Source organism: Roseofilum acuticapitatum BLCC-M154 (genome assembly GCF_030068475.1).
Taxonomy (GTDB): Bacteria; Cyanobacteriota; Cyanobacteriia; order Cyanobacteriales; family Desertifilaceae; genus Roseofilum; species Roseofilum acuticapitatum.
Map to the genome: position 1 here is coordinate 1 of NZ_JAQOSP010000066.1, position 108,317 is coordinate 108,317.

At 46.1% G+C, this 108,317-nt stretch carries 98 protein-coding genes and 4 pseudogenes; 46 read left to right on the forward strand and 56 right to left on the reverse strand.

Annotated elements, in window-relative coordinates; translation table 11 throughout:
• From PMG71_RS09560 to PMG71_RS09575, 4 genes are all read right to left on the reverse strand, one after another.
• Positions 1-371, reverse strand: a 371-nt coding sequence (locus PMG71_RS09560) for a Uma2 family endonuclease (protein WP_283753443.1), incomplete at its 3' end; no start/stop codon positions are given.
• 2 nt (positions 372-373) lie between these two features.
• Positions 374-1,357, reverse strand: a complete 984-nt coding sequence (gene hpnA / locus PMG71_RS09565) for a hopanoid-associated sugar epimerase (RefSeq protein ID WP_283753444.1) — start codon at positions 1,355-1,357, stop codon at positions 374-376.
• Positions 1,357-2,709, reverse strand: a complete 1,353-nt coding sequence (locus tag PMG71_RS09570; RefSeq protein WP_283753445.1) for a hypothetical protein — start codon at positions 2,707-2,709, stop codon at positions 1,357-1,359. Before PMG71_RS09570 ends, hpnA begins: the two co-directional genes overlap by 1 nt.
• A gap of 43 nt (positions 2,710-2,752) precedes the next feature.
• Positions 2,753-3,973: a glycosyltransferase family 4 protein gene (locus tag PMG71_RS09575; protein WP_283753446.1), complete on the reverse strand. Its 1,221-nt coding sequence runs from the start codon at positions 3,971-3,973 to the stop codon at positions 2,753-2,755.
• Positions 3,974-4,080: 107 nt separating this feature from the next.
• Between PMG71_RS09575 and PMG71_RS09580 the strand changes: the two genes are divergently transcribed.
• A complete protein-coding gene (locus tag PMG71_RS09580; protein ID WP_283753447.1) occupies positions 4,081-5,337 on the forward strand; it encodes a metallophosphoesterase family protein in 1,257 nt (418 codons plus the stop codon).
• Here the strand turns inward: PMG71_RS09580 and bioD are convergent.
• Entirely contained in the window at positions 5,332-6,042 is a 711-nt protein-coding gene (bioD, locus tag PMG71_RS09585) for a dethiobiotin synthase (RefSeq protein WP_283753448.1), read from the reverse strand. The two genes, PMG71_RS09580 and bioD, sit on opposite strands and share 6 nt — an antisense overlap.
• Positions 6,043-6,157: 115 nt before the next feature.
• On the opposite strand from bioD, the gene PMG71_RS09590 reads away from it, so the two are divergent.
• A complete protein-coding gene (locus PMG71_RS09590) occupies positions 6,158-6,799 on the forward strand; it encodes a Uma2 family endonuclease (RefSeq protein WP_283753449.1) in 642 nt (213 codons plus the stop codon).
• On the opposite strand, the gene PMG71_RS09595 is transcribed toward PMG71_RS09590, so the two are convergent.
• The 5 genes from PMG71_RS09595 to PMG71_RS09615 form a co-directional block, all read right to left on the reverse strand.
• The gene (locus tag PMG71_RS09595) at positions 6,780-7,112 is read right to left on the reverse strand and encodes a DUF433 domain-containing protein (protein WP_283753541.1); all 333 of its coding nucleotides are present in this window, start codon (positions 7,110-7,112) and stop codon (positions 6,780-6,782) included. The genes PMG71_RS09590 and PMG71_RS09595 overlap by 20 nt on opposite strands.
• An 82-nt stretch (positions 7,113-7,194) precedes the next feature.
• Positions 7,195-8,685 (reverse strand): site-2 protease family protein, encoded by a 1,491-nt coding sequence (locus tag PMG71_RS09600; RefSeq protein WP_347179238.1) that lies wholly within the window; start codon positions 8,683-8,685, stop codon positions 7,195-7,197.
• A gap of 472 nt (positions 8,686-9,157) precedes the next feature.
• Positions 9,158-9,520 (reverse strand): DUF433 domain-containing protein, encoded by a 363-nt coding sequence (locus PMG71_RS09605; RefSeq protein WP_430541004.1) that lies wholly within the window; start codon positions 9,518-9,520, stop codon positions 9,158-9,160.
• A 54-nt stretch (positions 9,521-9,574) separates the two neighbouring features.
• Positions 9,575-10,246: a ribonuclease III gene (gene rnc / locus PMG71_RS09610; RefSeq protein WP_283753452.1), complete on the reverse strand. Its 672-nt coding sequence runs from the start codon at positions 10,244-10,246 to the stop codon at positions 9,575-9,577.
• Positions 10,247-10,392: 146 nt separating this feature from the next.
• Positions 10,393-10,623 carry an HNH endonuclease gene (locus tag PMG71_RS09615; protein WP_283753453.1) on the reverse strand — a complete coding sequence of 77 codons (231 nt, stop codon included), beginning with the start codon at positions 10,621-10,623 and terminating at the stop codon, positions 10,393-10,395.
• A 368-nt stretch (positions 10,624-10,991) separates the two neighbouring features.
• Here PMG71_RS09615 and PMG71_RS09620 point away from each other — a divergent pair, with 368 nt between their 5' ends.
• The gene (locus tag PMG71_RS09620) at positions 10,992-11,210 is read left to right on the forward strand and encodes a DUF433 domain-containing protein (RefSeq protein WP_283753454.1); all 219 of its coding nucleotides are present in this window, start codon (positions 10,992-10,994) and stop codon (positions 11,208-11,210) included.
• 1 nt (position 11,211) lies between these two features.
• Complete coding sequence (locus tag PMG71_RS09625) at positions 11,212-11,532, forward strand: DUF5615 family PIN-like protein (RefSeq protein WP_283753455.1); 321 nt, start codon at positions 11,212-11,214, stop codon at positions 11,530-11,532.
• A 32-nt stretch (positions 11,533-11,564) separates the two neighbouring features.
• Here the strand turns inward: PMG71_RS09625 and murQ are convergent, their stop codons facing one another.
• Positions 11,565-12,476 (reverse strand): N-acetylmuramic acid 6-phosphate etherase, encoded by a 912-nt coding sequence (gene murQ / locus PMG71_RS09630; protein ID WP_283753456.1) that lies wholly within the window; start codon positions 12,474-12,476, stop codon positions 11,565-11,567.
• A 4-nt stretch (positions 12,477-12,480) separates the two neighbouring features.
• Positions 12,481-12,882 (reverse strand): DUF3110 domain-containing protein, encoded by a 402-nt coding sequence (locus tag PMG71_RS09635; protein WP_283753457.1) that lies wholly within the window; start codon positions 12,880-12,882, stop codon positions 12,481-12,483.
• Between the two features lie 152 nt (positions 12,883-13,034).
• On the opposite strand from PMG71_RS09635, the gene PMG71_RS09640 reads away from it, so the two are divergent.
• Positions 13,035-19,178, forward strand: coding sequence for a translocation/assembly module TamB domain-containing protein (locus tag PMG71_RS09640; RefSeq protein ID WP_283753458.1), 6,144 nt, complete (start codon positions 13,035-13,037; stop codon positions 19,176-19,178).
• 324 nt (positions 19,179-19,502) lie between these two features.
• Here PMG71_RS09640 and PMG71_RS09645 read toward each other — a convergent pair whose 3' ends face one another.
• The 3 genes from PMG71_RS09645 to PMG71_RS09655 form a co-directional block, all read right to left on the reverse strand.
• A complete protein-coding gene (locus PMG71_RS09645) occupies positions 19,503-20,441 on the reverse strand; it encodes a hypothetical protein (RefSeq protein ID WP_283753459.1) in 939 nt (312 codons plus the stop codon).
• Positions 20,442-20,562: 121 nt separating this feature from the next.
• The gene (locus PMG71_RS09650) at positions 20,563-21,381 is read right to left on the reverse strand and encodes an SDR family NAD(P)-dependent oxidoreductase (RefSeq protein WP_283753460.1); all 819 of its coding nucleotides are present in this window, start codon (positions 21,379-21,381) and stop codon (positions 20,563-20,565) included.
• Positions 21,382-21,570: 189 nt separating this feature from the next.
• Positions 21,571-22,257 carry a 4'-phosphopantetheinyl transferase family protein gene (locus PMG71_RS09655; protein ID WP_283753461.1) on the reverse strand — a complete coding sequence of 229 codons (687 nt, stop codon included), beginning with the start codon at positions 22,255-22,257 and terminating at the stop codon, positions 21,571-21,573.
• A gap of 293 nt (positions 22,258-22,550) precedes the next feature.
• Between PMG71_RS09655 and PMG71_RS09660 the strand changes: the two genes are divergently transcribed.
• The 3 genes from PMG71_RS09660 (at position 22,551) to mutL (ending at position 26,799) form a co-directional block, all read left to right on the forward strand.
• Complete coding sequence (locus tag PMG71_RS09660; protein ID WP_283753462.1) at positions 22,551-23,954, forward strand: serine/threonine-protein kinase; 1,404 nt, start codon at positions 22,551-22,553, stop codon at positions 23,952-23,954.
• A 495-nt stretch (positions 23,955-24,449) separates the two neighbouring features.
• The gene (locus PMG71_RS09665; protein ID WP_283753463.1) at positions 24,450-24,821 is read left to right on the forward strand and encodes a hypothetical protein; all 372 of its coding nucleotides are present in this window, start codon (positions 24,450-24,452) and stop codon (positions 24,819-24,821) included.
• 298 nt (positions 24,822-25,119) lie between these two features.
• Positions 25,120-26,799 carry a DNA mismatch repair endonuclease MutL gene (mutL, locus tag PMG71_RS09670; protein ID WP_347179239.1) on the forward strand — a complete coding sequence of 560 codons (1,680 nt, stop codon included), beginning with the start codon at positions 25,120-25,122 and terminating at the stop codon, positions 26,797-26,799.
• A 220-nt stretch (positions 26,800-27,019) separates the two neighbouring features.
• Here the strand turns inward: mutL and PMG71_RS09675 are convergent, their stop codons facing one another.
• The 5 genes from PMG71_RS09675 to petP form a co-directional block, all read right to left on the reverse strand.
• On the reverse strand, positions 27,020-27,496 hold the full coding sequence (locus PMG71_RS09675; RefSeq protein WP_283753464.1) for a hypothetical protein: 477 nt from the start codon (positions 27,494-27,496) through the stop codon (positions 27,020-27,022).
• Positions 27,493-27,939 (reverse strand): DUF6932 family protein, encoded by a 447-nt coding sequence (locus PMG71_RS09680; RefSeq protein WP_283753465.1) that lies wholly within the window; start codon positions 27,937-27,939, stop codon positions 27,493-27,495. The genes PMG71_RS09675 and PMG71_RS09680 overlap by 4 nt, the downstream gene beginning before the upstream one ends.
• Positions 27,940-28,049: 110 nt before the next feature.
• A complete protein-coding gene (gene chlG, locus PMG71_RS09685; protein ID WP_283753466.1) occupies positions 28,050-29,051 on the reverse strand; it encodes a chlorophyll synthase ChlG in 1,002 nt (333 codons plus the stop codon).
• 42 nt (positions 29,052-29,093) lie between these two features.
• Entirely contained in the window at positions 29,094-30,260 is a 1,167-nt protein-coding gene (locus PMG71_RS09690; RefSeq protein WP_283753467.1) for a Get3/ArsA fold putative tail anchor-mediating ATPase NosAFP, read from the reverse strand.
• Between the two features lie 109 nt (positions 30,261-30,369).
• Positions 30,370-30,567, reverse strand: a complete 198-nt coding sequence (gene petP, locus PMG71_RS09695; protein WP_283753468.1) for a cytochrome b6f subunit PetP — start codon at positions 30,565-30,567, stop codon at positions 30,370-30,372.
• 192 nt (positions 30,568-30,759) lie between these two features.
• On the opposite strand from petP, the gene PMG71_RS09700 reads away from it, so the two are divergent.
• Positions 30,760-31,317, forward strand: a complete 558-nt coding sequence (locus tag PMG71_RS09700) for a DUF2179 domain-containing protein (protein WP_283753469.1) — start codon at positions 30,760-30,762, stop codon at positions 31,315-31,317.
• On the opposite strand, the gene PMG71_RS09705 is transcribed toward PMG71_RS09700, so the two are convergent.
• On the reverse strand, positions 31,314-32,600 hold the full coding sequence (locus PMG71_RS09705; RefSeq protein WP_283753470.1) for an NAD(P)/FAD-dependent oxidoreductase: 1,287 nt from the start codon (positions 32,598-32,600) through the stop codon (positions 31,314-31,316). The genes PMG71_RS09700 and PMG71_RS09705 overlap by 4 nt on opposite strands.
• A gap of 326 nt (positions 32,601-32,926) precedes the next feature.
• Between PMG71_RS09705 and PMG71_RS09710 the strand changes: the two genes are divergently transcribed.
• Complete coding sequence (locus PMG71_RS09710) at positions 32,927-33,331, forward strand: DUF302 domain-containing protein (RefSeq protein WP_283753471.1); 405 nt, start codon at positions 32,927-32,929, stop codon at positions 33,329-33,331.
• 140 nt (positions 33,332-33,471) lie between these two features.
• Positions 33,472-34,452, forward strand: coding sequence for an arsenic resistance protein (locus PMG71_RS09715; RefSeq protein ID WP_283753472.1), 981 nt, complete (start codon positions 33,472-33,474; stop codon positions 34,450-34,452).
• 23 nt (positions 34,453-34,475) lie between these two features.
• On the opposite strand, the gene PMG71_RS09720 is transcribed toward PMG71_RS09715, so the two are convergent.
• The 3 genes from PMG71_RS09720 to PMG71_RS09730 form a co-directional block, all read right to left on the reverse strand.
• On the reverse strand, positions 34,476-35,666 hold the full coding sequence (locus tag PMG71_RS09720) for a tetratricopeptide repeat protein (protein ID WP_283753473.1): 1,191 nt from the start codon (positions 35,664-35,666) through the stop codon (positions 34,476-34,478).
• Positions 35,667-35,773: 107 nt separating this feature from the next.
• Entirely contained in the window at positions 35,774-36,406 is a 633-nt protein-coding gene (locus tag PMG71_RS09725; RefSeq protein ID WP_283753474.1) for an alpha/beta hydrolase, read from the reverse strand.
• Between the two features lie 32 nt (positions 36,407-36,438).
• Positions 36,439-37,233, reverse strand: coding sequence for an alpha/beta hydrolase (locus tag PMG71_RS09730; protein ID WP_283753475.1), 795 nt, complete (start codon positions 37,231-37,233; stop codon positions 36,439-36,441).
• 165 nt (positions 37,234-37,398) lie between these two features.
• On the opposite strand from PMG71_RS09730, the gene ribBA reads away from it, so the two are divergent.
• Positions 37,399-39,072 carry a bifunctional 3,4-dihydroxy-2-butanone-4-phosphate synthase/GTP cyclohydrolase II gene (gene ribBA / locus PMG71_RS09735; RefSeq protein WP_283753476.1) on the forward strand — a complete coding sequence of 558 codons (1,674 nt, stop codon included), beginning with the start codon at positions 37,399-37,401 and terminating at the stop codon, positions 39,070-39,072.
• Between the two features lie 32 nt (positions 39,073-39,104).
• Here the strand turns inward: ribBA and PMG71_RS09740 are convergent, their stop codons facing one another.
• The 3 genes from PMG71_RS09740 to PMG71_RS09750 form a co-directional block, all read right to left on the reverse strand.
• Positions 39,105-39,344: a hypothetical protein gene (locus tag PMG71_RS09740; protein ID WP_283753477.1), complete on the reverse strand. Its 240-nt coding sequence runs from the start codon at positions 39,342-39,344 to the stop codon at positions 39,105-39,107.
• 90 nt (positions 39,345-39,434) lie between these two features.
• Positions 39,435-39,878, reverse strand: coding sequence for a D-aminoacyl-tRNA deacylase (dtd, locus tag PMG71_RS09745; protein WP_283753478.1), 444 nt, complete (start codon positions 39,876-39,878; stop codon positions 39,435-39,437).
• Between the two features lie 57 nt (positions 39,879-39,935).
• Positions 39,936-40,130, reverse strand: a complete 195-nt coding sequence (locus PMG71_RS09750; protein ID WP_283753479.1) for a hypothetical protein — start codon at positions 40,128-40,130, stop codon at positions 39,936-39,938.
• 432 nt (positions 40,131-40,562) lie between these two features.
• Between PMG71_RS09750 and PMG71_RS24120 the strand changes: the two are divergent.
• Both PMG71_RS24120 and PMG71_RS09760 read left to right on the forward strand, forming a co-directional pair.
• A pseudogene (locus PMG71_RS24120) lies at positions 40,563-40,673 on the forward strand (chlorophyll a/b binding light-harvesting protein); the annotation flags it as partial.
• A gap of 81 nt (positions 40,674-40,754) precedes the next feature.
• Positions 40,755-41,486 carry an alpha/beta fold hydrolase gene (locus tag PMG71_RS09760; protein WP_283753481.1) on the forward strand — a complete coding sequence of 244 codons (732 nt, stop codon included), beginning with the start codon at positions 40,755-40,757 and terminating at the stop codon, positions 41,484-41,486.
• 200 nt (positions 41,487-41,686) lie between these two features.
• Here PMG71_RS09760 and PMG71_RS09765 read toward each other — a convergent pair whose 3' ends face one another.
• Positions 41,687-42,802: a CobW family GTP-binding protein gene (locus tag PMG71_RS09765; protein ID WP_283753482.1), complete on the reverse strand. Its 1,116-nt coding sequence runs from the start codon at positions 42,800-42,802 to the stop codon at positions 41,687-41,689.
• Between the two features lie 194 nt (positions 42,803-42,996).
• Between PMG71_RS09765 and PMG71_RS09770 the strand changes: the two genes are divergently transcribed.
• From PMG71_RS09770 to PMG71_RS09785, 4 genes are all read left to right on the forward strand, one after another.
• The gene (locus tag PMG71_RS09770; protein ID WP_283753483.1) at positions 42,997-43,272 is read left to right on the forward strand and encodes a hypothetical protein; all 276 of its coding nucleotides are present in this window, start codon (positions 42,997-42,999) and stop codon (positions 43,270-43,272) included.
• Positions 43,269-43,673 (forward strand): type II toxin-antitoxin system VapC family toxin, encoded by a 405-nt coding sequence (locus PMG71_RS09775; protein WP_283753484.1) that lies wholly within the window; start codon positions 43,269-43,271, stop codon positions 43,671-43,673. The genes PMG71_RS09770 and PMG71_RS09775 overlap by 4 nt, the downstream gene beginning before the upstream one ends.
• A gap of 92 nt (positions 43,674-43,765) precedes the next feature.
• A complete protein-coding gene (cysS, locus tag PMG71_RS09780; RefSeq protein ID WP_283753485.1) occupies positions 43,766-45,226 on the forward strand; it encodes a cysteine--tRNA ligase in 1,461 nt (486 codons plus the stop codon).
• A gap of 83 nt (positions 45,227-45,309) precedes the next feature.
• Positions 45,310-46,404: an AI-2E family transporter gene (locus tag PMG71_RS09785; RefSeq protein WP_283753486.1), complete on the forward strand. Its 1,095-nt coding sequence runs from the start codon at positions 45,310-45,312 to the stop codon at positions 46,402-46,404.
• A 41-nt stretch (positions 46,405-46,445) separates the two neighbouring features.
• Here the strand turns inward: PMG71_RS09785 and PMG71_RS09790 are convergent.
• Positions 46,446-46,661, reverse strand: a pseudogene (locus PMG71_RS09790) (hypothetical protein); the annotation flags it as partial.
• A 233-nt stretch (positions 46,662-46,894) separates the two neighbouring features.
• Between PMG71_RS09790 and PMG71_RS09795 the strand changes: the two are divergent.
• Both PMG71_RS09795 and PMG71_RS09800 read left to right on the forward strand, forming a co-directional pair.
• Positions 46,895-47,740 carry a M15 family metallopeptidase gene (locus PMG71_RS09795; RefSeq protein WP_283753488.1) on the forward strand — a complete coding sequence of 282 codons (846 nt, stop codon included), beginning with the start codon at positions 46,895-46,897 and terminating at the stop codon, positions 47,738-47,740.
• A gap of 24 nt (positions 47,741-47,764) precedes the next feature.
• Positions 47,765-48,445 (forward strand): M41 family metallopeptidase, encoded by a 681-nt coding sequence (locus tag PMG71_RS09800; protein WP_283753489.1) that lies wholly within the window; start codon positions 47,765-47,767, stop codon positions 48,443-48,445.
• A gap of 116 nt (positions 48,446-48,561) precedes the next feature.
• Here PMG71_RS09800 and cysE read toward each other — a convergent pair whose 3' ends face one another.
• Positions 48,562-49,365 carry a serine O-acetyltransferase gene (cysE, locus tag PMG71_RS09805; RefSeq protein ID WP_283753490.1) on the reverse strand — a complete coding sequence of 268 codons (804 nt, stop codon included), beginning with the start codon at positions 49,363-49,365 and terminating at the stop codon, positions 48,562-48,564.
• A gap of 91 nt (positions 49,366-49,456) precedes the next feature.
• Between cysE and PMG71_RS09810 the strand changes: the two genes are divergently transcribed.
• A complete protein-coding gene (locus tag PMG71_RS09810) occupies positions 49,457-49,663 on the forward strand; it encodes a hypothetical protein (RefSeq protein ID WP_283753491.1) in 207 nt (68 codons plus the stop codon).
• A gap of 16 nt (positions 49,664-49,679) precedes the next feature.
• On the opposite strand, the gene PMG71_RS09815 is transcribed toward PMG71_RS09810, so the two are convergent.
• Positions 49,680-50,102, reverse strand: coding sequence for an ATP-binding protein (locus PMG71_RS09815; RefSeq protein WP_283753492.1), 423 nt, complete (start codon positions 50,100-50,102; stop codon positions 49,680-49,682).
• Between the two features lie 258 nt (positions 50,103-50,360).
• Here PMG71_RS09815 and PMG71_RS09820 point away from each other — a divergent pair, with 258 nt between their 5' ends.
• Positions 50,361-51,515: a PP2C family protein-serine/threonine phosphatase gene (locus tag PMG71_RS09820; RefSeq protein WP_283753493.1), complete on the forward strand. Its 1,155-nt coding sequence runs from the start codon at positions 50,361-50,363 to the stop codon at positions 51,513-51,515.
• Here PMG71_RS09820 and PMG71_RS09825 read toward each other — a convergent pair.
• Positions 51,512-51,835, reverse strand: a complete 324-nt coding sequence (locus PMG71_RS09825; protein WP_283753494.1) for an STAS domain-containing protein — start codon at positions 51,833-51,835, stop codon at positions 51,512-51,514. The genes PMG71_RS09820 and PMG71_RS09825 overlap by 4 nt on opposite strands.
• Before the next feature lie 267 nt (positions 51,836-52,102).
• Here PMG71_RS09825 and PMG71_RS09830 point away from each other — a divergent pair, with 267 nt between their 5' ends.
• The 4 genes and pseudogenes from PMG71_RS09830 to recR form a co-directional block, all read left to right on the forward strand.
• Complete coding sequence (locus tag PMG71_RS09830) at positions 52,103-52,573, forward strand: hypothetical protein (protein ID WP_283753495.1); 471 nt, start codon at positions 52,103-52,105, stop codon at positions 52,571-52,573.
• A 72-nt stretch (positions 52,574-52,645) separates the two neighbouring features.
• Complete coding sequence (locus PMG71_RS09835) at positions 52,646-53,641, forward strand: anti-sigma factor antagonist (protein WP_283753496.1); 996 nt, start codon at positions 52,646-52,648, stop codon at positions 53,639-53,641.
• Between the two features lie 148 nt (positions 53,642-53,789).
• Positions 53,790-53,921: a hypothetical protein gene (locus PMG71_RS09840; protein WP_283753497.1), complete on the forward strand. Its 132-nt coding sequence runs from the start codon at positions 53,790-53,792 to the stop codon at positions 53,919-53,921.
• A gap of 17 nt (positions 53,922-53,938) precedes the next feature.
• Positions 53,939-54,532: pseudogene (recR, locus tag PMG71_RS09845) on the forward strand (recombination mediator RecR); the annotation flags it as partial.
• Between the two features lie 10 nt (positions 54,533-54,542).
• Here recR and PMG71_RS09850 read toward each other — a convergent pair.
• Positions 54,543-55,148: a response regulator gene (locus PMG71_RS09850; protein WP_347179240.1), complete on the reverse strand. Its 606-nt coding sequence runs from the start codon at positions 55,146-55,148 to the stop codon at positions 54,543-54,545.
• Between the two features lie 233 nt (positions 55,149-55,381).
• Here PMG71_RS09850 and lipA point away from each other — a divergent pair, with 233 nt between their 5' ends.
• Positions 55,382-56,305, forward strand: a complete 924-nt coding sequence (gene lipA / locus PMG71_RS09855; RefSeq protein WP_283753499.1) for a lipoyl synthase — start codon at positions 55,382-55,384, stop codon at positions 56,303-56,305.
• 261 nt (positions 56,306-56,566) lie between these two features.
• Here lipA and PMG71_RS09860 read toward each other — a convergent pair whose 3' ends face one another.
• From PMG71_RS09860 to PMG71_RS09875, 4 genes are all read right to left on the reverse strand, one after another.
• Positions 56,567-58,216: an adenylate/guanylate cyclase domain-containing protein gene (locus tag PMG71_RS09860; protein WP_283753500.1), complete on the reverse strand. Its 1,650-nt coding sequence runs from the start codon at positions 58,214-58,216 to the stop codon at positions 56,567-56,569.
• Positions 58,217-58,535: 319 nt separating this feature from the next.
• On the reverse strand, positions 58,536-59,249 hold the full coding sequence (locus tag PMG71_RS09865) for a hypothetical protein (RefSeq protein WP_283753501.1): 714 nt from the start codon (positions 59,247-59,249) through the stop codon (positions 58,536-58,538).
• A 108-nt stretch (positions 59,250-59,357) separates the two neighbouring features.
• Positions 59,358-60,311, reverse strand: coding sequence for a DNA polymerase III subunit delta' (locus PMG71_RS09870; RefSeq protein ID WP_283753502.1), 954 nt, complete (start codon positions 60,309-60,311; stop codon positions 59,358-59,360).
• A complete protein-coding gene (locus PMG71_RS09875; RefSeq protein WP_283753503.1) occupies positions 60,308-60,721 on the reverse strand; it encodes a hypothetical protein in 414 nt (137 codons plus the stop codon). Before PMG71_RS09875 ends, PMG71_RS09870 begins: the two co-directional genes overlap by 4 nt.
• Before the next feature lie 215 nt (positions 60,722-60,936).
• On the opposite strand from PMG71_RS09875, the gene PMG71_RS09880 reads away from it, so the two are divergent.
• Entirely contained in the window at positions 60,937-62,319 is a 1,383-nt protein-coding gene (locus PMG71_RS09880) for a serine/threonine protein kinase (protein ID WP_283753504.1), read from the forward strand.
• A 62-nt stretch (positions 62,320-62,381) separates the two neighbouring features.
• Here the strand turns inward: PMG71_RS09880 and PMG71_RS23875 are convergent.
• The 6 genes and pseudogenes from PMG71_RS23875 to PMG71_RS09905 form a co-directional block, all read right to left on the reverse strand.
• Positions 62,382-62,534: pseudogene (locus tag PMG71_RS23875) on the reverse strand (RNA-guided endonuclease TnpB family protein); the annotation flags it as partial.
• A gap of 177 nt (positions 62,535-62,711) precedes the next feature.
• Positions 62,712-64,160 carry a restriction endonuclease subunit S gene (locus tag PMG71_RS09885; protein ID WP_283753505.1) on the reverse strand — a complete coding sequence of 483 codons (1,449 nt, stop codon included), beginning with the start codon at positions 64,158-64,160 and terminating at the stop codon, positions 62,712-62,714.
• The gene (locus tag PMG71_RS09890; protein WP_283753506.1) at positions 64,154-66,145 is read right to left on the reverse strand and encodes a type I restriction-modification system subunit M; all 1,992 of its coding nucleotides are present in this window, start codon (positions 66,143-66,145) and stop codon (positions 64,154-64,156) included. Before PMG71_RS09890 ends, PMG71_RS09885 begins: the two co-directional genes overlap by 7 nt.
• Positions 66,146-66,214: 69 nt before the next feature.
• A complete protein-coding gene (gene bioF / locus PMG71_RS09895; protein ID WP_347179241.1) occupies positions 66,215-67,399 on the reverse strand; it encodes an 8-amino-7-oxononanoate synthase in 1,185 nt (394 codons plus the stop codon).
• A gap of 162 nt (positions 67,400-67,561) precedes the next feature.
• Positions 67,562-70,513: a calcium-translocating P-type ATPase, PMCA-type gene (locus PMG71_RS09900; protein ID WP_283753508.1), complete on the reverse strand. Its 2,952-nt coding sequence runs from the start codon at positions 70,511-70,513 to the stop codon at positions 67,562-67,564.
• Between the two features lie 356 nt (positions 70,514-70,869).
• On the reverse strand, positions 70,870-71,388 hold the full coding sequence (locus tag PMG71_RS09905; protein ID WP_283753509.1) for a DUF2808 domain-containing protein: 519 nt from the start codon (positions 71,386-71,388) through the stop codon (positions 70,870-70,872).
• A gap of 281 nt (positions 71,389-71,669) precedes the next feature.
• Between PMG71_RS09905 and PMG71_RS09910 the strand changes: the two genes are divergently transcribed.
• The 3 genes from PMG71_RS09910 (at position 71,670) to PMG71_RS09920 (ending at position 73,438) form a co-directional block, all read left to right on the forward strand.
• On the forward strand, positions 71,670-72,179 hold the full coding sequence (locus PMG71_RS09910) for a DUF4149 domain-containing protein (protein WP_283753510.1): 510 nt from the start codon (positions 71,670-71,672) through the stop codon (positions 72,177-72,179).
• Between the two features lie 97 nt (positions 72,180-72,276).
• Entirely contained in the window at positions 72,277-72,921 is a 645-nt protein-coding gene (locus PMG71_RS09915; protein WP_283753511.1) for a bifunctional 4-hydroxy-2-oxoglutarate aldolase/2-dehydro-3-deoxy-phosphogluconate aldolase, read from the forward strand.
• Positions 72,922-72,967: 46 nt separating this feature from the next.
• Positions 72,968-73,438 (forward strand): L,D-transpeptidase, encoded by a 471-nt coding sequence (locus tag PMG71_RS09920; protein ID WP_283753512.1) that lies wholly within the window; start codon positions 72,968-72,970, stop codon positions 73,436-73,438.
• An 18-nt stretch (positions 73,439-73,456) separates the two neighbouring features.
• Here PMG71_RS09920 and PMG71_RS09925 read toward each other — a convergent pair whose 3' ends face one another.
• Genes PMG71_RS09925 through PMG71_RS09935 form a run of 3 tightly spaced genes read right to left on the reverse strand, consistent with a single transcriptional unit; the run spans position 73,457 to position 76,590 of the window.
• Positions 73,457-73,645, reverse strand: coding sequence for a hypothetical protein (locus tag PMG71_RS09925; RefSeq protein WP_283753513.1), 189 nt, complete (start codon positions 73,643-73,645; stop codon positions 73,457-73,459).
• Positions 73,646-73,685: 40 nt separating this feature from the next.
• Positions 73,686-74,801: a hybrid sensor histidine kinase/response regulator gene (locus PMG71_RS09930; protein ID WP_347179242.1), complete on the reverse strand. Its 1,116-nt coding sequence runs from the start codon at positions 74,799-74,801 to the stop codon at positions 73,686-73,688.
• A 13-nt stretch (positions 74,802-74,814) separates the two neighbouring features.
• A complete protein-coding gene (locus PMG71_RS09935) occupies positions 74,815-76,590 on the reverse strand; it encodes a sensor histidine kinase (RefSeq protein ID WP_283753515.1) in 1,776 nt (591 codons plus the stop codon).
• A 141-nt stretch (positions 76,591-76,731) separates the two neighbouring features.
• Here PMG71_RS09935 and PMG71_RS09940 point away from each other — a divergent pair, with 141 nt between their 5' ends.
• From PMG71_RS09940 to xdhB, 3 genes are all read left to right on the forward strand, one after another.
• Positions 76,732-78,243 (forward strand): YncE family protein, encoded by a 1,512-nt coding sequence (locus PMG71_RS09940; protein WP_283753516.1) that lies wholly within the window; start codon positions 76,732-76,734, stop codon positions 78,241-78,243.
• Between the two features lie 56 nt (positions 78,244-78,299).
• Complete coding sequence (gene xdhA, locus PMG71_RS09945) at positions 78,300-79,712, forward strand: xanthine dehydrogenase small subunit (RefSeq protein ID WP_283753517.1); 1,413 nt, start codon at positions 78,300-78,302, stop codon at positions 79,710-79,712.
• A gap of 217 nt (positions 79,713-79,929) precedes the next feature.
• A complete protein-coding gene (xdhB, locus tag PMG71_RS09950) occupies positions 79,930-82,224 on the forward strand; it encodes a xanthine dehydrogenase molybdopterin binding subunit (protein ID WP_283753518.1) in 2,295 nt (764 codons plus the stop codon).
• On the opposite strand, the gene PMG71_RS09955 is transcribed toward xdhB, so the two are convergent.
• Positions 82,192-82,935 carry a DUF429 domain-containing protein gene (locus PMG71_RS09955; RefSeq protein ID WP_283753519.1) on the reverse strand — a complete coding sequence of 248 codons (744 nt, stop codon included), beginning with the start codon at positions 82,933-82,935 and terminating at the stop codon, positions 82,192-82,194. The genes xdhB and PMG71_RS09955 overlap by 33 nt on opposite strands.
• A 113-nt stretch (positions 82,936-83,048) precedes the next feature.
• Here PMG71_RS09955 and PMG71_RS09960 point away from each other — a divergent pair, with 113 nt between their 5' ends.
• Complete coding sequence (locus PMG71_RS09960) at positions 83,049-83,873, forward strand: Rpn family recombination-promoting nuclease/putative transposase (protein WP_283753520.1); 825 nt, start codon at positions 83,049-83,051, stop codon at positions 83,871-83,873.
• A gap of 178 nt (positions 83,874-84,051) precedes the next feature.
• Here the strand turns inward: PMG71_RS09960 and PMG71_RS09965 are convergent, their stop codons facing one another.
• A complete protein-coding gene (locus PMG71_RS09965; protein ID WP_283753521.1) occupies positions 84,052-84,294 on the reverse strand; it encodes an AbrB/MazE/SpoVT family DNA-binding domain-containing protein in 243 nt (80 codons plus the stop codon).
• Positions 84,295-84,427: 133 nt separating this feature from the next.
• Here PMG71_RS09965 and PMG71_RS09970 point away from each other — a divergent pair, with 133 nt between their 5' ends.
• The 3 genes from PMG71_RS09970 (at position 84,428) to PMG71_RS09980 (ending at position 85,925) form a co-directional block, all read left to right on the forward strand.
• Positions 84,428-85,228, forward strand: coding sequence for an Rpn family recombination-promoting nuclease/putative transposase (locus PMG71_RS09970; protein WP_283753522.1), 801 nt, complete (start codon positions 84,428-84,430; stop codon positions 85,226-85,228).
• A gap of 66 nt (positions 85,229-85,294) precedes the next feature.
• Entirely contained in the window at positions 85,295-85,585 is a 291-nt protein-coding gene (locus PMG71_RS09975) for a nucleotidyltransferase family protein (RefSeq protein ID WP_347179243.1), read from the forward strand.
• Complete coding sequence (locus PMG71_RS09980) at positions 85,575-85,925, forward strand: HepT-like ribonuclease domain-containing protein (protein ID WP_283753524.1); 351 nt, start codon at positions 85,575-85,577, stop codon at positions 85,923-85,925. The genes PMG71_RS09975 and PMG71_RS09980 overlap by 11 nt, the downstream gene beginning before the upstream one ends.
• Positions 85,926-86,140: 215 nt before the next feature.
• Here the strand turns inward: PMG71_RS09980 and PMG71_RS09985 are convergent, their stop codons facing one another.
• The 5 genes from PMG71_RS09985 to PMG71_RS10005 form a co-directional block, all read right to left on the reverse strand.
• Entirely contained in the window at positions 86,141-90,250 is a 4,110-nt protein-coding gene (locus tag PMG71_RS09985; RefSeq protein ID WP_283753525.1) for a tetratricopeptide repeat protein, read from the reverse strand.
• Positions 90,251-90,369: 119 nt separating this feature from the next.
• On the reverse strand, positions 90,370-92,616 hold the full coding sequence (locus tag PMG71_RS09990; protein WP_283753526.1) for a monovalent cation:proton antiporter family protein: 2,247 nt from the start codon (positions 92,614-92,616) through the stop codon (positions 90,370-90,372).
• Between the two features lie 44 nt (positions 92,617-92,660).
• A complete protein-coding gene (locus PMG71_RS09995) occupies positions 92,661-93,122 on the reverse strand; it encodes a hypothetical protein (protein WP_283753527.1) in 462 nt (153 codons plus the stop codon).
• 25 nt (positions 93,123-93,147) lie between these two features.
• A complete protein-coding gene (locus PMG71_RS10000; protein ID WP_283753528.1) occupies positions 93,148-94,401 on the reverse strand; it encodes a hypothetical protein in 1,254 nt (417 codons plus the stop codon).
• 125 nt (positions 94,402-94,526) lie between these two features.
• Entirely contained in the window at positions 94,527-98,102 is a 3,576-nt protein-coding gene (locus PMG71_RS10005) for an EAL domain-containing protein (protein ID WP_283753529.1), read from the reverse strand.
• A gap of 252 nt (positions 98,103-98,354) precedes the next feature.
• Here PMG71_RS10005 and PMG71_RS10010 point away from each other — a divergent pair, with 252 nt between their 5' ends.
• A complete protein-coding gene (locus tag PMG71_RS10010; protein WP_283753530.1) occupies positions 98,355-98,801 on the forward strand; it encodes a hypothetical protein in 447 nt (148 codons plus the stop codon).
• On the opposite strand, the gene PMG71_RS10015 is transcribed toward PMG71_RS10010, so the two are convergent.
• The 3 genes from PMG71_RS10015 to upp form a co-directional block, all read right to left on the reverse strand.
• The gene (locus PMG71_RS10015) at positions 98,798-99,082 is read right to left on the reverse strand and encodes a YggT family protein (RefSeq protein WP_283753531.1); all 285 of its coding nucleotides are present in this window, start codon (positions 99,080-99,082) and stop codon (positions 98,798-98,800) included. The genes PMG71_RS10010 and PMG71_RS10015 overlap by 4 nt on opposite strands.
• A gap of 143 nt (positions 99,083-99,225) precedes the next feature.
• Positions 99,226-99,534 carry a ssl2009 family thylakoid membrane protein gene (locus PMG71_RS10020; RefSeq protein ID WP_283753532.1) on the reverse strand — a complete coding sequence of 103 codons (309 nt, stop codon included), beginning with the start codon at positions 99,532-99,534 and terminating at the stop codon, positions 99,226-99,228.
• Positions 99,535-99,617: 83 nt separating this feature from the next.
• The gene (gene upp, locus PMG71_RS10025) at positions 99,618-100,268 is read right to left on the reverse strand and encodes a uracil phosphoribosyltransferase (protein WP_283753533.1); all 651 of its coding nucleotides are present in this window, start codon (positions 100,266-100,268) and stop codon (positions 99,618-99,620) included.
• Between the two features lie 78 nt (positions 100,269-100,346).
• Between upp and crtH the strand changes: the two genes are divergently transcribed.
• From crtH to PMG71_RS10060, 7 genes are all read left to right on the forward strand, one after another.
• On the forward strand, positions 100,347-101,858 hold the full coding sequence (gene crtH, locus PMG71_RS10030) for a carotenoid isomerase (protein WP_283753534.1): 1,512 nt from the start codon (positions 100,347-100,349) through the stop codon (positions 101,856-101,858).
• Positions 101,859-101,929: 71 nt separating this feature from the next.
• Complete coding sequence (locus tag PMG71_RS10035; RefSeq protein ID WP_283753535.1) at positions 101,930-103,795, forward strand: tetratricopeptide repeat protein; 1,866 nt, start codon at positions 101,930-101,932, stop codon at positions 103,793-103,795.
• Between the two features lie 36 nt (positions 103,796-103,831).
• Positions 103,832-104,869 carry an ABC transporter substrate-binding protein gene (locus PMG71_RS10040; protein ID WP_283753536.1) on the forward strand — a complete coding sequence of 346 codons (1,038 nt, stop codon included), beginning with the start codon at positions 103,832-103,834 and terminating at the stop codon, positions 104,867-104,869.
• An 18-nt stretch (positions 104,870-104,887) separates the two neighbouring features.
• Positions 104,888-105,670, forward strand: a complete 783-nt coding sequence (locus tag PMG71_RS10045) for an ABC transporter ATP-binding protein (protein ID WP_283753537.1) — start codon at positions 104,888-104,890, stop codon at positions 105,668-105,670.
• Positions 105,671-105,744: 74 nt separating this feature from the next.
• Positions 105,745-106,545 carry an ABC transporter permease gene (locus tag PMG71_RS10050; RefSeq protein WP_283753538.1) on the forward strand — a complete coding sequence of 267 codons (801 nt, stop codon included), beginning with the start codon at positions 105,745-105,747 and terminating at the stop codon, positions 106,543-106,545.
• A gap of 243 nt (positions 106,546-106,788) precedes the next feature.
• Positions 106,789-106,986 carry a hypothetical protein gene (locus PMG71_RS10055; protein ID WP_283753539.1) on the forward strand — a complete coding sequence of 66 codons (198 nt, stop codon included), beginning with the start codon at positions 106,789-106,791 and terminating at the stop codon, positions 106,984-106,986.
• Between the two features lie 128 nt (positions 106,987-107,114).
• Positions 107,115-108,164 carry a PEP-CTERM sorting domain-containing protein gene (locus tag PMG71_RS10060; protein ID WP_283753540.1) on the forward strand — a complete coding sequence of 350 codons (1,050 nt, stop codon included), beginning with the start codon at positions 107,115-107,117 and terminating at the stop codon, positions 108,162-108,164.
• The last annotated feature ends 153 nt before the right edge of the window (positions 108,165-108,317 follow it).

Sequence of the window (108,317 nt, forward strand, 5' to 3'; positions counted from 1 at the left end):
ATCACTAAGGTCATGGGTTGATCCGGTGACAAAATTTCAATAATCCAATCTGGATGACGCTCAAAACGATTCGCAATTTCCCCCTCTTCATCCTTGGGCAAATTGTCCCAGCGAATCACCGCAATATCCGGGACAATAGAGTGCCCAGCAAAAGTACAGCGCAATTCAGTTAAAGCATAAGCTAACTTATTAGGTTTTGCCTGTTGATTAATAGAAGATGCAAGTTCAACCTGTAAAATACTATGTTTTCCTTGAGGCATAGGTTTTTGGGTTATTTCTCCATTGAAATATTCACGAGCAGGTTTGGTTTCTGGCAGTGTCAAAAAATGGTCTAAGCTAATCGCTTGGGGAGGGTCTACTGTTGCAATCATGGTTAATTTTTAATTGTTAATTGTTCATACCATTTTACTGCATCCTGAATTGCACCCTTAATATCCGACTGAGGTAAACCCAATTCTCGGACGGCTTTAGAAGCGCTATAGTACATCGGATGTTGGGACATACGCACCCCATCTAGGGGAACAGAGGGCGCTTTACCCAGGGGTGCGAGTAGGGTTTCATCGAGCCAAGCAACGGTCAGAGGAAGCCATAGAGGAACAGTTTGGGTGGGTGCAGGAATACCCGTGATTTCTGCTAGATATTCGAGGAAGGTTTTTAGGGTGAGGTTTTGATTTCCGAGGATATAGCGATCGCCTCTTTTCCCCTTTTCCAGTGCCAAAATATGCCCCTGAGCCACATCCCGCACATCGATAAAATTTAACCCCGTATCTACATAAGCAGGCATTTGCCTACGCAGAAACCGGACGATAATATCCCCTGTCGGAGTCGGTTTGCGATCCCAGGGGCCAATCGGCGTACTGGGATTAACAATGACAATATCTTGTCCCAGTTTAACGGCTTTATGGGCTTCCTGTTCTGCTAGATATTTGGATTTTTTGTAAGCTCCAATCAGTTTATTCAGGGGGCTTTGATGGGTTTCATCAACAGGTTTTTGGGAGTCTCCCACACCAATGGCTGCCACAGAACTGGTATAAACTGTGCGTTCAATCCCTGCCTCACGAGCTGCCGCCAGTATCTTTTGTGTCCCCAATACATTCTCGTGATAAAGTGCTTTAGCATCTCTTTGCCAGAGGGAATAGAGCGCCCCACAATGAAACAGAACGTCACATCCAGCCATCTGCTGACTTAAATGGGGCGTATGAAAATCCCCCACCACAGTTTCTATATCGAGTCCATGCAGATTATCCGTACAACTCTGGGGACGGACTAAGGCGCGAACTTGATAATTCTGGTCGAGGAGCGATCGCACCAAATTCGCCCCCACAAAACCCGTTCCCCCCGTCACAAATGCTTTCATCAAAAATCCACCAAATTCTCCTCAACTCCCTGTTCTTTCAGCCAGGCGATCGCCCCTTCCGGCCCATCCTGGGCCCGTCGTAACAGCGCCCCCCAAGTCAGAACTGCCTTCTGCTCCGGATCAACGGCGATCGCCCCCTTAATCCGATTCCACAACCCCCCCCTATCCGTCGCCAACAAGCGATCGATTTCCTCCCGACTCTCCGAAGCCTTATAAATCTCCAACGCCTCATCCCAGCGCCCATCAACGATCCGCGTTAACACTTGCTGACTCGGAGAAGCCCAAGATTGCTTCCCATTATGGGCACTCAAATAAGCATGACGGTTAATCAACTCCCATTGTCCTTGAATATCCACCGACCATCCCGGCTGATTCCACAAACCGTGCAACCGTTCCTTTGCCGGAGTCCATAACCCACTTTTTGCCAACTGCATCGCCTCCGTATATTCAGAAGCCTTTAAAAGAGAGCGATCCAGAGAAATCGGTTGCAACTCCACAGGAGCCGGTAAAAACGTCCTCGGCTGTAGTTGATACATCTCAAACCGAGGCTCTAAACCCACCGTCTGATTCACCGTCAAAAACGGCTGTTTTGGCCACTTCGGATGCTTCGACCACACCGGCAACTCATTGGCTGGACTCGTCCAACTCGCAAACGACGACACATAGGTAGTTTTCGGATTGTAATAAATCATCTGACCATAGAGAATCTCTTTTCCCTCCCTCGTCACCGTCCCCGTCAAATTCACCCACTGGGCCGACTCACTATTGACTAGAGCGCCATTACTCCACTTGAGACCCGTCAACGGTAGCGGTTCATTCGAGTGTTCCGTTTCTAAGTTCAAAGGCTTGAGAACCAATGCTTCTGTTGGGGACTCGATCTCCAATTGATTAATAAACTGATAGACCGGTTTTTCCCGCTCAAACGGCTCTGGATCGCTAATATAGCGATAAACTCTTAACTGATCGATATACTGACAAGTCGGAGATCCGGGAGCCTCCGATTGACACCCCTGACGATGGGCAAAAATCGGCAGCATGATATCTCTATAGGGGCCCACCTTCATCTCCAAGGCATAACCGGGAGTGTAACCCGATTGAATCAGTTTTTCCTCAATTTCATCTAAGGTTTGCAGAGACCGGCGATTCATTTCCCCCAACTGGGTCGTTTTCGGTAAATATTGATTCACCCAAATGAGAGCATCTGGATTAACCATCAATCTGAACGCGATCCAGACTCCACCGACTACACTACTAAGTCCCAAGATCAACACAATCAGGCCAAAGATGGCCTGTAGGGAAGAAGGCCGTCTAGGGTCTCTTTCCGAAAATACGCTTCCTGTATCCTCATTCATAGCTTTTCAGTGCAGATCAATCGGACTATCTTTATGATTAAGATTAACCTTGAGTAGCAGTAAGGAGCGCTTGTTCATAACGCATACCTACCCGTTCCCAAGTGTACTCCTGTTCAATGAACTCTCGCCCATTACGGGACAGTTTTTTTCTTAAAGGCGGATTTTCAAACAAACGACTAATATTAACCACATAATCTTCTAGGGTATTCGCTCGCAGGGCCCGTTGGGGAATTTCTGGCCCATCGACCGCTAAACCCTCCAAAGCGCGATCGCTCGCTACCAGTGGAATACCCGTAGCCATAGCTTCCAGGGTCTTATTCTTCATTCCCAAACCCTGACGAATAGGAATCACACAAACCGTCGCGCTCTGCAAATATTCCACCAGAGAAGGAACTTCTCCTGTAACGGTGATTCCTGGATTATCCCCCAGAGCGCTTACTTCCCCTACAGGTCTAGCACCAACCAGCATCAGGGAGACCTCTGGATAGCGATTTTGCAGTTGAGGAAATACTTCTAAACTTAAAAACTGGGCCGCATCAATATTGATGGGATCATCCATTGCTCCCATAAACACCAATTGATAGCCGCCCGGATCTTCAGTACGCTTAGAAAACAAGTTTAAATCCACACCATTGCCAATGACACTAATGCGGCTTTCTGAATTGATCTCCAGGAGAGTCCGTTTATCCTCAGCCGTCATCACCACTAGATGGCGAAACTTACTGGTATAGCGCTTTTCATACTGTCGCAATAACGGTAAACTCATTTGATCTCGCACTTGATTGGGCGAAGTTTTGGTTTCTAATTGATTTTTATGGGTGCGATACACTGAGTTATGAATATTCGCCAGGGTTCCATAATGATTTTGCCACTCTGGACGCACATAAATTTCATTGACTCGATGCTCGCAGGCGATCAGATCAAAGCTTCCCGCAGCAACCGCTCCATCTATCCACTCTTGCATGGGTTCGGAAAAAATCGCTTTCACATGAGCAGGGGTTCCCTGTTGAAAGAAGTCTTGGAAGCGTTTCAAGGTGGATAACTTTCCAGAAGGGGGTTCTGGAGGACGGGGAAAGACAACTAACTCATGGACATACTCGCGTAAGGCTTCAAGGTCTGTATCACTGACTGCTTCCGTCTGTTGGGTGACTAGGGTGATAGAATGATTTCGACTTAAATATTGCAGTAAATGAAAAGTTCTCATCTGTGTTCTCCCTTCTGTGGGAGGATAAGGAAAGGTGACAGAGAGCATTAAAATTTTCATTGTTTTTTAATAGTGATATTCAATGCTATCTATTATTCATCATCTCTGATGAAGCATCAATATTTGTCGAATCTTGCAGAGGCTGATCTTAATTCTTACCCTTAAGTATGGCTCGATTTCTACACCTGTCAGATGTTCATTTGGGATTCGATCGCTACGAGAATGCAGAGCGGACGAAGGATTTCTTTTTTGCGTTTCAGGATGCTCTGGAGAAATATGCGATCGCCGAATCGGTGGATTTTGTCATCATTGCCGGAGACTTATTCGAGCATCGCCAGATTTTACCGGCAACCCTGAACCAGGCTCAGATTGGTCTAGAATTGCTGCAAAGGGCGAATATTCCGGTTTTGGCGATCGAAGGGAATCATGATAATCTCCCCTACGGCACTAGAACCAGTTGGCTGCGCTATCTGTCTGATAGTGGGTTACTGATTTTACTCGAACCCAATGCCCAACAAACCTACGATCGCTGGACTCCGGAAACACGACAGGGAGGTTATATCGATCTGCCTTGTGATGTGAGGGTGATTGGATCTCGCTGGTATGGTGCTTCTGCTCCGAAAGCGATTCTTCAGTTGGCAGAGTCAATTCAAAAGTTGCCCACTCCCCCGACTTATCAGATCATGTTATTTCATCATGGTTTAGAAGGACAAATTTCTCGCTATTCGGGGGCACTCAAATATGAGGAGTTACAACCGCTCAAGGATGCGGGAATTGATTACTTGGCTTTGGGTCATATTCATAAACAGTATACGGCCGAAGGATGGATTTTTAATCCTGGCTCTACAGAAGCTAATAGTATTGCTGAGGGACAAGATCAAAACCCTAGGGGAGTGTATTTAGTCACTCTAGAGAATGGGGAAATTAACGCCGAATTAAAGCGAGATTATTATCAGCGACCGATTATCCGTCTTAAGTTAAAGGTGAATAAGGAGCAAACGCAAGAGGAGGTCGAAGAAGTGGCGGTGGAGAAGGTGAGTAAGGAAAAAGACCAGATGAGGGGGGCGATCGTGGAGTTGCGAATTGAGGGACAATTGGGCTTTAACCGCTTAGATATTAATGTCCGTCAATTACGGCAAAAATTACATCAAAAAAGTGAAGCCCTGATTTTCTTGCTCAAATATGAAGTCACCGGAACTGAATATGAAAGTCCCTTTCCCAAAGGTGGAGAACCCCCCAAACGGGAAGAGATTGAACAACAGGTTTTTGAGGATTTACTCAGCGCCAATACCAATTATCAGCATCAAGCCGAACCTCTAGCAAAAGGCTTAAGAGTGCTGAAAGAACAGATTTTAGAGAGCGAACATCCCTCGGTTCTCTATCAGTTTATTGAGCAACTGTTGACCGAGGAAGAATCCTCATAAATGGGCCATAGGAGCCGCAATTTTTAACGGATTAAAAAGTCGCTCTAAGTCAAGATTAGCGGCTGCTTGAGTCAGTTTCTTGACATCTCTGGGGTTGTCTAAGTAGGGGAGTGTGCCCAGAATCGGCATTTGCGTCAGGGACTCGATCAGGTCAATGGGGGCCCAGTGTTCCTGTTCCGTGGGGGTGCAGGGACGGGTGCAGTTGAGTACCAGTCCGATCAGGGGGACGCGATATTGACGAGCGAGGGCAACATTAGCGACGGTTTGGGCGATCGCCCCCAACTTCACCGGAACCACCAACACCGTCGGTAATTTCCAATCTCTCGCTAAGTCGGCAATGACCAACTCATGGGTAATCGGCGAACCCAGACCCCCCAAACCTTCCACCAGCACCCACTCTTTGCTCTCCTGAAGCCTAGTAAACGCCTGCCATATAGGGGCAAGGTCAATGATTCTATTCTCCACTTCTGCGGCGATCGGAGGGGCTACAGGGGTTTGCAGATAGAGAGGAGTAATCGATTCTGGAGACTGGTCGAGGGTGAATAAATCGAGATAAAGTTCCAGATCTCCCACCCCAGATTGAATCGGTTTCATCACCCCCAGGGAGCGGTCTTTATAGTAGGTTTGCCAATAAGCAATCAGGGCTGTCGTTAAGACACTTTTGCCCGTTTCCGTATCCGTTCCTGTAATTAGTAGACTTTTCATGAGTTAGAGGTTAATTGAAGAAAGTTAGGGATTCTACAGAAATAAAATCTATGATTGACTCTTCAAAAAGGATATATTATAATATTATCATTTAATCTAACACCTTTTTTATCTAATGTTGTTAGAATTCAACCCCCTCAAAATCCAAGCTGGCCAGCAAATCTTGCTAAACAATGTGAGCTGGCAGCAATTAGACCACTTTTTAACTGAATTTGGCGAACATCCTGCTGTCAGGCTGTCTTATAGTCATGGGTTATTAGAAATAATGGTTCCTCTCCCAGAACATGAAAAAGCCAAAGAAATCATTGGCGATATGGTCAAAATCCTACTGAACGAACAGGGGAGAAATTATGAATCGTTAGGGTCAACCACCTTAAAAAATGCCCAAATGACTCAAGCAGTTGAACCGGATGCCTGTTTTTATATTCAAAATCAAGCAGCAATTATTGGCAAAGAGCGACTCGATTTGACCCTTGACCCCCCTCCTGATTTAGCCATAGAAATCGATCTGACTTCTCGAACTCGCTTAGAACATTATCAACGTTTAGGGGTACTAGAACTCTGGCGCTATTCCTCCAATGGATTAGAAATTCATCTCTTACAAGGTGGACAGTATATTACCTCAGAGCAAAGTCCCACATTTCCCAACATTCCCATTATTAAATGGGTAAATCAATCTGTCGAGGAAAGTAAAGTATCGGGGAGTAGTCAAGCCCTGCAAATGTTTAGGAATTGGGTCAAGACATTAGAATTCTAACTTCGGCTTTTGCTTTCAATTGTCGAAATCTCTGTCGTGCAGGAGAAGGATTCTGTTGTTGCGCTTCTCGTTGTTGACGACAAAACTCTAGCCAATCTGCCAAGTAAGCACTCACCTCTTCTTTGTGGTGTAAATAGTAAAGAATAGTGGCATAAACCTCTTCTAGGGTAATGGTTTCAAATTGTTGGGCAATTTCTTCGGCAGTTTTGGCGCGGTAAATATACTCGTAAAGAACGCTTTCGATACCGATGCGACTGCCCTTGATGCGGATATCATCAGGGGCAAGAAAATTGAAGTAGTCCCGAATTTGCATAGTCAATCAAGCCGTTTCAGTGTTTTTAGAATAATCAACTTTTAATCCTGTGATTAAATCCCCCCATTTCCCCATCTTCCTATCACCCAATGCCCAAGCGCCCGGCTAAACTGGGGGTTAAAGGCATGAGGGTAGCAATCATTAAAAATAGAGCTAAAAGAGCTAGAGCAGCGCGAGCATCATTGGGTTCTGTAATTTCATTGGAACTGGGTCGTTCTAGATCCCGTTGTAGGACTAAAATAACGATCACCCAATACAATGCCAAAGGAGTCACAAAAGAGGCAAACCCCAACACAATTAAAGTGGCGATGGTCGTAATTCCGGCAATTTTGCGTCCGTAAATCGCTTGTACCATGCGCCCCCCATCCAATTGACCCGCAGGCATCAGGTTAATGGCACTGAGAACTAAACCTAACCATCCCATCAAGGTTAAAGGATGCACATCCACCAAGGAATTTTGCAGCACATCCCCTAAAATTCCCCGTGCTAAAGTTCCCACTAAAACTGAGCCTTGGAAAAATTGGGAGGGAATTTGAAATAGACTACCGGGATGGGATAAAGATAAACCCAAAATTAACAGAAATAGGGATAATAAACCCCCTGCTGCTGGCCCCGCGAAGGCAATATCAAACAGGACGCTACGGTTGGGTAAGATAGATTCAAACCGGGTAATTGCGCCAAAGGAACCGACTTGCCAGGTGGGGAGGAAAAAAGGGAAACTGAGGCGAACTTGGTATTTTTGCGCCATCCAGCGATGGCCCAACTCATGGGCTAATAATATCACCCACAGACCAATGGCGATCGGCATGGCTTCCGGCCATCTTGACCATTCGCTGAACCAGTCAAAGCCTTGAAAAATGCCCCCCGCTTCTAAACTGGTGGCAATGGTGGCAAGTCCTAACCCTGCTGCTAAGGCCTTTTGCCCCAAGTTGAGGGGTTGGGGGTCTTGGCTTTGGGGCAGTACGATCGCCACAGGCTTATTATCCGGCCCTATCACTAAGAATAACCGATAGCGATCGCCCACCCGCTCCTTTAACCGCTCCGAAAGCTTCTCATAGGCCATATCCGGGTCACCCCGTAAATTCCCCTTAAAAATCGCCCCTTCCTGATACGGCAAGGTTTCCGTCAAAAAATAAGTATCGATGCCAAAAATTTCCTTAATCTGGTTCAACTCCTCTGCGGGGATACCCATGGGTTCTGAAGACACCATCGAAGGCATTTCTCCCGTCTGAGCAGCAAACGCTTGGTCTTGCTCCTCCCTCTGTTTTAGGCGCTCTGCCACCTGTTGACGCAACAGCTCATCCTGTCCCGATACTCGCAACTGCCTACCCAAGAAAATATAAATCGCCGTTGAACCTAGCAGCAAAAACAAAATTCCCGCCAGGTTGAGATAAATTCCCAGGGAAAACAGCCCAAAAAACAACAACCAGGGAACCATCAGCACCACGGACTGCAACCAAGCCAGGATTCCCAACCTACCATAGGGACGAGCGCGTTGAAAGCCCCAAAACAAGATGCCCAGGGCAATCAGTAAGATCAAGAATGTGAGGGAATTGTTGGATATGGCAGACATCATAGAGGAATTGCAGATGAAACAGAATGCCATACCTTAGCCCAGAAAGCCAAGGGATAGCTGAAGGTAATTATACCAGTGGAGAGGGGCGTGTTGATAGTTGACCGTAAACTTATCATCAAGACTTACGCATTACATCTATCCGTAGTGGATTGTTTCAGCTAATTTGGTGCTTTAGGAATGCGTAGCGTAGCGTGTCCGCAGGACAAACGTCTCGCTCGCTAGAGAAACCAGCGAGCGAGATGCTAGAGAAACCAGCGAGCAAGATGCTAGAGAAACCAGCGAGCAAGATGCTAGAGAAACCAGCGAGCAAGATGCTAGAGAAACCAGCGAGCGAGATGCTAGAGAAACCAGCGAGCAAGATGCTAGAGAAACCAGCGAGCAAGATGCTAGAGAAACCAGCGAGCAAGATGCTCGCACTCCTCATAGCTATCCCAATTGTAATCGACCAAAAATTTCATTATTTTTCAGATTAATGTTTGGCTTTTTGCTCCTCAAGTTTTTTCCATAAATGTTCCTTACCAGGTGCGCGAGAATGGGCAGATATTCGCGCAAAATACTCTCGATTTCGCTCTTCCCAGTATTGACGAATTTCTTCTCTAGTTTTCAGCACTTCCTGATACTCGGCTTCGACTTCATCGCGATAACATTCCAGATAAGACAAAGCGCCATCGATTTGTTCCTGACTCAAGTTAAACTTATCGCGGATTAATTTCGGTGGATACTCTAGCTTTAGAAAATCCAAAATATCATACAGCGTAATTCGGCTGCCTTTAAGGGTTAATCCACGCTCTGTGCGAATAATCATCTCTTGTGTTTCTGAAGTCTGAGTAATCATGAGCCTTAAAACAGATGGTATCTAAAATTATAGCCTAAAATGAAAGATGAATTATATAATTCCCTTTTCCTTCAACTTTTTTAGGGCATAAGTAGCCGCTTCCTTTTCTGCATCTTTTTTACTGCGTCCTTTGCCTCTACCCCAGGCTTTATCATTAATAAAAACTGTAGACATGAATTCTGGAGCATGATCCATGCCGCCGATTTTTTTAGTCACATATTTGGGAGGAGTTTTGGCTCCCTTCGCTTGGACTAATTCCTGTAATCGATTTTTTGAGTCAATGTTGGAACGAGCAATCATTTCCTCTTGAGGCACAGAATCAAACAGTTCTTCGATTACAGGACGGACTTTTTCCATATTTTGATCGCAATCTAAATAGTAAGCCCCAACAATAGCTTCAAAGGTACTACTGAGTAAATTAGGATTTTGATATCCGCCTTCTTTAATTAACCCTTGACTTAGACGCATTTTGAAAGCTATACCCACTTCAACTGCAAATCTAGCCAATTGTTTTTGATCCACTAAAGCAGAGCGCCGTCTGGTCATTTCATCTTCTCCCATTTCCGGATAGCGCTGATAGAGATATTGACCACTGATAAACGTCAAAATCGCATCACCGAGAAATTCTAAACGTTCATTGTGTCCTATAGATCCAGGATTTTCATTCACATAAGAACGATGGGTTAAGGCACGATCCAGAAGTTTTTCATCTTTAAACATCATTGGATTTTTTCTTTGTTTTGAATTCATCTCTTGATGATCTATATCCAATGTCATAAATATTTTTTTGATAACTTATCTTCATCCTCTATTATACTATATATTAAAGTAGGGGCAGGTTTCAAACCTGCCCCTACGACAAAAGTAGACTACCTCACTTTTTCCCTAAAAGATTGGGGAGGAAAAAGGCTATTTCCTCGTTGATTATTGCAGGAAAAACAGGTAAGACGCAGATTTTCTAAAGAGTTAGAACCTCCTTTACTTTTGGGTTTTAGATGATCCATGGTCAATTGTTCGCGTGGAAATTCACGTCCACACCACCAACATCGACTACCATATTCTTCAAGTAACTTTTGCTTTTTCTTTTGTTTGGAATTCATAGTTGATTATTCCAATAACTACAATTGGAATATCGCGTGCAACGAAAAGACGCGCTTAAGTGAATAAGCGACAGTTTTTCTATGACACCTTAGTAAACGTCTCAAACTTACTACCTTCGAGCCTCAAACCAGTGCAGATCCAGTCTGCTGAACTACCAGTTATCTGAAGGACTCATTCCTTATTCAGATCCATGCTAGGCCAGAATACTGGACTTGCACTAACCTGAGAATCGGAGGTAATACCCATGAGACGAACACTTATGGATATTCTTGCCTTGGATTATGGCACAAAATAATCTTTAATGTCAAGATTCTCAGGTATACATTGATAAAATAACAGAGTTTAGACTATGGGAGATGCCAGACTAATGCTTAAAGATAGCTCACTGATTACTATATCCCCTGATATCATGAGTGGAACGCCAGTGTTTGCAGGCACTAGGGTTCCGGTGCAAACGCTTTGGGATTATCTCAAAGCAGGTGAATCCATTAATGACTTTTTAGATGGATTTCCCACAGTAACTAAAGAGCAAGTGATTCAGGTTCTTGAAGAAGCGGGAAAACAACTGGTTGGTCAGGTTGCCTAAGATGAGAATTCTGTTAGACGAATGTATCGATCGTAAACTGGCACGAGAGTTCGTTAATCACGAGATCATCACTGTCCCTCAGATGGGATGGTCTGGAATAAAAAATGGTCAGCTCCTTTCCCTTGCGGAAATAGAGTTTGATGTTTTTCTTACAGTGGATCGCAATTTGCCATTTCAGCAGAATTTACCACAGTTTGACATTGCAGTAATTGTGTTGCAAGCAACATCTAATCGTTTAGTAGATCTCCAGCCTTTAGTACCCTCAGTTTTAGCTGTTTTAGAGCAGGCAACAAAAGGGCAAGCAACAATAGTGAGCGCTTAACCAATTAACAGAATTTTTTACTAAAGCATATTCTACTCGCGGGTAGAATATGCAGCCAAAGCCGATCGCAGATTTCCGTGGTTTTGATCCAAATACTCTTGAGCCATTGGAGCCTCGCATCCTGTCCAAGCCATCAGTAAAGCTACCTTAACCCGTTGTCCGCTCTGATCTAACAGTTGCTCGCATTGCGATCGCCCCAACTCCGTTAAATCCTCTAAAATGCGTAAAGCGCGATCGCGTAACTTCGTATTCGTCACCGCCACATCCACCATCCGGTTCCCATACACCTTACCCAACCTCACCATCACCCCAGTAGACAAAATATTCAGCGCCATTTTCGTCGCCGTTCCCGCCTTTAAGCGCGTCGAACCCGCCAAAACTTCCGGCCCCACTAACAAGCGAATGTCCACATCCACTGCTACCGAAACTTGCTCCACTGGCACGCAAGCCATAAAAATCGTCGTTGCACCCTGCGCTTTCGCCCCCTGTAACGCCCCCTGAACATAGGGCGTTGTGCCGCCAGCCGTAATGCCCACCACCACATCCTTTGAGGTCACCTGATACTGCTCAATCACCTGCACCCCGTCCTCAAACCTGTCCTCTAAGCCCTCAGAACTGCGGACTAAAGCCGCTTCACCCCCGGCTAAAATCCCCTGTACCATCTTTGGGTCAGAACAGAACGTAGGCGGACATTCAGCCGCATCCAGCACCCCCAAGCGGCCGCTCGTTCCCGCCCCTACATAAAACAACCGTCCCCCATCTTGAAGGGCGATCGCCGTCCGGTCAATCGCTTCAGCTAACTGTTCCTTCGCCTGGGAACAAGCCGCCACCGTTTGGGCATCCTCCCGGTTAAACAGCTCCACCAACTCCACCGTCCCCAGTTCATCCAGCGTCAAACTTTGAGGATTAATTTGCTCCGTTAACAGATGACCCCGATTTTCCATAGTCTTATAACAATCCTTCCAAATTCTTGCGAATGCGATCGAGTTCCTCCGAACTCATATCCGACTCAGACTCCTCAGCACTCGGTACATCAGACTCTTCCTCACTCCAGTCCAAAGAATCCACATTACTATCTGGAGGAATCACCAGCTTACCCTCACCGATCCACTCGAAATCTAAATCTGCGTCTGCACAAAATGCCTTAATCTCCTCCTCATCAATTCCCTCTACCGTAGGAGAAGGAAAATCCTGAGCCTCCAACTGTAAAGCAAACCGAGTGGCATCATCCTCCACTTCAAAGATTAAAACCTTATTTCGCACTTCCCTAGGATCGGGGTGGGGAACCCGAATAGTGTGAATCCCCTCATTTTCCGTGCCAACATTAAACAATAAAACATAAACTCGCATAAGCTACTAAAAGTGAATGCTCCTAAATTTAATATTTTCCCTTATCTTATAGCAGTTAGGGAATGGGGGGATAGGGGAGATGGGGAGATGGGGAGATGGGGAGATGGGGAACACGAAGATCTCCTATTGCCTATTCCCTAGACAACTATGGCATGATCGAGACAGGTGTGAGTATTTCAGAACGGTGTGAGGCTATGACGAGCAATAACGATCCCAATCAACTGCCAGAATCGGATCTTGAAGCTATGGATGCTGAAGATCAAGACGAGCAATGGGAAGAAGAGGAAGAATCTGGAGGATGGCGACGTTGGGTTGGCTTGGCTTTAGGAGGCGTGGTGCTGCTCTTGGTGGCTGGAGCAGGCTATGGTTGGTATTGGGTGAATCGGGGACTTGGCCCGATGGTGGCTCAAGCTTTGACTAAAAGCCTCAACCGTCCTCTGGAAATTGGCCCGGTAGAGAGAGTCTCATTTAATAGTATCCGCTTTGGCCGTTCTGGACTGCCCGCAACTGCGAGCGATCGCGACAATGCTACGGTAGAAGCAGTAGAAGTGAAGTTTAATCCCATTGATGTGATTGACAATGAGATTAATCTGGATCTGACCTTAATTAATCCCCAAGTTTATTTAGAAGAGGATGCAGAGCGTCAATGGCTGAATCTGGACATTACCCAGGAAGAGCCAAAAGAAGGGCAATTTAAAATTAATGTGATTAAGGCTGGGGTGCAAGATGCTACGGTGGAGTTGGTTCCCTGGAAAGGAGAAGGGGCGAGTCTTGAACATAGCGTGACGTTTAAGCCGATTCGCGCCACTGCTGACTTTTTCGATGAGTATAATCGAATTCGCTTTGATGCAACTGTGGCTCAGGATAGCAGTCCGGGAGAGGTGCAAGCCAAGGGAGAATTTTTGCAGCAGGAGCAACGGGTGAGGGTGCAGGTGCGATCGCAAAATTTAGACCTGATTCCCCTGACTAACTTAGTGCCCAATTTACCCCCAGAAGTAGCATTAATGGGCGGTAAAGTGAATGGCAATCTCAATGGACAGATTAATCTGCAAGATATTCAAGCCTCTTTGATTAATGGGACGCTCTTCGTCAGTGAAGTGGCTGGACAGTATACTTTACCAGCACCTCAGCCAGAAGAGAATAAACAACCGCAACTGCCTCCAGAAAGCACAGAAACGGCTCAATTTGATATTACTCAAGTTCCCCTCTATCTCTCCGAAGGGAAAGCGACTCTACAATTCCAAGATCAATTGGTGTTGGTGGAAGAAGGCTCAATTCTCTATGCAGATACCCTTCCGATCACCCTAGAAGGGGGCATTCATCTGCAACAGGGAATTGAGGTAGTTGCCTCTTTAGCGCCGGTAACGTTTGAAACCTTAGAGAAAACCATTAAGACTCAATTGCCGGTACAAGCAACCGGAGAATTTGAAGTTAAGGCGAAGTTGCAGGGGCCGTTTGAGCAACCGTTGCTGATCGGATTGTTTCAAACGACGCAACCGACCCAAATCGATCGCCTGGAATTTGCCGAAATTAGCACCCAATTTGCTTATGCTAATTCGACGATCGCCGTTCAAGGCCTGAAATTAGTTCCTACCTTGGGGGGTGAAATTCTAGGACAGGGAGAGTTGCAATTACCCATGGGTGAACCTCAAGAAGTCATGGGGCCAGAATTACCGGGAACTGCATCCACAGAAACAGCTAATCCTAACTCCCAACAACCCTTTTTAGTCTTTGAGGCGCAAGGGCAAAATGTCCCTATCGATGCGATCGCCCAACTCTACCAACTACCGAGTAATATTACCCTAGGTACAGTGTCGCCTAAAATGCGCCTCATGGGCCCCCTCAATGATTTACAGGCGATCGCCCAAACCGATCTCGCTGGCGGCCAAGTGCAAGCTGTTTCCCGTCTGGTCGGTTTAGATCTAGGAACTGACACCGTAGGGGCGGGTGTAAGGGCGGGTTCTGCACCATCTGGGTTGGAAGACGAAACGACAGGTGAACCCGCCCCTACGGGTGAATCTGCAACACCATCAACACCCAAAATCCCCTTACAACTGCAAACCGAAATTCGCGCAGAAAACGTCCAATTAGCAAGCCTCTCTCCCCTGGTTCCTCCGCAACTGGCTGTACCATTTAGCGGGGGGGCGCGGATGATTGTCCCTCTAGAAAACTTTAGTCCGAATCGAGTAGAGGCGATCGCCGAAGGACAGTTAAATATAGCCGGAGGACTGGTGAATGTATCCGGGCGTTTGCAGAATAACCAAATTGCCAGCTTAGTGCAAGCCAATAATGTGCAATTGGGGCAATTTCGCAGCGAACTGGAGCAATTTGTACCCCCAGAGCAATTTCAACTCCCCTTTGGAGAAACTGCACCCTTTACCGGAGTCGTGGAAATGGTTGGCCCCGCCGATAACCCGAATCTATCGGCATTTCAAGGACGATTGCAAGGCACTCTGAATTTAGCTGGAGGCATCATTAGAGGTGGCGGAAGATTAGAAGGTGGACAATGGGAAGCCGCCCTAGACATTAACCAAGTGCAAGCCACGCGCTTGTCTCCCCAGTTGCAGTTAGCCGCTAGAGAACAGACCATCCTGCAAACGCCCCTAACCGCAACCGTGAACTTAAAAGGAAATGTCAATAACTTATCACCAGAGGCCATTACAGCAGAAGCAAAAGCCGATTTAGATATTGCCGGTGGTCGAGTGAATGCGATCGCCCAAACCCTCAATGGAGAATGGAAAGCTTCTGTACGAGCTGATGGGGTGAAGGTTGACCAGCTATCTGCCCAAGTCCCAGCCGATGTGCCCAGTTTATCCTTTAGTGGGGTTGCTAATGCCCAGGGGCGCTTAGAGAACCTGTCCCCCGATACTCTGATCAATAGTGTTTTTGCCCAAGCCCAAGGATTGGTGAATGTGGGTAATAGTGTCGTTAATGTAGAGGCGATCGCCCAACAAGGCCAATGGCAAGCGAAAATGAATGCCGAACAGGTGGAGTTAGACCAGTTGGGTTTAGCCCTACCGCCTGAGTTCCAAAGGCTGACAGGAGCAGGACAGATGGTTGCGGGGGGACGGTTGGATAATTTCGATCCAACAGCTATACGAGCCACAGCAGAAGTTTTACTCTCTAAGTTGCCCATCTTAGAGCAAGGGCCGTTTCTCTCTCGCATGGTCTGGAATGGTCGTTCTTTGGATATTATCGCTGGGGCAGGTTCGGTAGTGGTTCCTTCGTCTTCCCAGCCCTCCGTAGGGGCGGGTTTACAGAATTTTGGGTCTTCCAACCCAGATCTGGGTAAACCCGCCCCTACAACCTTGGCCCCCAGAGCATCTGGACTGCAAGTTGCCGGTCAAATTGTGCCCAATTTCCAGGATTTAATGGCTTCTCGGTATAATTTCAATGCCGAAGTTGCAGATTTAAATTTAGCCGCCCTCCCCTTTACCCTCCCTGATGGTGTGGTGGTGCAAGGCTTAGTAGATTTTGCTGGACGTATTGCCGGAACAGGATTACAGCCGAATCTAGAAGGGAAAATGCGCTTGCGGAATGCGATCGTCAATCAAATTGCCTTCGATCCAGTGATCGAGGGGCCAATTCAATTTACACCCAGTCAGGGAGCGGCGATCGCCCTCAAAGGAGAATCAGACGAAATTTCCGCAGTTCTTGGCCCCACATTTATGCCAGAGTCATTTACGTTTAAGATTGGGGAGGCGATCGCCACCGGACAACAAACCCCAGCTTCTGAAGGCTCAGATTTAACCAACTTTAAGGTCAATATCGCCCAATTTCCCCTAGATTTGGTCAATCTGATTCCTACAGCCAATCCTTTAGGGCCAATCTCCGGTAAAGTTTCGGGTAACTTTAACCTCAGTTTCCCCAAAATCTTCGATCCGATGGCGATTATTGCCCAAGGAGAAATTCAAATCGATCAACCCTCGATTGGCACAGTGAAGGGTGAGTTACTCACCGCGAAATTAAACTATGGTGGAGGTCAAGGACAATTAACCGATACTCAGCTCAAAATTGGTGAGAGTGAATATAATTTGCAAGGAGCTGTAAATCTAACCGATCTGAGCGATCCCCAATTTGAAGCCGATGTCAAAATTGCCCAAGGTAGCATACAAGATATCCTGCAAGTCTTGCAGATTTTTGACCTAGAAGATATTGCCCAAGGCTTCGCACCTGCCATCGGAACAGCCGCAGATTTAGGCACTTTGACCTTTGATGAAGGCGAGAGAACCCTAGAAGAGCAGTTGCGTCGCTTCTCCGAAATCCTCAGATTACAGGATTTACGACAACAAGATCGCGATCGCTTCCCCATCCCTGCTCTCGCCCAATTGCAAGGCGCATTTGATGGCAATATTAAAGTCTCCGGTTCCCTCAAACAAGGACTCTCAGCCAACATCGATTTATTGGGTCAAAACTGGATCTGGGGGAAATATAGTTTTAACCCCATTATTGTTAAAGGCAATCTAAAAGATAATGTCCTCACCTTACTTCCCGTTCGCATTGAATCCAGCGAAGGATTAATCACATTTTCTGGACAAGTAGGAGGAGAACAACAATCCGGTCAGCTCAAAGTTGAAAATGTTCCCGTAGACTTAATTCAGCAATTTATTCCCGATTTACCCGTCGATTTAACTGGAAAAATCAATACCACAGCAACTCTTTTAGGAGGAAGCCTACAAAATCCTCAAGTCATTGGCCAATTAGGCTTATCAGAAGGCACATTAAATGAAGAGTCAATTCAAGAAGCCACCGGTAACTTTTCCCTATCTGATGGACGCTTACGATTTGGGGGCAAGCTCTTAGTCACAGGAGAATCTCCCGTAACGCTAACCGGTAGCATCCCCAGTCCCCTCCCCTTTGGTTCAGTTTCTCCCATTTCCCAAGAAATTCAGTTAGACCTAAACCTAGAAAATGAAGGTTTAGGAATCTTAAATGTTCTCACTCGTCAACAACTTAATTGGGTCGCAGGTAAAGGAAACGTCAATATCAAAGTTTCCGGAACTGTAGATAATCCCATCGCGGTTGGAGAAGCCACTATTGCTGATGCCACCCTGCAATCTCAAACTCTTGCAGAACCTTTGAGTAATGTCAATGGTGTAGTTAAGTTTAACGGTGAAAAAGTCTATATCGAGAACCTCACCGGAGATTTTAGTCGAGGAAAAGTACAAGTATCGGGCTTAATTCCCCTTTCCGATCCAGATTTAAATTTATCTGAAGAAGAAGCAGCTCTCCCCCTGAAAATTGAGTTACAAGAAATTGATTTTAACTTCCAAGATATCTATAATGGAGGCGTAAATGGCACTATTGAAATTGCTGGAGCAGCCTTAGAGCCGGTGATTAAAGGCAATATTATCCTCACCGAAGGTAAGATCTTTCCCGCCGAAGCTACAAAACTCCAAAAAACCGATCAAGCTGATGCCGCTTCTTCTTCTAATCCCTTGCTTCCAGTCTTTAATGGCTTTAAGATTGATTTAACCGATGGGATAGCCATTCTACAACCCGGTTTTGTCGATATTCGCGGGGAAGGAACCCTAACAGTTAATGGGCCAATTGATGATATCCTTGCCGATGGGGTGATAGATATTAATCGGGGATTTATTAACATTATTTCTACCCAATTCCGTGTAGATCGCGAACAGGAGAATAAAGCAAGATTTCTGCCCAGTCAAGGTTTAGATCCCGATCTAAATTTACATCTGGAAGCCTCTATTTCTGAGGTTAAAGGCAGTCGGCAACCAGACGTTGTATTCTGGGGACAAAATGAAATTGATGATACGCCACCTTTGGATAATAATGAGACGGAAACGTTACGCATTCAGGCAACGGTAACTGGGCCCGCATCTCAGTTAGAGAATAACTTAGAATTAACCAGTTCTCCAGTACGCAGTCGTTCGGAAATTATTGCCCTGATTGGGGGTGGTTTCTTGAATACTATTGGGGGGGGCGGCAATACAACTTTGGCACTGGTGAATATTGCTGGATCGACGGTTTTATCTAATCTGCAAACGACTTTAGGGGATGCTCTAGGGTTGACTGAGTTGCGACTGTATCCGGTGGAAGATCGATCGCGCCGAGGGGCGATTGGTTTAGCAGGAGAAGCGACTTTAGATATTACCAATCAGTTTTCTGCTTCTTTGGGTAAAACTTTAACCGCCAGCGATCCGGTGCGCCTCCGGTTCCGCTATCGTTTGAGTGACGATTTAGTGTTGCGTGCAGCTACTGATTTAGGGGGTGAAGAGTCAGGACAACGCCGAACCGATAGTCGCCTTCAATTTGAGTTCCGCAAGCGGTTTTAATCGGATGGGAATAATATCATATCAAGTCCGGTTTCCGCAAGCGGACATGAAAATTTGTTAAGAAGCGGGCAAGATGCCCGCACTCCTCGAATTCTTTGATATGATATCAAGTCCGGATAAAGGGTGAAGAAGCGGGCAAGATGCCCGCACTCCTCTAATCCCTTGATATTACTGGAGTGGGAGCGTCTCGCTCCCTAAATTTTTAATTATGGTATTTCCGCTTCGCGGACATGAACAATCGGACTTGATATGACTGGAGTGGGAGCATCTTGCTCCCTAGATTTTGAATGATGGCAATACTTCATTACCGCGCCAAGTGCTGTATCAAGTCTGATTGAAGCGATCGAGTAACTCCTGCCGCGATAAGTTCAGAATGGCTTGGGTTCTCTCTAAAGGCGATAATTCAATGAGAGGATCAATCATTTGCGCTAATTGATCGTCAATTTCTCCAAATTTGACTTGCAACATGCTCTCAATCATCAGGCGCTGTCCTTGCTGAACCCCTTGTTGAAGTCCTTGCTGAACGCCCTGTTGAAGTCCTTGCTGAATCCCTTGTTGATTAGCCGTTTCTAACTGTTGCAAATAAATAGTTGATAGTTCCATCATCAACTCCCGATCGCTCTCATCTAAATCTTGACGTTTTTCTAAAATCATGAGTAACCCATAGAGTAATTCTAGCGTTTTTCCTCGAAAGGGATGAACTTCGGGCAGATCCTTAAGCTCAGAAATTGCCTCTTTTTGCACTTTCCCTTTTCCCAAAAGTCGTAACCACAAGGTTTCTGGGATCTTGGAGAGTTGATGAATCACAATAATTCCCGCTTTGAACCCTGATGCAAAGGGATAAATCCCTGGGGGATGATGCTCTCGTTGGGGAAAAGCGGCAAAGCTCCTTAAGAGGTTTTCAGAAGCGGTGGGGGATAAAATCCATAATTGGGCAATATCGCGATCGCACACTTCCGTATCTTCTCGGTTGGCTTTGCGCCTGAGTTCAGCTTCTAAATCCCAACTTTTCCCTAAGCAACTGCGGATTTCTTCGGGTTTGACTGGATTGCGAAAGGGTTCAAATACGGTAGCAGATGGGATGAGTTCTCCTAGTAATCCCAGTTGCTCTATTCCTCCTGGATGGGGAGAAAACGGGACAAAAAATACATCAATTTGCCGAACTTCTGAGACTACATCTAAACTGGTTTCAACTTCTCCAAAGGGTTTGAGCAGTTCTCGGAGATATTGTTTAGCAAATTGGTCATGAATAAAACGAGTCATAATTACCCTTTTGAGACTCTTGTTTAGATTAGCACTCAGAGCTGGTCATGGGTAAGTGTGTTCTTTAAAGTGGCGTGAGGGAGATAGGAACAAAGGTGTTCCCATCTCCCGATTCTGATGATTAAGCGGCTCGATCGCTCTCAGCAGGCGATCGCAACGGTAAGATGTTACGATCGGGAGCTGCTAAGGAAACGACCTTTTGCATCACTTGCGGGAAGAAGCGCCCCATGAGGGAGGCGACTTTTCCTTGCCATCCGACGACAATTTCATCATCTCGATCGCGTAAACCCGCGACTAGAGATTTGGCAACCATTTCGACGCTATCGGTGGCTACCCAACGGAATTTTTCCGTATTCCGCACCATGTCGGTGTCGGTGAGGGATGGCAGCAGGGCGACAACGCGCACGCCTTTGGGGGCGAGTTCTTGGCGGAGGGCTTGGGTAAAGCCGACGAGAGCGAATTTGGTGGCGGAGTAAGTGGCGTAGGTGGGAGCGGCAACTTTACCCATGAGACTCGATACGTTGACAATAGTCCCCTGGGAACGGGATACCATGCGTTTGGCAATTAAGCGGGTAATGCGGAAGGTTCCCAGGAGATTGACGTTGATTTCTTCTTCGATTTTACGGGGGTTGGTGGCTAGAAAGTCCCCTTGGTGGGCAACTCCAGCGTTGTTGATCAGCAGATCAATGGGGCCATAGTCCCGCCAAGCTCTGGCGATCGCCCCATCTAAGGCTTGACCATCTGTCATATCAACGGCTAGGGGTACAGATTCGACTTGAGGATACTGCTGTTGGAGTATTTCAACCATTTGTTGCAGGCGCTGAGAATCGCGGGCAACCAGGAGTAAACGTTTCACTCCTTGGGCAGCAAGCTCTAAAGCGATCGCTCGCCCAATGCCTCGTGATGCTCCAGTTATGAGTACAACTTGTCCTTGGATCATGGATTGAACCTCCTTTCATCGGACAGGGTTGACAACGGCCACAGGATGACGACGTTATCTATCTTATTGTTTCAAAGGCTTGACAAATTGAGTGTGAAATGCATCTCAGGAAAGGGTGATCGCGATCGCAGCATCTGTTAGGACCTAGGGGAGCAATGAGACATGGTTGTAGGGGCGAAAAATTTTTCGCTACAGATACCCATTGTTAATTGTTAATTGCTCCAGAACAACCTGCCAGTTTTGTCCCTCAACAGCCACCGCCGCCACTGTACCAGGGGGAGGGCTTAAGGGATATAATGACCAAGCGCGATCGCTCACTTGTGCCCCAGTTTCCGTTAATTGAATTTCGGCTTGTTCGAGTCCCGCTAATCCTTCCCCCATAGCTTTTAAGTAAGCTTCTTTGTACGTCCAATAGCGAAAAAAGGTATAGGGTTGTTGTGCAATAGGGGTTTGTTGAATATGCTGATATTCAGAAGGTAAAAAGAAACGTTTGGCTAAACCCTCTAAGTCTGTTAGGGGGCGAATCGCTTCAATATCTACGCCAAGGGGAGCATTGAGAGCAAAGCCATACAGGGCATAGTTTTTGGAGTGAGAGACATTAAAATTTAACTCAGATTGGGGTAGGGCTAAGGCGGGTTTACCGCGCTGAGAATAGGTAAACTGAAGGTCGGAGGGATGGCAGTTTAAATACTGTGCCAATAAAGAGCGTAACACACCTCGCGCCAGAATGAAGTACCGCCGATGCTCGTCAAAGTGAAAACGCTGCGATCGCTCCAATTCATCGACAGAGAGATAGGATCTCAACTTGGCCAATTGTGGCATAAACGGATTTAAATCAGCCCACCAGAGGTGAAGCTGGCGATCGCATAACATCATCTCTAATTAGTCTGCTCGAAATTTCAAGATTGGTTAATGTGGAAAACCTGGGCAAGGTTTGGCGGAAAAACCTTGACTAGGATGGGGGTAAGGTGGGCAGGAGAATGCCGCGTATTCAACTTCGACAGCTCTTGCCCTGCCCACCCTACGATAATTTAAGCCAGGAACCCTAGTCTCCAAGAAGCCGGGTTTCTTGGAGAAACCCGGCTTCTGATTCCCACCAATGGCTGATCTAAACGCGCCCACCCTATGATATGTAGCATAATAGGGAAAGCTGGCGTTTGTACAAGAACATGGATTGGCAAAAGGGAAAAGTTATCGACCGCAAGTACGAGATTAACAAAGTCCTGGGTGAAGGCGGGTTTGGCATTACCTACAAAGCCAAACACCGCCATCTCCCCGTCACTCGCGTGATTAAAACGCCAAGGACAAAATTTCGTCATGATGCCAACTATGCTGGGTTTGTGCAGCGCTTCCGCAAAGAGGCGCAAACCCTAGCAGGCTTAAAACCCCATCCTCACATTGTGCAGGTGCATGACTTTTTCACTGAGCCGGATGAGCAGAGTCCCTGTTTGGTGATGGAGTTTATCGAGGGGGAAAGTTTATACACTCTGGTGCAGCGTCGGGGGGCACTCCCGGAACAGGAAGCTATCCGCTATATTCAGCAAATTGGCAGTGCGTTAAGCCACATCCACAAAACCGGGTTAGTCCATTTCGATGCTACGCCCATGAATATTATGATGCGACGGGATGGAACCCCAGTATTAATTGATTTTGGCATTGCTGGAGATTGTCCCCCCAGCTCGATTTCTTTTCAAAGGGGAAATCCAGCGTTTGCGCCTTACGAGCAATTTTTAGGCAAGCGGAAAGTAACCGTCGATATCTATACGTTAGCAGCAGGTTTCTATTATGCCGTGACGGGACAGTTGCCAACTCCTTGTAGCGACAGACTGGATAAGCTTCCTTTGATTGATCCCAAAAATCATCAAGCCATTAGTTCCAACTTGAATGATGCCATTGTCTGGGGAATGGCCTTGGAACCACAAAACCGTCCCCAGTCGATACAAAAGTGGTTGGAGTTACCCTGTTTTTCTGAGAGTCTTACGAAGACACTCAAAGTCAATGTACTACCTCCGACTTATGTTCCGAGGAACAAGGGATGGGACTGGTCATGGTTGCCTTGGGTGGGTTCTCCGTCTCCTGCTCCTCAACTGGGGGATGATTTAAGGTCAGAGCGGGGGGTGGACTATACTCGCTTGCAGAGACTGTTGCAGCAGCAGAGATGGAAAGATGCGGATGAGGAAACCTACCGCAGGATGCTGGAAGCGGTGAAACGGGAAAAAGAGGGGTGGTTTCGTGAGGCAGATTTGAAAAACTTTCCCCGCACTGACTTGAGAACCATTGACCAGTTATGGGTGAAATATAGCAAAGGTCGATTTGGGTTTAGCGTGCAAAAACAGATTTGGCTTGACTTGGGAGGAAAGCTAGGAGCATATGATTACGGTACTTTTAAGAAATTGGGCGATCGCGTCGGCTGGCGTAAAAACGGTTCATGGTTAAACTACAGTGATTACACCTTTACTACAAACGCACTACAAGGTCATTTACCTGCCGATCGGGTGGGTCTGGGGGGTGGGTTGTGGTGGTATTGGGATTCGTGGGTTACCCTTTTCTCTTCTCTAGACTCTAGCACATAAGGGTTTCCCAGCATTCATAATTATTTCTTATCAATCTCATCGGTACGGTATTCCTACGTTTGCGGATTTCATTACCTGCCATGTGAACAATGTTCATGTCGGCGAGGAGCCGAAACAATGAACAATGAACAGTGAGGAATAGCCTGCCTGCCGTCCCCTAATTCTTGCTAAAAAGTGACCGAGGATACAGAAATTCACAGGATGTCATTGCGAATGTAACGCAGTGGAATGAAGCAATCTCGATCATCTCGGACTCTTGGCGATGGCTTCCGTGCGATCGCAGTGACACTATAGCAAACCTAAATGAGTTATGTAATGGCTGCCCCTCATCCCCCTGCCCCCTTCTCCCGCAGGAGAAGGGGGAAAAAGTCCCTCTCCCACGGGAGAGGGATTTTCCGCAAAGCGGACATGAAAGGGAGAGGGCATTTCCTGTTGCACAACTCATTTAGACTAGCTATATTTCACCAGATGAGGAAAGCATGAAGAGGTGACCAGATGGCAGAAATTATTTTCAAAACTGACAAACCAGAGGAAGTGACAGAACTGGTTAAAAAGGCGATCGCCGCCGAACTATGCAGGTTAGAAAACAGCCAAAGACTTGCCAGAAAGCGGCTGGATTATTTTGAAGAGAAATATCAACAGCGATCCCCCCTAACCCCCCTTAAAAATGGGGGAACCGGATCGAGCCAGTTCCAGGATACACTTGCAGCAGAAGATATGGAAGGTGGAGACATAGAATATGTCGAGTGGATGGGAGAATATCAGTTTTTTTTAGAACTGGAGGAAAAAATTAAGAGTCTCAAGAGTTTAGAATACAGCGCTTTGCGCTGTAACGGAGTACAGTCTTATTCAGATAAGTCATTGTGAATGGAACGTTTCGCTTCGCGACATGAACATGTCGGCGACAGCCGAAAGTGGAATGAAGCAATCGCAAAATCCCCCAATCTTAGCGATTGCTTCCCTGCGGTCGCAATGACAACTATTTCAACGGACTTGATATGAAATGATTATCCAGAGTCAACTACCCATGATTGATGAAATTGTGGATGAGGTGATTGATAACTTCGCTTAATGTAATTAATTCAACGGACTTGATATTACCCGCCATTCCAGCCCGTAGCGCCATATGCGAAAATAGGGAAGGTGTTTAGATTCCTGATCCATTATCGATTCTCCTGTCTCTACTATCCAATCTTTACCGCCAGATGTGGTACATCGGATCGCTGCGGGTGAGGTGATTGACTCGATCGCCGCCGTGGTTCGAGAATTAGTGGAAAATGCCCTCGATGCGGGGGCGACACGCTTGGAAATTGAGATTTGGCCACAACACTGGCGGGTGAGAGTGGCGGATAATGGTCAAGGTATGAATCGAGAAGATCTCATTCAAGCGGCAAGATCCCATACTACCAGTAAAATTCATACCATCACTGACCTCGATCGCATTACCAGTTTAGGCTTTCGCGGTGAAGCGCTCCATAGTTTAGCCCAACTTTCCCAACTGGAAATTTGGAGTCGGGGCAGTGCAGGGGAAGGATGGCGCGTTCAGTATAACGCCTTGGGGGAACCGGATCTCATTGATGCCGTGGCGATCGCCCCTGGTACAATCGTAGAAGTTTCCCATCTGTTTGAAACTTGGGCATTGCGTCGCCAAGGGTTTCCCTCTCCTCCCCAACAACTGCGAGCCATTCAAACCCTGATTCAAAATATTGCCCTCTGTCATCCCCATATTTCCTGGAAAGTCAGCCAAGAGAGTCAACCCTGGTTTACCATCAGCCCAGGGAAAAATGCCCAATCAATTTTGCCCCAACTGCTCCGGGATGTAAAAGTGAATGATCTGTGTTTTCAGCAACTTGAGTTAGGGCAAGAGGGGTTTAATCCAGAATTAGATAGTTTAGAATTGGTCTTAGGCTTACCCGATCGCTGTCATCGGGGTAAACCCGATTGGGTTAAAATTGCTGTTAATGGGCGTTTGGTGCAATGTCCCGAACTGGAAAATACGGCGATCGCCGCCATGAGTCGCACTGTCCCCAACAAGCGCTACCCCGTCTGTTTCCTCCATTTGCACCTATCCTGCGATCGCATCGACTGGAACCGTCACCCCGCTAAATCTCAAATCTATCTCCATCCCCTCAAACCCTTGCAAGAATCCGTACAAGCGATAATTTATGATTCCCTAAAACTCAGTGATATTACTCTCACCCAAGCCGTCCATCAACAGCGAGTCGGGCAACTGCTCAGAGCCTCCGAAAAGTCCGGTTCCTATCAAGTCGCGCCCAAAACCAACGCCCCCACGCCCTTAGCCCTCAAAGCAGTCGCTCAAATTCGCCAAACTTACATCGTCGCCGAGCATCCAGGAGGACTCTGGTTAGTCGAGCAACACATTGCCCATGAGCGTATTTTATACGAGCAATTGTGCGATCGCTGGCAGTTAGTCCCCCTCGACCCCCCCATCATCCTCAACCACCTCACCCCCAAACACATCGAACAACTCACCCGTATCGGTTTAGATGTAGACCCCTTTGGCGAAGGTCTCCACGCCATCCGCAATGCTCCCCAACTGCTCCAACAACGGGACGATTGCGCCGAAGCTCTGCGGGAACTCGCCGCCGGAGGAGACCTAGAAACCGCTCAAGTTGCCACAGCCTGCCGCAGTGCCATCCGCAACGGTACACCCCTGACATTACCCGAAATGCAAGACATCCTAGATCAGTGGCAAAGAACCCGCAACCCCCACACCTGCCCCCATGGTCGCCCCATATACCTGTCTCTAGAAGAAACCTCCCTCGCCCGATTTTTCCGCCGTCATTGGGTGATTGGTAAAAGTCACGGCATTCAAGAGCGCTAGGAATTCAAGAACGGAAACTATATCAAACACCAAAACTACAAGCAAATTATCCGTCATATGACGTACACTCGAATTCCCCATGATGCTCTTGAACAATAATTTGATACGCACTCGTCAGACCCAATCCAGTTCCTTGACCAATAGGTTTAGTGCTGAAAAAAGGATCAAAAATCTTACCCCTAATAAAAGCACCAAATAGAATAAAAATATTGACGTTATTTCAACTCTTCATTGATTGAATTACTTGGATTTCGTCTAAATCTACTTGCATGATGGCCTGTTGTAGAGAAACGCCTAAAACTGTCGCTACTTCTACAATTTCCATAAAGCTGCATTCCCGGTAATGGCTATCCTCATTGTCATAAATTCGTTCTGGTTCAATGTTTAAAAGGCTGGCGAGTTCTTCCTGAGTTAATTGGGCAGCAATTCGGGCTTTGATTAGAACATCGGGAAGTTTGGTTAAACTCTCCACAGTTACCTGAATGGGTTGATGAGGGTGAGCATAGGTTAAGCTTTCGTATTCAGCAATTTCTGATTGCAGTTGTTCTACTTGATAGTGTAATGCTTCTTGATTCAGTTGCCACTTTTGTGGGTTATGCATTTTAAGCTCGGTTGAGCATTCCAAATCAGCAATAGATTTTTGTAATTTGTCAATCCATTCTTGAGTGATTTCATACTCTTGTTGGTTTTTAATCATGGCTCCCACCTCATTAAGTCAATAGCAATAATGCCTTTGGCATTACCTTGTCTATCCTGTTGAAAAAAATCTAAAGAGCTATTGCCATAGTTTCCTACGGGTTGGCTACAGGGAAATAGTTCACCTTTATATTTTGCTTTTTGGGCATTGCGGTCATAAAAATTCAGTAACTGAGGGGCATTCGCTCTCAGATCATCGATATTTAAAGTTTCTAGGTCGTAACAAGCATCAAAATCACCGGGTTGAGGTTCGTTGGTAACAAAACTGCCGTTAATATAAATGGTTCGGCATCCAGCAGCTTTAAGTTCACCCATGGCTAACTCTAATCCTTGAATCATACGAGATCTAAGAAAGTTAGTCCCAAACCTCTGTTTAAATTCTTCCCATTCGCAAACATATACACCAGGAGGCAGATTACCATTATGGTCAAATTTAGGAATCATTTGGATTCTGGGGAAGCTAACAAGAAGACAGCCGAGTAGGTAGGGTGGGCAGGAGAGGGTTATGCCATTTCTCCTGCCATATCCTGCCCACCCTACGATGTAGTTGCTGATTATATGCCTGCGTGACCTAAAGCCATGGCAGTAACAAGCATTCCCAGAACCAGGAACGGTTGAGCGCTGGCTTGGTATTTGACATCATTTTCCAAGGGATTCCGCAGGAAATACATATCTTGGAACGTGATTTGGGGAATCACGAATAGGAGCAGAATGGTGGCATAGAAATTTTCGTGAATGCTGATGAGATAGGCGGCAACTCCGGCTTGGAAAATATCAATCATCAGCACACAAATCCAGGCTGCTTTGCCAATGCCGAACATGACGGGAAGGGATTTTAAGCCTAGCTTGGTATCTCCTTCCACGCTCTTGAAGTCGTTAACGATCGCAATCCCCAATCCCGAAAGGCTGTAAAATAGGGTCAAAATGGCGATCGTCCAATTCATTTGCCCAAACAGAGCATGACCCGCCCACCAGGGAAAAGCGATATAACTTGCACCCAAGGCATAGTTACCGAGCCAACCATTTTGCTTCAGTTTCAGGGGGGGAGCCGAATAGATATAAGAAATATAGCTGCCAAAAACAGCAATCATGGTGATGACCTTTACCTCATGGCCCGCCCAAACATCTAAGCCATAGGCCAAGGCTATCCCGGCTAAGAGTAAGACCCAAATCTGGGCTTCTACCTGGTTGGTAGAAATCGCTCCAGAGGGAATAGGTCGATAGGGTTCATTAATGGCATCAATTTCCGCGTCGTAATAATCATTCATCGTTTGGGTATACCCCACCATCAAGGGCCCCGACAGCAGCATACAAGCGGCTGCCATCAACACATTCTCGACACTCCAGGTAAAGCCTCCAGAAGAAACCGCCCCACAGAGAACCCCCCAAATCAGAGGAATCCAAGTAATGGGTTTCATCAACTGAAGGCGAATCTTCCAAATATTGGTTTCTTTAGTATCTGCACCCTTCATGCCCAACATTTGTCGGGTTTGGGCGCTGCTACCCCGTCGCCGTCGGGACGAAGTGGGATTGGCTGCGGTATCGTCGTTGCTCATAGATCCAAATATCCTACTCTCCTAAACTTCCCATAGTAATGATTAAAATGAAATCCTTAAATACCGGTCTTGGAACTTAGCGCCCTTGACCGGTTGACCACTCAAGGCAGGAGGCAACAAGATATTGCGCCGTTGGTCACCGGCTTCAATGGTGATTTCTGGCCCATACTGGGTGAGTTTAACTTGTTTCTTATCAAATCCCGGTAAAAACAAACTCACAGTCTTCTGAGCCACATCAATGCTAATGGCTTTGGGGGCCTGGGAGGCTTCCGTAAAGTCCGGTAGAGCATTTTGCAGGACTTGCCAATTTTTACTTTTCTCAAAGGGGACAATACTGATTTTCAAAGGCTCAAATTGGGCTGTAGCGGTACTCACGTCCATCGCCTCATGGTCGAAGGTATCGTACAATTCTTCAAAGCTATTGGCCGTTGCTGCTGCTTGGGTATCTTGAAGCACGGATTTATTCAAAATTACGCCTCCCACAGTCACCCCCACTTGTTGGGCACTGCCCCATAAATCCATGGCTTTAGCCAGGGCTGTTTTATCCCCTGTGGTCACCAAATAGGCTGCTACTCGATGGGGATCGTTCACTGCGGCTTTGCCCTCATCCAGGCTTGAATTGGCTTCTTGAGTGGGTGCGGCAAAATTATCTTTAGACAGGTCTACATTCAAAATGGCGCTGCTAATGGGGCCCAAAAAGGGCGATAAAGCCTGACCTACATCAGAGTTTACGATCACATCTCGGAAACGACGGATATACCAGCTCATAATTTCCGGCGTTCCCAACATTCGCAGGGTTTCGCGATCGCCATCTCCATCATAAACAATTACATCATATTTTCCACTCTGGTCGTAATCTCGCAGAGCATACAGAGCCAGCGCTCCATCCATTCCCGGCAATAATCCTAGCTCTTGACCAAAGACTTCCTTAAAAAACGGCTTCTGTAAATATCGCGCTTCCAGCTTCTTCACATCTTCCCAACTGCGCTCTAATAAGGCAGCACTCCGGAGGTTAACGGCCTCCAGATTCGGTTCAATGGCCCCTGGAGTTCCCTCCACTGGCCCCAACATCAATCCAATCACCCCAGGCGGTTCAGAGAGGGCTAACAGCACCCGTTTTCCCGCACTGGCCATTTGTTTCGCCGTGGCAATGGCTAGGGTTGTTTTACCCGTGCCACCCTTACCCAAAAATGTCAGAATCAGAGCCATGTCTGTTAATTATTCACAATCACGCTGTTGTCCCAGTTTAGCGCTTTCATGGGTTCTCAGTGACCAAGGGTCAAGCCAATGGTCACTGTTTATAATCGATTGAGGGGTCTTAAACCGCGATTAGCTCTTCTTCAAAGAACCAAGTGGAAAATTGACCACTAAACTCAACCACAAAACCGACACCCGAACCATCGACCATTTTATAGCCGGTGATTGTCCCTACAGGATTCTGCTTGATTTTATCTACCAGATTGGCAGGGATGCGATCGATTAAACCCTTTACTTTTACCTTCTGACCAATATCCATTTATTCCATCTATATATTGATGTTCTCCAATTCCACAGTTTATAGCAATCGGGGATCGTTAGCCGAATCTTTCCCGTTCAACTCTTGGGTGAGTGATGGGCAGTTGACAGCCCAGCATTGATAGGGGAAAGTTAATAGTTGACAAACCAGGCTCCTTAAGCATCTCTGCATAGCCTCTTACCAGAATTGATTATGTTCATTGAAAATTGGCCAGAAATCTTGCTAATCTTTACCATGAGATTAGGGGATGTTACCCTGGGAACCCTAAGAATTAGTATGCTGGTTCGGGGATATCGCTTCGTCGCAGCCGTCTTGAGTTTCCTAGAATCTCTGCTCTGGCTGATTGCTACGGCCCAAGTCTTGACCAGTCTCAGTAATCCCAGTCAGTTTGTTGCTTTTGCCGGTGGCTATGCCATGGGGACATTTGTGGGTTCAACGATTGAACAATGGTTAGCCCTGGGTGAAAATCTCTTACGGGTGATTGCTCCGACGGATTCCCCTCCAGTGGCTGACTCATTACGCAACCTTGGCTTAGAAGTTACGGTTCTTAATGCCCAGGGACACCAAGGAGGGGTGCGGATTTCGTTCTGCGTGATTCCAGCCCGTAAGCGGGAGTTAGTGTTAAAAACGGTGGAAGCGGTTAATCCAGAGGCTCTCACGACGATTGAGAAGATTACCACAGCCGATTTACAGCGCTATAGCCTCCCGAAAAATTTTTCCGGTTGGTTCTCCCGGTTAAAACAGCGTTAAACGGGTTTGTAGGTATAGGGTTTAGCGATGTTGACTTGGAATAAGATCCGCAGGCCTAAGCGTTCAAACCAGGGCATTCCTAAACCCCATCTCATTTTCACCATGAAGTAATATTCGAGCATTTCTTTACCCAAAACGACCCAACGGCCTTTGAGGGCATAGGAATTTTGACGCTCTCCTAAAGTGGGGTCGGGGAGTACGGGAATGGCGACATAAACGATGCCTGTGTCTCCAAATTCGGCTAAACAAACCGATTCGAGGGTGGGACGCTGGAAGGGGCCAGAAATGGCTCCACTGGCCACAGCAATATTATGGGCTACGGCGACGGCCATGGCTTCGGTCATGGCTCCACTTTTGGGTAGACCGATGGGAATTGCGGTTTTATCGGGTTGGTCGAGTGCAACGGCTACTCCTAGAGCGTAGACGGAGGGAAAGTCCCGATGCTGATAGGTGGGGTTTACGGGAATGAAGCCTTTGGCGTTGGCAATGGCTGGCAGGTTTTGCAGGAATTTGGCTCCCCGGAAGGCGGGTAAGATCATGGAGTAGCTGAAGGGGAGTTTTTCGCCGGTTTTGAGGGTAACGGTGTCTGGGCTGATGTGGGTAATTTCTGCATTGACGATGGTTTGGATGCCTCGTTCTTCGAGGAGTTCGGTGGTGTATTTTTGGGAGTTTTTGACATCGCTTACGCCGAGGTGGCCGATGTAGGGTTCTGGGGTGACATAGGTGAGGGTGGCTCGATCTCGTAATCCTCGACGGCGTAATTCCCAGTCTGCCATGAGCAGGAATTCGTAGGCGGGGCCAAAACAGCCGGCTCCGGGGGCGGCTCCGACGACGAGGGGGCCGGGGTTTTCGAGGTATTTTAACCAGGCTTCCCGCGCATGAATGGCGTGATCGGCGGTACAGACGGATTGGGTGTAGCCGCCATGGGGGCCGAGTCCGGGGATGGCATCAAAGGCGAAGGAGGCTCCGGTGGCGATCGCTACATAATCATAATCAACGGTCTGTCCCCCTTCTACGGTAATGGTTTGGGTATGGGGGTTGAGATCGGTGACTTTTTGGCTAATCCAGTCAATTCCCAAGCGCTTGGTGTGGGGTTCGAGGTCGATCTGTAGGGAGTCGAGGGAGGCCATGTCTAGGGCGACTCGGATTAATCCAGGGATGAAGGTGAAGTGGGAGTGATCGCTAATGAGGGTGATGCGATCGCTCTTAGGCAGTAGGCTGCGTAATTCATGTACGGCTGGTAATCCGCCTAAACCGGCTCCAATTACTACAACGTTTGTCATTCTTTTTTCTCCAAAGTGTGCTTGTGTACCGATCGCTCACCTAACGAGAGGCGATCTCAATCCGAAATTTTGTCTATTAATATAACTATATAGTAATTCAATCAGAATGACAAACTTTTCTAATAATCACTTGCTTATACTGACTAGCGATCTTGAGTTATCCCCTCCGAAAAGCCGCTAAACTCTTTTTTAGAGAGACTTAAAGTAGACCAAAAATCTTGTGTTCCTCAAAAACACTTGACAACCAAATAGCTATGTTTTATTGTTAAAACAACAGGGGCAACCGAGCCAACCGCCCTGACTACTGAAACAGAAGATGGAAGACCATGAATTATCACTTTAGTATTGTCTTAAATACGACCATGGAAGGGGCGATCGCCCAAGTTACCGATGCACTGAAACAGGAAGGGTTTGGTATTTTGACCGAAATCAATGTACAAAATTCCTTCGCCAAACATGGTATCGATTTTCATGCCTATCGCATTCTCGGTGCGTGTCATCCCCAGCTTGCCCATCGTGCCCTACAAGCGGATGACAAAGCAGGAACCCTCTTTCCTTGTAATGTCGTGGTGCAAGAGAGGGGAGAAGGGGTGGTTGAAGTCTCTGCGGTAAACCCCTTGGGAATGCTCAAAGCGGTTGAACATCCAGATGTGCAAGCCATGGCAGCAGATGCGAGTCAGAAAATGCAAGCAGTCATTGACCATCTGAAAGAACCTGCCTTAACCGCATAGTATTTCAACTTGCACAGTCAGAACCACCCAGCTCTCTAATGCTAATCTTTCCTCCAATTTAGGTCACCCTCTCCCCAATTCATCAGAGCGTAATTGGGGAGAGTTCTTGTTACATTACTCTAATCTTGATTGAATCAATTATGTGGAAGATATTATCGTTCTTACAAAAAAACTTAACCTGGTCAATTCCTATCTTTATGATTTTAGGAGTTGTCTATGGATTCTTCATCAATCCATCAGGACTCAAATCCCTGATTATCCCTCTCACTTTCTTAATGGTCTATCCCATGATGATCAATTTACAAATGAAGAAAGTGATATCCGGGGGAGATTTCAAAGTTCAAATTGTCACTCAAATCATTAACTTTGCAGTGATTCCCTTTTTTGCCTTTGGGGTCGGGAAACTCTTCTTTAACGATCAACCCCTGATCCTCTTGGGTTTACTCCTCACTTCCCTCTTGCCTACCAGTGGCATGACCATTTCCTGGACGGGCTTTGCTAAGGGTAATATTAACGCCGCCATTAAAATGACGGTGATTGGCTTAATTGCTGGCTCGATTGCCACTCCCTTTTATGCCAAATATCTGATGGGGACAGTGATTGAGATTCCCCTGGTCGATATCTTTAGACAAATTATCATCATTGTCTTTTTGCCGATGATTTTAGGCCAGGTGACCCAATTCCTGCTGATTCGCCAAGTCGGAATGGATAAATATCAGAAAAATTTGAAGAAAAAATTCCCTGTATTTTCTACATTAGGGGTTTTAGGAATCGTATTTGTGGCAATGGCCTTAAAATCAAAAGCCATTTTTGCCAATCCGGTGATGTTGTTGTCGCTGTTAATTCCTTTGGTCACTATTTATGGGTTTAACTTTCTGTTGAGTACCATCATTGGTAAGGCTTTATTCGATCGCGATGATGCGATCGCCCTGGTCTATGGTACAGTGATGCGTAACCTCTCCATTGCTCTGGCGATCGCCATGACGGTATTCGGTGAACAAGGCTCAGAAATTGCCCTGATTATCACCATGGCTTATATCATTCAAGTACAAGCGGGTGCATGGTACGTCAAGTTTACTGACCGCATTTTTGGTAAACTGCCGACTTCAGAAGCGGTTTAAATAATATGGATGGGGAATTGACCTTAAAGTTCAGTAAATCCCATGGTGGCGAGTTCTTGCTGTAGTCTTTCCCCTTCTTGAGGGTTGATCCCTTTATAAAGCCCGATCGCCTCTTTAAATGCCTTCAAACTTTCGGGAACATTGCCCCCTTTGAGATAGGCAACCCCTAAGTTCTGATAAGCTTGGGCATATTGGGGATTATATTGGATGGCTTTACGATAAGCGGCGATCGCACTGTCGAGTTTTCCTAGCGTCTTAAATGCCATGCCTCGGTTAAAGTAACCTACGGCAAAGGTGGGGTCAATTTCAATGGTTTTCTGATACATTAACAGGGCATCGCCTAGGTTGCCTTGAGCTTGCAGCAAGTTGCCCAGGTTATTATAGGCTCCTAGTTTCAAGGGCAACAACACCTCTATAGAAATCGCCTCTTTATAATATTTGATCGCCCTGGCAAACTTTTTCAAGCGACTGTACGCCAAGGCCAAATGATAATAGAGTTCAAACTTAACTAAATCGCTCGTGTCTTGAGAAAGGGCACTTTCTAAGAGTTCAATTCCGAGTTTGACCTCTCCCATTTGGCTGTAGAGCGCTCCTAATTTGCTGCAAGTGTAGGGGTCTCCAGGATGATCTCTTAAATAGCCCTCCATGGCTAATTTCGCCCGCTCTGCCTTGTTTTGAGCCGCGATAATGCTCGGTTGATAGCCATAATGATCGATCGCGATCGCTGGTAAACTGGCAATTTTCCAATGGGGTTCATGCTTTAACAAGGCTTCTACGGAATCATCAATAATGGCATGATAGGGGCGGGTAAATTGCACTTGGGGATGATTGCGAAACAGTCGAGAAACCAGGGAATAGGGAGATTGGGTAGCCCCAATTTCGTGACGAATTAAGTTAATCACTAGATGATCTTCGGAGGTTATCGCCTGTTTCAGGGGGTTAATGGCGCTGGGATTCAAGTGTTCATCAGCATCTAAGACTAAAATCCAGTCTCCCTGTGCATATTTGAGGGATTCATTACGGGCGATCGCAAAATCATTGCACCATTCAAAATATTCTACCTGTGCCCCCCATTGTTTGGCGATTTCCACCGTGCGATCCGTTGAACCGGTATCCAAAACCACCATTTGATCGACCACATCTTTCACGCTTTTCAAGCAAGCGGGCAGATTTTGCTCTTCATTTTTAACAATAATGCACAAGCTTAAGGTCATGGGTAATGAGTAATGAGTAATGAGTAATGAGTAATGGGTAATGGGCGATTCTCCCTATCCCCCCATCTCCCTATCTCCCCATCCCCCCAAAAGGGGGAAATGGGAGTTTAAGGACTTTCCACGTTTTCGCAGTCGCAGACAATGCTACTGAGAAAATCCTTGACAATGGCGATCGGCAACTCTAACTGTACCCCAACGCGATCCACAAAGGCGATCGCATCATTAGCCACCTGTTGCACGCGCTGTCCATCCACATAGAGTCCTTCCGTGGGGTATTTCTGCAAGAACTCTAACAGAGAAATTTGGCCATCATCACTTGCAGATAGGGTAACCGCAGAGCGCAAAGCTTGAATATTGGCATTTCCGGACTTGGTACTGAACAGATAGCCTAATTCAAACAACACATACTCTCCCGGTAAGGAGTAGAACACCCGATCCACAAATAACAAGTTCAGTCCCACTTGATAGGTTAACAGCTCGCGCATCTGTTCCGGCTCGACATTAGCCGCATTCAGAATAAACCGAATAATCGCGGATTGCTCTCCGGTTTCCACAAATTCGGCTAAATCAGATACAGGAACCGAACGAGAAACGGGGCCATACTTAAACACCACCCGTTCCGCACCCAGAGCTGCCGAACTGCCTAAACACAGACTAGCAGCCGCCGCGCAGACTAGGGGACGAGTCCGAACCATCCACTGAGAAATCTGGTGTTGAATGGACTGTATAACTGTAGACATAAGCATTGAGTCTCAAAAGTAATCAACCGGATTTACTCAACGGTGGCGCTGAGACGAGAAAGGTTAGTGAAGTTCACTGACTCTAATACAATGGAGTCATCGACTGTACTTTTAATCACGATTCCATCTTCCGTTACTTCTGCTGTATAGCTGCTGGGTTTGCAGGTATTACTCCCTGGAGCAGAAGCGGAGAGTCCATCAGTGCTAGGCAGACTGCTAGAGGTTTCGCATTCACAGACGATATCTTGCAGGAAGCGTTTGGCGACTTCTAAGGCAGGAATAATCCGTTCGACCAGAGCTTTGGCTTGTAGATAAATTGGCTCTAAGCTAGTGACATCTACGGTAATGGTTTGAATGGGATAGCGTTCGAGCAAGCTAATCAGGGAGAGTTCCCCATCTTCTTCGACCGCTTCTAAGAGGGTATTTTTGACCGCTTCTAAATCCTGGCTACTGGCAGATGAGGCGATCGCCTGATCTAATTTCAGTACAACAAACTCCCCTGTGGAGGTATTGACCAGGTTTCGGAAAAAGTCAGGGTTGACTCGAATCGACAAATTCAGGATATCTTGGACTTCCGAGGGCACTTGATCCGTATTATCTAAGAAGCGCTGTAAATCAGAGGGAATTGTACCATTGCGGGCAAATTCTCTCAGTTCGCGCACCCCTAGGGTCACTTCCTCAGATTTATATTTGAAAATGATCGTATCCGCAGCTTGGGCAGTGGGAGCGAAACAGAGCATACTGGCTGCACTGGCTGCGGTTCCCAATAAAGCGGCGATCGCTCCCTGACGAAGACGATCTAGGGATTTGATGCTAACTCTATCCATCGCGTTCTCCTCAACAGATGTGACTCTATAATAAGCATGATTTGCTCTATCAACTAAAAATTTAAAATTAAAAGTGAGTTATAAACGGCTGCCCCCCTCCCTCCATCTCTCCCTTTCCCATTCGGGGTACAATAACAACTAAACACCGATCACCACTCTCTCACTGTGACTTCCTCTCCTTCCTTTCAGTTTGACTCCATTGAAAGCGCGATCGCCGACCTCAAACTCGGCCGTATGGTGGTTGTGGTTGATGATGAAAATCGGGAAAATGAAGGCGATCTCGTTGGCGCTGCACAGTTCGCGACTCCCGATATGATTAACTTTATGGCGGTTTATGCGCGGGGGTTAATCTGTTTGGCAATGATGGGCGATCGCCTCGATCAACTCGATCTCCCCCTCATGGTTACCCACAACACGGATAAAAACCAAACTGCCTTTACCGTCAGTATCGATGCTTCCCCAGAACTCGGAGTCAGTACCGGCATTTCTGCCGAAGACCGGGCCCGCACCATTCAAGTCGCCATTAATCCCCACACTCGCCCCCACGACCTACGACGACCGGGCCATATCTTTCCCCTGCGATCGCGGGAAGGCGGAGTTTTAAAACGAGCCGGTCATACGGAAGCTAGTGTGGATTTAGCCCGGTTAGCGGGTTTATATCCAGCCGGAATTATCTGCGAAATTCAAAACCCCGATGGCTCCATGGCCCGACTGCCGCAACTGATCCGCTATGCCCAATATCATGAACTGAAAATTATTAGTATTGCCGATCTGATTGCCTATCGTTTGCAACATGAACGGTTTGTTAAACAAGAAGCATTAGCGAGTCTGCCCACCCAATTTGGCGAGTTTAAGATCTACGCCTATCGCAACACCTTAGATGATTCAGAACATATTGCTATCGTTAAAGGCGATCCGAGTGAATTTTCTCAGCAAGTGGTCACCGTGCGGATGCATTCGGAATGCTTAACGGGAGATGCATTAGGCTCTCTACGCTGTGATTGTCGGATGCAACTGCAAACGGCCCTGAAAATGATTGACCATTCGGGAGCGGGGGTTGTGGTCTATTTGCGTCAGGAAGGGCGAGGAATTGGCTTAGTGAATAAACTTAAAGCTTATATGCTCCAAGATCAGGGTTTAGATACGGTAGAAGCGAATGAAAAATTAGGCTTTCCGGCTGATTTACGCAACTATGGGGTCGGGGCGCAAATTCTGAATGATTTAGGGGTGAAACAATTCCGTCTGATTACCAATAATCCGCGCAAAATTGCCGGATTAAAAGGCTATGGTTTGGAGATGGTCGATCGCGTTCCTCTGCTGATTGAAGCCACGGATTATAATTCGGCTTACTTAGCAACGAAAGCCCAAAAACTGGGCCATTGGTTGCTACAAACCTATTTAGTCACCGTCGCTCTAGAGTGGAAAGATCCCAATCCTTCGGTGACTCAACGGTATGAATGGTTAGAAAAACTGCGCTATTGGGCCGATCGGGAAAATTTACTGTTGCAGGAAGAAACGCGGCCAGTGGCGATCGCCCTGTTTACCCATCCGTCCTTAATCGTTCATTTAGGCTTCGATCAACCCTATAGCGATCCCATGGAATGGTATCACGATGCCGAACATCCCTATTCCCAGGCGATCGCCTCCTGGTTAGATTTGCTCATAGATTGGTCACCGGTTCAGCGCTTGGAATTTCTCGTCAGCGATGGATCAGACCCCCTTGATGGTCTGCAACTGAAGCTACAAAGACAACCCTGCGATCCCCAAACCTCTCTCCCTTCTTCCCTCTTTGAGCGTCTGGAAACCCAGAAAATCTATAGTTTTAGCATGGGGAGCTAATTCGGGATGCGATCGCCGATTCAAGTTTATTGTTATTCTTGTGTTTGACCCCCACTTTGCTCTTGTTCAAGGGCCTCTTCGGTGCGTTCATAGGGGTTGGTTTTCCGCTCCCATTGGGGAATTAAGCCCACCAAAAATTTATTCAGCGTCACGCGAGTTTGTTCGCTTGCAGGGCCTAAAGGTTCCGGCAGAAAGCGATCGCCAACTAACACAAAGACTAAAAATAGAATACTCGACAGAATTAACCAGGGTTTCAAATACGCAAATTTCATCTTCATTTCCTCATCATTGGGCATTGTACTAGCCCTAGTATTCCCTAGCTTTTAGTCAATCCTTTCATGGGATATTCATCCAATTCAGCCCTATTCTAAAAGCAAGGTCACGGGGCCATCATTATCAATTTTAACCTCCATCATCGCCCCAAATTCCCCCGTTTCTACCCTTAAACCGCTCTGCTTGAGCAGGCTGACAAACTTCTCATAAAGAGCTTTCGCCGGTTCCGGAGCAGCAGAGCGATCGAAAGAGGGACGACGACCTTTACGACAATTTCCATACAAGGTAAATTGACTCACCACCAACAGTTCACCCTCGATCTCTTGTACAGATTTTTGCCAACGGCGATCGCTACATTCTGGATCGGGAAAGAGCCGCAATTCTAGACATTTTTTTGCCATCCATTCTAGATCTTTCTCCGTATCTGTATCTGTAATTCCTACGAGCAAGTTTAATCCTCGGCCAATCTTACCGATAATCTGGCCATTCACGGATACGGAAGATGCAGTCACTCGTTGAATTAGGACGCGCATAGGGCTAGGGAAGAGGCAAAAAGGGGCGATCGCACTTATTGCTCTAATTTAGCACATCTAGCCTTGGTCTACAGATAAAGTGACTTCTATGTTTTGTTGACTGATTTGATAACTAGCATAAGCTTGATACCGTTCAATTTCTTGAGTCACATTTTCAATGCTTTCCCATTCTTCTTTTTCGACACTTTCTAATAATTCCTTTTCTTCTGTACTCAATGAGATTTCCTTGTTCAATAGATTGGATGACATCATCAAAGGTAATTCCCCTTTCTTCTTTCAAGCTCTGGTTTTTGTTCCTATTCCAGTTCAAAGGTTTCATGTTTGCTTCATCCTCTCCTCCATCCTTCCTCCTCATTGAAGCTATATAGATGCCTTCAGGGGGCGCACCAGAGCCAGGATCGCCCTTATTCCTCTAATCTAGCACATCTCAGGATTCTCAATATTATTGATAGTTATTCTAAATAGTTGCCGAGATTACGAACACAAGAGAGCCTCAACACTCTGACCCTCGATCCCCAAAAACCAGTAAAATCAAGACTTTTTCTCGTTACCGATACCGAAAATCTATCACTTTACAAAACTTTACCTTTTTATAATTGACAATAATTCCAAATTAAGTTTCAATGAGTGACTGTTGAGATAGATTCTCAACAACAGCAACGCTCTAACTCAGTTAACGATCCTATGCAAACCTACGAAAACCCCAAAGTCACCTATGACTGGTGGGCAGGCAATGCAAGATTTGCCAACCTTTCCGGGCTATTTACAGCAGTTTTCGATGCTATGGGGTGCATTTGAAGCGCCCTCAATTCGCCCTTAGACAACACTCAGATGGACTTTCTTACTCATTACTCATTACTCATTACTCATTACTTAATGATGCAATTACCTGATGTTTTGTGGATTAATGTCAATCCCAGTTTTCGCCGCTTCCATCGTCCCCTGCTGAGGCTATTATCTGCCCATGTCCCCCTGGCAGAATGGCAATATGAGCAAACGGAAGATGAGGGAACTTGCTTAAATCAGGGGTTAGGATTGCTTCATCACCATATTCAGCAGTACGATCGCCCCTTACACTTACTCGGCCATGGTACGGGAGGATTGTTAGCCCTATTGTATGCTCGTCGCTATCCGCAAAGCGTGCGATCGCTCACTTTGCTCTCGGTGGGGGTATATCCGGCGATCGATTGGCAAGCCCATTACTATGTACAATTGGGTTTACTGCCCTGTTCCCGCGATCGCATCTTAACCCAAAGTGCCTACAATCTCTTTGGGGTTCATTCTCCCCCCGTGATTGCCGAATTAGTCAGAATCTTAGAAAAGGACTTAAAAACCTCCCTCTCTCCCCATTCCCTCTATAGACGCGCTCAAATTCTCCCCAGTGAACTCGATCCTCCCCTCTTCGTCAGTCGAGGAAACCAAGATCTAGTCGTCGATCCGAGCTTATTTGAGGGATGGAAACCTTGGTTAAAAGAGGGCGATCGCCTTTGGGAATGTCCCCATGGACGCTATTTTTTCCACCATACCCATCCCCAACTGGTGAAACGGCAAATTCTCAACTTCTGGAAATCCCTAACCCCACTCTACTCCATCCTCAAAAGTGCTTAAAGCTCACTTTAGGAGTGCGAGCATCTTGCTCGCTTATTCCTTACTACTGCCGTGACAACCCTAAAATGGTGGGTTACGGCGGATTGATAGATTGCTGTCAGATTCTAGGTTTTAGCCGCCTAACCCACCCTACGCTAATGCACATTTTTAGCTGTGTCACGGCACTAGGGTGCATTAAAAACGCACCCTAAAGGACTAGATTACCCTCCAAAGCCTCTACCCCGATGGGTAGAAGGTAGGGTTAGGCAATTATTCAACTGGGAAAGCAGGGTTTCTCGATCCAAATCTTGACCAATTAACACAAGCTGATTTTTCGGTTCCCCTTTCCATTCTTGATCGTCAAGGGTAAACCGTTTACCACTGAGGTGAAAGATATGGCACATAGGGCTTTCATCAAACCAGAGAATGCCCTTAGCGCGGAAGATATTCGGCGGTAAGTTATGATCGAGAAACTTTTGAAACTTCTTAATCGAGAAGGGGCGATCGCTCTGAAATGAAATCGACATAAATCCATCATTTTCCAAATGGTTAGAATGATGATGGTGGTCATGATCGTGATGGTGGTGATGTTCATGGTCATGATCGTGATGGTGGTGATGGTCATGATCGTGATGATGGTCATGATCGCGATCGTGGCTACGATCATCCTCTTGCTCAAAGTATTTATCCGACTCAAACAAACCCACGCTCAAAATTAACGGTAAAGAAACCTGACTTTTCACCGTCCTTAAAATCCGAGCATCCGCCTTAATATCGCGGATTCTCACCTCCAAACTATCTACATCCGCTTCATCAACCAGATCGGTTTTATTCAAAAGGATAATATCCCCATAGGCAATCTGACTATAGGCGGCTTCCGAATTAAACAAATCTAAGCTAAAATTTTCTGAGTCCACCAGGGTAACAATGGAATCGAGACGGGTTAGATCGCGCAATTCTGTACCCAAAAAGGTCAGCGCTACGGGAAGGGGGTCAGCAATTCCTGTAGTTTCCACCACCAAATAATCGAGATGTTGCTGACGCTCTAGGACGCGATAGACTGCATCAGCCAATTCATTATTAATCGTGCAGCAAATACAACCATTACTCAATTCCACCATATCTTCATCGGTGGAAATAATCAGTTCATTATCAATTCCTATTTCGCCAAACTCATTCACCAGAACAGCCGTTTTTATTCCCTGTTGGTTACTGAGAATGTGATTGAGCAGGGTAGTTTTCCCGCTTCCGAGGAACCCCGTGATGATGGTTACTGGTAGAGGAGGTGAAGCGGTGTCTTGTTGTTCAGAGGGTTTTGAGGTTACTGTTGAGGTCATAAGGCTACTGTGAAAACGATTCTCAATTCTCCTATTATTACCCATAAACAGAGAATTGGGCGATCGCCTGACCCATCCAGTCGATCCGGGCGATCGGTCAAGGAGAAAACAACATACAATTGATACGTTACAATATTGACAGGCCAGCTCAATACGGATAGGATAGAATTAGAAAACCTAAAAATTAAGCCAAGATGGAAAACACAATTACGATAGCTCTCACCCCAGAAGGTAACTTAGAACTCCCTCCAGAAATTCGAGAAAAATTTGCTAACGGCGAACAATACTCGGTATTGACAACAGAAGATTCAATTATTTTCAAAAAGAACCCCATATCTTCATCTTCTATTCAGAACAATCACTTACCCTTAATTCCAGAACAACCCTATGCCTACTATGCCGATCCAGAAGAACCTGCCATCCCCTCAGAAGACTGGAATATGGAAAATGAAGATCAAGGCATTTTATGATTATTTTGGACACTCATATTTTAGTTTGGTGGATACAAAATGATCCTCAATTAAATTCCTATCACCGTGAATGTATTGAACAGGAAAGAAGTAATGGATTAGGCGTTTGTACAATCAGTTTAATTGAGATAGCTAGATTAGTCAGTGCGGGCCGAATTATTCTGCCTATACCGATCGCCCAATGGTTCGAGATCGCCCTAGGGCAAGAAGGCGTAATGCTGATATCAATTACACCAGCTATAGCAATTGAGGCTCAAACCTTACCTGGTGATTTTCACAAAGATCCAGCAGATAGAATCATTGTTGCCACAGCCCGATTATCTAAAGCTTCTATTGTGACCATCGATCGGAAAATACTCAACTATCCCTATGTTCAAACAATTCTACCAACGACCCCTTGATTGTTTTCTCTGCGATTGACTAATTTATTACCCATTACTCATTACTTAATTTGGTATGATGAGGGCTGACCCATTGGAAAGTGTGCTGCCCCATGACCCTAACGTTGACCAATACCCTCACCCGCAGTAAACAGCCCTTCGAGTCCCTGGAACCGGGGAAAGTGCGGATTTACTGTTGCGGAGTCACCGTTTATGACTACTGTCATCTCGGTCATGCGCGGTCTTACATTGCTTGGGATACCCTGCGGCGCTATCTGCAATGGCGAGGGTATCAGGTGCGCTATGTGCAGAATTTTACTGATATTGACGATAAGATCCTCAAACGAGCTAGGGAAACCGGCTCAACCATGGAAGCAGTAGCCGAAAAATATACCCAAACCTACTTTGAAGATATGGCGCGGTTAAATGTCCTGGAAGCGGATGAATATCCCAGGGCAACCCATACCCTAAACGGGATTTTACGGCTGATCCATGAGTTGGAAACTAAGGGCTATGCCTATGCTTCTGGGGGCGATGTCTATTACCAAGTGCGTCAGTTTCAGGACTATGGCAAGCTTTCCGGGCGCAAGTTGGAGGAGATGCAAGCGGGAGCATCGGGGAGAGTGGTAGAGAGTGGAGAAGAGGCGAAGAAAAAAGATCCCTTTGATTTTGCTCTGTGGAAGGGAGCTAAACCGGATGAACCGAGTTGGGAGTCTCCTTGGGGAAAAGGTCGCCCCGGATGGCATATTGAATGCTCGGCCATGGTGCGCGACTGTTTAGGAGAGACGATTGATATTCACTGTGGGGGCGCGGATCTGGTGTTTCCCCACCATGAGAATGAGGTAGCGCAATCGGAAGCGGTGACGGGTCAACCCTTGGCCCGGTATTGGTTACATAATGGCTTTGTGACGGTGAATGGGGAAAAAATGTCCAAGTCTTTGGGCAATTTTACGACGATTCGGGATTTGTTGGACTCGGAAGGGGGGCCGGAACCGATGGCGCTCCGGTTGTTTGTGCTTCAGGCCCAATATCGTAAACCGATCGATTTTACTCCAGAGGCGATCGCCTCAGCACAACGGTCTTGGAATACTCTCAAAGAGGGCTTATCCTTTGGTTACAAACAAGGGGCAATCTGGGGATGGGATATCCAGGGGAAATCTGAGGATCTCAATCCGGAGAGTGTGGCAAAGTTCAATAGTGCCATGGATGATGACCTGAATACATCAGGCGGATTAGCCGTATTATTTGAATTAGCCAAAGGGTTAAACCGAGAACAAAATCGCTTGATTCATGAGGGTAAAACGGAGGTCAATCCAGCACAGTTATATGAACAATGGCAAACTTTAGTAACGCTCTCCCAAGTTTTGGGGTTAGAAGTGGAAACCGAGACAGCAACGGAGTCCCCAGGATCGCAACTGAGTGATGAGGAGATTGAAGAGGCGATCGCCGCTCGTCAAGCTGCTCGCAAAGCCAAAAACTTTGCCGAAGGCGATCGCATTCGCGACGACTTACAAAACCAAGGCATTACCCTCATCGATCAACCCGGTGGTCTCACCCAATGGCATCGCAATTAACTTCCTGAATAGGGAAAACTGGGTTTTCCCCATTTCCCATTCCCTATTCCCCATTCCCCATTCCCCATTCCCCATTCCCTTTTATGCGCGAACAACGGATTACTTTTTCCCTATCCACGTTCCTCTTAACCTTACTCTCGGTGCTGCTCATTGTCCTCTTGTGGCAATTACGGGGACTCGTACTGTTGTTAATGATTTCTATTGTTCTAGCCGCTTCCATTTCTCCCTTAGTGGATGGGGCCGAACGCCTGCGTATTCCTCGATGGTTAGGGGTAATTTTAGTCTATCTAACCCTACTTTCTGGATTAACCGGTCTGGGTTTATTAATCGGCCCAACTGTGTTTCAGCAAATCGAGCGCCTGATCCAAAAACTGCCTTCCTATGCCGAAATTTTAATTCAATTAGCAGAAAATTTACTGGATAATTGGACGAATACTCCCCCAGAACTCTTTAACCTCGTCGATCTGCAACAAATTACCAGTTGGCTGATCCGCTCTAGTCAACAATTAGTGCTGAGATCCTATAGCATTACACGAGGGATTATTGGGGGAGTCTTTAGCCTGATTTTATCCCTGTTTATCTCCGGTTATATGGTCGCTGATAGCCAAACCTTAATTAACAGTTTGGTGCGCCTACTCCCTGAACCTTGGGATAGCAAAATCGCCGCCCAAGTGCCCACCATTGGCTACCGCATGGGGAGTTATATTCGCGGACGGTTGATTGTCTCTTTTATCCTGGGAATTGTCACCACGGTAGGCTTAGGTATCCTAGGATTACGGGAGTTTTCCCTGGGTTTAGGGGCGATCGCCGGAGTCACCAACCTGATCCCGTTTATCGGCCCGGTTTTAGGAGCTATTCCCGCTTTAGTCGTGGCGATCGCCTCCGGAGGTTGGACATTTTTGTGGGTACTACTCTTTTTTGTCGTGATTCAAAATGTCGAAACCTACATCCTCGATCCCTTCCTCGTCGGTTCATCCGTTGGCATTCATCCCCTCTATCAACTCTTAGCCGTTCTCGGAGGAACTCAAGTTCTAGGAATTATCGGAGCCTTAATTGTGCCCCCTTGGGTAGCTGGAGCAGCAACCTTGCTAGAAAATCTGTATATTCAACCGAAATTAGCCGCAGAAAAAGCCACTGAACTGAGTTCTCAGGCTACCGAAGATTTCGGGGATCGATAAACAGAACTCGTCCGATGGAACAGAGCTGGACAAGGAGGATAATAAACAACAGAAAGTTCATCGCTAATCTTAACTTTCCCTTTGATCACCGATCGCAATAACCGATTCATCGATCTCCGGTCTTCCTCTGTTAAGTTTTCATCTAAAGTAGCAGCCATGAGACCATAGCGATCTGCAAGGGTCAAAACTCCGGTTTCTCGTGCAGAAACTAGAATTTCTGAGATCGCTCCAGGGAGAATTTGGTGTTCCAGTAACATAATGATTCCATACACGAGTCCTATACTATTCACTATCAACGATATTTTTTCTTTTGTGCGTGATTGATATCGCTGCTCTTAAGTGATTTAGATCGCTCTGAAATCTTCAAAATCATTCCCCCAATGCCTAATTTATCGGTGTAATTTTGTGCCTTAATTATCTAAGTTAGCATATAAACCCCTAATCTTTGGTAAGGTGAAGGGGAATCATTGCCTGTTAGAGTGAGTCGCTGATGACGGAAAATCTACCCCATTTTTTCACCTCCCAGGAGGAAGAAGTAATTACTGATGATATCCCAGAAGCCCTCCGGGATACCCCAATACCACTTCCTGAAGTCCAAGAGTCAGCATCCTCAAGTTCTGAGGGGAGAATGTGGATTGGATGGGGAGGTGTGGCGATCGCCCTGATCGGCGGTATTCTCATTTTCAGAAGTAACTCTGTCACCCCTAATCCAGCCTCAAAACCAGTTACTTCTCCCTCGCCGGTAGCCGAAACCCCTGAATTAGGTGAAGAGCAGGAAAACTCAGAAACGGCTGAGGTTGGGGACTTACTGGGGCATTTTGCCTATGAAGAAGCACCGGCAGAAGATTTGATTCCAATTACGGCTGATGGTAGGCTACAATTACGGAGAATGGCGGCTGTTAAATTCCAACAAATGGTAAATGCTGCCCAACGGGATGGGGTGAGCTTGGTTCCTCTATCTGCCTTTCGCAGCTTACAAGATCAAGAGTATTTATTTTTTGATGTCAAAGCTCAACGGGGACAACTGGCAACAAAACGGGCAGAAGTAAGCGCTCCTCCCGGATATAGCGAACATCATACGGGCTATGCAGTGGATATTGGGGATGCTTATGTTCCTGCTGTGGATCTCTCTCCAGAGTTTGAAAATACGGCTGCTTTTAAGTGGTTAGAAGAAAATGCTGCTTATTATAATTTCGAGCTATCCTTTCCTCGAAATAATCCCCAAGGGATTAATTATGAACCTTGGCACTGGCGTTTTGTGGGCGATCGCCATAGTTTGGAGACGTTTTATAAGGCGCGAGAGCAGTCCAAGGTTGGGGAATCATCAGGGCAATAAACTGTCGCTTATCCAGAGAACTTTATGAATCAACTAAGTTTAAATTTGACCGCGATCGCCGTTTTTACCCTAACCTTGTCCAGTCTGTTGGGGCCAGCAATCCACTTAAATCCAGCAATTCCGGCGATCGCCGCCTTTGGCATTTTAGGATTTCTGGCGATCGACAGCCTGCAATGGAAAGGCCGAGGCAGTAACTTAGTATTAGGCTTAATTTCTAGTCTCTCTGCTGAATACCGCGATCGCCTCCTACACCATGAAGCCGGCCATTTTTTTGTCGCCACTCTTCTCGATATCCCCATTACCGGCTACACCCTCAACCCCTGGGAAGCCCTAAAAGCCGGACAAAAGGGACAAGCGGGCGTAAGCTTTGATGAACAGGCCATCACTAAACAGCTTAAATCCCCTGCCCTCACCCAGCAATGGATTGACCGCTATTGTATCCTGTGGATGGCCGGTATAGTGGCGGAAGAATTGGTTTATGGGGATGCTAAAGGAGGAGCCGACGATCTGCAAAACTTCCATACCCTCCTCAAGCTCTATTCCCCTGTAGAGGGTGATTTTACCCCTAAACAACAATGGGCCAAACTCCAAGCAAAAACCTTAATTAAAGACCATTGGAAAGCTTATCAAATGTTGACGTTTGCCATGGAATACCGTTTACCCGTAGCCAAATGTCAAGAGAAGATTAGATCAATTAAAAATTAAAAATTAAAAATTAAAAATGGGTATCGGTTGAAGGATACACTATCAGTTAGAACCAGAAGGGGATTGGAGCAGGCGATCGCTCAATCCTTAAAGGCGATCGCCTATGAACCATTACGTTAAATCCCCGACCCATCCAAAAACTCTTCAATCGCTCGATCCTTCAAAGCACAACTATTTTGCTTAGAGCGATAGGATGGCACTTCTAGGGCTTCTCCCTGTAAAACAGACTCTTCCCAGGAACTCCAACAGACACTAGCCAAGGATTGACTCTCCTGGAGAATCTCCCGACCTTCCTGAAGGGAACGCACCTGTTCTTCCAACTGCTCAATTCGGTCTACCAAAGTGCGAATCATATCCGCTTCCGCATCCGGCAGTCTTCCATGTTCTAGCGGATCGACTCGAACCCCAGAGCGATAAACAATCCGTCCCGGAATGCCCACCACCGTACAATCCGAAGGCACATCCCGCAACACCACCGATCCCGCACCAATGCGGACATTATTTCCAATAAGCAGATTACCGAGAACCTTAGCCCCCGCACCCACCACCACATTTTCACCCAGGGTAGGATGGCGTTTACCACTTTCCTTACCGGTTCCCCCCAGAGTTACCCCTTGATAAATTAGGCTATAGTCTCCGACGATCGCCGTCTCACCAATCACCACCCCCATACCATGGTCAATAAAGACTCCTTTGCCAATGGTTGCTCCGGGGTGAATTTCAATCCCCGTAAACCACCGAGCCAGATGGGACATCAGCCGGGGAATAAACGGCAGACCCAGGACATGGAGCCAATGGGCAAAGCGATAAAACAGCAGCGCTTGCAGTCCAGGGTAGCAAAACAGGACTTCCAGCCAATTTCGGGCGGCGGGATCGCGATCGAAGATGATACGGAAGTCGGCAACAAGATTACTTAGCACGATTGAAAGTATCCAAAGCTTCATCAAACTGATCGATCTAGATCTTAGCGTCTAGTGGCCAGTTTACCCAAGGAATTAGATTTAAATTAAGGTGAAATTGAGTCATCTTTTCCTCAAATCACCGATTGCAGCCATGCCCATCATCATCATGATTCTCATCTTAATCGCTGGATATCTAGGCAGTGAACTCCTAGCTTTAGAACTCATTAGCCTCTTAAAAAGCTTCTCAGTTCCCCCTTGGCTACTGTTGACTGCCACCCTCTCCCTAGTGGTTTGGTGTTTTGGAGACGAACGTTAAGACCCGCTTTGACCCTCTAATAGTGCTTGATCAGCTTCAAACAATTACGTCCATCTTCCGTGGCTCTATAGCTGAGGTCATCAGCAATATCAGACATCATAAACCAACCCCGTCCATGTTCCTGGTCAGGATGTGGGCGAGGTTGGCTTCCGAGCCATTGGTCAATATCAAAGCCTGGGCCATAATCCCAAATCGACATTGTGATGGCATCATCCGCTAAGATCGCCTCTATATCAATGGGGGTATTTTGGGGAAGATCGCGATGGGCATGGAGAACAGCATTGGTTAATCCTTCGTAAAATGCAGTTTGACACTCAATCCAGGTCGCTTCAGGAATGGCGAGGGAGGGCGGCTTAAGACTTTTAAACCACTCTAAGCCATCAGTCAAAGCCTGGCCATCAGAATGAACTTGCAGATAAGCTCTATGGGGCAATTTCAATGGTGTAACCCTTAATCAGGCAATCAGCAGAGGTAAATGAAGCATTCAAGCATCCAAAAGTGAACTCAACGTTTATGATGAAATCACCACTTAGGTCGGTTCAGAATCAGTAAGATAGAAACGGACGCTAGATTGGGGGTCACGCTGCTTACTGAAATTGTTGCTCTGGTGCTTCTGCTTATAAGCTATCAAATAGGCTATCAAAGTGATCTCACTTTTGTCAGATTTTTCAGCTCCTAGTCTGATGACATTTTAATCATGTACAAGGTTTTGATTATAGAGGATGACCCTTTGTTTCGGTTAGTGTTGACCAAAGCGCTGAAGAACCAGGGGTATGATGTAACTGTTGCTACTAATGGTGAAGAAGGGTTAGAGCAAGCCGCGAGTCTGCGCCCTGGATTGATTTTGTGCGATTGGATGATGCCTCGCATGGATGGATTGGAGGTTTGTCGCCGCATTAAGGCCAATCCGGATTTAACGACGACGTTTTTTGTCTTGCTCACCGCTCGTGAGGGGGTAGAAGACCGGGTACAAGGACTCGATAATGGGGCGGATGATTTTTTGTCTAAACCCATTGAAGTGAATGAGTTACGGGCGAAAGTGCGGGCCGGTTTGCGACTGCACCAGCTCAGTCAAGATTTACAAACCGCTAAACAGAGACTTGAAGCTGAGTTAATGGAGGCGGCTGATTATGTTAAATCTCTCTTACCTGGCCCCTTAGAAGAATCGGTTTCTATTGATGCGAGGTTTATTCCTTCTCGTCAATTGGGAGGGGACTGTTTTGATTATTATTGGCTCAATGAAAATCAGTTGGTGATTTATGTGGTGGATGCGGCGGGCCATGGGGTGGGTTCAGCTCTATTATCGGTTTCTGTCCTGAATTTATTGCGCTCTCAATCCCTGTCTGGGGTCGATTTTTCTCAACCCCATCAGGTGCTAATGGGTCTGAATGATACTTTCCAGATGGAAACTCAAGGCGATCGCTACTTTACCATTTGGTATGGGGTTTATCACCGCCAGGAACAGTCTTTGGTTTATGCCAGTTCCGGCCATCCTCCCGCTATCCTCTTATCTCCAGGTTCTCAGGAAGAGATAGAGGTGCAATATCTGAAAACACCGGGTTTCCCCATTGGGATGTTTCCGGGAGTCGAGTATAAATCCTGTCAATGTCAGGTTCAATCCCAAAGTACCCTCTATGTGTTTAGTGATGGAGTCTATGAAATTCATCAGACCGATGGCACACTATGGGGACTTCAGGCATTTAGTGAGTTTTTGGCAACCCATCAACATCTTTCGTCTGAGTTGTTAGATCATTTACTCCATTGCATTCATACGTTGAATCCCAACACCATTTTGGACGACGATCTATCCTTACTTCAGATTCAGTTTCATGGTAAGGGAGAGGGGGATTAATCGCTATTCAACTGTCGCTCAAACTCCTCTCGGCTTGACAAGACCTCAAATACCCGATCCATGCTTGTCAGTTCAAACAGCATTCTGACTTGTTCATTAATGGAGCAGATCAAGAGTTTTCCGCCCGCGGAGCGTACCGTTTTTAAGGCGGCGACTAAGGCCCCTAGACCAGAACTATCAATAAAAGTCACATCTTTGAGGTCAATCAGGATCGTATCAGCGCCAGATTGAACTAATGCACTGACTTCATCTCTAAACTGTCCAGCTTTGGTGCTGTCTAAAATGCCGGAGGGTTGAATTTGTTTAATAATTTGACTCATGGGTTTTGATCGGCAGAAGGTTGGTGTTTTGATCCCAATCCATTGGATTTAGTTGAATAGGATACTACAATTCTGGATTCGGGTTGATCTTATTCTATCCGGATTAACCCAGAAGTTAAATCAGTGCTGAAATCCGGGCTATTTTCAGAATTCATACCCTGGTCTGAATGGGTTTACGATTGTCCTCAGAGTCAAAGCAGGGTATTTTGAGGAGAGCAGGGGAATCAATGTATCTTTGATAATATCTAGCGATCGCCATTGAAGAGCATGATTCTAACCACCGTTGGTACTCAACCCTATCCCTTTAATCGTTTAATGAGTTGGTTGGAGGTTCTCGTTCAACGAGGATTGATCCAGGAAGAGCTGATTGTACAATATGGCAGTTGTACGATTTGGCCGGAGGGAGAAGACTGTTTTGCCGATATTCCAGAGAAGAAGTTAATCCAGTTGGCTCATCAGGCTCGTCTGATTGTTGGCCACTGTGACCCTCATTTGCTTAAGGGGTTGGCTCAAACGACCAATCCTTATATTTTGGTTCCTCGTGGGCAATGCTATAAAGAGCATATTGACGATCGCCAAATTGAGTTAGCCCGTCATCTAGCTTTGGCAGGCGTTCCCATTGCCTGGTCTCCTGGAGACCTGGTGCGATTTATTCATTCTCCCCGACGAATTTCTCACTCTACCCTCATGACAATCGCCAATGAGACGGTGAAACGCTCGCTCAAAAAGGGCCGTTGAGTCCATCCTCTGAGCGATCGGATGTTGGGTTTGGGCAGAATATAACTTTGATAGACTCCCCTTGAGGTGTTTATGAACAATCCAGTTAATTCCCCTGAGTTTGCCATGACTTCCTTTGGGGCCTGTTGTTTGGTTCAATTATCGAAAAATTTTACGGTTAACCAAGCTGTAGCATTTAAGGAGTATTTTAAACAGCTCTGCGATTCCCAATCAGGTCTGACTCAGGTAATTTTAGATTTAGGGCAAACGACATTTATTGATAGTAGTGGCATTGGTGCTTTAGTGGGGTGTCTGAAAATGGCTCGCGCTCAACAGATCGAGCTGATTATTTGGAGCCTTAATCCTCAAGTGAAGATGGCATTTGAGTTAACTGGACTTACCGATGCATTTACGATTGATAGGGGCACAGATGCCCTATTGGCCCCAACGACGGATAGCCATGAGGTCTCGCCAAAGATTCATCCTTCGGTGCGATCGCCTCTGAAGCGGTTGCTGGATATCATTGGCAGCTTAGTCGGCTTGGGAATTACCTCAGTTCTCTTGATTCCCATTGCGATCGCCATCCAAATTGACGATCCTGGCCCCATTTTCTTTGGTCAAATTCGCTGCGGCTGGATGGGGAAACGGTTTAAAATTTGGAAGTTTCGCTCTATGGTAGCCAATGCTGAAGCTCTGAAGCATCAGGTTAAAAATGAAGCTGAAGGTGCTTTTTTTAAGAATAAGAATGATCCGAGGGTCACCCGTGTGGGTAAATTTTTACGCCGCACCAGCCTAGATGAACTGCCCCAATTTTGGAATGTCTTGAAAGGAGAAATGAGTTTGGTGGGCACTCGTCCCCCCACCCCCGATGAAATTGAGCGCTATGAAATCCCCAAATGGCAACGGCTCGATGTGAAGCCGGGTATGACCGGAGAATGGCAGGTGAATGGGCGATCATCCATTCGAGACTTTGAAACCGTGATTCAGATGGATTTACGCTATCAAGAAAACTGGAGTTTACTCCATGACATTAAGCTGATTCTCAAAACCCTTGTGGTCTTATTTCAAAAAAACGCGGGAGCGATGTAAAACCCATCAACCCCCAGTTAATAATGATTACATCATTAATAATAAATCTATCCTCCCGCCGCAAAGGTAAACATCACCAGGGCAGATAACAAAATTCCGGGACTGAGGAATAGAATTAGAGTGAGTAAATCATGGACAGTCATATCCAATGGTTCTCCTGAGCAAAAACACCATTCTGTTAGGGTATCCCATTCTTCCTCAAAAGCAACCCGGAGTGAATATTCTTAATCCTCGCTTAAGCTCATCGGTCAATGCTACCCTGATTAAGGATCTCTACTAACCAGGAGCAAGAAAACGGTTTACCCTAGTCCTTTAGCTCGTCTGATCGAGCAATTTCAACGGTTACCTGGTGTTGGGCCAAAAACGGCACAACGCCTTGCCCTTCATGTTCTCAAACGGCCCGAAGCAGAAATCAAGGCCCTGGCTCAGGCTCTATTAGATGCCAAACAACAGGTGGGCGTATGTCAAAAGTGTTATCATCTTTCTGCCGATCCTTTATGTAGCATTTGTCGCAATCTCAATCGCGATCGCCAAATTTTATGCGTGGTGGTAGACTCACGGGATGTGATCGCCCTAGAAAAAACCAGAGAATACCGAGGCCTCTACCATGTCCTTGGTGGTGTCATTTCACCCATGGATGGCATCGGCCCGGAGCAACTCACCATTCAATCCTTGGTGCAACGAGTGAGCCAAGAAAACATTCGAGAGGTGATTTTAGCTGTCAGTCCCAGTGTAGAAGGAGAAACCACAACCCTCTATATCGGTCAACTCCTAAAACCCTTTACACGGGTGACCCGTATCGCCTTTGGATTACCCATGGGAGGAGACTTAGAATACGCCGATGAAGTCACCCTAGCTCGTGCCTTAGAAGGTCGTAGGGAACTCGATTAAAGCCCTAACTTTATTTCACTTTTTGTTTGACAAAGTTGAAAATCTTCACCACCTGTTGCTTCAAAGGTTCAATTTGAGCCACTTGTTTCTTGAGAGCATTAATTTCTGCCTGCATTTTGGTGATTTGTTCCTTCAAAGCGGCAATTTCTGCGCCAGATGCTCCGGCTGAAGGTGCAGCTTCTGAAGAGGACTGGGCCCCATGACCGGTGGTTGTTTCTCCCTCTAATGGCGGCCGTGTCTTTTTGGCTTTAGTCATAGCCGACTTAATGGCAGCAATCAAATCTTTTTGTTCAAAGGGTTTGGGGATAAATTCCCAAAATTCAAAGGGTTCTTTAATTTTTTCTGTAACCTCTTCCTTGCGTCCCGACATCAAAACGAGAGGGATTTTACGCAAGTGGCCATCATTCTGAATATGTTGGAAAACCTCGAATCCACTGACTTTCGGTAAGAGGAAATCGAGCATAATCAAATTAGGCTGTTCTTGGCGGATCAAATTGATTCCTTCTTCACCGTCTTTGGCTTCGACGACTTCAAAGTTACCCTTGGGTAACATATCTTTAACTCGCGCTCTGATGACACGACTATCATCAATAACTAGAATTTTATGTCCCACAATGAACTCCTTGAGAGGGTGACGATTGAATAGTAATCCTGAGTTGAGTAGTGGATCGAACGGTGGTGTTCAGATGTCTAGGTCAATCCAGAAGAGAAATAGAGTTGAGTTAACGCTCATAGAGATGATTGAAGATCGTCAGGGCGATCGCGCTCTCTTGTACTCTATCTATCAATGATAATAGAATTCTGACCCCAATCACTGGAGTCATTTGATAACCCTACTTATGGTTAAGTATGAAGTCTGATCTATCTCACGTATCGGTTACTTCCGAGTCTGTTCCAGGTTCTACCGAGAAGAAAGCGCGATCGCCGTTAGCGACGCTTCCCCCTTGGTTGCGTCGCTCGATTGGTAAAGCGAGTGAATTATCTACCGTCCAAAAAATCATTAAGCAACGGCAGATTCACACCATTTGTGAGGAAGGGCGATGTCCTAACCGGGCTGAGTGTTATAGCCAAAAAACCGCTACATTTTTACTCATGGGCCCCACCTGTACCCGTGCCTGTGCCTTTTGTCAGGTGGATAAGGGCCATGCTCCTATGCCCCTCGATCCAGAGGAGCCGGATAAAATTGCCGAATCGGTACAGTTATTGGGCTTAAAGTATGTGGTTTTAACCTCCGTTGCTCGTGATGATCTCCCCGATCAGGGGGCCGGATGGTTTGTGAAGACGATGGAGCGGGTGCGGGAAGTGAATCCGGGGACGGAAATTGAGGTGTTAACCCCAGATTTTCGCGGCCAACGGGATTTGGTGGTTCAGGTGGCTGAAGCGAATCCGGCTTGTTATAACCATAATATTGAGACGGTGAGACGGTTGCAGCGTCCGGTGCGCCGAGGGGCGAAATATGAGCGCTCTTTGGATGTGCTGCGCTGGGTGAAAGAGGTGAATCCGGACATTCCCACCAAATCGGGGTTAATGTTGGGCCATGGGGAGACTGAGGCGGAAATTGTGGAGACTTTGGCGGATTTACGGGGGGTTAAATGCGATCGCCTCACCCTCGGTCAGTATATGCGCCCTTCCCTCGATCATCTCCCCGTACAGCGCTATTGGCATCCTGACGAATTTGAGAAATTAGGGGAAATTGCCCGCAACATGGGCTTTAATCATGTCCGTTCCGGGCCCTTAGTTCGCAGTTCCTACCATGCGGGGCAAGACTCCTAGCAGGGCGGATTTACAAAACCGAAAACCCTGTAGGGGCGGGTTATACCCAAATCTCGGACACGAACAAATCAATCTTGTAAACCCGCCCCACCCCACCAATAAACCCACCGGATAGGATGGTATCGACAACGGGTTGGGCGGGTTTCGCTGCGCGACATGAATACAGAAGTTACTGGTGGGTGTTGTTTATTTGAGTAAAACCCGCCCCTACAAAAGGTCTCATTTGTATTCAAATCGACTATAATCCTTAATCCTTAAAGATTATTCCTGTATCTCAGTCGTATGAGGGTCTGCTCCTTCAGAAGTAGTTCGCATAGTTTGATAGACTTTAATCGGTCGTTCTATCCCTCGAAAGCGGTAACTTCCCATGGGCATAAAACCGCGACGAACACGCAATAATTTATAAGTTGCTTCACTGACCACACATTCTCCAGGGGGACAAATTCCTTCCATCCGAGAAGCCAAATTAATCGTCGATCCCAATACGGTATAATCAACCCGTTGAGAACTACCAATATCCCCCACCACTGCTTTACCGCTATTAATGGCAATTCTCAGTTGTAAGGGTTCATTTAAGCGATTCGTTTTATTCAGGTGTTCCAAGCGAGTTAGCATTCCTCTAGCGGCTGCCACTGCTCGGTCTGCATGATCGGGTTGGGCTTCTGGAGCGCCAAAAAAAGCCATAATGCAATCGCCAATAAACTTATCTAAAGTTCCTTTGGCTACAAAAACTTCCTGAAGCATTTCTTCAAAGAAATTATTTAAAAGATCCGCTATTTCTGAGGGAGAAAGTCGCTCAGAGAGGGCAGTAAATCCAACAATATCAGCAAATAAAATACTAATTTCATATTCGGCCAGGGGTAAGCGGCCATTGGTAAGCGCTCCGGCTGCCATCATTTGTTGGACAACGGAGGGAGTATGATAGCGTTCTAGGCGCTGGCGAATATTTTCTTGATCTCTAAGTTTTTGCTCTAGAAGCCATCGCTGGACAGAAGAGGCGACTAAGTTGGCTAGAGCCGAGAAAAAACTCAGGTCTTCTTCGGCTTCTAGGGTGGTGTACTGGGAAGAGACATGGGCATCGGCATAGAGAACGCCAAAAACTTGTTCTTCTTCCCACAGGGGAACAGCCATGGCGGAACGAATGCCTTTACTGAGGATGCTCATTTCCCCTTCAAATCTCTCATCGGCTTGTGCATCTGCTGTTTGTATGGCGACTCTTTCCACAAAGACTTTTTGACAGATACTGTGGGAGATCCAACTGCTATCGGCGGTAAGGGTTTCGTCGCTTTGATGACGGGTTGCTAGACGAACTAATTTGAGTCTTCCCGTGGCTTCTAAGTCAATTAGGAGGGCTAAACGGTCAATGCGTTTGAGGTCTCGGAATACGGATTCTTGGACTTGGAGAAAGATGGCTTCGAGGGAACCGGCAGAGTTGAGGCCTTTACTAATATCTACCAGATCTTTGAGGCGGGCGATCGCCTTACGATTGCTGCTGGCCGTATCTTGGTCATTCTGGGGTTGGAGCCATAAGCGTTGTAGATCTTTAACATTGCGGAGAATGGTTGTACCATCGGTACTCAATTCTGGCCCCCTAGAAACTTCTTCTCCAGAGGGTTGTAGAATCAGAACGACTAAAGACACTACCCCAATTTGGACAACATCTCCATGATGAATCCATTGGGCAGATTTAGCCGGTAATCCATTGAGTAATGTGCCATTGAGACTGCCAAGATCTTCAATGAGCCATCCTTGTCCACGGGCAACAATCTGACCATGGTGACGGGAAACACCAAAAAAAGGGAGGCAGAGATTACAATCGGGCGATCGCCCTAAAACAAAGGGATTATCTTCAACTAATACGGTTCCTTCCGTATTGCCCTCAACTTGTATCCGCAGTTTGAGTTGGCTCATTGTCTGTTAACCCCTTGACCGATGGTAATTTCAACATTCAGGGAAAACCAACGCAACTGAGGAAAATCTAAATCACCCATATTCTTAGTCCAATCCAAGTAGTCACAAAGAGTGTGTGAATGGAACGCCATACGCTGTAAATTTATATTTCTCCAGTAATCCAGGCCTAAACCGGATGAACCCTGACCCTAGTATGCCCTGCCGATCTATTGTTGGCTGGGTATTTTCTATATTGTAAATAATGAGCCACAGAATCATCTGTGGCTGCGATCGATCTCAAGGAAATTTCACCGATATTACGGGGTATTGGTTCACTTTGCTATCCTTTTAGCACGCTTTGGATGGCATCTAAGCGCCGTTTTTGATCTTTTCTGACGGTACTGCGATAGGAACCGAGTCCATGGGCTTCTAGTTCTCCGGTGGTGGGGTTGACAAAGGAGCGCATACGGGCACAGAGTACAGCGTCTTCTGGTTCGGGTTGTTGGGTCTGACAGTCTTTGAGGTGTTGAATATAGTCTTTGCCAGCCAAGGGAGATTGGTTAATTAAATCTACTCCAGCGACTAACTCAAATGTTCCTAGATCAACGCCTAGGGTTTCGGCTTCTGCTTCAAGTTGGCTAATCCAGGGCTTTAGCCGTCGCAATTGTCGCCGATCTGCTTCTTCTGGGGTATATGCACCGTGTTGATAGGCAAAGGTTCCCAGATTGTGTTTGGAGTTTCCGGGATCGGTATGGCCATAGTAGAGATCGGTATGTCCTCCGCTAGGGGTGCGGGTTCCTTCCGCCACACCAATGGCGATCGCTCCCACGGAGTCAGGAGTAGCAAACAGGTTTTCTGTAGAAAGGGTGACTAATTTGGCGGATACTGTAGATCTGGGTAAGGATCGCTTCCGGGCGCGATCGCCTTCTGGGGTAGAGGCAAATAATCCGCCAATTAAGCCTAGGCTTGCCAAAATTTGCAACCAACAGAGAACAAAAGATCCTCGATATTGAACCCATTTTGCCCAAACTTTCAACCCCGGTAAACCGCGCATCTAAACCCCGAATTCTGAACACCAGGATTGAGTTTCCCATAAGGGATCGCGAAAAAACATCCTCTTATTGGGTGATTTTAATCCATTTTCCGAGAATTTCTCTACTCATCACTGATTACGAGCTATCGCTAATAAGGTAACCTCCCAAACCAATCGAGGTTGGACATAACTCAGCAGAGCCTGACGCGCTTTTTCTAGGGGTTGCAGCCATTGGGAAGATGAGTGATTTTGCCAATAAAACTGTTGTAGGTAGCCAATGAGCCACAGTTGGGTGGGGGTATCTAAAGTTTGAGGAATGGTTTTGGCTAACTCTAATAAGGGGCGAGGCGTTCGAGGAAGATGCTGTAGAGATTGTAATATTTCTGGTGGACAAGCTTGTAACTGCTCAAAAGCGGCGATCGCCTCCCCCGGACTCCCCTGAGCTAATGCCATCACCGTGGGGCGATCGACAATTTCCCCATAACCCAGGGATCTCAACACCTGCTCTAGGGCTTCTGGATGCAAACGATAAAAGGGAATGCGCGTACAGCGAGAAACAATGGTGGGTAATAAGGCGGCCTCAGAAGAGGCGATCGCAATAATCGTCGCTTGACCCGGTTCTTCCAAGGTCTTTAATAAGCCATTGGCTGCCCCTTCTGCCATCAAATCGGCCCGATCAATGACCACCAACGACCGGGGAGACTCCAAAGGGGGACGACTGAGAAATTGACTAATTTCTCGCACTTGTTCAATCCGAATTCGGGGTAGCGCTTTCCGTTGTACCCCTTGAGCCTTAGCCTGGCTCACCGACAGCAATTGCCCCTGGTGTTGATAGGTCGGTTCTACCCACAACAAATCGGGATGATTCCCCTGTTCCATCCGTTTCTTAATGCGTGCCCTTTGTTCTGGAGAGTCTTCTGTACTGGCGAGACGCTGGACAAACAAACTTGCCGTCAGACACTTACCAATCCCTTCAGGCCCGACAAATAAATAAGCGGGTGCAATCCGATTTTTACGAATCGCTTGAGTGAGTAATCTAATCGCTTGGGGTTGGCCAATCACCCCTTCAAATCCTAGGGTCATTGGTCAGAAATTTTGAGGGTATAGCCATGAGATCCGCCATCGAGATCGCCAACAAAAATCTGATAATCACCCGGAGGCCATTGACCGGGAATTTCTACCGTTGAGCCATCATGGGCCGGAACACAGAGGTCAAAATCTTGGGGGCCGTCTATTTTTAGGGTGGGTTTGCCGGAGCTTTGCAGACGGAAATGAATAGAAGTATCCGCCGTGACGGTCAGGGCTAGATTGGGAGAAGTGGCTAAATTGCCGCAACTGCTGGCGGTGGGCCCCCCCGATGTGCCCGTAACTTCCATGGGTTGAAAGCCAGGACTGATGGTTTTTTGGGTGGTTTGAGCATTACTGCTCAGGGGAATCATTGAGGCGATCGCCCCTGCTATGGTAAGTGTGAGGAATATAGAGGGTTTCTTCATGATTTCATCCTCTCAGGAGAAAAGAATTAGGGAACTGTCCTAGTCTTATCATTTACAACTCTAGGGCTATGCCATCAGATGATTTTACCGCGTCACTTGTTTCCGGTAAATTTTGTCAAGTTGTAAATCAGCAAGTTAAGCTAATTAAATCCAACTCACGAAGAGTTCCAGGAAAGGATTTTCTCTCGCCCCTATTCCCCTACTTGCCTACTCCCATGTTACAACCGGAACAAACTTTATCCGTTCAATCGACCTCTTCTCAGCTCCTAGAATATCAGTTACACCGGAAATTAGGACGGACTGCTGCGGGTCGTCAAACTTGGCTGGCTACGGATTTAAGCAGCCATGAACCGGTAACGCTGAAATTGTTGGCCTTTAATCCTCAGATGGAATGGGATGAGCTAAAGTTATTTGAACGGGAAGCTCAGGTACTGCAAGCCCTGGATCATCCTTGTATTCCCCAATACCGGGATTATTTTTCCCTGGATCGAGAGATGGGGGGAGGGATTCCTTGGTTTGGCTTAGTGCAGCAATATATTCCTGGTGCGTCTTTGCAGGAGCGGTTAGAAAATGGGGGGCGTTTTTCGGAGGAGTATGTTAAGGAAATTGCGGCTTCTGTCTTAAAAATTTTGATCTATTTACATGGCTTGAGTCCTCCTGTGCTGCATCGGGATATTAAACCGAGTAATATTATTTTGGGTGAGGATGGACAGGTCTACTTAGTGGATTTTGGGGCGGTGCAATCCCAAGCTGCGGTGACTGGGGTGACGTTTACGGTGGTGGGAACGAGTGGTTATGCCCCTTTGGAGCAGTTTTGGGGACGAGCGGTTGCGGCTTCGGATTTGTATGCATTAGGAGCAACTTTGATTCATGTGGCGACTGGGGTTGCTCCGGTGGATTTGCCCCATCGAGAAAATCGGATTCAGTTTCGCGATCGCTCACCGTTTAATCCCTATTTAATCACCTGGATCGAGAAAATGACCGATCCTGCCCTAGAAAAGCGCTTTAGCAATGCTCAGGAAGCTTTCGATCAACTCTATAACCAACCGGTAGGGGTAGAAAGGACGGATAGCCCTAAGTTTCGTCAGGTTCCAAAACCGGAGAATACGCTAATTTATATTTGGCGATCGCCCAAAACGTTAAAGTTAGAGATTCCCTCTCGATTTCAGCGCAATAGCGTCAGAACAGTTGCCCTTGTCTTAATTAGCTTGATAATTACACGGGGCATATTTATGGGTGCTTTCACCCTTCTTCGTAATCCCTTAATTTGGCTGATTGTATTTTTAGCGATCGTTGCCCTCGTGTTGTTCTTTGCTGCGAGTGAAACCGAAGTGATCTTTGAGAGAGAGCAATTTAAAATTGAAAGGAAGTTATGGGGCTGGAGCTATATCACCCACTCTGGTTTATCGGAGCAGTTAATGGGAGCTTTTATTCACCATGAAAACTCTTCCACGATAGTGAAACTTCATTGCCAAAATTATACTGGCGAATATACTTATGCGATCGCGGCTGGGTTAAGCCCTAACGAAGCAGCTTGGGTTGCTCATGAAATCCAAGATTGGCTTTATTCTCAGTCTGAGGTTAGTGATGGGGAATAGGCAATGGGGAATAGGCAATGGGGAATGTTCTTGCCATGCTCCCTACATTGACACTCCTCGACCTAAAGGTACGGAGATTCTTGGTTCACGGAGATTACTTGCTTAGACAGAATTACTTCTGAGAAAGTAGAGGTATTCTCTCCCCAAGCGTTTATTGGATCTAGCCCAAGAGTTCCCGTATGCCCTACGGTACTTAGTCCTTTCTTCAAAATATCCCTCTTCTATCACTCTGGGAAAAGTAAAATCGAAGACCAATCCTAAAACTTACTCAGGATATGATGTTGAGAGATCGCCAGCTAACAGAAACTCAGAAATTTTGTGTTTTTCCGAAAGCCTTGCTCAGTGGGGATTTCAGATTATCTTCTGGCGAAAGTGAAAGAAGAGGGATACTTCTAGGTTATCAAAGTTTCTATCTGACCGATCGCATCTCTTTCTTTTTGCCAAGCCTCGTCCCGTAGTTGATTGGCTTTTAAGACTAAATCCCCAATCTCGTTGATGATGGACGCAGCAGGTAAGGGAATGGGAATAGACTCAAACATTTCTCGATCGACTTCAAGAATCACTGAACCGTAAGAATTTCTCGTAATTAGACGATTACCGTAGTCTGAGACTAACCAAGCGTACAGGTAGCCAGGATTCATGTCTGATGCTGCCAAGAATCGAGTTGCGTGTTCACTGGCTGTCCATTTTGCCATGTACGCTGGAACAATTTGCACTCGCCCGATAGTACCAGAGCGAGTTACGCAAATCATATTTTCTTCTAGCTGGATTTCTGGCAAGTCTTTGGTGTGTGCGCCTTTTGCGAGTCCCTTGACATCAACCGGATCGACTTGAAAAAGCTGTTTGCTGCTCAGAAGCGGGATTCCACCTTTGTCAACATAAGTCCGTTTACGGAACTTGGTAATGGCTCTAACTTCCCTAGTGACTCGCTCATCGCCAACTGTTGTAACTTCTACAGGTAATTCTTTTAACTGTTGTTGTGCTTGCAATGCGGTTGGATCGTGAAAGCTACCTTCTAGTCTTCCAGCTAGTTCTGAGGCTTTTACGGTTGAGGTGACATATCCTTTGCTTTTTGGGGTCAAGGTGTCCAAATAGGGCAGGTTTAAGCGTTCGTGGAGTAGCTTATCGGCTTCATCTAACAGGCGGTTTGCTTCGTCTCTGCATTGTCCCGCTTCACACATCAGTCGCCCAATAGCAATACGACGCAAGGGATGTAAGTCAGGAATAACGATGCGAGTCAGGTGTTGGGGTTCGATGTGAACAACAACTGAACCATAGGTGGCTTGAGTCAGTTGGGGACGACCATAGCGACTACGAAGGAAGGCGGTAATATAACCTGCGGTATCGGCATCATTCGCCCGAAGACGAATTGCGTGTTGTGATAAGGCTTTTCCAGTAAAAGTTTCTGTAGCTAAGGCAACGTTACCAATAGTTCCAGAACAGGAAATGAGTACATCCCACATTTTAACTAGAAGCTTATCTAAACGAGAAGTCTGCTTACGACTCAAAAAGTTTTCGATTTTAGGGCGTAAACTAATGATGTCTGAACTAGACAAAAAAGGAACACCCCGTTCAGGACTGACATAAATTCGTTTAAACCGGAAAGCATTGTGAGCTTCTTGGCATAGTGCATTTTCCCCATAAAGGGAAATCAATGGAAAATCACTTGCTCGTAACTGAGCAACAGCATTCCGTGCCTCAATATTGAAACAAGACCCCTCCAAGCGAACACCAGCATCAAAGACTTCTTTTAAGCTGACGGTGGTTGATAATTTATCGGGTTCAGTGGTAGGGGTTGCTGGGACTGGATTATGTGGATTGACTCTTGCGTGTTTTACCATCCCAATACCGCCTGCTTCTTCCAATCAATAAATTCATTCGCCACCAAGGGGGTGTCATCATCAAGGACTTTCTGACGGGGTAATGGTCTAACCGTTGCTTCTCCTGTGGCTGTATGTTCTAACATAGGGATTTCCTCTGGTTTAGTCGGAACGAGGATTTCTTCTCCGTCCTCGTTGCGTCTAAAGGTCTTATTACCCCGCTTATCATGTCCGATAGCATTGACCTGAGCCATGAAGATTTCGTAGTCTCGTAGCTGACGATCGATGGCTTCACGGTTCATTTCCTCTTCTGTTTTCTTTTGCAGAATCAGCACCGAGGTTTGTGTCCCGTTGCGAGGTTGGAAGGTATCGGGATGAAGGTCGATAGATGCCACAATTCGACAGTGGGTTAGCATCCACCAGCGAGCATAAAGCAATCCGGGTGCGCCTAGAATCGCATCGGGTAAGACAATCGCCATGCGTCCCCCTGGCTTGAGAAATTGCCAGCATCGCTCGATAAAGAGGATTTCGGGGGGTTGAGAGGTTTGCAGTTGCTCGGTCATCTCCCAGCCATTTTCGGTTTCTTCCCACACATGACCGAGTTTGTATTGTCTCAAAGTTTCTTGGTCTTTAATGGGTAGCTTAGAACCGAAAGGGGGGTTAGTAGCGATCGCGTCAAACAAACCCAAGTCATCTGCACTTCTTAATGTGGATGGATCAACCCCAAGCGCATTAGCAAAGGCTTTCCGAAAGTTATCTTCCCATTGATGAGGGTGCAACAGACTATCTTGGCGCAAGATATTCCCCGATCCGTCGTTATTCATCACCATGTTCATTTTTGTTGCTTTGACGAGATCGGGATTGATGTCTGTCCCAAAGAAACATTGACTGGCTAATTGCTGGATACGCTCAGTCAAAGCAGCTTGCATCATAGAACTTGTGATATTATTCCCCATTGATGCTTTTAACTGGTCAATGATTTGGTTCATCGCAATCACTAAGAAACCTCCTGTCCCGCAAGCTGGGTCAAGAACTTTCTCATCAATCTTCAAGTCTAGCATTCGCACTGCCATTGTTTGAACATTACGGGGGGTGAAAAATTCACCGCGATCGCCTCTTAAATTTGCGCCCACTAACTCTTCATAGGCTTTCCCTTTGACATCAATATCAGTTTCGAGGAAACTGTAACGCTGTAACTCGCCAACGATATAAGCCAGAGAACGAGGTTGCAGTTTAATCCGGTCATTAGCATCAAAAATTGCTGGATAGCGTTTTTTGACCGCTTCAAAGATTTTCCCAATTCTATTGACAACCGTTAAGCGACCGTCATTACTCGCTTTTTCTGTAGCTGTAGCATAGAAATTAAGGGGATTCGGAAAATTGCGTTCGTCGTGGATTTTGCAGAAGATGACTTTTAGGAGTTCAAAGAAGGCAGGTTGTTTTTGTAATCCATCTGTGACGTAAATATGGTTGTGGCAAATCTTGAAGGAAAAGAGAAGATTATCATCTGTTGCGTGTTTTAAAGTTTCTCGTTTAGGACGATTGACTTCCTCTACATCCCCGTTCCGAGAAGGAATATCATTAGGTTCTTCCCAAACAAATTGACCATCAATATATAATCGTCGGAAAACAAACTTATATTTTCCATTTGTCCACATCCCCCACTCGGCATTAGAACAAGCAGACATATAGGATTTTAACTGCTCAACGCCATCACGACGATTAGAAGGCTCTACAGAATCTTTCTTGCACTCAATGATAATCCAAGCATTGTCTATCGTATGCTCTTGACCTTCCTTGAAGATTACTAAGTCAGCGCGAAAACGTTTGCTACCAATTTTAATCGGGAACTCTACAGCGATATCTTCTGGTCGATATTCTAACTCCAAGACAAGGCGGCGCTCGATATTTTGACGGACATATTCTTCTGGTGTGTCTTGACGGATTTTCTGGTCAATAAAGTCACAAATTTTTCCGTCTGGTAAAGTGGCTATGACTTTAGACATTCGTGCGTCCCCTGTTATAAGCTAATCTTTCTTTTAATTCGTGAGCCATCTGTAAGTAGATATTGTAACTCATTGACCGCTCATCCTATCTAGATAATGTTTAATCCCATCGACTAAGGATTCTAGATGTTCCCGTTGATGAGTTGCCATGAGGGAGATTCTAATACGGCTGGTGGGTACGGTGGGGGGACGGATGGCAGGGGCAAAAATGCCTTGGGTTTTGAGATAGGCGGATAAGTCTAAGGCTTGTTGAGGAGTCTCTAGAGGTAAGCTGATAATGGGAGATTCTGAGGCAATGGGGACGATCTGGGGACAGTGACGGGTGAGGAGAGCTTGGAAATCGTTGATATTTTGCCAAAGCTGTTCTCGGTGTTGGGGTTCGGTTTGGATAATGGCGATCGCTGTTTGGGCGGCTGCGGTGTCGGCTGGACTGAGACCTGTGGTATAAATCCAACTGGGGGCACGGTTGCGGAGATAGTCGATGAGGAGAGCAGATCCGGCGACATAACCGCCTAAACTGCCGATCGCTTTGCTCAGGGTTCCCACTTGGATCAATTCGGGTTTATGCAGTTGAAAATGCTGCACTAAACCGGCTCCGGTGCTACCGAAGACTCCGGTAGCATGGGCTTCATCGATGAGCAGCATACTGTCATAGGTTTGGGCAACTTCTAGTAGTTGGGGTAGGCGACAGAGATCTCCATCCATGCTGAAGATGCTATCACTGATGATGAGCGATCGCCGATACTGACTGCGGTATTCTCGTAATTTTTCCGTCAATTCTTGGACATTATTATGTCCATAAGTGATGACCGTGGCTTTACTGAGGATAGCGCCATTTTTTAGGCTAGAGTGGTTATATTCATCACTCAAAATCAAGTCCCGTGGCCCCATGAGGGCGGCGATCGCCCCCAGGTTAGCCAAATATCCGGAACTGAACACGAGGGCATCTTCGGTTTGTTTGAGCTGGGCAATCGAGCGTTCTAACTCGCGATGTAAACTCCGATGCCCACTGGTGAGTCGAGATCCGGTGCTTCCCGTGCCATACTGCTCCAGAGCCTCCTTAGCCGCTTCAATTAACCGGCGATCGCCCGCCAAACCCAGATAGTTATTGCTGGCAAAATTCAGTACAGGTTGACCACTGAGGGAGGCGATCGCTCCCGGTAAACCCTCCAAGGTTTGGGGAGAGCGATACCAGTTGGCTCGATGAAGGGTTTCTAGGGAATTAGAGAGCCAAGAGTAGGGCGAATGAGACATCAATTTACTGTTGACTAACCTTAATTTTTGAGTCATATCAAGTCTGGTTTCCGCAAGCGGCCATGAAAAGCAGTTAAACTAGCGGGCAAGATGCCCGCACTCCCTCAATCTGAGTGATATTACTGGAGTGGGAGCATCTTGCTCCCTACATTTTTAATTATGTTATTCAAGCGGACTTGATATCATTGGGGTACGCAGACGAGCCAAAAATCTTCCTAACTCTCCGACCCAAAGGATAATGGACGTGCCGCCCCCAATGATTAACCAATCTTGGAGACTGAGGGGAACTGTTCTAAAGAAACCGCCGCCCCATTGAACAATAATGATTTGTCCAAAGACAATGACCGCAGAAATGATGATAAAACCAGGATTCTCTTTCAAGTTTTTGAACACTGAATCTTTGATGCCAAAGCATTTGGCGTTAAATAAATTCCACCAGTTGACCATCACAAAGGTAGTAAAGAAGAGGGAGAGTTCATAGGGGTCAACGACTCCATCTTGCTGAATATAGAGGAGAAAGCCGACAAAAAAGATCAGGAATACAAAGGCTACCGATAAGAGTTGTTTGGCCATCGATGGACTGATAATAAAGGCTTTGGGGTTGCGGGGAGGATGGCGCATCACCATGGGGTTGGGGGGATCTGTGGCTAGGGCGAGGGCGGCGAAGGTGTCCATAATTAGGTTTACCCACAACAGTTGGGTGACGGTTAAGGGTAAGTTGATGTTAATGAAAGGCCCTAATAGGGCAATGCCACAGGCGGCTACATTAATGGTCAGTTGAAAGAGGATAAATTTCTGGATGTTTTGATAGAGCGATCGCCCCCACATGACGGCATTTTCAATACTCTTGAAGGAGTGATCCAGGATAATAATATCACTGGCTTCTTTGGCTACGGAGGTGCTTTCTTGCCCCATGGCTAACCCGACTTGAGCTTGATTGAGGGCGGGCGCGTCGTTGGTTCCATCTCCGGTCACTGCCACGACTTCCCCATTTTCTTGTAGCATTTTTACCAACCGTTGCTTATCCGCAGGACGGGCACGGGAGAGGACTTTTAAGGAGCGTACAGCCTCCCGCGCTTGGCGATCGTCGAGTTGGGCAAAGTCTTGACCGGTTAAGAAGCATTCGTAACCATCTTCATCGGTAACTAAGCCAATTTGACGGGCGATATATTTGGAGGTGTTGGGATTATCTCCCGTGACGATTTTCACGCCAACACCAGCCCGTTGACAGATTTTGATGGCTCTGGGGACATCGGGGCGGATGGGGTCGGCAATGGCGACAAAGCCTAACCAAGTCATACCTTGACTCATGAGGCGCTCGATCTCGATTTCGGCTTCCGGATAGAGGGGGGCTAAGTTATCCCGATAGGCAAACCCTAACAACCTCATGCCGTTGGCTTCGTAGTGTTGCATCTGTTCGGCGATCGCGCTATGGCTGGGAATCGGTTGCACTCCTTTTTCGGTCAGAATATGACTACATTGGGCTAGAACAATTTCGGGCGCACCTTTGATGTGAATGATGGGGTTTTCCCGATGGCGAGAATAACCCAAGGTGGCCATATATTTGCGTTCTGGGGAAAAGGTTAATTGGGTAAGGGTGCGAAAGCTTTCCCGTTCTTGTTCATAGCTGCGCTGTTGTTCATCTAACCATAACAGTAGCGCTCCTTCTGTGGGATCGCCAATGGGGGTAACTTCTTCTGAGCCTAAGTTGAGGTTACAACTGCGCTGTAAGTTGGCGGTACTGTTAATGGCGATCGCCTCAGCCATGAGATCCAAGTCTCCCCCAAAACAGGACTCACTAACCTGCATCTTATTCAGGGTCAAGGTTCCGGTCTTATCAGAACAAATTACCGTGGTTGCGCCAATGGTTTCGCAGGCCTGCATTTGTCGTACCAGGGCATTTTGCCGGGTCATGCGGCGCATACTATAAGCGAGACTGAGAACTACGCTCAGGGGTAAACCTTCGGGAACGGCGACGACAATCACTGCTACAGCGATCATAAAATAGGTGAGTAAGGCAGTGGCTGCTTCTGTTGTAATCCAAGTTTGGGGGCTTTCAGGAACCCAATTGAACAGCCAACCGAGACCCAATCCTCCGGCTAATATCAATACTCCGATCGCGAGACTTTTGAGCCATTCGACTAAGCGCTCATCTTCTAACCATTCTGGCGATTCCATTTGGGGTTTGATCAAGGTTAATCCTTGATAAATAATGGGTAACCAGACTTTAATTAAGGCGATCGCCGCGCTCACAATCACCAAACTGGTCACATACCATTGTTGACCACTGAGATTAAACTCACCTCCCAAAATCCCCCGCAGAATTAAAGCCCCATCAATTAAAACGGCAATCAATAACCCACACACTCCAATTAACTGACTGAGGCGATCGAGTTGTTGATTGAGGGGGGTTTTTTCCTCTGTTGGCCCAGCAGCAGCTCGTGCAGTGCATCCAATTTCGGTTTGGTCACCTATGGCGATCGCTTCTATAATGCCATGGCCGTCTACCACAATGGTTCCTCGCATCACCCGATCCGGAGGATAGGCCGTAGAACTGACGCTTATTTTCTCTAATTGGTGGGAGGTCACCTTATTGACCGGGAGGGTTTCACCGGTCAAGCTGGACTCATTAATCTGAAAGGATACCGCACCAATAACCAACCCATCGGCCGGCACTTCGTCCCCGGCTTCAAGTAATATGACATCTCCCACTACAATCTCTTTTTTGGGGACTTTACTAAAAACACCACTACGAACTACTGTAACCGGGACTTCATCATTGACTTGGTTAAGGATGTTAAATTCTTGGGTGGCTTTATACTCATTGACAAACGAGACCGTCGTGGCTAAAAAAATAGCCACCAAAATCCCCAGACCTTCGAGATATTCTCCATCTACAAAGCCAATGATCATGGCCAGTAGAGCTGCCACAATTAAAATCCGAATAATGGGGTCTTCATACTTTTCCAGATAGAGTTGCCACCAGGGGGTTTGCTCTGGGGGAGTCAGGATATTGAGTCCATAGCGTTCGCGACTCGCTTCGACTTCTGTCGCTGTTAGTCCCCACAGGTGTTTTGAGTCTTGGAGATCGGGTTGAGGTTTTTGAATGGTCATAGTTTATTTATCTTATACACAAGATTAAGTAGGCTTTTTTAATGGAGATGTGGGGTACATCAAGCTGTTCCATATTCTTCTATCATGATTGAATTTTGCCGAAAATGCACAAGTTAGGCGGGATTGTTAAAGAAATGTTAACAAATGGCTCGATGGATGGGGAGTACCGCCTAAATTCGTAGGAAGTTATACCTGATTGGTTCTTGAGGATGCGTTAATAACGCACCCTACTGCCATGACACAGCTAAAAATGTGCATTAGCGTAGGGTGGGTTAGGCGGCTAAAACCTAGACTGTGATAGCAATCTCTCAATCCGCCGTAACCCACCATTTTAGAGTTGTCACGGCACTACTCTACTAAAAATAGAAATCGTAGAAGTGGAGTCTGCCAAATCCGAGAAAGGCTTTTTGGGGTTTTTCTCCTTGGGGAAATGCGGTTACGCCAAATAAATATACGCCGGTGCTATGGGGGTTTCTGAGGGGATATAAGCCGATGGTAAAGGTGGTTCCGGGGGGTATGGGTTCTTCTAAGGTGAGGGTAAGGGTGCGATCGCGATGGGTTACTGCTTCTAGGGTAAAAGATTTGCCTTTATTTCGGCGATCGCCAGCAAAAACTTTTGTCCGTTCCAGCTCATACCGAGGAACATAAAAGCCTTCAGTTTGAGCAATTTGTAACATCTTGAGCGATTCCGTCGCATCTTCTGGCAGCTCGATGGTAAAGTAATAGACGGCACTCCAAGCACGAATGGAGTTATTGGTAGTGGTAACGGAGATTAACCGGGGTTGTCCGGCAAACGCTGTAATCCCTTCTCGTAGCGTAACCCCATACATTGGCGTACAGAGGTGAATGGCAGGATAGCCAACGGTCAATGACACCAGGAAAAGGGGAAGCACCAATGATCTATAACGTCTATAACACTGTATCTGATTACCCATTACCCTCTTTAAAATACTCCCATTCATTTTTAACTGCCTCCATTGGCGTGATTTCTACACTTTTTCTCTAGATTCTTTACATTTCTCAATATTAACTGAAGTCAATCCTCGAAAAATCGTTAACCCGATGGGTCTGGATATAAATAAATATTGCACTCTCGCGCAACTGGGGCAAAAGTTCGGTACAACATAAAAGTAGAGAGTGTAAGAGAGAAACGAAAATGGCAACTCTATATGGAACCCATGAAAAACAGCTAAACTGGCAACAGATTCTCCTAGGCGCTCTAGGGTTTTGGCTAAGTGCAACCCTAATCGTCGATCTGGTTATTATGCCCATTTTATATAGTGCCGGAATGATGGCTCAACCGGGATTTGCATCAGCAGGCTATTCTATTTTTTGGGTGTTTAACCGTGTAGAAATTCTTTGCGCTGCATTAACCTTAACGGGCTTACTGGTTTTAGAGAATCAACATCAACTATCAGAAGCCAAACGCCATACTGCAATTATTTTATCCGTCATTTTATTAGCGGTCGCTTTGGTAGACACCTATGGCTTAACCCCTCACATGAGTGCCATGGGACTCAACTTAACCTTCTTTGAAAGCGTGCAATCTCTGCCCTCGGCAATGATGCCGATGCAAATGGGATATTGGGTATTAGATCTGTTCAAAGTGGTCGGTTGTGGCATGATTCTCCAACTCTGTAGCCCTTGGAATACTGCCAAGAACTAAATCGAAAACGGCTTAATTCAAGTTTTCCAACCCATTACTCAATTACAAGGTCTTTCAAATGGCCTTGTTTCTTTTTTTGTCTATTTAATCTATAGAGATGTACAAGCAACGGTGGTTAGAGTTACTACAGAATTATCGGGCGATCGCCGTCATTCGTTCCCCCGATCTCAAACTAGGGATGCAACTAGCCCATGCAGTTGCCCAAGGGGGAATGGGTTTAATTGAGATTACCTGGAATAGCGATCGCCCCGCCGATCTGATCGCCCTACTGCGCCAACAACTCCCCCATTGTACCATCGGCGCAGGAACTCTACTCACTAGGGAACAGGTGCAAGAGGCGATCGCCTGTGGTGCAGAATTTTTATTTTCTCCCCATACCCATCCCGCTCTGATCGAACAAGCCATCAAAGCCGATATTCCCATCATTCCCGGCGCTCTCACCCCCACTGAAATTGTCACCGCTTGGCAAAGTGGAGCCAGTAGCGTCAAAGTTTTTCCCATTCAAGCTGTTGGCGGAAGTTCCTATATTAAAAGCTTACAAGGCCCTTTGGGCCATATTCCCCTGATTCCCACCGGAGGCGTTACCCTAGATAATGGGCCCGATCTAATTCAAGCCGGGGCGATCGCCATCGGATTATCCAGCCAACTCTTTCCCCCATCCCTAGTCAAAGCCCAAAATTGGCCGGCGATCGCCGAAACCAGCCGCCGACTCCTCGTAAAATTAACCATGGATGATCCCTAATCTTGAATGCTTTCATAGAAATAGCCAGCTTCTCTGCATCAGTCCTATGAAAACCCTTATCCCGATCCTCACCCTCATGATTCTGGGAGCGCAAGATATCCAGCCCCCTCCCACCTTCGCCCAAACCCCAACCCCAGAAGAGCATCTTCAAACCCTGAAAAACTCCAGCCAACGCTGGATTGAAGTCAATGTTGCCACCCAGCGCCTTACTGCTTGGGAAGGCTCCATTCCCATCTACAGCGTCATTATCTCCACCGGCAAAGCCTACCATGAAACCCCTAGGGGCAGCTTCACCATCCAATCCAAGCATGAAGTCACCCGAATGCAAGGTCAAGATTATGACGTGCCGGATGTTCCCTATACCATGTACTATTCCGGTAACTATGCTATCCATGGAGCCTACTGGCATAACCAATTTGGTACACCCGTCAGCCATGGCTGCGTGAATGTCGCCGTCGATCATGCCGAATGGCTCTTTAACTGGACAGCATTGGGAACCCCTGTGATTGTTAGATAATGGGGGAATGGAGAACGCTTAATTTTTACTTGAATTAGCCTTCGGATGAGTGAGGTGGCTAGGGCGTTCTGAACTCCACTGTTGGCGTAAACGACGCAGTTTTTGGCTTTCCGCTTGTACAGAATGGATCTGAGTTTGCCAGTTATATTCCCCACCAATAAATACAGAGGGAAGATGCATCAGGTCTCGGTCTTCAAATAGACTCATAACTACCTACTCACTGAGAATCACGATTAAGTTTAGTGTATCAATATTCCTCAAATTCCGGTAGTATTGGTAAGAAAAGATGGATGGTTGTTCCTTGATTGAGAGAACTATCAATCCTGAATTTTCCGTCATATAAATAGATCAATTCCTTGACAATTGATAATCCTAATCCTGAACCTTGTTGTTCATAGATTTTGCGATCGAATTGCTGATAGGCTCCCAAATTAGCGATCTGTTCTGGAGTCATTCCCCGTCCGCGATCGCTAATAGATAAATGATAAAAATCACCTTCTATTTCACTGGCTACTATAATCTCAGTGCCCGGATCTGAAAACTTAAAAGCATTATCTAACACTTCTTCCAAGAGTTTAGTTAAACTTTGTCGATCCATCTGCAAATTAGCATCTTTAAGATTTAACTTTAAATCATTAATGCGGGATTTAGACTGTTTTTGGGAAACACTAAAACTTGATTCTTCGATTGCAAGACTGACATATTCTATAGATCTATGCTTGAAAGCTGATAATCGTTCCGGATTACTTTTGATTAACTGCAAGTCAGCATAAAGTAAAAAATTGATAATCAATCGATGTAGCCGTTTTGCTGAAATGTTAATATTACCTAAAAGTTCCAAAACTTCTTGAGTTTCTAAACTTTCAAAGTCGTGCTGTAGAAGTTCAGAAGAAGCTAATATTCCATTGAGAGGAGTGCGAAGTTCATGGGGTAAAGACAGAGAAATACTATGGCGCAGTTCATCTAGTTTTATTTCTGCTTTTTCCGTTTGAATTTCTTGTTTTTTTAATCGAGTTGTAATTGCACTTAACAACTCAGTACGCATAAAGGGCTTCGTAATATAATCATCTGCTCCTAATTCCATCCCTTGACGCTGATCAAACTTAGTCGATTTTGCAGTCAGAAAAATAAAGGGAATAGTTGCTGTTTGCGGTTGACTTTGTAGTTCTTTTAAGACACCATAGCCATCTAATTCTGGCATCATTACATCACAAATAATCAAGTCAGGAAGATGGGCGATCGCCAAGTCAACCCCTTGACGACCCTGTTCTGCACCAATAGCCCAATAGTGTTCTGCTTCTAACACATCTAATATAATATCCCGAACATCTGGATCGTCTTCAATAACCAGTATTTTTTTCATCATAAAACTATCCTTAATGATATAATGGCAGGGTGACTGAAAATAAGCTTCCTTTACCGATCGAGCTTTCTACCGTAATCTGACCTTGTTGAATATCCACTGCTTTTTTAACAATGGCCAAGCCTAACCCCGTACCGGGTAAGTTGTCTACATTTTTACCCCGATGAAAGGATTGGAATAAATATTCACGGTCTTCTTCTAGGATGCCAATGCCACTATCTTGGATTTGAAAACAAACCTTGTGGGCATTATACTCTATCATAAACCTAATTTCACCTCCCTGGGGAGAATATTTAATGGCATTAGAAAGTAAGTTTTCTAAAATCTGCCTTAATAAGCTCTCATCTAGATAAACCTCTATCGGTTGATCGGTTCCCTGGTTTAAGAATTTGAGATTGTGTTTGGGGCTAAGATGAATTTTCATTTCTTCGAGCAAATTCCGGCAAAAATTTTCTAAATTAATTTTATGGGGATTGACCATCATTAGGTTAGATTCTGATTTCCCCATAATCAAAATATTGCTCAATAAAACATTTAAGTGATTGACGGTCATTTGAATCCGTTTCAGGTATTTTAAGCGCTTAGAGACATCCCACTGATCTTGGTAATGTTCCAAGGCTTCAGCCGAAGCTAAAATACTGGTTAAGGGAGTGCGAAATTCATGGGAAGCCATAGAAATAAACCGAGATTTTAGCTGGTTTAATTCTTTTTCTCGTTCCCAGTTTTTTCGCATTTCTTCTTCCAGATTTTTGCGGCGAGTAATCTCTTCTACTGTGCCTTCATAGGCAATAATTTCTCCCCGATCGTTGGTAATAATTCTGGCATTTTCACAAATCCAAATTGTTTGGCGATCGCGGCGATAAATTTGAGATTCAAAACCCATGACTTGGCCTTGCTCGCAGATCAGTTTCATGAACTCTTTACGGCGATTGGGATCGACATAAATTTGGCTAATATCGGTTAAATTATCGATTAACTCTTCTGGAGAATCATAGCCATAAATGCGGGCTAAACTCGGATTAACACTGAGATAATGCCCGTCTGGAGAGGATTGAAAAATTCCCTCGATCGCATTCTCGAAAATACTGCGATATTGAGCCTCGGCTTTCTCCAGTTCTTGATAGGCGATTTCTAGTTGGCGACGACTTTTAAATTCCGACTGTTGCAGCCGTTCGTAAAGATACACTGAAAAATTACAAATTAAGCAAACCCAAAATAGGGTTAATAGGAGGGGGACTTGGAAGGAGGAATCTAGGACTGAAAATATAGAAGCCTGCCGATCCAGGGAGTGGAACAGAGCATAAAACCCAACGGTTACTCCTTGGGTTAATAAATGTAGCCACCAACGGACAGAAATTAAGGTGGCTTGGGTAAAAAAGGCAATAATTAATCCCGAAAAATTGATTTCAAAGATGGGATTGAGGGTATGGGAGACTAGGGGAAGTAGGGTGAGAGACCAGGAAAAGAGCAGAAATAAGATATTGAGGTGGCTGTTGCGGGAGGCTAAGGGGAGTAGATGTAGACTGGTGAGCAGGCTGAGGGCGATCGCCACTTGAGTCCAGAGCTGATGATCCCATAAGGGTTCTTCTAGTTGCCAAAAGCGAATGCTATTGAGGGCAATGATACTGAGGATAAACCCTAATGCGATCCATAGGGCTAACTGCAAGCGCACTTTCAGAAACTGCTGTTGCCATTGCTGATAATGAGACGTGCTTGGAGGGTTAAGCCAGTCCCATAGCGGGTTTAATGGACTTGAGGAAGGTAAGAGGTGGGATAATTTGGGGATCATGCCATAGAAAAAAGAAAAGACTTGAGGGACAAAGCTGGGTACAATCCTAGAAAATATGGGTAGGGTCAGACTAGCTTTAAAGTATTGGCGATCGCTACCCTCGAAAATAACTGGTAATAACTCGGCGCAGCTCCTATTTCCATGGTATTACTAACCTACACTCCATCTAAACGGCTCAAATCTTCAGGGGAAGCTTTGGTGAATTCTCCAGAGGTTCTCCCTAGGCTTAAACCAGCTAAACGAGTTTATCGTAAACTACCTAGAAGATATCGGCGACTGTGGCGCTTCAAAGCTTTCTGTTTAGGGATTTCCTTACCTGCGTCGATCCTGGGAACTTATCTATTTGGGACGGAAATTCTGATGCCAGAGGGGAAAGTGGCGCGATCGCTCTATGAGTGGGAAATGGCTGTATCGGAATTGCCCCCAGAACCGACCCGCGATCGCTGGCTAGAGGTGGAAAATGCGGTAAATCAGGCGATTTCATTAACCGCAACTGCTCAAACTAAGGCTCAATGGAGAGCCGTGAAATCCTATTGGCAAGAGGCGATCGCCACTCTTGATACCCTCCCCCCCGATCATCCCCAATTTCCCCAAATTCCTAGCCTGAAAGCCGAGTATCAACAGCAACTCGACACCGTTCAAGAAACCCTCTGGGCCGATCCCACTCCCATGACACTCCAGCATGTGATTCGCGGTAATCTCTCCCCCAAGTCCATTGTCCATTCTGGAAACGGTCTTTTCTTCGCCCAAAATATGATGTACTCCCACACTGTCACCGTCTACGACCGGGAGTATAACCTCGTGGGGACGATCCCGGATCGCGTCGATTTAGAAGCCTTCGGTCATACAGAATATAGCGGACTTTTCCAAGGATCTCCCGTAGAAGCCGCCTTTTCCCACAACGGTAAATATGCCTGGGTCTCCAACTATCAAATGTACGGCCCCGGATTTAACCGTCCTGGAGATGATGTTTGTCATCCTGATGCCAACTTTGACCCCTCGACGCTCTATCGCATCAACACCGAAACCCTCCAAATTGAAAATGTGATCTGGGTCGGATCTGTGCCCAAATATGTGGCCACTACCCCCAATAACCGCCTGGTTCTCGTCTCTAATTGGTGTAGTTGGGACTTAAGTATCATCGACACCCAACAGAATCAAGAAATTAAGCGCATTCCCTTAGATGCCTATCCTAGGGGTATTGAAGTCGATGCCCAATCTCAGTTTGCCTATATCGCCATCATGGGGTCAGATGATATCGCCAAAGTTAACCTGAATGACTATTCTGTGCAATGGTTTAACCAAGTGGGAATCACCCCCCGACACCTCAATTTAGACCCCCTAGAATCCTATCTCTATGTCAGTTTTAACCTGGATAACGAAGTGGGCAAACTTGACCTAAAGACAGGGAAAATTATCAGTAAAGTCTCTACCGGAAGCGCTCCCCGCAGTATGGTGTTATCTGAAGATGGACAATTTTTATATGTGGTCAATTACAATTCTGATACCCTGAGCAAAGTTCGCACCCAGGATATGAAAGTCCTGCAAACTGTTTCCACCGAAGCGGCTCCCATTGGTGTCACTTACGACCCCCAAACCCATCAAGTTTGGGTGGCTTGTTATACGGGGAGTCTGATGATTTTCCAGGATTAGGGGATGCAAAGTGTTTTTCCAGAATTGATATCCTCATTACTCATTACTCATGACCCATGGCTCAACCCTATCTCATTGTTAACAACAAAACCCTCTTTCTCCAAGACACCTCTGCCAACTGCACCCTATTGGAATATCTGCGACAAACTGGATTTGTGGGCACGAAAGAAGGGTGTGGCGATGGGGACTGTGGCGCTTGTACTGTGGCTATTATTACCCAAAATCAGGAGGGAAAACCCCAATATGAAGCCATCAACAGTTGCATTGTGCCCCTCGGTGCAGTCATTGGGCGCGAAATCATCACCGTAGAAGGTATTGCCGGGGATACTCTGCATCCGGTGCAACAAGCGATGGTGGAAACGGGTGGCTCCCAATGCGGCTATTGCACCCCTGGCTTTATTATGAGTATGTTTTGTGCCTATTATCAGGGAACGGTCGATGATGTCTGTATTGAAGGTAATCTTTGTCGCTGTACCGGCTATCTTCCTATCCGTCGCGCTGCTCAACAAGTGACGGGAACCAGTGATATTCAAGACCAATTTACCGAAAAACTAGAGAGTGCCTCTAGGATAATGATAGGGTGCGAATATGGGGAAGAGGGCGATCGCTTCCATCGTCCCACCAGCCTACCCCAACTCCTCCACCTCCTCCAACACCATCCCAACGCCACCCTCATTGCTGGAGCAACCGACATCGGACTCCACCTCAGTCACCACAGCCAACACTTTCCCCTGCTCATATCCCTCGAAGCCATCCCCGAACTGCAAACCCTGCACATCACCCCTGAAAGCGTCGAAATCGGCGCAGCTCTTCCCCTGAGCCATGTTCAAACCCAACTTCAAGGCATCTTTCCCAGTCTCGACACCATGCTCTCCTGGTTCGCCGCCCGCCAAATCCGCAACCGTGCTACCATCGGTGGTAACCTCCAAACCGCCTCACCCATCGGAGACCTCTCCCCCGTCCTCCTCTCCCTCGATGCCACCCTCACCCTCTCCAGTGCCCAGGGAGAAAGAGTTGTGCCCCTCTGCCACTTTTTCCAAAATTATCGCCAAACCGCCCTTCAACCGGCAGAAATCATCCGCTCTATCTCCATTCCCAGAACCCTACCCCCCAAATCCGTTCGCCGTCTCAGTCAGTCCTATAAAATCGGCAAACGGGGAACCGATGATATCAGCATTGTTGCCGCCGCTTTTACCATCGACTTAGACCAAAATCACCACATTATTCAAGCCAGACTCGCCTATGGAGGAGTCGCCCCCATCCCCATCCGTGCCACCGCAGTCGAAGAAATGCTCATGGGCAAACCCTGGAATTTAGACACGATTCTAGAAATGAAACCCATCTTACACCAAACCTTTACCCCCCTAACCGACCTCCGCGCCAGCGCCGAATATCGTCAACTCCTCGTTGCCAATTTATTCGAGAAGTTTTTCCATCAGATGATATCAAGTCCGTTGGATCAGTTATAGTATGTCATTGCGAATGGAGCGGAGCGGAATGAAGCAATCTCAACACTCTCCGAATCTTGGCGATTGCTTCCCTCCGGTCGCAATGACAACTCTAACTCATAGATTAATACTGTACCTCATAACATCGTGAAGCGCTCTATCATTCAAATTCTACCAGCAGACTCTGCCCACCTTATTAACGATTAAATATCCTATTGAAAATTTACGGCAATCTGTCATGAAATTCAACAAACACAAAACCCACGAAAGCGCCCCCCATCATGTTACTGGAAACGCCACCTATACCGATGACCTGCGCCCACCCAGAGATCTCCTTCACTTATTTCCCGTTCTCTCCTCCCATGCCAGAGCAAAAATTAATCAGATTGACTATTCCCTTGCCCAACAAGTCCCCGGAGTTGTCACAGTAATCACCCCTGAAGATATTCCCGGCATTAACAATACTGGCATTATCAGCTTAGACGAAATTCTCCTACCGACGGATGAAATTTACTATCACGGTCAACCCATTGTTTGGATAGTGGGAGAAACAGAACGCGCTGCAAGAGCAGGAGCTAAACAAGTTAAGATTGATTGTACTCCCCTAGAGCCGATTTTAACGATAGAACAGGCCATTGAGAGTAATAGTTTTCAAGGAGAACAACAAGTTATTCGGCGTGGCAATCCGAGTTTAGCTCTCGAAAAAGCAGAACATACCCTAGAAGGAGAACTCGAAATTGGCGGACAAGATCACTTTTATTTAGAAACCCAAGTCAGTTGGGTAACGCCCGACACTGAAGGCAATTATCACGTTTATTCCTCTACCCAACATCCCACGGAAACTCAAATTATGGTGGCACGAGTTTTGGGAATTCCTCGCTCTCAAGTGGTGGTCACTTGTTTACGCATGGGAGGCGCATTTGGGGGTAAAGAAAGTCAAGCTAATCCTGTTGCTGCCATTGCTGCCATTGCTGCTCAGAAAACTGGTCAATCTGTGCGACTTCGCCTCAAGCGTAAGTATGATATGCTCATGACTGGAAAACGCCATGGTTTTTTTGGAAAATATCGGGTTGGATTTAATTCAGAGGGCAAAATTTCCGCCCTAGATATCGATTTATATTCCCATGGGGGTTGTAGCTTAGATTTATCGCCTCCGATTCTGGGTCGCGCTCTGTTTCATATTGATAATTGCTATTATATTCCCGATTTGGAAGTGCGGGGAAAAATTGCGAAAACTCATACGGTTTCTAATACGGCGTTTCGGGGATTTGGCGGCCCGCAAGCGATGGTGATGATTGAGGAAATTATAGACCGAATGGCTCGCTTCCTGCAAGTGAGTCCCCTGGAGATTCGCGAGAAAAATTTCTATCAGGGAATGGGAGAAACGAACACGACTCACTATGGACAAGAGTTGTTTGGTAATCGCTTACAACAGATTTGGGGTCAATTGAAAGAAGAGGCAAATCTTGCCCAAAGAATGGAGGAAGTGAGGGCGTTTAATGAAAGTCATAACCATGAGAAGCGGGGATTAGCAATGACTCCGGTTAAGTTTGGGATTTCGTTTACCAAAAGTGAATATAATCAAGCCGGGGCACTGATTTTAATCTACCTTGATGGCAGTATTCAACTGAACCATGGGGGCACAGAAATGGGCCAGGGATTGCACAGTAAGATGCTGCAAGTGGCGGCAAAATCTTTGGGGGTAAAGATTGACCGATTTCGAGTGATGCCGACGAGTACGGATAAAGTGCCGAATACTTCTGCAACTGCTGCTTCTAGTGGTTCTGATTTAAACGGACAAGCGATTAAAAATGCTTGCGAAACGCTCAAGGAACGATTAGCTCCGGTGGCGGCGAAGTTGCTCGATTTGTATGCTGCTGAAGATTTGGTGTTTGCCGAAGATTGGATTTATTCTAGTACAGATCCTAACCTAAAAGTGAGCTTTGATGATGTGATTGGTCAAGCTTATTTGGAGCGAATTAGTTTATCGGCAACGGGCTATTATCGCACGCCAAATATTTCTTGGAATCCGCAAACGGGAAGGGGTCGCCCGTTCCATTATTATGCCTATGGTGCAGCCGTAAGTGAGGTGCAGGTGGATGGGTTTACGGGTATGTTTAAACTGCGGCAAGTGGATATTGTTCATGATGTGGGAAATTCTCTCCATTCTTTGGTCGATCGCGGACAAATTGAGGGCGGTTTTGTGCAAGGGATGGGATGGTTGACAATGGAGGAGTTGGTGTGGGATAATGGAGGTAGACTCTGCACTTATTCTCCGAGTACCTATAAGATTCCTACTGTTGCCGATATTCCCGAAGCATTCCACATCAGCTTACTGGAAAAAGCGGCGCAACCGGGCGTAATTTACGGCTCGAAAGCGGTGGGAGAACCGCCATTTATGTTAGCGATTTCGGTACGGGAAGCGATACGGGAAGCTGTGGCGGCTTTTGGTAGTTGCCAGCAGGTTCGGTTAGCTTCTCCAGCGACTCCAGAAGCAATTTTAAGGGCGATCGCAGAGGTTTTGTCGGTCTGATTTCGGGACAATAATATACCCAGACTGAAGATCGCCTAATACCCAGTTTTTTTGAGTTCCCCAATACCACCAATGAGCGCCAATATAGGCACAGATGAGGCTATCAAGTTGGTCTTCAACGGCTTTGAGCGCCTTGCCTTTTTCGGGGATAGGGGGTAAATCGAGGGGAGCTAGGGGGGGTTGGCGTTGAGGAAGCCGATCGCCAATAAAAGTCCGTAGCTTAGACAATTCTAAGCGGCGATCGCCCACTTTACCCTTTTTGTACTTCAAAATTCGCTCTAGTCCAAACAAATTGACGATCGCCGGATGGGGATAAACTTCAATTTGATACCGTCCCAGTTTTTGGGCAATCATGTCTGGTGCATGGCTAAACCCGCGCTGGTGTAAAGATTGACCAAAACCCGTTGTCCGCTCGGCAAACGGACGCTGTTGATTAGCCGGATAACATCCCGCATCATACTTGCCAAAATAGCGATGGGTGAGGCGATCGCACAGACGCATTCCGGTTAGATTAGGAATGAGAGTCGGCGCATCCACGGCAATTAATCCGGGGGATTCTGGAGGAAGTTGGCGATCAATCCAAGCTAAAATTCGATCCAGTTCAATCTCTGTGGTTAAGTCTACCCGATGCAATTGCTCCAATTTCCACTCTAGACAACACAACCCAGTCGCTCCAGAGCGCCATCCTAAATCAATGCCGAGAAATTTCATGGCTTTTTATGCTTGAGTGAGGCGATCGTAGCATATGAGAGGCGATCGCCCCACCCCATCAAACAAACCAGATTTCTGCGACAATAGGCTAGTGCCGAAATCCCCATAACCGGATGAAAACCGATACTCTCTTTTACAAAGTCTTCCAAGATTTTCCCCAATTCTTCTTTGAACTCTGTGGACTTCCCCCAACCAGAGCCAACCTCTACACCTTTACCTCCGTAGAAGTGAAGCAACTAGGTTTCCGTCTGGATGGACTGTTCCTTCCCAGTAGCAATAATCCCGAACTTCCCTTCTATATCACCGAGGTGCAATTTCAACCCGATGAAGATCTCTATTACCGCTTATTTAGCGAAGTCTTCCTCTATTTGAAACAATATCAACCGCCTCACCCTTGGCAAGTTGTCGTCATTTATCCCAACCGGAACACGGAGAGGGTAAATCCCCTACACTTTGCTGAACCGCTCCAACTTCCCCAAGTGCGACGCATTTACCTGAATGAACTGTCCCAAAATTCGCTAGGGTTAGGGGTGCTTAAACTGATTATGGAGCAGGAAAGCACCGCTCCGGAAAAAGCCAAAACCCTGATTGCACAGGCAAAATCGCAGTTAACCCAACAACAGGTACAACAGAATCTGATTGATTTGATCGAGACTATAATAGTCTATAAGCTACCCACGAAAAGCCGAGAGGAGATTGAAGCGATGTTAGGACTGAGCGAAATTCGACAAACCAAAGTTTACCAAGAAGCCTTAACTGAAGGACGTGAAGAAGGACGTGAAGAAGGACGTGAAGAAGGACGTGAAGAGACACGACAAGAGGTAATTTCCCAGATGGCTCGTTATGGTTTATCTGCTGAAGCGATCGCCGAAATCCTGAATCTTCCAGTAGAAACGGTGACGGAAATCCTAGAGAATTTGGATGGCGATGAGGAATAATGGCGCTTCGCCCCCCACCCAAAAAACCGGGCTTCTGGCTGCGACAAGAGGCGAAAAGTCTCAATTTTTACAAAATTAGAGGTGTAATTTTAGCCTGGACTTCCTTCACCACATCCTCTGGTAAAGTTGATATAGACAATATCCCCCCGGTTGGGAACATAGGGATCTTCTTCTGTAGTCACCACAGCTCATTCCCCACAGCCACACCAGTCTCTTGCTCTTGATGGCAGTTTTCTGGAGTAATTGCGCTCACCAATTCTTCTAATGAATAGGAGGAAGACGATCGCACTTTAATCACTAAATTACTATCGATCACTTGCAGATCGACATCTGTTCCTTCAGAAAGTGCAATTTCCTGAGCGACAGACTCAGGAATAGGAATGGCTAGACTATTCCCCCATTTAGTAATTTTGGAAACCATCGGTTGTCCTTAACCTCTGAGTTGACACGGTATAGATATTTTATCCTCAAGTGCCTGGGTTTTGGCTGCGACGTAGACATCTGTATCATTGTTAATTGTTAATTGTTAATTGTTCATTAATCCTCAGAACCGGATGAAAACCGATACTCTCTTTTACAAAGTCTTCCAAGATTTTCCCCAATTCTTCTTTGAACTCTGTGGACTTCCCCCAACCAGAGCCAACCTCTATACCTTTACCTCCGTAGAAGTGAAGCAACTGGCTTTCCGTCTGGATGGACTCTTTCTTCCGAGTAGCAATAACCCCGATCTTCCCCTCTATATCACCGAGGTGCAATTTCAACCGGATGAAGCTCTCTATTACCGCTTATTTAGCGAACTGTTCCTCTATCTGAGACAATATAAACCTCCACATCCTTGGCAAGTTGTCGTCATTTATCCCAACCGGAACACGGAGAGGGTAAATCCCCTACACTTTGCTGAACCGCTCCAACTTCCCCAAGTGCGGCGCATTTACCTCAATGAACTGCTTCAACAGTCGTTAGGGTTAGGCGTGCTGAAACTGATTATCGAACAGGAAAGCACTGCTCCGGAAAAAGCTAAAACCCTGATCGCACAAGCAAAATCTCAGTTAACCCAACAACAGGTACAACAAAATCTGATTGATTTGATCGAGACTATAATAGTCTATAAGCTACCCACCAAAAGCCGGGAGGAGATTGAAGTGATGTTAGGACTCAGTGAAATTCGACAAACTAAAGTTTACCAAGAAGCCTTAACTGAAGGACGTGAAGAAGGACGAGAAGAGAGACAACAAGAGGTGATTTTCCAGATGGCTCGTTATGGCTTATCTGCTGAAGCGATCGCCGAAATCCTGAATCTTCCCATGGAAACGGTGACCGAAATCCTAGAGAATTGCGATCGCGATGAGGAATAATGGCGATCTAATTGAGACTGCTATAATGAGCGTCATCTAGCCATTCTACAATCCATCCCTCAAATGATGAATCAAGAAACCGTCATTTCTACCCTCAAAGAGCATCTGGAAACTTTACATCATTTGGGCGTAAAATCTCTCGATTTGTTTGGTTCTGTGGCTCGGAACGAAGCTAGACCGGATAGCGACCTCGATTTTCTGGTAGAATTTGAAGGACAAATCACGTTTGATGCTTATATGGATTTAAAGTTTTTTCTCGAAGATCTATTTACCAAAAAGGTCGATTTGGTCATTAAAGAAGACCTGAAGCCTCAAATCCGTGAAGTTGTGATTAATCAAGCCATCCATGTCGCGTAATCTCAGTTTATATCTGGCTGATATTCTCAGCAGCATTGACAAAATTGAAAGTTACACTGGATCGATGACCTATGATGAGTTACTCGAAGATGGACGAACGTTAGATGCTGTAATTCATAACTTCTACATTATTGGAGAAGCAACTAAACAGATTCCTGAGACGATCCGGATTAAGTATCCACAAGTGGAATGGAAAAAGATTGCTGGACTACGAGATATTATTGCCCATGCATATTTCTCGATCAATACTCAAATCATCTGGAGCATTATTCAAACTAAGCTAGAACCGTTGAAACGCTGTGTTCAAGCGATCTTAAATGATGAAGAGACAGAGCAATGATAATATTCGTAAGGATGGACATTGGCGATTTATCCAGTGGTTTTGAGCCACTTCTGCATCAATTATATCGATCGCCGTTCAATTAACAATAATTCGGCGCTTCGCCCCCCCACCAAAAGAAACCGGGTTTCTTCCTCATTTCAGGCACTTCTCCTCCCCTCTGGCAGAAACCCGGTTTCTGGCTACGACGCGGACATCTCTTCGTTGTTCATTGTTCATTGTTCATTGTTCATTGTTCGTCGAATCCGCCAATAGAGGAGAACGGCAATAATCCAGAGCAGGGCAAAGGGAAACGCCACGACACCGGCAATAAAACAGAGGGCGAAATTGAACCAGCCTTTCTGAGCAAAGCGGATAAAGGACTTAAGCCACTGGGGGAAAGCGTCCATACCTTGCAGTTCTAATAGCTGTTGGTTGTAGTAACTCATTTGTTGATATTGTCCTAGCTGAGAGTGGACAATGCTTAAATTTTGTAGAGATCTGATTTCTCCAGGCTTATCGCCGATTTCTTGAAACATTTTTAGAGACTGCTCGTGGGAGTCTATGGCTCTTGCGTAGTCTCCTTGGGAATGGTAAGCTAAACCTAAAGCATAGAAAGAAAAGGCAAGGATCACTCCAGAATAATTGCCAATTTCTTGAAAGATTTTCAGACCCTTCTGTAAGTTTGATATCCCTTGTTGGCAGTCTCCTTGAGAAATGTAAGCGAGGCCTAAACCTATCAAAGTTAAAGAAAGGGCAGGATCAGAGTACTCGCCAATTTCTTGAAAGATTTCCAGAGACTGCTGGAAGTAGGATATCGCTTGTTGGCAGTCTCCTTGAGAAATAATGTAAGCGAGGCCTAAATCACGCAAAGAAGTGGCAATCCAATAGCGATCACCAATTTGTTGAAAAATTTTGAGAGACTGTTGGTAGTAAGATATGGCTTGTCCATAGTCTCCTTGGGAAGAGTAAACGTTGCCTAAGTTCCCTAAACAATCAGCACTACCAGAGTGCTTGCCGATTTGTTGATAAATTTCCAGAGCCTTCTGGTAGTAAGATATGGCTTGTCCATAGTCTCCTTGAGAATTATAAGTCAAACCTAAGCCTAGGAAAGAATCGGCAATACTAGAGCGATTGCGAATTTGTTGAAAAAGTTCCAGAGCTTTCTGGTAGTAAGATATGGCTTGTTCGTAGTCTTTTTGGGATTGGTAAGCCAAGCCTAAGACCATGAGAGAATCAGCAAGGCCAGAGCGATTGCCCCTTTCTTCATAGATTTCCAGAGATTTTTGGCCGTAAGCTTTGCTTAAGCCGATTGTAGAAGAGAGAAGGCTAGAGAGATCGACGATTTGTGGTTTAATTTTGAGAGACTGTTGGGAGTAGGATATGGCTTGTCCATAATCTCCTTGGGATTGGTAAGTAGCACCTAAGTCATGCAAAGATTCAGCGATGCCTACATGATCGCCGATTTCTTGAAGAATTTCTAGACACTTTTGGGAGTAGGATATGGCTTGTCCATAATCTCCTTGGGATTGGTAAGCCAAGCCTAAGTTGCCCAAAGATTGGGCAATGCCAGAGCGATCGCCGATTTCTTGAAAAATTTCCAGGGCCTGCTGGGAGTAGGATATGACTCTTTCGTATTCTCCTTGGGAATTGTAAGCGTTGCCTAAGCCTATCAAAGAATTGGCAATGCCAGAGCAATCACCGATTTCTCGTCTGATTTCCAGAGCCTGTTGGTAGCAGGACATGGCTTGTCCGTAGTCTCCTTGGGCATAGTAAGCGTTGCCTAAGTTCATCAAAGTAGTTGAAGTCACAGAGCAATCACCAATTTGTTGAAAAATTTCTATAGCCTTCTGGTAGTTAGATATCGCTTTTCCGTAATCTCCTTGGGAACAGTAAGCCAAGCCTAAGTTATTGAAAGATTTGGCAATGCCAGAGCGATCACCGATTTCTTGTCTGATTTCCAGAGCCTTTTGATAGTAGGATATCGCTTGTTCGTAGTCTCCTTGGGAATAATAAGCGACACCTAAGCTATTCAAAGAGTCAGGATAGCGCGAGTCTTGCTGATTGGGTAAATGCTCCACCAGTTGCTGATAGAGTTCAATAATATACAGGGAGTTGTAACCTTGGAAATCTAGAAATTGACTGACTGACTGTTCATACTTGCCTTCATTATGAAGCACATCAAACGCCTGTTCATACTCTCCCAACTGGCACAGATGATAAAACAACTCCAAATAATCCTGCACATCCTCAACCGTTGCCGTTTTCCAATCTTCTGGCATTTGACAGCGACTGCGATACACCTCCACTGCTCGCTTGTGCGCTTCCCTTACGTCCCCAGCGCGATACTGCAAATACTCCAGAATAAACGGCTGAAACTCATAACGCCCTTCTCCCTTCACCAAAAACCCGCGCTCGGCCAACTGCCGTAACTCCTTGTCGCTCACCTCTTCAGCCACCATTGCCGACACCAGAGCCGCATCAAACCCTTGCCGCAATACCGTTAACCGCAATAACCGCCCTTGCCAAACCGACGGCAACCGGCTAAAACTGCGCTCCAACACCACCACCAACTGCACGATTTCCTGGCGATGCTCTCCCTGAATGCGGCTATCTGCCATCAACTGCCGCACATCGGCCAAATTCAACTCATCTAAATGGGCTAGAGTTGCCCCCTCCCCAATTTCCTGCTCCAACATCCCTGCCACCAGACGCAACGTTAAGGGATGTCCCGCGACTTTCTCGCTATAGTCTTCTCGCTCCTGCGCTTCCCCCCCAACCCCTAACGCTTTTAATAATTTCCCCCCTTCCGCTCTCAACAATCCCGATAACGACAACCGATTCGGTACTATCCTAGAGAACTGGGGCATCACCTGGGTTGTCATCAAAATCTCCGTGTGACGACAACACCCTAACCACCGTTGCAAAAACTGCCCATACTTCTCATCTTTCACCACCGACTCAAAGTTATCCAACACCAACAAAAACCGCCGCCGTTGTAACTGCTGTACCAGCGCTTCCCCTAACTCAGCGTCGGGAATCTTCTCAATTTCATCTAGGGGCAACTGCACCAATTTCTCCAACACTTGCCGTGCGAATCGTCCAAACGGGGGAGACGCTCCCAAGTCTGTCCAGTATTTGACCTCAAAATCCTCGCGCTCCCAATACACCCGCGCCACTAGGGTAGACTTTCCTACGCCCCCAATGCCAACAATCACCCCCAGTTTCCGATTCTCATCATCCAACCATCCGTTAAGTGTCTCCAGTTCCTCCACTCTCCCTTGCCAATCAGTAACCGTGGGCACAGTATCGCCCACAGTCGCCACTCCAGTCCGTTTCTGGCGCTCCTCTTTCTGCTGAAAATAGCCAATAATGCGCCCTTCGCTCTCCTGTATCTCTTGGGTGAGCGTAATTCCTAAGCGATTTTGCCCCGCTAAAATTTCCTGTTGTCCTGCCAATACCTGCTCAAACTGCCCCCCTAACCATCCCCGCAAGCGGTCAAGAATCTCCTGAGTTCTGTCAATTTCCCCTAAAATCACCTCTATCCCCACACCCAACTGCGCGGATAACTCCCGAAACCGCGCCTGATTTTCTGCCTCACTTCTGGCTAACTCCTGCTGAAGCTCCCCCAATTTTGCCAATGCTTGGTTCACGTCCTCCCGACTCTCCTGGGGAACCTGCACTTCCTGCAACCCCGCATGAATCGCCCCCAAAAGCGAGATCACCAACCCCCCAAAGGCTTTCCCTCCCTCGGAACAATCCGCTTTCAACACTTCCCGCAAGGCAAACGCAAACTTATCCCGCAAGTCTATCGCCAACTGCTTGAGAACATTCTCTCCTAATTGCACATGGGCATATACCCGCAATTCCTCCAACAGCTCCAACCAATCCGCTTCCGTCAACACCTGCACCGGCTCACTGCCCAGACCCTGGCTAAACCAGCCCAGAACCCGATCGCCCTGAATCGGGTCAAATTTCTCATTTTCCATCGCCTTCAGCTCCTGGGCGACGGTTTTCCAGTGTTTCAAAGCACATTTAGCTAGAGATACCAGCTCTTGCTTCGAGCTTTTATAGGTTCCGGCTTCTACCCTGGCCTGAATCAGCAGTCCAATCGCCAATCCCACCGCTTTGGCTAAATCATGATTGTCCAGTTGCCCCTCACTATCCCGCAACCGGACAGTGAGATTTTCCATGTACTGAGGAATCGCATCATTAGCAATCATCCCCCCAACTACAGCAGCAACGGAAAGTCCTAATGGCGCTAATGCCCCCTGACAGAGGTTACCGCCTAACAATAACGCGGTACAACCCAGTAACCGAGTATGGCGTTGAGTCAGTACATCCATGGTCTTTCTGATGTGATGGATAATATTGATTATAAGAGAGTTTCTGACTCATTACTCATGACTCATTACTCATTACTTAACAGCGCAAAGCGCTGTATGAATGGGGCGGGGCGATCGCCTTAGTTTAACTCGTTTGGATTCAAGAGAATATCCTCTTGAATAACTTCCTGAATGCGATCGCTCTCTCCTCGCAACAATAAACAATCATCCCCTTCTAACTGCATGGCTGCATCTACCGGATTATACAGTTTTCCATGGCGACGGACAGCTTGAACGACCACCTGATAGGTTTCCCAAATGGCACGGGGAGTAAGATGAATTAAAGGGGAAGTCTCCGCAAGGGTGAACCAATGACTAATTCCCTCAACCAGGGCACTACGTCCCTCGACTAAATCCCGAAACGCCAATATTTCTTCGGGTTTACCTACCACTAATAATTGGTCTCCAGAGCGCAAAGTCATTTGATTTTTGGGATAATAAACCCGATCGTCTCCTTGCTGAATTGCCATCACCGTCACTCCAGTTAAATGACGGATATCTGTTCCACTGAGCGTCATCCAATCTAAAGAAGAAGTTTCCGAAAGTTTCACCCATTCATGATGTAGAGACTCAGTAGCATCATTGATCCATTTCTGTTCTAGTCCAACTAAGTTTTCTGGACGCACACTTTGATAATGATCCCGATGGATGGCTTGAATCACTGATTGAATTGCCCATTGAGATTCGCCCAAGGTAGAGAGTAAATGGGCCCCCATTTCTAGGGCGGCTTCAAATTCGGGTTGCACCACTTCTTGGGCCCCTAATTGGGTGAGGACATCAATTTCACTATTATTATGCGATCGAGCCACTACATCTAATTCCGGGGCAAATTCCAAGGCTCGTTTGAGCAAGAGTCGGGTACTGGCAGGATCGGGGAGGGCGATCGCTAGGGCTTTTGCCGTTTCTAAATGAGCTTTTTCTAGGACTAATTCGGAGTCTGCATCGCCAAAAATATAGGGAATATTTTGATGTCTTAACCGTTGAATAGCGGCTTCACTATTTTCGATCACCAGGAGCGGATAGCCTTGATTGTGCAAAATTCTAATAATGGCTTGTCCCACGCGCCCATAACCGGCAACAACGACATGATTTCTGAGGGTTTCGGGTAAGGAGATGGCTTTGACTTCTTTTTGCCGCAAGAGTTGATTCAGTCCAGGAATTGTATCAATCCATTCGGCTAACCGAGGGGCAAAGCGAATGCTAAGGGGAGTAAGAATGAGGGTGATAGCGGTTGTGCCAAGGATGAGTAAGTATTGTTCGTTGGTTAATAGTCCGAGATCGAATCCTTCTAGGGCAAGGACGAAGGAAAATTCCCCAATTTGGTTTAAGCCCAAGGCGGCGATCGCGGCAGTTTTAAAAGAATAGCCGAATTTGAGGACAATGGGGAAAATAATGAGGGCTTTTCCGAACATTACCATTAACACTAAGCCTAATATAATGCCGAAGTTATCGAGCAAAATTTGTGGATCGATTAACATGCCGATGGAGGCAAAGAAAAGACTGGCGAAGGTATCGCGCAGGGGGAGAACTTTGGCCAGGGCTTGATCGGCGTAATCAATTTCGGCAATCATTAAACCGGCGACAAAGGCTCCCATTTCAATGGATAACCCCAGATGGGCAGTCACCAGGGCAACCCCTAAGCAGAGGGCAATGGTGGTGAGGAGGAAGAGTTCGCTGCTTTCGGTGCGGGCGATGCTTTTAATGAGGGGAGGTACTACCCATCGTCCCAGGGCGATCGCCAATCCCAAAAAGATGCTAACTTTCAGTAAGGCGGCTCCTAATGTGGGCCAGAGGTGTTCAGGGTTATCTAATGCAGGTAAAATAGCTAACATTAAACCCAAGGCTAAATCCTGGGCAATTAAAATCGCCAGCATCACCTGTCCGTGAAGGGTATTGACCTCTCCGCGCTCGGTGAGGGTCTTCAGTACCACGGCGGTGGATGAGAGCGATAAAATTGACCCCAAAAAAATTCCCTGCGTCCAACCACTCACCCAACCGAGAACCGTGGAGGCGATCGCCACTAAACTTAAAGTTAAGCCAATTTGTAATAAACTGCCTTGAATGGCAATTTCTTTCACCCGCTTTAATTCTGCTAAAGAAAACTCTACCCCCAAAGCAAACAATAAAAAGGCTACTCCAATCTCCGCTAAAGGTTTAATTTGCTCCGTTTCCCTCAGCAACTGCAAGCCAAAAGGCCCCACCACAAACCCACTAACCAGATATCCTAAAAGTACCGGTTGTCGCAGGCGCGTGGCTGCATAACCTCCCAGAGCAGAAGACCCCAAAACCAGGGTTAAATCTAGGATAAAGTGATGATCGGCTGCCATTTTTTTGATATTTGGATGTAGAGATATACGCAAATTTTATAATATTAGTAAATAAAAATAGCTCCCGTACTTTGAATATCAATGGCCTGACCAATGCCATCGCCCACCCGATCCGGTTTATCCGTGCGAAGAATTTCAAACGTGATAGATGAACTGGAATTTATGGTAATATTGTATTCAAAATTAATCTCTTCATTTCCTCCATCTAGAGGCATATACCCAATCCTAATATTCGCCTCTGGATCAGCAAGAGTTAAGCTGGTTGTTTCGCCTCTACCCAAGGAATCTGGCACTTTCATGGGTGAGTCAACTGTTAGATCATAGTCTAGATCTAAGCCAGTGCGGTTAACCAACTCAACCGTCATCGGAAATTGGGGATTGTCAACGCGGGCGATCGGTTGCCAAAATCCTTCCTGGTAAGTATTGGCAGGAGGAGTTTGACTCATTGCCCCCATAGGAAACAATAAAGACAAACCCAATGCCATTTTAATTCCCGTCTTGATCATAGTTTAAGACCTCTATCATACTGTGCTATAGCTTATCACTTTTAAGGGACTCCGATCCATTTTTGTGATTTTGATCCTCCCCATCTGGGGATTGAATTTCCTTTTCAGGAGAGATAGATTTTTGCGGAGCAGCTTGGGGTATAGGTCTTTTTTTGTTGACTTGAAACTGGACTAACAACTCTAGATCTTTGAGCGATTTCTCAGCTTTCTCTACTTTATCAACCAAAGAAGTCGCCACTTGACTTCCGGTTTGGGCGAATTCAGTAAACTCTTGAATTCTTTGGCGAAATCGATTAGCAACCCGTTTCATTTGTTGCCCCGCTTCAAAGGTTTGGGTTACCAGTTGACTGATTTCTGAACTAACGCTACTAAATCCTCTCATTTCTGAACTCATTTGATTGGCAATGATTGCCAATTGTACTGCTAGGTGACGCACCTGTTGACTCACTCTTTCAATCAGTTTTGACGTTTCATCAATGGTTTTGAGTTCTTCTTCTAGCAAGTCTCCTGTTTTGACAATTTTATCCGTTTGATTACAAATGACACTCACTCCCGAAGAGGTGGCGCGAAAGGCTCGTTTACCCGATTGGGATAAAATTTTGCCAATTTGAATAAATCGATGATTCAAATCAGCAACTTCTTCATTTTTGCGGACTAATTCCTGTTGCTGCAATTCCAGGAGTTGGTTGCGTTCATGGATCGTGGCAAGCTGATCTTCAAGGAGTCTGGAGTAGGCCTCTACTTTCTGATGTTCCCGCTCTAGCTTAATCGTATTTCTTTGTCCTTCAATTTGTTTATTTTCAATTTGCCGGTTTAAATCAGATAAAATTTGAGACTGGGCCAGAATCAGGGTTTGAAAATCCAACAAAAAGTAAGCCGATATTCCCGGTACACTGGCTTCTTGAAAAACGACAACAATCGGTTCATAAATGACTTTAGAATCGCGGGATAGGGCAATATTAACGGCTGTACCAATTTTTTCAGTATAGGAAAGTTGTAAACACTTTCCTTGAATTTTCATGTTATTCAAAAAAAATTGAATCGGAGTTATTAATATTTTTTCTGTGCCGTAGCTTTCACTTAAGTGTTCATAAAATAAACGGCGAGAAATCATGCCCAGAAACCGTTGAGGACTAGCAACAATCACACCGGTAAGATCGGGACGTTGATCGAACTGATTTAAGACAACTTGAGTCAAGGTTGTCGGACTGACTTGAAAATCCTGGAGATTTAAGTCAAGTAAACAGGAATTCAGGGTGAGTTGAGCAGAATGGCTCATGGGTGGATAGGGATGGAGTGTTCAGCACTAACCTTACTTGGAGCAGACACAAGCAAAATAATCCCGTTGGGGTTGTGTTTAATATACTCTGTCATCCGGTGGTTTTGGTAGGGGGGTAGGCATCATTAGACCACAGAGCAACCACAAGATGACCAATTGATGGCTTGCTGAAAATTAGGATCTTTGAGTAAGGTGGTGGCTAATGAGGAGATGAGGGGTCGAGAAAAGAGATAGCCTTGTCCATATTCGCAGCCAAGCTGTTGCAATTTGCAGCATTGAGCTGGGGTTTCAATCCCTTCACACACCAATTGTGCCCCTAGGTTATGGGCTAGGGTGATGATGGTTTGGGCGATCGCCTCCTTACTGGTATCGGTTTCAATCCCATCTACAAAGGCTCGGTCAATTTTAATCATATCTAGGGGCAGTTGGTGTAAGCGACTGAGGGAGGAATATCCCGTGCCAAAATCATCAATGGACAGTTGCACGCCTAATGCTTTGAGTTCATGTAAGATGGAGGCATCAAATTGGGAGGTTTCCAGAAAGCTGGTCTCGGTAATCTCTAAGTTTAAGCACTGACCGGGAATTTGGTGCGATCGCAATAATTTTTCAATTTGCTCCACCAAATTAACCTGTTTCAGTTGCAATAAAGACAAATTCACATTCAACACCACATTTAACCCTTGGGGAATCTCCGATCGCCATTGCTCCAATTGACAGCAGCTTTGCTTTAAGACCCACCACCCCAAGGTGCTAATTAAGCCAATTTCCTCCGCTACGGGAATAAATTCCCCTGGTGAAATCCACCCTTTCTTAGAATGCTGCCATCTCAACAACACCTCAAAGCCCTTTAAACCCCCCGTCTTCAAAGAGATCACCGGTTGATAGCATAGGGATAACTCTTCTAACTCTAGGGCACGAGTGAGATCGTGTTCTAACTGCAATCGAGCTAAGGCACGGGGATGCATCACTTTTTCAAAGCAAACAAACTGATTACCTCCTTGTCCTTTAGCCTGATACATCGCCAAATCCGCATCTCGTAAAAGCTCTTCCGGTGAATGATAATCCTGATGACCCAAGGTAATACCAATACTTGCCCCCAAGGAAAACTCATAATCTCCCATGCGAAAGGGAGTACGCATTAAGGAGACTAACCGTTCTGCGGTGGCGATCGCATCTTGAGGATCGTTGAGTGCCGTTAATAAGACCGCAAATTCATCCCCTCCAAATCGGGCTAAAGTATCTTTCGGAACATTTCTATCTAAATTACAGTATGGCCCCGCATGAATCCCACTCAAAGAGGTTTGCAATCTCTGAGCCACCTGTTTTAATAAATCATCGCCGACCAAATGCCCCAAACTATCATTAATAATCTTAAACCGGTCTAAATCAATAAATAAAATCGCATATAAACCCGTCTCTTTCTGTTGATAGATATGGATCACCTGCTCCAGATGATCGATAAACCAAGCCCGATTTTTTAAGCCCGTAAGTTTATCATGGTAGGCATCATAATGGAGTTGCTCCTCTGCATGACGACGGGCGGTAATATCTTCTACTGTTCCCTCATAATAGAGAACTTTTTCATCCCGATCTAAAACTGCTCTTTGAGTCTCTGAAATCCAAATTATTTTACCATCTTTTCGATAAACTTCAGATTCAAAATCATAAACAATTCCCTGTTTCTGGGTCAGTTCTTTAATCTTTTGGCGACGATTTGGGTCAACATAAAGTTGCTTCTCAATATCAGTTAAAGACTCAATTAAAGACTCTGGACTATCATATCCATAAAGATGGGCGAGAAAAGCATTAGCACTTAAATATCCCCCTTCTGGGGTACTTTGAAAAATTCCTTGACTAATGTTCTCAAATATGCTTCTATATTTTAACTCACTTTCGCGCAGGGCAAATTCTGCTTCTTGGCGTTTGATTTCCTGCTGATGGGCACTAATAAAGCGAGAAATATCCTTAGCCATTAACTCAATCATTTCACGATCCGCTTGGGTAAAGGGTGGATCGTGTACTTCTGAAGAGAGGAAACTGAGAATACCATAAATTTTATCTTCCACTATAATTGGCGTGCCTAAGTAAGATTCTAAATGTAAATTTTTGTAGGGAGGACATTCTCGCAGTTGGGGATGTTCGTCAATATGGCTGCAACTAATGGTTTGTTCATGATAAACCACTTGTGAACAGTAAGTATCGGATAGATTAAAACACATTCCCGGTTGGAGTTTGGGGAAGTCACTTTGAACAAACTCTAGGCAAATAATTTCTTGATTAAGGTTAGCAATAAATCCTGTCGTCAGTCCAAAAAGTTCACATCCGGCCTGTAAGTAAGTGGCGAATAGTTCCTCAAAATCATTATAGTTACGGGTACTCAGACGATGGAGATATTTGAGCCGGGTACTAAATTCAGAAAGTTTTTCGGCTTGCTGGTAACGTTCGTTTAAATCTAAATCAACACAGTATAGTTCCGGTTCTCCTTGGGCATTGTAAAGGAGAACATGACTAGAGAAGATACGGATAGATTCCTGGGAACTATTTTTCACAATTAATTCCCCTGGATTTATAGGAATTCCTTGGTTAATCCAGCGATCGTAACCTTGGCGTAAATAGTTGGCTGTTTGTGGAGAAAGAATCAGCTCTTCTAAGTTTTTTCCGATCGCCTCTTCCGCCTTGTATCCGTATAAATCATCACTGGCTTTATTCCAGAAAAACACCTTGAGATCCCGGTCATATCCCTGCACCGGAATTAAAGGCACTTCTTCAAACAAACGCCGAAATCGTTGTTCACTTTCCCTTACACTGACTTCAGTTTGAGAGCGTTCAATGGCAATTCCTGCTAACCGGGTAGCAGACTCCATCAGTTTTTGATGCTGCTCTGTAGGCAAACCCGGAGAACGAGCATAAAAGCAAAATGTGCCTAAAACTTGCTGTTGCAACGACAGGATCGGAATTGACCAAGCCGCATGTAAGCCATAACATAAGGCTAGATCTCTATACTCGCTCCATAGGGGGTCAGTCGCAATATTTTCTACAATTACCGGTTCCTTACGATAGGCGGATGTACCACAAGATCCCGACAATTCGCAAATGGGTACGCCTTCAACGGCTTGGTTATAGTCGGGGTCTAAATGGGGTGCTGCACCCAAGGTTAAACAATTTTTTTGCGGGTCTACGAGTAGAATTGAGCCTAAGAGTTCTGGAGCTTGGCTTTCTAAAGCACTAATCAGTAAGCTGAGAGTTTCCGAGAGGGGGGCATTTTTGGCGATCGCCTCTAAAACCTGTTTTTGCCCATTTAACCACAGCTCATTATATTTGCGATCGCTAATTTCCGTAATCGTTCCCATTAAGCGATCGGAACAATTCTTCTGATTCTTAAACACCGTTGCGCGATCGACCACCCAAATATATTGGCCATCACTGCGACGCATACGCAACTCTAATTCATAACTCTTTCCCGTTTCTAACGCTGAATAAATCGTTTTCTGATGCTGGTTTCGATCCTCTGGGTGAATCAGAGATTTGACCATCTCGAAATTGCATTGGATACTCTGAGGATTTAGACCGAGTAGCTTATAAAGTTGATCGTTCCAGATCACTTCATCAGGTTCCCTATCCCAGATCCAAACCCCGTCGGTGGTGCTTTCCATCATCAAACGTAACTGAGCTTCTTCAATTTCTGTCTGGATTGGCTTCATTCCCCCGTCATCCTCATGATTCCCCCATAGATCTCTATGGCTTAACAGAGTCTTGTCACTTAAAGATAATTAGTTTACCTCTTCAACCAACCGAATCCCATAGTTATTTTGACTATAACTTAAAAAACCCTTCAGAGCATTCAGCAAAAGTAGGGGCAACAACCTTTTCACCCTCACTTCACCCTTGGGCCCGATCCACAATTCAGGGTAAGCTGAAAGATCAAATAGATAACATCAATAACCGATAAACCTATGCGATCGCCTTCTCTACTTCGTTCTGTGCAACTCGCTCTCGTAGCACTGCTCCTCATCCTAACCTCTTGGAGCATCGCCCCCGATGCCTTCGCCCTCACCCAAATCCAACTCTCCGATCTCTCCTACGAAACCTGCCCTCCAGAAATGGGCGAAGGAGCAGTTACCAGTGGGGGTTTCTCTCAACCCGCTAACTGCTTTCTCATCCATGGAAAAGCCACCAACCCCACTGGAAAAACGGTTTATGATGCCGATATTTTTGGTCGCGTCTATGATGCCAACCGCAACCCAGTCATGCAAAATCGAACTCGTTTGGGACTCATTGAAGAAGTCCCACCGGGAGTCAGTGACTTTGAACTGAGAATCTCAGTATCCGCCGATCAACCAACTCCCCTGATTCTAGAGCAATTCAAGGCTGCGGGTTTTGGGGGTCGAGTTCGCCGCTAAAAGCCAAACGATCCTTGGGCAAAGGAAACCTGAAGACTCGTAAACAGACTGGTTAAAAATTGGAGCAAGAAAATTGCCAAAATCGGCGAAAAGTCTAATCCTCCCAAGGGCGGAATAATCGACCGGAAAATATTCAGATAGGGATCGGTAAGCTGACTGAGCAGGGAAAATGGGGGGTCGAACCAGTTGATACTGGGGAACCAACTCAATAAAACTCGAATAATGAGTAAGACAAAGTAAATTTGACAAAATGTCGCTAGGGTGCTTGCAAGCAAGTACATAGGGATTCTATTCCTCAAAGATTTATACGATCGCTTGTCTTCTAATGTACCGGATCGCTTCCCCGAAGTGGCAGGGCAATTCCCGAACTGGTTGAAGGAGATGGGGGATGGGGAGATGGGGGAGATTCCCTATTCCCCATTCCCTATTCTCCATTTTCAGAAGAAACCTTATTCATGTTTCCGAGTTGGTCGCGCACATCGTCAATAGTTTCATTGAGTTGGGCGATTTTGTTTTCTAGGCTACGACGGGCGGCTTCAATTTCGGCATCAGCCCTGAAATCGAGATCGCTGTTTTTGAGTTGATTGGGAGCATTGCCGTTTAAAAATTCATCCGAGTCCAGGCTGTCATTGCGGCGATTGGCTAGGGTTGCCCCTAAAATACCGCCGATAACCCCCCCGACTAAGGAGCCGAGTAAAAATCCAGTGGAAAAATTGTTATTAGATTGACTCATATGCTTAGGTGAGGTGAAGCTTTATTTCTAGGTTAACGGTTATGGGGGATGAATGAGGAATTTTCTCGCAGTCGGTTTTGAGATTAGGTTCCAAAGGTGCGATCGCCCGCATCTCCTAAGCCGGGTACAATAAATCCTTGGGAGTTCAGTTCCGGGTCAATACAAGCGGTATACACCTTCAGAGCCGGATAATTTTCATTCAGCTTTTGCAGAGCTGGAGGCGCAGCCACCACCGAGACAATCCGGACAAACTGCGGATCGATTCCCCGTTGAGTGAGTTCCTGCAACGCTAAGGTAATGCTCCCTCCAGTCGCTAACATCGGTTCTGGAATTAAAATCCGGGTTTCAGGGGTGAACTCTGAGGGCAGTTTGTTTAGGTAACAACTCGGTTCTAGGGTTTCTTCATCACGAGCCAGACCCAGATGATACACTTTCGCTAAAGGCAGTAGGGCTTGAGAGCCTTCGAGCAGTGCCAAACCTGCCCGTAAGATGGGAACCACGGCTACGGGAATTTCTGGATTAACGAGAGTCGCTTCACAAGGGGCTAGAGGCGTTTCTAGGGTAGTTTGGAAGGTGGGTAACCAGTCTCGAACCGCTTCATAGGTGAGCCAGCGTCCGAGTTCTGTCATCGCTGTGCGAAAGAGAGCGCTAGGGGTGTGGCGATCGCGAGCAACCGCCAACCAATGTTGAATCAGGGGATGGGGAGGGACATGAACGTGCAGTTGAAAAGTCATGGATGTGTGAGGATAAACCAAACAATAGTTTACAATTTAAAGGTTGGACTTCTAAATATTTATTTCGCTTCCTAAGTCATGCCTGCTCAGTCTTCTTCCCCTGATTATGATGTCATTGTGATTGGTTCCGGTATTGGTGGACTCGTCACCGCCACCCAACTCGCTGCTAAAGGCGCTCAAGTTTTAGTGTTGGAAAGTTATTTAATTCCAGGGGGAAGTGCGGGCTATTTCGAGCGCAATGGCTATCGGTTTGATGTGGGAGCCTCGATGATTTTTGGCTTCGGAAAACAGGGAACGACCAATTTGCTCACCCGCGCCCTGAATGCAGTAGACATGAGTTTAGATACTTATCCCGATCCGGTACAAATCCATTATCATTTGCCAGGGGGCTTAGAGCTGAAAGTCCATCGGGAGTATGAGGCATTTATTCAGGAATTGAGCGATCGCTTCCCCCATGAACGAGAAGGTATCCGTAAATTCTATGATGAATGTTGGCGTGTGTTTAATTGCCTCAATGCCATGGAATTGCTCTCTCTAGAAGAACCGCGATATTTAATGCGCGTCTTTTTCCAAAATCCCTTGGCTTGTTTGGGTTTGGTCAAATATCTACCGCAAAATGTGGGGCAAATTGCTCGCCGGTATATCCACGATCCTCAACTGCTCAAATTTATCGACATTGAATGCTATTGTTGGTCAGTTGTCCCCGCCGAACTCACCCCCATGATTAACGCCGGAATGGTCTTTTCCGATCGCCATTATGGAGGCATTAACTATCCCAAAGGCGGAGTCGGACAAATTGCCCAAAAACTCGTCGAAGGACTAGAGAAAAAAGGCAGCACCATTCTCTACAAATCCAGAGTTAAACAAATTCTCCTCGAAAAAAACAAAGCGGTGGGCGTAGAATTAGTCAATGGACAACGCTACACCGCTCGCCGCGTCGTCTCCAATGCCACTCGCTGGAATACCTTTGAATCCCTACTGCCCTCCGAAACCCTACCCCCAGCCGAACAAAGTTGGCAAGAACGCTATCAAAAATCCCCCAGTTTTGTTAGCCTCCATTTAGGCGTTAAAGCATCTGTTTTACCCGAAGGCACAGAATGCCACCATATTTTGCTTGAAGACTGGGAGAAAATGGAAGCCTCCCATGGTACAATTTTTGTCTCCATTCCCACCTTACTCGATCCAAATTTAGCCCCTCCCGGTTATCATATTATCCACACCTTTACCCCCAGTTGGATCGACCAATGGCAAGGATTAACCCCGAAAAAATATGAAGCTCAAAAAGAGGAAATTGCGAACCAAATCATTAACCGCTTAGAAGCTATTTTTCCTGGATTAGGACAGGGATTAGACTATGAGGAAGTGGGCACACCCCGCACCCATCGCCGCTTCCTCAATCGCCAAGATGGAACCTATGGCCCGATTCCGAAACGCAAGTTGTTAGGATTAGTTGGAATGCCTTTTAATCGTACCAGTATCCCTGGATTATATTGTGTTGGGGATAGCACTTTTCCTGGACAAGGCTTAAATGCAGTTGCCTTTTCTGGATTTGCTTGCGCTCACCGCATAGCGGTAGATTTGGGATTGTAGCCCTCATCCCCCAACCCCTTCTCCCACAGGAGAAGGGGAGTAGAAGTCCCTATCAAGAACCTAAAGAAAAAATGCCTGCACCAGATCCAGAAAACTTATCTTTAAGCGATCGCTATTCTGCATTTATCCAGCAAATTGTTACCGATACTCTGAAGGGAAAGATTGGCTCAAAAGAGTATGTTTATCGGCAATTGGTAATACAGCTACAAGCAGAACCGGGTACGGGGGAGATTTTTGAACGATGTTTAATGGAGCAAATCAGGCGGGCTGAAAATCAAATGGAGTCTGCACCAGATGAGTTAAAGCAAGCCAAAGCCCAGCGTCAAGTGAGAGCGCTTCGCACTTTGGAAGAAGGATGGAATCGATACCAAGAGACTCAAAGGACGCAAAATGCATGTAGTGATGCGGTTGCTCAATTAATCAATGCCGATGAGGGCGATCGCCTCTTGGTTCTCCTAGAACTTCTCGATCGCAACCAAACTCAAGCTTTGAGCAGCAAAGAAATAATATCCTTAGCCAAAGAACTAGAGCAACTGGGAGACTCCGATGGCGATCGCCAGATGGTGGCTGAACTTCACACTCTAGCAGCAGGGCTGAAACAAGGTTTGTCGGTGTACAGCGCTCTGGACTTATTGGGATGGTTATACGAAAAGTCTCAATTGGGATTTGCCTCCACAACAGATACCCATAATCCTTGGGCTTATTGGGCAAAACAGATGAGCCGTCCATTACCCAAACGCTTTTTCAGCGAACAATCCCAGAATCAATCTGCCCTCTCTCTCGCTCAAGAACAAACCCATTTAGATTTAAGTGCTTGGGTAGAATTAATGGTTCTATTGCAAGGCATCCAAGAGGGTTTAGTGAGCTGGTTTGATCAACAACCCTATAATATTAAGGCGGGCAATGATGCGGCGGCTTCAACTTTCCTCACCTTTGCTATTATCTGGTGCGAATTAAGCAGTGGATTTCATCAAGCCGAGCAACTTTTACCAGGCGATCGCGATCGCTTGGGTAATGCTTGTTTTCAAATTGCCCTGCAAATTTTGCGCTCTTTTGCCCAACGGGATAATTTTCCCCTCTATGGTGGGGTATTTGCCTCCTTTACGGGTAAAACCTTTCGGGAAACCATTGCTTATCTCGATCGCCCCCTGAAAACCCTAGAGAAAACCCAGGAGAAGGCACGTATTCTTACCGTATTGGGCTATTCTCAGCAATGGATGGGGCATCGCGATCGCGCCCTTATTTTACATGAAGAAGCCCTCAATTTAGCCCGTCAAGACGGCGATCGCCATTGTGAAGTCGCTAACTTAAACCATTTGAGTCGCTTGCAGCTCAGTCAAGGAGAGTTTCTAGCGGCGATCGATCTCGGACAACGCGCCCTCTTATTTTCCCGTCAGATCGGCGATCCATTAGGGGAGATTAATGCGATCGCCAATTTGGGCTATGCCCAAGTTCGTCAAGCTCAACAACAAGAACATATCGACATCTCGGAAATTGAATCCTGTATAGAAAGACTCCAACGAGCCATCACACGATTAGAAAAACATCCCGATTTTCCATCAGCCGTCTTTTGTACTTTAGCCATGGGAATTGCCTATTTAATCCTAGATCAGAGCAATAATGCCCAATCCTATTTAGAACAAAGTCTAGCCCTATCGATTCAATTAGGAAACTTAGAATTAGAAGGCTTAAGTCATGCCAATCTCGGCGAAGTCAACTATCAACTCGGTCAACTTCCCTTAGCTGTACTGCACACCTGCCTAGGAATGTATTTATTAGAGCAAAAAAATAGTGCAGAACACAAACAAGTTGCCAATTTAGCCGCGATTTTAAAAGGAAAATTAGGAGCAGAAGCCTTTAAAAACATTTTACAAGAACAGCGATCGCAAATCATCTCTAGAATTGGTATAGATGGATTTGATTATATAATCGAATAAAATAATTTAGATTCTTCTACTCAAACAATCCCTAAAATGAACAAAAATACCCCTATTTCTCGGCGAAATTTTCTACATATCAGTTCCTTCGGATTAGGTAGTAGTCTATTATCAACATCCTCAGCTCCCTCAACTCAATTAAAATCCTTAGACCCCATAAAACTCGCCCTTGACTGGAAAGCAGAAGGCGAATATGGAGGATTTTACCAAGCATTAGCCACTGGAATTTATCAAGATCATGGCTTAGATGTAACGATCCGCCCCGTCAATCCCCAAACCAATAATACCCAGCTCCTCCTAGGGGGTGTAGTAGACTTTAGCATAGGCGCTTCATTAAATAGTTTCAAAGCCATAGAGCAGAACATTCCTCTGGTTACTGTCGCCGCAATGTTTCAGAAAAATATTCAAATTCTGTTAACCCATCCAGGAGTGGGAAATGAATCTCTCGCTGACTTACAAGGAAAACCCATTTTTATTTCGGCTGCCGCCAGATTTACTTATTGGCCCATTCTCAAACAAAAATATGGATTTACAGATAATCAAATTCGTCCCTATAATTCTAATATGGCTCCGTTTTTAGCAGATAAAAATTCTGCCCAACAAGGAATTTTAACCTCGGAACCCTATAGTATTGAAAAACAAGGAGGCTTTAAGCCAGTTATCCATCTCTTGGCAGATGCGGGTTATAATCCCTATTCTTTTACCATTAAGACGACTCAAAACTTTGCCAATCATCATCCAGATTTAGTCCATCGGTTTCTGGATGCTTCCATTCGGGGATGGTATAGCTATTTAGATAATCCCCAACCCGGTTATCAGTTGATCAAGCAAGATAATCCAGATATCGATGATGATTTGTTAAATTATAGTTTCCATCAATTAAAAGAATATAACTTGATGACTTTAGGAGAGGCAAAAACATTAGGGATTGGCGCAATGACAGATGAACGTTGGCAGGCTTTTTTCCAGTCTACAGTTGATTTTGGAATGGTAGATCCTGGGGTAGATTATCATCAAGCCTATACCCTAAAATTTGTGAATAAGGGAGTTGACTATTATCAACAGTCGGTTTAACCAGGTAAGGATGGCTTTATGGATATCAAAAAACCGATTATTACCCTAGAAAATGTAGGCAAACGTTTCGATCAAGAAAATTGGGCGATCGCCGATCTCAATCTTAACATCTATCCCGCAGAGATTATCAGCCTCGTCGGGCCGTCAGGATGCGGCAAAAGTACCCTACTGCGGCTCATTTCCGGCTTGACTTCCCTGAGTTCTGGGACGCTACACTGGGAAAAATCGAGTCAGAATCAGCAATTTGCATTTGTGTTTCAAGATGCAGCTTTAATGCCTTGGGCCAAGGTTTGGCATAATGTTTACTTACCGCTTAAACTGGCAGGTGTGTCGAAGAAAAATGCCCAGGATAAGATTCAAGAAACTCTGGAATTAGTGAAATTATCACAAGTGGCTCAATCCTATCCCCGACAACTTTCAGGAGGGATGAAAATGCGGGTTTCTATTGCTAGGGCGCTGGTGAATAATCCCGAAGTGTTATTAATGGATGAGCCGTTTGGAGCCTTAGATGATATTACCCGTACTCAGTTAAATGATGAACTATTAAATTTGTGGAGCAAAAAACAGTGGACAATTGTGTTTGTTACCCATAATATCTATGAAGCGGTTTATTTATCCCATCGAGTGGTGGTGATGGGAACTGCTCCCGGACGCATTGTTGCTGAAATTGCCATTGATGAACCCTATCCCCGCAATCCGAATTTTCGGGGAGCGATCGCCTATACTGAGTATTATCAACAAGTCGCCACTGCCCTATCCCAAGCTATAGTCGATGGCAACGACAATGAGACCCATTTTTAATTTTTAATTGATACAACGACCAAGACCCATTTTTAATTTTTAATTTTTAATTTTTAATTTTTAATTGATACATCATGCCAGAATTGCGCCGTCTGTTTTCCCTGGAAACCCTCGCCCCCCTCGCTCTGGGAATACTCGTACTTTCCGTTTGGGAGGTCTCCGTATCCCTCACCCATACCCCTAGCTATATCCTTCCGGGGCCGATTCTGATTCTCAAAACCCTCATTGCAGATGGCTCAATTCTCCTTCCTGCCATGTTAGTAACCTTCAAAATTACCCTCGTAGCCTTTCTGGTCGCCATCATTTCTGGGGTATCCCTAGCGATGATTATGGCACAGAGTAAGTGGATTGAAAAAAGTCTCTATCCCTACGCGATTATACTGCAAACCCTTCCCATGGCGGCGATCGCTCCCCTCATCATCATTTGGCTGCGTAATAATACCTTTGCCGCCCTCGTCATCTGTGCCTGGATTATCGCCTTCTTTCCCATCGTCTCCAACACCACCTTCGGCCTCAATAGTTTAGACCCTAACCTCAAAGACCTCTTCAAACTCTACAGAGCCTCCCCATGGCAAACCCTACTCTATCTCAGACTCCCCAGCGCCCTCCCCTACTTCTTCACCGGATTACGCATTAGCGGCGGACTCGCCCTAATTGGCGCTGTCGTTGCCGAAATTGTCGCCGGTACAGGGGGCGCTAATTCCGGACTCGCCTACCAAATTCTCCTGGCCAGTTATAACCTGCAAATTCCCCGTATGTTTGCCGCATTATTACTGATTAGTATCTTGGGCATTTTAATCTTTATCGTCTTAAACCGTTTATCCAGCCTGAGCCTAGGGCAATGGCATGAAAGTTCAACCTCCCTAGACCGCTAAACTCCGTAATTATCCAGGACAACTCTTAAGAAAAAATTAAAAATCAGCGAAAATACTGGATATTTCTCCGGGAAATTGCCAGAATATAATATTACTAGGACATAAGTGTAAAAGCTCAATATCTATCCATTTTTCCATGAAATCTTCCATAAAATCCGTGCTTGAAGGGCTTGGAGAAATGCATAGGATCGCTAGACACGACGATAGCAATGGTGCAGTTCATCTTTTGGGAGTATCGAGATTATGATTCGCGAAGTCGTTCAACAAGCCCTCTCTACCGGATACCTGAGCTTGGCCGATGAGGAGCATCTACGGTCACTGATGCTCAAACCCTATGGTTTAGAAGATCTTCAAGCCTTCTGGAAATTACAGAGGGCCACCATGGAAGGGTATGTCAAACAAGAATCCCGTGAGATGAGACAAACCTGCTTAGTCGGTTAAGAATACGCAAATCTTCAAGAAAACTCAATCTTGGGGTTGCCAATCTCCGGAAAACTACGGAATTATAGGGTAGATCCCTCTAGATTTCTAGAAATCTGTGTCCCTTAGCGAAACGTTGCACCACGATCATGAAGAAAAATCATCTGTTGCTTGGGTTAGCATCTCCCCTGACTGTGAGCCTAATCCTAACCGCATTTACCACTGTCCTTTCTGAGTCTGCCCATGCTGCCACCTTGACCGGTCAGAAATGGGATGGTTCATTGACTAGCTTGACCTGGGATGAGAGCAACGCGGTAACCGGGGGGTCGATCATAGAGGGAAGTCTGAATTCTTGGGGAGCAGGCTTGAGTGGAGTTTTGAGTAGTAGCCAAACGGTGGGAGGCATTCTCGGCCAAGGATCGGGAACTTTTGTCGATTTGGGACAAAATGGGAATGTTGGCATTATTGAATTAGACTGGGGCGGTAATCTCCTCGCCAATGAAGAGGGCGATGACCTGGTGGTTTATGAAAATGGGGGGGTTGGAGAGCCGGAAGCCTTTGCCGTTTCGGTTCGCAAAGCTGGAGAAACGGATTTTAGTGAGTATCTCTATCAATTTAGCGATCATTTCTCTCAGCAGTATGAAGTGTTTGCTACTGTATTTGATTTAAGTTTATTTGGTTTAGGCTTAGGAGATGCTATTGATGCTATTCGGATTCGTAATTTTGCTCGCAATGATTTAGTTACAGGGGGTGATGGTCAAGGATTTCTCGGTGGTGGTAATACGGCTTTAACCTATGCTGGAGGGAGTGATTTTGATCTAAATACTAAGCTGGATGCTGATATTACTTATGTGGCGGGACTAAATAATGTGTTTGCTGCACCCACACCCGCACCCACACCCGCACCCGCACCCGCACCCGCACCAGTACCAGTACCCGCACCAGCACCCACACCAGCACCAGCACCAGCACCAGTACCCGTACCCGCACCCACACCAGCACCCGCACCAGTACCCGCACCAGCACCAGCACCAGCACCAGTACCCGCACCAGCACCAGTACCCGCACCGACACCTACACCCTCTACTCCACCGGCCTATGAAAATCCATCTAAGGTTCCTGAACCTTCTGCCCTTCTGGGTTTAGTAGGGGTGGCATTGATGGGTTTAGGAACCCGTATCAGAGGGCGTAAGCCTTAGTTGGGTTTTGAAATGATATCAAGTCCGGTTTCCGCAAGCGGACATGAAAATTTGTTAAGAAGCGGGCAAGATGCCCGCACTCCTCGAATTCTTTGATATGACTGGAGTGGGAGCATCTTGCTCCCTGGATTTTTAATTAGGGTATTTCCGCTT

Bases quoted from the DNA above. Each gene is read 5' to 3' on its own strand.
- hpnA (WP_283753444.1), bottom strand. From the start codon at position 1,357: ATGAAAGCATTTGTGACGGGGGGAACGGGTTTTGTGGGGGCGAATTTG.
- PMG71_RS09570 (WP_283753445.1), bottom strand. From the start codon at position 2,709: ATGAATGAGGATACAGGAAGCGTATTTTCGGAAAGAGACCCTAGACGG.
- PMG71_RS09575 (WP_283753446.1), bottom strand. From the start codon at position 3,973: ATGAAAATTTTAATGCTCTCTGTCACCTTTCCTTATCCTCCCACAGAA.
- PMG71_RS09580 (WP_283753447.1), top strand. From the start codon at position 4,081: ATGGCTCGATTTCTACACCTGTCAGATGTTCATTTGGGATTCGATCGC.
- bioD (WP_283753448.1), bottom strand. From the start codon at position 6,042: ATGAAAAGTCTACTAATTACAGGAACGGATACGGAAACGGGCAAAAGT.
- PMG71_RS09590 (WP_283753449.1), top strand. From the start codon at position 6,158: ATGTTGTTAGAATTCAACCCCCTCAAAATCCAAGCTGGCCAGCAAATC.
- PMG71_RS09595 (WP_283753541.1), bottom strand. From the start codon at position 7,112: ATGCAAATTCGGGACTACTTCAATTTTCTTGCCCCTGATGATATCCGC.
- PMG71_RS09600 (WP_347179238.1), bottom strand. From the start codon at position 8,685: ATGTCTGCCATATCCAACAATTCCCTCACATTCTTGATCTTACTGATT.
- rnc (WP_283753452.1), bottom strand. From the start codon at position 10,246: ATGATGTTTAAAGATGAAAAACTTCTGGATCGTGCCTTAACCCATCGT.
- PMG71_RS09615 (WP_283753453.1), bottom strand. From the start codon at position 10,623: ATGAATTCCAAACAAAAGAAAAAGCAAAAGTTACTTGAAGAATATGGT.
- PMG71_RS09620 (WP_283753454.1), top strand. From the start codon at position 10,992: ATGCTTAAAGATAGCTCACTGATTACTATATCCCCTGATATCATGAGT.
- PMG71_RS09625 (WP_283753455.1), top strand. From the start codon at position 11,212: ATGAGAATTCTGTTAGACGAATGTATCGATCGTAAACTGGCACGAGAG.
- murQ (WP_283753456.1), bottom strand. From the start codon at position 12,476: ATGGAAAATCGGGGTCATCTGTTAACGGAGCAAATTAATCCTCAAAGT.
- PMG71_RS09635 (WP_283753457.1), bottom strand. From the start codon at position 12,882: ATGCGAGTTTATGTTTTATTGTTTAATGTTGGCACGGAAAATGAGGGG.
- PMG71_RS09640 (WP_283753458.1), top strand. From the start codon at position 13,035: ATGATCGAGACAGGTGTGAGTATTTCAGAACGGTGTGAGGCTATGACG.
- PMG71_RS09645 (WP_283753459.1), bottom strand. From the start codon at position 20,441: ATGACTCGTTTTATTCATGACCAATTTGCTAAACAATATCTCCGAGAA.
- PMG71_RS09650 (WP_283753460.1), bottom strand. From the start codon at position 21,381: ATGATCCAAGGACAAGTTGTACTCATAACTGGAGCATCACGAGGCATT.
- PMG71_RS09655 (WP_283753461.1), bottom strand. From the start codon at position 22,257: ATGATGTTATGCGATCGCCAGCTTCACCTCTGGTGGGCTGATTTAAAT.
- PMG71_RS09660 (WP_283753462.1), top strand. From the start codon at position 22,551: ATGGATTGGCAAAAGGGAAAAGTTATCGACCGCAAGTACGAGATTAAC.
- PMG71_RS09665 (WP_283753463.1), top strand. From the start codon at position 24,450: ATGGCAGAAATTATTTTCAAAACTGACAAACCAGAGGAAGTGACAGAA.
- PMG71_RS09675 (WP_283753464.1), bottom strand. From the start codon at position 27,496: ATGATTAAAAACCAACAAGAGTATGAAATCACTCAAGAATGGATTGAC.
- PMG71_RS09680 (WP_283753465.1), bottom strand. From the start codon at position 27,939: ATGATTCCTAAATTTGACCATAATGGTAATCTGCCTCCTGGTGTATAT.
- chlG (WP_283753466.1), bottom strand. From the start codon at position 29,051: ATGAGCAACGACGATACCGCAGCCAATCCCACTTCGTCCCGACGGCGA.
- PMG71_RS09690 (WP_283753467.1), bottom strand. From the start codon at position 30,260: ATGGCTCTGATTCTGACATTTTTGGGTAAGGGTGGCACGGGTAAAACA.
- petP (WP_283753468.1), bottom strand. From the start codon at position 30,567: ATGGATATTGGTCAGAAGGTAAAAGTAAAGGGTTTAATCGATCGCATC.
- PMG71_RS09700 (WP_283753469.1), top strand. From the start codon at position 30,760: ATGTTCATTGAAAATTGGCCAGAAATCTTGCTAATCTTTACCATGAGA.
- PMG71_RS09705 (WP_283753470.1), bottom strand. From the start codon at position 32,600: ATGACAAACGTTGTAGTAATTGGAGCCGGTTTAGGCGGATTACCAGCC.
- PMG71_RS09710 (WP_283753471.1), top strand. From the start codon at position 32,927: ATGAATTATCACTTTAGTATTGTCTTAAATACGACCATGGAAGGGGCG.
- PMG71_RS09715 (WP_283753472.1), top strand. From the start codon at position 33,472: ATGTGGAAGATATTATCGTTCTTACAAAAAAACTTAACCTGGTCAATT.
- PMG71_RS09720 (WP_283753473.1), bottom strand. From the start codon at position 35,666: ATGACCTTAAGCTTGTGCATTATTGTTAAAAATGAAGAGCAAAATCTG.
- PMG71_RS09725 (WP_283753474.1), bottom strand. From the start codon at position 36,406: ATGTCTACAGTTATACAGTCCATTCAACACCAGATTTCTCAGTGGATG.
- PMG71_RS09730 (WP_283753475.1), bottom strand. From the start codon at position 37,233: ATGGATAGAGTTAGCATCAAATCCCTAGATCGTCTTCGTCAGGGAGCG.
- PMG71_RS09740 (WP_283753477.1), bottom strand. From the start codon at position 39,344: ATGAAATTTGCGTATTTGAAACCCTGGTTAATTCTGTCGAGTATTCTA.
- dtd (WP_283753478.1), bottom strand. From the start codon at position 39,878: ATGCGCGTCCTAATTCAACGAGTGACTGCATCTTCCGTATCCGTGAAT.
- PMG71_RS09750 (WP_283753479.1), bottom strand. From the start codon at position 40,130: ATGATGTCATCCAATCTATTGAACAAGGAAATCTCATTGAGTACAGAA.
- PMG71_RS09760 (WP_283753481.1), top strand. From the start codon at position 40,755: ATGATGCAATTACCTGATGTTTTGTGGATTAATGTCAATCCCAGTTTT.
- PMG71_RS09765 (WP_283753482.1), bottom strand. From the start codon at position 42,802: ATGACCTCAACAGTAACCTCAAAACCCTCTGAACAACAAGACACCGCT.
- PMG71_RS09770 (WP_283753483.1), top strand. From the start codon at position 42,997: ATGGAAAACACAATTACGATAGCTCTCACCCCAGAAGGTAACTTAGAA.
- PMG71_RS09775 (WP_283753484.1), top strand. From the start codon at position 43,269: ATGATTATTTTGGACACTCATATTTTAGTTTGGTGGATACAAAATGAT.
- cysS (WP_283753485.1), top strand. From the start codon at position 43,766: ATGACCCTAACGTTGACCAATACCCTCACCCGCAGTAAACAGCCCTTC.
- PMG71_RS09785 (WP_283753486.1), top strand. From the start codon at position 45,310: ATGCGCGAACAACGGATTACTTTTTCCCTATCCACGTTCCTCTTAACC.
- PMG71_RS09795 (WP_283753488.1), top strand. From the start codon at position 46,895: ATGACGGAAAATCTACCCCATTTTTTCACCTCCCAGGAGGAAGAAGTA.
- PMG71_RS09800 (WP_283753489.1), top strand. From the start codon at position 47,765: ATGAATCAACTAAGTTTAAATTTGACCGCGATCGCCGTTTTTACCCTA.
- PMG71_RS09820 (WP_283753493.1), top strand. From the start codon at position 50,361: ATGTACAAGGTTTTGATTATAGAGGATGACCCTTTGTTTCGGTTAGTG.
- PMG71_RS09825 (WP_283753494.1), bottom strand. From the start codon at position 51,835: ATGAGTCAAATTATTAAACAAATTCAACCCTCCGGCATTTTAGACAGC.
- PMG71_RS09830 (WP_283753495.1), top strand. From the start codon at position 52,103: ATGATTCTAACCACCGTTGGTACTCAACCCTATCCCTTTAATCGTTTA.
- PMG71_RS09835 (WP_283753496.1), top strand. From the start codon at position 52,646: ATGAACAATCCAGTTAATTCCCCTGAGTTTGCCATGACTTCCTTTGGG.
- PMG71_RS09840 (WP_283753497.1), top strand. From the start codon at position 53,790: ATGGTTCTCCTGAGCAAAAACACCATTCTGTTAGGGTATCCCATTCTT.
- lipA (WP_283753499.1), top strand. From the start codon at position 55,382: ATGAAGTCTGATCTATCTCACGTATCGGTTACTTCCGAGTCTGTTCCA.
- PMG71_RS09860 (WP_283753500.1), bottom strand. From the start codon at position 58,216: ATGAGCCAACTCAAACTGCGGATACAAGTTGAGGGCAATACGGAAGGA.
- PMG71_RS09865 (WP_283753501.1), bottom strand. From the start codon at position 59,249: ATGCGCGGTTTACCGGGGTTGAAAGTTTGGGCAAAATGGGTTCAATAT.
- PMG71_RS09870 (WP_283753502.1), bottom strand. From the start codon at position 60,311: ATGACCCTAGGATTTGAAGGGGTGATTGGCCAACCCCAAGCGATTAGA.
- PMG71_RS09875 (WP_283753503.1), bottom strand. From the start codon at position 60,721: ATGAAGAAACCCTCTATATTCCTCACACTTACCATAGCAGGGGCGATC.
- PMG71_RS09880 (WP_283753504.1), top strand. From the start codon at position 60,937: ATGTTACAACCGGAACAAACTTTATCCGTTCAATCGACCTCTTCTCAG.
- PMG71_RS09885 (WP_283753505.1), bottom strand. From the start codon at position 64,160: ATGGTAAAACACGCAAGAGTCAATCCACATAATCCAGTCCCAGCAACC.
- PMG71_RS09890 (WP_283753506.1), bottom strand. From the start codon at position 66,145: ATGTCTAAAGTCATAGCCACTTTACCAGACGGAAAAATTTGTGACTTT.
- bioF (WP_347179241.1), bottom strand. From the start codon at position 67,399: ATGTCTCATTCGCCCTACTCTTGGCTCTCTAATTCCCTAGAAACCCTT.
- PMG71_RS09900 (WP_283753508.1), bottom strand. From the start codon at position 70,513: ATGACCATTCAAAAACCTCAACCCGATCTCCAAGACTCAAAACACCTG.
- PMG71_RS09910 (WP_283753510.1), top strand. From the start codon at position 71,670: ATGGCAACTCTATATGGAACCCATGAAAAACAGCTAAACTGGCAACAG.
- PMG71_RS09915 (WP_283753511.1), top strand. From the start codon at position 72,277: ATGTACAAGCAACGGTGGTTAGAGTTACTACAGAATTATCGGGCGATC.
- PMG71_RS09920 (WP_283753512.1), top strand. From the start codon at position 72,968: ATGAAAACCCTTATCCCGATCCTCACCCTCATGATTCTGGGAGCGCAA.
- PMG71_RS09925 (WP_283753513.1), bottom strand. From the start codon at position 73,645: ATGAGTCTATTTGAAGACCGAGACCTGATGCATCTTCCCTCTGTATTT.
- PMG71_RS09930 (WP_347179242.1), bottom strand. From the start codon at position 74,801: ATGAAAAAAATACTGGTTATTGAAGACGATCCAGATGTTCGGGATATT.
- PMG71_RS09935 (WP_283753515.1), bottom strand. From the start codon at position 76,590: ATGATCCCCAAATTATCCCACCTCTTACCTTCCTCAAGTCCATTAAAC.
- PMG71_RS09940 (WP_283753516.1), top strand. From the start codon at position 76,732: ATGGTATTACTAACCTACACTCCATCTAAACGGCTCAAATCTTCAGGG.
- xdhA (WP_283753517.1), top strand. From the start codon at position 78,300: ATGGCTCAACCCTATCTCATTGTTAACAACAAAACCCTCTTTCTCCAA.
- xdhB (WP_283753518.1), top strand. From the start codon at position 79,930: ATGAAATTCAACAAACACAAAACCCACGAAAGCGCCCCCCATCATGTT.
- PMG71_RS09955 (WP_283753519.1), bottom strand. From the start codon at position 82,935: ATGAAATTTCTCGGCATTGATTTAGGATGGCGCTCTGGAGCGACTGGG.
- PMG71_RS09960 (WP_283753520.1), top strand. From the start codon at position 83,049: ATGAAAACCGATACTCTCTTTTACAAAGTCTTCCAAGATTTTCCCCAA.
- PMG71_RS09965 (WP_283753521.1), bottom strand. From the start codon at position 84,294: ATGGTTTCCAAAATTACTAAATGGGGGAATAGTCTAGCCATTCCTATT.
- PMG71_RS09970 (WP_283753522.1), top strand. From the start codon at position 84,428: ATGAAAACCGATACTCTCTTTTACAAAGTCTTCCAAGATTTTCCCCAA.
- PMG71_RS09975 (WP_347179243.1), top strand. From the start codon at position 85,295: ATGAATCAAGAAACCGTCATTTCTACCCTCAAAGAGCATCTGGAAACT.
- PMG71_RS09980 (WP_283753524.1), top strand. From the start codon at position 85,575: ATGTCGCGTAATCTCAGTTTATATCTGGCTGATATTCTCAGCAGCATT.
- PMG71_RS09985 (WP_283753525.1), bottom strand. From the start codon at position 90,250: ATGGATGTACTGACTCAACGCCATACTCGGTTACTGGGTTGTACCGCG.
- PMG71_RS09990 (WP_283753526.1), bottom strand. From the start codon at position 92,616: ATGGCAGCCGATCATCACTTTATCCTAGATTTAACCCTGGTTTTGGGG.
- PMG71_RS09995 (WP_283753527.1), bottom strand. From the start codon at position 93,122: ATGATCAAGACGGGAATTAAAATGGCATTGGGTTTGTCTTTATTGTTT.
- PMG71_RS10000 (WP_283753528.1), bottom strand. From the start codon at position 94,401: ATGAGCCATTCTGCTCAACTCACCCTGAATTCCTGTTTACTTGACTTA.
- PMG71_RS10005 (WP_283753529.1), bottom strand. From the start codon at position 98,102: ATGAAGCCAATCCAGACAGAAATTGAAGAAGCTCAGTTACGTTTGATG.
- PMG71_RS10010 (WP_283753530.1), top strand. From the start codon at position 98,355: ATGCGATCGCCTTCTCTACTTCGTTCTGTGCAACTCGCTCTCGTAGCA.
- PMG71_RS10015 (WP_283753531.1), bottom strand. From the start codon at position 99,082: ATGTACTTGCTTGCAAGCACCCTAGCGACATTTTGTCAAATTTACTTT.
- PMG71_RS10020 (WP_283753532.1), bottom strand. From the start codon at position 99,534: ATGAGTCAATCTAATAACAATTTTTCCACTGGATTTTTACTCGGCTCC.
- upp (WP_283753533.1), bottom strand. From the start codon at position 100,268: ATGACTTTTCAACTGCACGTTCATGTCCCTCCCCATCCCCTGATTCAA.
- crtH (WP_283753534.1), top strand. From the start codon at position 100,347: ATGCCTGCTCAGTCTTCTTCCCCTGATTATGATGTCATTGTGATTGGT.
- PMG71_RS10035 (WP_283753535.1), top strand. From the start codon at position 101,930: ATGCCTGCACCAGATCCAGAAAACTTATCTTTAAGCGATCGCTATTCT.
- PMG71_RS10040 (WP_283753536.1), top strand. From the start codon at position 103,832: ATGAACAAAAATACCCCTATTTCTCGGCGAAATTTTCTACATATCAGT.
- PMG71_RS10045 (WP_283753537.1), top strand. From the start codon at position 104,888: ATGGATATCAAAAAACCGATTATTACCCTAGAAAATGTAGGCAAACGT.
- PMG71_RS10050 (WP_283753538.1), top strand. From the start codon at position 105,745: ATGCCAGAATTGCGCCGTCTGTTTTCCCTGGAAACCCTCGCCCCCCTC.
- PMG71_RS10055 (WP_283753539.1), top strand. From the start codon at position 106,789: ATGATTCGCGAAGTCGTTCAACAAGCCCTCTCTACCGGATACCTGAGC.
- PMG71_RS10060 (WP_283753540.1), top strand. From the start codon at position 107,115: ATGAAGAAAAATCATCTGTTGCTTGGGTTAGCATCTCCCCTGACTGTG.